Source organism: Rhodococcus sp. MPR-R1B, from assembly GCF_058793255.1.
Genome location: NZ_JBXAFO010000023.1, coordinates 1 through 91,429, shown reverse-complemented (window position 1 = coordinate 91,429; position 91,429 = coordinate 1). Strand labels below are relative to the sequence as shown.

General features: G+C 60.9%; 97 protein-coding genes, 1 tRNA gene and 1 pseudogene. 61 read left to right on the top strand and 38 right to left on the bottom strand.

The window, feature by feature from the left end:
- Positions 1–169: 169 nt before the first annotated feature.
- Positions 170–418 (bottom strand): hypothetical protein, encoded by a 249-nt coding sequence (locus AC1Q61_RS25600; RefSeq protein ID WP_007726566.1) that lies wholly within the window; start codon positions 416–418, stop codon positions 170–172.
- 167 nt (positions 419–585) lie between these two features.
- Between AC1Q61_RS25600 and AC1Q61_RS25595 the strand changes: the two genes are divergently transcribed.
- From AC1Q61_RS25595 to AC1Q61_RS25580, 4 genes are all read left to right on the top strand, one after another.
- Complete coding sequence (locus AC1Q61_RS25595; protein WP_136472457.1) at positions 586–774, top strand: PI-type proteinase; 189 nt, start codon at positions 586–588, stop codon at positions 772–774.
- Positions 775–1,033: 259 nt separating this feature from the next.
- The gene (locus AC1Q61_RS25590; protein ID WP_007726563.1) at positions 1,034–1,453 is read left to right on the top strand and encodes an STAS domain-containing protein; all 420 of its coding nucleotides are present in this window, start codon (positions 1,034–1,036) and stop codon (positions 1,451–1,453) included.
- On the top strand, positions 1,450–2,937 hold the full coding sequence (locus tag AC1Q61_RS25585) for an alpha,alpha-trehalose-phosphate synthase (UDP-forming) (RefSeq protein WP_003943632.1): 1,488 nt from the start codon (positions 1,450–1,452) through the stop codon (positions 2,935–2,937). The genes AC1Q61_RS25590 and AC1Q61_RS25585 overlap by 4 nt, the downstream gene beginning before the upstream one ends.
- A gap of 136 nt (positions 2,938–3,073) precedes the next feature.
- Positions 3,074–3,451, top strand: coding sequence for a hypothetical protein (locus AC1Q61_RS25580; protein ID WP_007726560.1), 378 nt, complete (start codon positions 3,074–3,076; stop codon positions 3,449–3,451).
- A gap of 24 nt (positions 3,452–3,475) precedes the next feature.
- Here the strand turns inward: AC1Q61_RS25580 and AC1Q61_RS25575 are convergent, their stop codons facing one another.
- Complete coding sequence (locus AC1Q61_RS25575; protein WP_003943719.1) at positions 3,476–3,778, bottom strand: MerR family transcriptional regulator; 303 nt, start codon at positions 3,776–3,778, stop codon at positions 3,476–3,478.
- A gap of 358 nt (positions 3,779–4,136) precedes the next feature.
- On the opposite strand from AC1Q61_RS25575, the gene AC1Q61_RS25570 reads away from it, so the two are divergent.
- The 5 genes from AC1Q61_RS25570 to AC1Q61_RS25550 all read left to right on the top strand — a co-directional run bounded on the left by AC1Q61_RS25570 (position 4,137) and on the right by AC1Q61_RS25550 (position 6,356).
- On the top strand, positions 4,137–4,295 hold the full coding sequence (locus AC1Q61_RS25570; RefSeq protein ID WP_003943664.1) for a hypothetical protein: 159 nt from the start codon (positions 4,137–4,139) through the stop codon (positions 4,293–4,295).
- An 84-nt stretch (positions 4,296–4,379) separates the two neighbouring features.
- Positions 4,380–4,925, top strand: coding sequence for a Dps family protein (locus AC1Q61_RS25565; RefSeq protein ID WP_003943731.1), 546 nt, complete (start codon positions 4,380–4,382; stop codon positions 4,923–4,925).
- 73 nt (positions 4,926–4,998) lie between these two features.
- On the top strand, positions 4,999–5,133 hold the full coding sequence (locus AC1Q61_RS25560; protein ID WP_256082897.1) for a hypothetical protein: 135 nt from the start codon (positions 4,999–5,001) through the stop codon (positions 5,131–5,133).
- A 48-nt stretch (positions 5,134–5,181) separates the two neighbouring features.
- Entirely contained in the window at positions 5,182–5,853 is a 672-nt protein-coding gene (locus AC1Q61_RS25555) for an ANTAR domain-containing response regulator (protein WP_042925720.1), read from the top strand.
- A 191-nt stretch (positions 5,854–6,044) separates the two neighbouring features.
- Complete coding sequence (locus AC1Q61_RS25550; RefSeq protein ID WP_277921635.1) at positions 6,045–6,356, top strand: WhiB family transcriptional regulator; 312 nt, start codon at positions 6,045–6,047, stop codon at positions 6,354–6,356.
- Between the two features lie 9 nt (positions 6,357–6,365).
- On the opposite strand, the gene AC1Q61_RS25545 is transcribed toward AC1Q61_RS25550, so the two are convergent.
- Positions 6,366–6,803: a hypothetical protein gene (locus tag AC1Q61_RS25545; protein ID WP_039972685.1), complete on the bottom strand. Its 438-nt coding sequence runs from the start codon at positions 6,801–6,803 to the stop codon at positions 6,366–6,368.
- Positions 6,804–7,040: 237 nt separating this feature from the next.
- On the opposite strand from AC1Q61_RS25545, the gene AC1Q61_RS25540 reads away from it, so the two are divergent.
- Together AC1Q61_RS25540 and AC1Q61_RS25535 are read left to right on the top strand one after the other, a co-directional pair.
- Positions 7,041–7,475 (top strand): ATP-binding protein, encoded by a 435-nt coding sequence (locus AC1Q61_RS25540; RefSeq protein WP_003943620.1) that lies wholly within the window; start codon positions 7,041–7,043, stop codon positions 7,473–7,475.
- The gene (locus tag AC1Q61_RS25535; protein WP_003943639.1) at positions 7,472–8,254 is read left to right on the top strand and encodes a SigB/SigF/SigG family RNA polymerase sigma factor; all 783 of its coding nucleotides are present in this window, start codon (positions 7,472–7,474) and stop codon (positions 8,252–8,254) included. The genes AC1Q61_RS25540 and AC1Q61_RS25535 overlap by 4 nt, the downstream gene beginning before the upstream one ends.
- Before the next feature lie 16 nt (positions 8,255–8,270).
- Here AC1Q61_RS25535 and AC1Q61_RS25530 read toward each other — a convergent pair whose 3' ends face one another.
- Positions 8,271–8,519, bottom strand: coding sequence for a hypothetical protein (locus tag AC1Q61_RS25530; protein WP_003943680.1), 249 nt, complete (start codon positions 8,517–8,519; stop codon positions 8,271–8,273).
- A gap of 330 nt (positions 8,520–8,849) precedes the next feature.
- On the opposite strand from AC1Q61_RS25530, the gene AC1Q61_RS25525 reads away from it, so the two are divergent.
- The 3 genes from AC1Q61_RS25525 (at position 8,850) to AC1Q61_RS25515 (ending at position 10,871) form a co-directional block, all read left to right on the top strand.
- Positions 8,850–9,287 (top strand): STAS domain-containing protein, encoded by a 438-nt coding sequence (locus AC1Q61_RS25525; protein WP_042452313.1) that lies wholly within the window; start codon positions 8,850–8,852, stop codon positions 9,285–9,287.
- A gap of 86 nt (positions 9,288–9,373) precedes the next feature.
- The gene (locus AC1Q61_RS25520; protein WP_003943713.1) at positions 9,374–10,351 is read left to right on the top strand and encodes a YihY/virulence factor BrkB family protein; all 978 of its coding nucleotides are present in this window, start codon (positions 9,374–9,376) and stop codon (positions 10,349–10,351) included.
- Between the two features lie 316 nt (positions 10,352–10,667).
- Positions 10,668–10,871: a cold-shock protein gene (locus AC1Q61_RS25515; RefSeq protein WP_003943666.1), complete on the top strand. Its 204-nt coding sequence runs from the start codon at positions 10,668–10,670 to the stop codon at positions 10,869–10,871.
- 128 nt (positions 10,872–10,999) lie between these two features.
- On the opposite strand, the gene AC1Q61_RS25510 is transcribed toward AC1Q61_RS25515, so the two are convergent.
- A complete protein-coding gene (locus tag AC1Q61_RS25510) occupies positions 11,000–11,239 on the bottom strand; it encodes a CDGSH iron-sulfur domain-containing protein (RefSeq protein WP_003943717.1) in 240 nt (79 codons plus the stop codon).
- Here AC1Q61_RS25510 and AC1Q61_RS25505 point away from each other — a divergent pair, their 5' ends adjacent.
- Positions 11,240–12,289, top strand: a complete 1,050-nt coding sequence (locus AC1Q61_RS25505) for an iron-containing redox enzyme family protein (RefSeq protein WP_042452317.1) — start codon at positions 11,240–11,242, stop codon at positions 12,287–12,289.
- On the opposite strand, the gene AC1Q61_RS25500 is transcribed toward AC1Q61_RS25505, so the two are convergent.
- Complete coding sequence (locus AC1Q61_RS25500) at positions 12,246–12,944, bottom strand: HemK2/MTQ2 family protein methyltransferase (protein WP_042452318.1); 699 nt, start codon at positions 12,942–12,944, stop codon at positions 12,246–12,248. The genes AC1Q61_RS25505 and AC1Q61_RS25500 overlap by 44 nt on opposite strands.
- Before the next feature lie 109 nt (positions 12,945–13,053).
- Here AC1Q61_RS25500 and AC1Q61_RS25495 point away from each other — a divergent pair, with 109 nt between their 5' ends.
- From AC1Q61_RS25495 to AC1Q61_RS25475, 5 genes are all read left to right on the top strand, one after another.
- A complete protein-coding gene (locus AC1Q61_RS25495; RefSeq protein WP_003943624.1) occupies positions 13,054–13,821 on the top strand; it encodes a GAF and ANTAR domain-containing protein in 768 nt (255 codons plus the stop codon).
- Between the two features lie 233 nt (positions 13,822–14,054).
- Complete coding sequence (locus tag AC1Q61_RS25490; RefSeq protein WP_042452319.1) at positions 14,055–14,759, top strand: glycosyltransferase family 2 protein; 705 nt, start codon at positions 14,055–14,057, stop codon at positions 14,757–14,759.
- Positions 14,756–15,694, top strand: a complete 939-nt coding sequence (locus AC1Q61_RS25485) for an acyl-CoA dehydrogenase family protein (protein ID WP_047269036.1) — start codon at positions 14,756–14,758, stop codon at positions 15,692–15,694. The genes AC1Q61_RS25490 and AC1Q61_RS25485 overlap by 4 nt, the downstream gene beginning before the upstream one ends.
- Entirely contained in the window at positions 15,688–16,446 is a 759-nt protein-coding gene (locus tag AC1Q61_RS25480) for a PIG-L deacetylase family protein (RefSeq protein WP_003943643.1), read from the top strand. Before AC1Q61_RS25485 ends, AC1Q61_RS25480 begins: the two co-directional genes overlap by 7 nt.
- On the top strand, positions 16,443–17,057 hold the full coding sequence (locus AC1Q61_RS25475) for a class I SAM-dependent DNA methyltransferase (RefSeq protein ID WP_042926398.1): 615 nt from the start codon (positions 16,443–16,445) through the stop codon (positions 17,055–17,057). The genes AC1Q61_RS25480 and AC1Q61_RS25475 overlap by 4 nt, the downstream gene beginning before the upstream one ends.
- A gap of 52 nt (positions 17,058–17,109) precedes the next feature.
- Here the strand turns inward: AC1Q61_RS25475 and tatA are convergent, their stop codons facing one another.
- From tatA to AC1Q61_RS25460, 3 genes are read right to left on the bottom strand one after another with little or no spacing between them, the layout of a single operon-like run.
- A complete protein-coding gene (tatA, locus tag AC1Q61_RS25470; protein WP_003943732.1) occupies positions 17,110–17,286 on the bottom strand; it encodes a Sec-independent protein translocase subunit TatA in 177 nt (58 codons plus the stop codon).
- Positions 17,286–17,957: a Rid family hydrolase gene (locus tag AC1Q61_RS25465; RefSeq protein ID WP_047269035.1), complete on the bottom strand. Its 672-nt coding sequence runs from the start codon at positions 17,955–17,957 to the stop codon at positions 17,286–17,288. The genes tatA and AC1Q61_RS25465 overlap by 1 nt, the downstream gene beginning before the upstream one ends.
- A 39-nt stretch (positions 17,958–17,996) precedes the next feature.
- Positions 17,997–19,577, bottom strand: coding sequence for a flavin monoamine oxidase family protein (locus AC1Q61_RS25460; protein ID WP_007726538.1), 1,581 nt, complete (start codon positions 19,575–19,577; stop codon positions 17,997–17,999).
- A gap of 238 nt (positions 19,578–19,815) precedes the next feature.
- Here AC1Q61_RS25460 and AC1Q61_RS25455 point away from each other — a divergent pair, with 238 nt between their 5' ends.
- Together AC1Q61_RS25455 and AC1Q61_RS25450 are read left to right on the top strand one after the other, a co-directional pair.
- Positions 19,816–21,327 (top strand): APC family permease, encoded by a 1,512-nt coding sequence (locus AC1Q61_RS25455; protein ID WP_047269034.1) that lies wholly within the window; start codon positions 19,816–19,818, stop codon positions 21,325–21,327.
- A complete protein-coding gene (locus AC1Q61_RS25450) occupies positions 21,327–22,079 on the top strand; it encodes an IclR family transcriptional regulator (RefSeq protein ID WP_003943724.1) in 753 nt (250 codons plus the stop codon). The genes AC1Q61_RS25455 and AC1Q61_RS25450 overlap by 1 nt, the downstream gene beginning before the upstream one ends.
- 3 nt (positions 22,080–22,082) lie before the next feature.
- On the opposite strand, the gene AC1Q61_RS25445 is transcribed toward AC1Q61_RS25450, so the two are convergent.
- From AC1Q61_RS25445 to dcd, 4 genes are all read right to left on the bottom strand, one after another.
- Positions 22,083–23,606: a hypothetical protein gene (locus tag AC1Q61_RS25445; protein ID WP_492651220.1), complete on the bottom strand. Its 1,524-nt coding sequence runs from the start codon at positions 23,604–23,606 to the stop codon at positions 22,083–22,085.
- A gap of 30 nt (positions 23,607–23,636) precedes the next feature.
- On the bottom strand, positions 23,637–23,843 hold the full coding sequence (locus tag AC1Q61_RS25440; protein ID WP_007726530.1) for a hypothetical protein: 207 nt from the start codon (positions 23,841–23,843) through the stop codon (positions 23,637–23,639).
- Between the two features lie 91 nt (positions 23,844–23,934).
- Positions 23,935–24,219 carry a hypothetical protein gene (locus AC1Q61_RS25435; RefSeq protein WP_003943682.1) on the bottom strand — a complete coding sequence of 95 codons (285 nt, stop codon included), beginning with the start codon at positions 24,217–24,219 and terminating at the stop codon, positions 23,935–23,937.
- 25 nt (positions 24,220–24,244) lie between these two features.
- Positions 24,245–24,814: a dCTP deaminase gene (dcd, locus tag AC1Q61_RS25430; protein ID WP_003943702.1), complete on the bottom strand. Its 570-nt coding sequence runs from the start codon at positions 24,812–24,814 to the stop codon at positions 24,245–24,247.
- A gap of 305 nt (positions 24,815–25,119) precedes the next feature.
- Here dcd and AC1Q61_RS25425 point away from each other — a divergent pair.
- Positions 25,120–25,193 (top strand) — tRNA-Gly (locus AC1Q61_RS25425).
- Between the two features lie 2,300 nt (positions 25,194–27,493).
- Here AC1Q61_RS25425 and AC1Q61_RS25420 read toward each other — a convergent pair.
- Positions 27,494–27,628, bottom strand: a complete 135-nt coding sequence (locus AC1Q61_RS25420; RefSeq protein WP_492651221.1) for a hypothetical protein — start codon at positions 27,626–27,628, stop codon at positions 27,494–27,496.
- 220 nt (positions 27,629–27,848) lie between these two features.
- Here AC1Q61_RS25420 and AC1Q61_RS25415 point away from each other — a divergent pair, with 220 nt between their 5' ends.
- Genes AC1Q61_RS25415 through AC1Q61_RS25405 form a run of 3 tightly spaced genes read left to right on the top strand, consistent with a single transcriptional unit; the run spans position 27,849 to position 29,880 of the window.
- Positions 27,849–28,211: a GntR family transcriptional regulator gene (locus AC1Q61_RS25415; protein WP_007726518.1), complete on the top strand. Its 363-nt coding sequence runs from the start codon at positions 27,849–27,851 to the stop codon at positions 28,209–28,211.
- Positions 28,208–29,143, top strand: a complete 936-nt coding sequence (locus tag AC1Q61_RS25410; RefSeq protein ID WP_492651222.1) for an ABC transporter ATP-binding protein — start codon at positions 28,208–28,210, stop codon at positions 29,141–29,143. Before AC1Q61_RS25415 ends, AC1Q61_RS25410 begins: the two co-directional genes overlap by 4 nt.
- Positions 29,140–29,880 (top strand): ABC transporter permease, encoded by a 741-nt coding sequence (locus AC1Q61_RS25405; protein WP_492651223.1) that lies wholly within the window; start codon positions 29,140–29,142, stop codon positions 29,878–29,880. Before AC1Q61_RS25410 ends, AC1Q61_RS25405 begins: the two co-directional genes overlap by 4 nt.
- A gap of 148 nt (positions 29,881–30,028) precedes the next feature.
- Here the strand turns inward: AC1Q61_RS25405 and AC1Q61_RS25400 are convergent, their stop codons facing one another.
- Positions 30,029–30,520, bottom strand: a complete 492-nt coding sequence (locus AC1Q61_RS25400; protein ID WP_058038925.1) for an FBP domain-containing protein — start codon at positions 30,518–30,520, stop codon at positions 30,029–30,031.
- 200 nt (positions 30,521–30,720) lie between these two features.
- Positions 30,721–31,338, bottom strand: coding sequence for a DUF1109 domain-containing protein (locus AC1Q61_RS25395; protein ID WP_492651224.1), 618 nt, complete (start codon positions 31,336–31,338; stop codon positions 30,721–30,723).
- Between the two features lie 551 nt (positions 31,339–31,889).
- Here AC1Q61_RS25395 and AC1Q61_RS25390 point away from each other — a divergent pair.
- The 6 genes from AC1Q61_RS25390 (at position 31,890) to AC1Q61_RS25365 (ending at position 36,357) form a co-directional block, all read left to right on the top strand.
- Positions 31,890–33,185: a hypothetical protein gene (locus tag AC1Q61_RS25390; protein ID WP_492654907.1), complete on the top strand. Its 1,296-nt coding sequence runs from the start codon at positions 31,890–31,892 to the stop codon at positions 33,183–33,185.
- Between the two features lie 46 nt (positions 33,186–33,231).
- Positions 33,232–33,474: a hypothetical protein gene (locus AC1Q61_RS25385; protein ID WP_492651226.1), complete on the top strand. Its 243-nt coding sequence runs from the start codon at positions 33,232–33,234 to the stop codon at positions 33,472–33,474.
- Positions 33,475–33,480: 6 nt separating this feature from the next.
- Positions 33,481–34,485 carry a WS/DGAT domain-containing protein gene (locus AC1Q61_RS25380; RefSeq protein WP_492651236.1) on the top strand — a complete coding sequence of 335 codons (1,005 nt, stop codon included), beginning with the start codon at positions 33,481–33,483 and terminating at the stop codon, positions 34,483–34,485.
- A gap of 137 nt (positions 34,486–34,622) precedes the next feature.
- Positions 34,623–35,507 (top strand): MBL fold metallo-hydrolase, encoded by an 885-nt coding sequence (locus tag AC1Q61_RS25375; protein ID WP_492651227.1) that lies wholly within the window; start codon positions 34,623–34,625, stop codon positions 35,505–35,507.
- Between the two features lie 186 nt (positions 35,508–35,693).
- Complete coding sequence (locus AC1Q61_RS25370; RefSeq protein WP_492651228.1) at positions 35,694–36,155, top strand: Hsp20/alpha crystallin family protein; 462 nt, start codon at positions 35,694–35,696, stop codon at positions 36,153–36,155.
- A gap of 58 nt (positions 36,156–36,213) precedes the next feature.
- Positions 36,214–36,357, top strand: coding sequence for a hypothetical protein (locus AC1Q61_RS25365; protein ID WP_165639161.1), 144 nt, complete (start codon positions 36,214–36,216; stop codon positions 36,355–36,357).
- Positions 36,358–36,713: 356 nt separating this feature from the next.
- Here AC1Q61_RS25365 and AC1Q61_RS25360 read toward each other — a convergent pair whose 3' ends face one another.
- Positions 36,714–37,430: a TetR/AcrR family transcriptional regulator C-terminal domain-containing protein gene (locus tag AC1Q61_RS25360; RefSeq protein WP_042452349.1), complete on the bottom strand. Its 717-nt coding sequence runs from the start codon at positions 37,428–37,430 to the stop codon at positions 36,714–36,716.
- Positions 37,431–37,653: 223 nt separating this feature from the next.
- On the opposite strand from AC1Q61_RS25360, the gene AC1Q61_RS25355 reads away from it, so the two are divergent.
- The 4 genes from AC1Q61_RS25355 (at position 37,654) to AC1Q61_RS25340 (ending at position 41,224) form a co-directional block, all read left to right on the top strand.
- Entirely contained in the window at positions 37,654–38,985 is a 1,332-nt protein-coding gene (locus tag AC1Q61_RS25355) for an ice-binding family protein (RefSeq protein ID WP_064689434.1), read from the top strand.
- The gene (locus AC1Q61_RS25350) at positions 38,986–39,639 is read left to right on the top strand and encodes a class F sortase (protein WP_003943710.1); all 654 of its coding nucleotides are present in this window, start codon (positions 38,986–38,988) and stop codon (positions 39,637–39,639) included.
- A gap of 95 nt (positions 39,640–39,734) precedes the next feature.
- The gene (locus AC1Q61_RS25345; RefSeq protein ID WP_054826870.1) at positions 39,735–40,886 is read left to right on the top strand and encodes an alkane 1-monooxygenase; all 1,152 of its coding nucleotides are present in this window, start codon (positions 39,735–39,737) and stop codon (positions 40,884–40,886) included.
- A complete protein-coding gene (locus AC1Q61_RS25340) occupies positions 40,883–41,224 on the top strand; it encodes a hypothetical protein (RefSeq protein WP_064114314.1) in 342 nt (113 codons plus the stop codon). Before AC1Q61_RS25345 ends, AC1Q61_RS25340 begins: the two co-directional genes overlap by 4 nt.
- Before the next feature lie 78 nt (positions 41,225–41,302).
- On the opposite strand, the gene AC1Q61_RS25335 is transcribed toward AC1Q61_RS25340, so the two are convergent.
- From AC1Q61_RS25335 to AC1Q61_RS25320, 4 genes are all read right to left on the bottom strand, one after another.
- Entirely contained in the window at positions 41,303–41,719 is a 417-nt protein-coding gene (locus AC1Q61_RS25335) for a hypothetical protein (RefSeq protein ID WP_042452357.1), read from the bottom strand.
- A 13-nt stretch (positions 41,720–41,732) separates the two neighbouring features.
- Positions 41,733–42,623: a pentapeptide repeat-containing protein gene (locus AC1Q61_RS25330; RefSeq protein WP_492651229.1), complete on the bottom strand. Its 891-nt coding sequence runs from the start codon at positions 42,621–42,623 to the stop codon at positions 41,733–41,735.
- Between the two features lie 115 nt (positions 42,624–42,738).
- A complete protein-coding gene (locus AC1Q61_RS25325) occupies positions 42,739–43,539 on the bottom strand; it encodes a peptidoglycan DD-metalloendopeptidase family protein (RefSeq protein WP_231914974.1) in 801 nt (266 codons plus the stop codon).
- 689 nt (positions 43,540–44,228) lie between these two features.
- Positions 44,229–45,944: a 3-ketosteroid-delta-1-dehydrogenase gene (locus AC1Q61_RS25320; RefSeq protein WP_003943733.1), complete on the bottom strand. Its 1,716-nt coding sequence runs from the start codon at positions 45,942–45,944 to the stop codon at positions 44,229–44,231.
- A gap of 187 nt (positions 45,945–46,131) precedes the next feature.
- On the opposite strand from AC1Q61_RS25320, the gene AC1Q61_RS25315 reads away from it, so the two are divergent.
- From AC1Q61_RS25315 to AC1Q61_RS25300, 4 genes are all read left to right on the top strand, one after another.
- Positions 46,132–46,272: a hypothetical protein gene (locus AC1Q61_RS25315; protein WP_492651230.1), complete on the top strand. Its 141-nt coding sequence runs from the start codon at positions 46,132–46,134 to the stop codon at positions 46,270–46,272.
- Positions 46,273–46,431: 159 nt separating this feature from the next.
- Positions 46,432–46,977 (top strand): hypothetical protein, encoded by a 546-nt coding sequence (locus tag AC1Q61_RS25310; RefSeq protein WP_064114287.1) that lies wholly within the window; start codon positions 46,432–46,434, stop codon positions 46,975–46,977.
- A 470-nt stretch (positions 46,978–47,447) separates the two neighbouring features.
- Positions 47,448–47,870: a hypothetical protein gene (locus AC1Q61_RS25305; protein WP_003943727.1), complete on the top strand. Its 423-nt coding sequence runs from the start codon at positions 47,448–47,450 to the stop codon at positions 47,868–47,870.
- Positions 47,871–47,968: 98 nt separating this feature from the next.
- Positions 47,969–49,219 (top strand): amidohydrolase, encoded by a 1,251-nt coding sequence (locus AC1Q61_RS25300; RefSeq protein WP_210378095.1) that lies wholly within the window; start codon positions 47,969–47,971, stop codon positions 49,217–49,219.
- Between the two features lie 66 nt (positions 49,220–49,285).
- On the opposite strand, the pseudogene AC1Q61_RS25295 reads toward AC1Q61_RS25300, so the two are convergent.
- Positions 49,286–50,383: pseudogene (locus AC1Q61_RS25295) on the bottom strand (MFS transporter); the annotation flags it as partial.
- A gap of 127 nt (positions 50,384–50,510) precedes the next feature.
- Here AC1Q61_RS25295 and AC1Q61_RS25290 point away from each other — a divergent pair.
- The 11 genes from AC1Q61_RS25290 (at position 50,511) to AC1Q61_RS25240 (ending at position 63,667) form a co-directional block, all read left to right on the top strand.
- Positions 50,511–50,960 carry a winged helix-turn-helix transcriptional regulator gene (locus AC1Q61_RS25290; RefSeq protein ID WP_007726458.1) on the top strand — a complete coding sequence of 150 codons (450 nt, stop codon included), beginning with the start codon at positions 50,511–50,513 and terminating at the stop codon, positions 50,958–50,960.
- Between the two features lie 23 nt (positions 50,961–50,983).
- A complete protein-coding gene (locus tag AC1Q61_RS25285; RefSeq protein ID WP_081305433.1) occupies positions 50,984–51,586 on the top strand; it encodes a hypothetical protein in 603 nt (200 codons plus the stop codon).
- Positions 51,587–52,079: 493 nt separating this feature from the next.
- A complete protein-coding gene (locus AC1Q61_RS25280; RefSeq protein ID WP_007726454.1) occupies positions 52,080–53,306 on the top strand; it encodes an aminotransferase class I/II-fold pyridoxal phosphate-dependent enzyme in 1,227 nt (408 codons plus the stop codon).
- On the top strand, positions 53,303–54,502 hold the full coding sequence (locus tag AC1Q61_RS25275) for an MFS transporter (RefSeq protein WP_054187583.1): 1,200 nt from the start codon (positions 53,303–53,305) through the stop codon (positions 54,500–54,502). Before AC1Q61_RS25280 ends, AC1Q61_RS25275 begins: the two co-directional genes overlap by 4 nt.
- On the top strand, positions 54,489–56,090 hold the full coding sequence (locus AC1Q61_RS25270) for a carboxyl transferase domain-containing protein (RefSeq protein WP_065456039.1): 1,602 nt from the start codon (positions 54,489–54,491) through the stop codon (positions 56,088–56,090). The genes AC1Q61_RS25275 and AC1Q61_RS25270 overlap by 14 nt, the downstream gene beginning before the upstream one ends.
- A gap of 4 nt (positions 56,091–56,094) precedes the next feature.
- Positions 56,095–58,062, top strand: coding sequence for an acetyl/propionyl/methylcrotonyl-CoA carboxylase subunit alpha (locus AC1Q61_RS25265; protein ID WP_492651231.1), 1,968 nt, complete (start codon positions 56,095–56,097; stop codon positions 58,060–58,062).
- A gap of 61 nt (positions 58,063–58,123) precedes the next feature.
- Positions 58,124–58,954, top strand: coding sequence for a sulfurtransferase (locus AC1Q61_RS25260; RefSeq protein WP_492651232.1), 831 nt, complete (start codon positions 58,124–58,126; stop codon positions 58,952–58,954).
- Positions 58,951–60,255, top strand: a complete 1,305-nt coding sequence (locus AC1Q61_RS25255; protein WP_007726446.1) for an NtaA/DmoA family FMN-dependent monooxygenase — start codon at positions 58,951–58,953, stop codon at positions 60,253–60,255. Before AC1Q61_RS25260 ends, AC1Q61_RS25255 begins: the two co-directional genes overlap by 4 nt.
- 14 nt (positions 60,256–60,269) lie before the next feature.
- Entirely contained in the window at positions 60,270–61,880 is a 1,611-nt protein-coding gene (locus AC1Q61_RS25250) for an ABC transporter substrate-binding protein (protein WP_064114290.1), read from the top strand.
- A gap of 59 nt (positions 61,881–61,939) precedes the next feature.
- Entirely contained in the window at positions 61,940–62,917 is a 978-nt protein-coding gene (locus AC1Q61_RS25245; protein WP_003941435.1) for an ABC transporter substrate-binding protein, read from the top strand.
- Positions 62,918–63,199: 282 nt separating this feature from the next.
- Positions 63,200–63,667: a DIP1984 family protein gene (locus tag AC1Q61_RS25240; protein WP_037129592.1), complete on the top strand. Its 468-nt coding sequence runs from the start codon at positions 63,200–63,202 to the stop codon at positions 63,665–63,667.
- Positions 63,668–63,921: 254 nt separating this feature from the next.
- Here the strand turns inward: AC1Q61_RS25240 and AC1Q61_RS25235 are convergent, their stop codons facing one another.
- Complete coding sequence (locus AC1Q61_RS25235) at positions 63,922–64,143, bottom strand: RGCVC family protein (RefSeq protein ID WP_042925672.1); 222 nt, start codon at positions 64,141–64,143, stop codon at positions 63,922–63,924.
- Positions 64,144–64,381: 238 nt separating this feature from the next.
- Here AC1Q61_RS25235 and AC1Q61_RS25230 point away from each other — a divergent pair, with 238 nt between their 5' ends.
- From AC1Q61_RS25230 to AC1Q61_RS25220, 3 genes are all read left to right on the top strand, one after another.
- Positions 64,382–64,726 carry a PNPOx family protein gene (locus AC1Q61_RS25230; protein WP_037129595.1) on the top strand — a complete coding sequence of 115 codons (345 nt, stop codon included), beginning with the start codon at positions 64,382–64,384 and terminating at the stop codon, positions 64,724–64,726.
- A gap of 234 nt (positions 64,727–64,960) precedes the next feature.
- Positions 64,961–65,692 (top strand): response regulator transcription factor, encoded by a 732-nt coding sequence (locus AC1Q61_RS25225; RefSeq protein WP_039972719.1) that lies wholly within the window; start codon positions 64,961–64,963, stop codon positions 65,690–65,692.
- Positions 65,682–67,382, top strand: coding sequence for a sensor histidine kinase (locus tag AC1Q61_RS25220; protein WP_064114281.1), 1,701 nt, complete (start codon positions 65,682–65,684; stop codon positions 67,380–67,382). The genes AC1Q61_RS25225 and AC1Q61_RS25220 overlap by 11 nt, the downstream gene beginning before the upstream one ends.
- Positions 67,383–67,385: 3 nt before the next feature.
- Here AC1Q61_RS25220 and AC1Q61_RS25215 read toward each other — a convergent pair whose 3' ends face one another.
- Positions 67,386–67,766 carry a VOC family protein gene (locus tag AC1Q61_RS25215; protein WP_007726436.1) on the bottom strand — a complete coding sequence of 127 codons (381 nt, stop codon included), beginning with the start codon at positions 67,764–67,766 and terminating at the stop codon, positions 67,386–67,388.
- A gap of 199 nt (positions 67,767–67,965) precedes the next feature.
- Here AC1Q61_RS25215 and ctaD point away from each other — a divergent pair, with 199 nt between their 5' ends.
- Genes ctaD through AC1Q61_RS25200 form a run of 3 tightly spaced genes read left to right on the top strand, consistent with a single transcriptional unit; the run spans position 67,966 to position 70,748 of the window.
- Positions 67,966–69,708 (top strand): aa3-type cytochrome oxidase subunit I, encoded by a 1,743-nt coding sequence (gene ctaD / locus AC1Q61_RS25210; RefSeq protein ID WP_007726434.1) that lies wholly within the window; start codon positions 67,966–67,968, stop codon positions 69,706–69,708.
- Positions 69,701–69,952, top strand: a complete 252-nt coding sequence (locus AC1Q61_RS25205) for a hypothetical protein (protein WP_076948770.1) — start codon at positions 69,701–69,703, stop codon at positions 69,950–69,952. The genes ctaD and AC1Q61_RS25205 overlap by 8 nt, the downstream gene beginning before the upstream one ends.
- Positions 69,930–70,748: a universal stress protein gene (locus AC1Q61_RS25200; RefSeq protein ID WP_064114278.1), complete on the top strand. Its 819-nt coding sequence runs from the start codon at positions 69,930–69,932 to the stop codon at positions 70,746–70,748. The genes AC1Q61_RS25205 and AC1Q61_RS25200 overlap by 23 nt, the downstream gene beginning before the upstream one ends.
- A gap of 17 nt (positions 70,749–70,765) precedes the next feature.
- Here the strand turns inward: AC1Q61_RS25200 and AC1Q61_RS25195 are convergent, their stop codons facing one another.
- From AC1Q61_RS25195 to AC1Q61_RS25185, 3 genes are all read right to left on the bottom strand, one after another.
- Entirely contained in the window at positions 70,766–71,239 is a 474-nt protein-coding gene (locus AC1Q61_RS25195; RefSeq protein WP_064114277.1) for an NUDIX hydrolase, read from the bottom strand.
- A gap of 79 nt (positions 71,240–71,318) precedes the next feature.
- Positions 71,319–73,541 (bottom strand): catalase/peroxidase HPI, encoded by a 2,223-nt coding sequence (gene katG, locus AC1Q61_RS25190; RefSeq protein ID WP_212633930.1) that lies wholly within the window; start codon positions 73,539–73,541, stop codon positions 71,319–71,321.
- Positions 73,542–73,577: 36 nt separating this feature from the next.
- On the bottom strand, positions 73,578–74,021 hold the full coding sequence (locus AC1Q61_RS25185) for a Fur family transcriptional regulator (protein ID WP_037129600.1): 444 nt from the start codon (positions 74,019–74,021) through the stop codon (positions 73,578–73,580).
- A 248-nt stretch (positions 74,022–74,269) separates the two neighbouring features.
- Here AC1Q61_RS25185 and AC1Q61_RS25180 point away from each other — a divergent pair, with 248 nt between their 5' ends.
- Complete coding sequence (locus AC1Q61_RS25180; protein ID WP_037129603.1) at positions 74,270–74,578, top strand: amphi-Trp domain-containing protein; 309 nt, start codon at positions 74,270–74,272, stop codon at positions 74,576–74,578.
- A 27-nt stretch (positions 74,579–74,605) separates the two neighbouring features.
- Here AC1Q61_RS25180 and AC1Q61_RS25175 read toward each other — a convergent pair whose 3' ends face one another.
- From AC1Q61_RS25175 to AC1Q61_RS25130, 10 genes are all read right to left on the bottom strand, one after another.
- On the bottom strand, positions 74,606–76,903 hold the full coding sequence (locus AC1Q61_RS25175; RefSeq protein ID WP_492651233.1) for a serine/threonine-protein kinase: 2,298 nt from the start codon (positions 76,901–76,903) through the stop codon (positions 74,606–74,608).
- Between the two features lie 86 nt (positions 76,904–76,989).
- Positions 76,990–78,405, bottom strand: a complete 1,416-nt coding sequence (locus AC1Q61_RS25170; protein ID WP_492651234.1) for an FAD-dependent oxidoreductase — start codon at positions 78,403–78,405, stop codon at positions 76,990–76,992.
- A gap of 60 nt (positions 78,406–78,465) precedes the next feature.
- Positions 78,466–79,245, bottom strand: coding sequence for a glucosamine-6-phosphate deaminase (gene nagB, locus AC1Q61_RS25165; protein ID WP_161120330.1), 780 nt, complete (start codon positions 79,243–79,245; stop codon positions 78,466–78,468).
- Positions 79,246–80,163 carry an N-acetylmuramic acid 6-phosphate etherase gene (murQ, locus tag AC1Q61_RS25160; RefSeq protein WP_228402266.1) on the bottom strand — a complete coding sequence of 306 codons (918 nt, stop codon included), beginning with the start codon at positions 80,161–80,163 and terminating at the stop codon, positions 79,246–79,248.
- 123 nt (positions 80,164–80,286) lie between these two features.
- The gene (locus AC1Q61_RS25155; RefSeq protein WP_003941452.1) at positions 80,287–81,162 is read right to left on the bottom strand and encodes a MurR/RpiR family transcriptional regulator; all 876 of its coding nucleotides are present in this window, start codon (positions 81,160–81,162) and stop codon (positions 80,287–80,289) included.
- The gene (locus AC1Q61_RS25150; RefSeq protein WP_065456047.1) at positions 81,159–82,355 is read right to left on the bottom strand and encodes an anhydro-N-acetylmuramic acid kinase; all 1,197 of its coding nucleotides are present in this window, start codon (positions 82,353–82,355) and stop codon (positions 81,159–81,161) included. Before AC1Q61_RS25150 ends, AC1Q61_RS25155 begins: the two co-directional genes overlap by 4 nt.
- A gap of 46 nt (positions 82,356–82,401) precedes the next feature.
- Positions 82,402–83,733 carry an MFS transporter gene (locus tag AC1Q61_RS25145; RefSeq protein WP_054826857.1) on the bottom strand — a complete coding sequence of 444 codons (1,332 nt, stop codon included), beginning with the start codon at positions 83,731–83,733 and terminating at the stop codon, positions 82,402–82,404.
- A 104-nt stretch (positions 83,734–83,837) separates the two neighbouring features.
- A complete protein-coding gene (locus AC1Q61_RS25140; protein WP_065456048.1) occupies positions 83,838–84,818 on the bottom strand; it encodes a linear amide C-N hydrolase in 981 nt (326 codons plus the stop codon).
- Positions 84,819–84,835: 17 nt separating this feature from the next.
- Positions 84,836–86,743: an alkyl/aryl-sulfatase gene (locus tag AC1Q61_RS25135; RefSeq protein WP_065456049.1), complete on the bottom strand. Its 1,908-nt coding sequence runs from the start codon at positions 86,741–86,743 to the stop codon at positions 84,836–84,838.
- 109 nt (positions 86,744–86,852) lie between these two features.
- Complete coding sequence (locus AC1Q61_RS25130) at positions 86,853–88,256, bottom strand: MFS transporter (RefSeq protein WP_065456050.1); 1,404 nt, start codon at positions 88,254–88,256, stop codon at positions 86,853–86,855.
- 111 nt (positions 88,257–88,367) lie between these two features.
- Between AC1Q61_RS25130 and AC1Q61_RS25125 the strand changes: the two genes are divergently transcribed.
- Positions 88,368–88,970 (top strand): helix-turn-helix domain-containing protein, encoded by a 603-nt coding sequence (locus tag AC1Q61_RS25125; protein ID WP_037129607.1) that lies wholly within the window; start codon positions 88,368–88,370, stop codon positions 88,968–88,970.
- Here the strand turns inward: AC1Q61_RS25125 and AC1Q61_RS25120 are convergent.
- Positions 88,967–89,746, bottom strand: coding sequence for an IclR family transcriptional regulator (locus AC1Q61_RS25120; protein ID WP_003941461.1), 780 nt, complete (start codon positions 89,744–89,746; stop codon positions 88,967–88,969). The two genes, AC1Q61_RS25125 and AC1Q61_RS25120, sit on opposite strands and share 4 nt — an antisense overlap.
- A gap of 167 nt (positions 89,747–89,913) precedes the next feature.
- Here AC1Q61_RS25120 and AC1Q61_RS25115 point away from each other — a divergent pair, with 167 nt between their 5' ends.
- Both AC1Q61_RS25115 and AC1Q61_RS25110 read left to right on the top strand, forming a co-directional pair.
- Positions 89,914–90,681: a CoA transferase subunit A gene (locus AC1Q61_RS25115; RefSeq protein WP_153211317.1), complete on the top strand. Its 768-nt coding sequence runs from the start codon at positions 89,914–89,916 to the stop codon at positions 90,679–90,681.
- Positions 90,678–91,340, top strand: a complete 663-nt coding sequence (locus tag AC1Q61_RS25110) for a 3-oxoacid CoA-transferase subunit B (RefSeq protein ID WP_020906493.1) — start codon at positions 90,678–90,680, stop codon at positions 91,338–91,340. The genes AC1Q61_RS25115 and AC1Q61_RS25110 overlap by 4 nt, the downstream gene beginning before the upstream one ends.
- Positions 91,341–91,429: the final 89 nt, after the last annotated feature.

The following is a 91,429-nucleotide window of genomic DNA, read 5'->3' as shown; positions in this document are numbered from 1 at the left end:
CCACCGGATCCGGGCCCCGCCCCCGACCCGGGGCCGCCGACACCACCGGCGCCGACACCACCCGATCCGATGAATCCGCCGCCCGTGCCACCGACTCCGACGCCACCAAACCCGTACCCTCCGGATCCGATCCCGCAGATCTGACGTCGGCTGCCCCGAACTTCGGAGTTCAACCGCCGAGTTCGGCGATCATCTCGCTCAACGATTCTGCGGCGATACGTAGTTCACCTTCGTCGGGGTTGTCGGGTGAGGACGGTAGACGTTCGGCCAACTGCTCGCGAGTGACAAGCGAGATACCCTCGAGACCGAACCCTTCTTCATCGGGGACGTAGATCTCGATCTCGCCCCCGACCGCTACCAGTTCCGAATGGGGGCCACTGCCCAGCAGTGCACGCAGGTGTTCGGTCGTCACGGTCATATGGTTCACGTGAAATCTCCTGCTTCGGTGACAGCTGACTTTGCCGGTATGGACTCGACGTGACGTACTGGCTCGACGTGACGCACTACCCCCTACTGAGTACCCCTCGCGGGTGAGCAGGAAACGACAAGTACATGAACAACGACTTCCCGAAGGAAACGCACACCATGAGTGAACAGAATTCCACCGACCGCACGGATCAGACGGACGAGCCGCAGACCACCGGCACCGACCACGGTCCGGGAACCGGCTCCGACACCGCGCCCAAGGACGTTCAGACCGATCCGTCGGGCGAACGTACGTGGGCCGACGAGGGCGGAGCCTCGAGCACCGGCCCGGCGACTGACACCGACTGATCCCGGAAGGTCTGAACCATCGGGACCAAGGTCCCGTGGGCCGACGCTCACGGGACCTTGAAATCCGTACGGATCTAACGCTTTTCACCTGGGTTTTCGCGATGCGGTAAGGTAGGCACTCAGCACGGTTGAGTACCCAGCCGTTGAAGACGAGCACGGTTCGTGCGTTGCTTCCCGTGCCGTTTCCCGGTTTCGAACGAAACCGTTTCGAACCAGACCGTTCGAACGAACCGTTTCGAGCAATCCGTCAGGAGTTTCGATGAACGAGTTTTCGAGAACTACAGATGAGCGTACGGACAGTCCCCCCACCTTCACGACGACCTGTGCCGAAAACATTCAGTCGCTCGTGGTCAGCGGCGAGATCGACGTCCGGTCCCGAGCTGATTTCGCTGCCTGCGTCGACGACCTGATCGGTGAGCGACACCCGTTCGTACTCGACTGCTCGGACGTCCAGTTCATCTCCGTCGGAGGTCTTTCCATCATCGAGACTCTGTCGGCCAAGGCACGGAGGCTCGGAGTGCCGTGGACGCTCGTCGCAGCGCACCCTGTCAGGCGTCCGCTGTCTCTTCTGAAGATGGACACCGACATCGTGTACACCGATTCGACAGCCGATGCAGTCGCGTACCTGTCCTCGACCTCCGTCCTGGACGAGACCCTGGCGGAGCCGATGTCGGCGTGAGTACCGATCTCGAAAAGCTCTCCGAATTCGTCGTCGTCGCAAACCGACTGCCGGTCGATCTCGAAACCGACGAAGACGGAAGCAAGAACTGGAAGCGAAGTCCGGGTGGGCTCGTCACTGCGCTCGAACCCATCCTGCGACAGCGGGATGGCGCCTGGGTCGGCTGGCCGGGGGTCGCGGACGAGAAGGTCGATCCGATAGTGGTTGACGGCCTTCGTCTGTTTCCCGTCGAGCTGACCTCTCAGGACCTCGCCGAGTACTACGAGGGGTTCTCCAACGACACGTTGTGGCCGCTCTACCACGACGTTCTGGTGGCTCCGACGTTCGAGCGGTCGTGGTGGCACACCTACGTCGCGGTCAACCAGCGGTTCGCCGAGGAAACCGCGCGTTGCGCCGCGGACGGAGCGACTGTCTGGGTGCAGGACTATCAGTTGCAACTTGTGCCGGCGATGCTGCGCGAGCTGCGGCCGGATCTGACGATCGGGTTCTTTCTTCATATCCCGTTCCCTCCGGTCGAGCTCTTCATGCAGCTTCCGTGGCGCAAGGAGATCGTCAGGGGAATGCTGGGCGCCGATCTGATCGGCTTCCACTTACCTGGTGGCGCAAACAATTTCCTGTTCTTGGCCCGCAAACTTCTCGGCCTCAAGACGACGACCGCGGGCGTCGGTGTTCGAAGTGCGCTCGGGCATGTGGATTTCGATTCTCGCGTCGTCAAGGTGGGCGCCTTTCCCATCTCCGTCGATTCTGCCGAACTCGAGCGCCAGTCGAAAAGCGATTCGGTCCTGCGTCGCGCGCGCGAATTGAAGGAAGAGCTGGGAAATCCCGAGAAAATCTTGCTGGGAGTCGACCGGCTGGACTACACCAAGGGTATCGACCTGCGGCTTCAAGCCTTGAAGGAACTCCTCGACGAGGACCGTCTGGATCCGGAGAAGTACACGATGGTGCAGCTCGCGACGCCCAGTCGTGAACGCGTGCAGCACTATATCGACCTGCGTAGCGTCATCGAAGAGCAGGTGGGCCGCATCAACGGTGACCACAGTCAGATCGGCCGCCCCGTCGTTCACTACCTGTATCAGCCGGTCGACCGTGAAGAACTGATCGCACTGTTCGTCGCTGCCGACGTCATGCTCGTGACGCCGATGCGCGACGGGATGAATCTGGTGGCCAAGGAGTACGTGGCCTGTCGTGGCGACCTCGGAGGTGCTCTCGTTCTCAGCGAGTTCACCGGTGCCGCAATGGAATTACGACAGTCATATCTGGTCAACCCGCACGATTTGGACGGCGTGAAGAATACGATCCTGACCGCGGTTCATCAGGATCCGAAGGAAGGCCGTCGACGTATGGCTGCGCTGCATCGACAGGTCATGACACACGATGTGCATCAGTGGGCCGAGTCGTTCCTGACTGCGCTTGCCCCACCTGGACCGCTTCCGGACGATCAGTTCCTCACGGAGCGTGAGTCGAACTTTGCGCGCAACAACTGACCCCCACGGGCTTGCGTCAGTGCGCTCGGAGACTCGAGCTAGGATTGGTTTCAGTTCATCGTCAAGCAGCGGCTGCGAACTGATCTCCTCGACATAGCCGTGCAATGCTGCATCGGCCCAGAAAGACAGGCCGACCATGCCCCTCACGATGAAGTACTCCGAAACCTACAACGACGCTCTCATTGCGCTCGCTGCCGCTACTCATCGGCCGGCCAACGTGGTGAACCTGTTCGGCGAGTACGCCATTCGTGTTGACCTCGAATACAACCGGTTCCTTCTGGCGACCAATACCGCGGCTGGACTCTCCGATCGACCCGACAACGGAGAATCATGGCTGGTGCGGTTCTTCCAATCCGAGAACACCGACACTCCGGATCGCCTCCTCGCGGAGGCGTCGCATCAATGGTTGGTCGATGCTTTGGACGCCGCGCTCGAACAGATCGCAGCGGCAGGGAACAAAATCTCCGCCGACGCGGACTTCGGCGACCCTACCCGCACCGAAACTCCATCCTGAACGGCATCGTCTCGAGCAGCACCACTAGTCCCCCTCGGCGGTCAACTGGCTGATTCGAGCCGCTAAGACTGCATTCTCGGCCTCGAGGGACAGAATCAGACGAATACCGACGAGATTGACTCCGTCGTCGATCAGCGCGGTGATTCGTCCGAGCGTATCCAGGTCGGCCTCGCTGTACCGGCGCGTACCGCCATCGGTGCGGGTTGGTGTGAGCAAGCCCCTTCGCTCGTAAAGGCGCAGCGTCTGAGGTCCTACCCCGGACAGTTCAGACATCACTGAGATCCCGTACACGCCGCGCAGCGCCCGGGTCTGGGATTCCGACGTCACTGGAACCTCCTAGTTCGGTGTCGGCTGTCTCAATCGGCGTCACCCGACCTTAGCACCATCACGCAGTGAATCTGACGCCCAGGACATAGATTCAAGCGTGTCCAGGACCACTGACAACAAGAATCGTCGAGCAGAAAAGGCATGAAATGGCAGATCAAAGCCGATTTCGACAAGATTGCACAATGCGCTTTCCTTCGCCCGCGAATCGAAGTAGCCTTGCCAATTATCTACATCGGCTGATATAGATTTTGTAGCACCTGAAAGCGCCATAACTGGAGCTCGAAGGCGCAGAACACCCAGACGTCGGAGTCGGTGGTTCAGCCGACTCCCTCACGGCACACTCTTCACCGGGAGCAAGATGACGACGATCGACATCCCGCCCACACAGGGCGAGAGCACCACCGGCATCGGAATCACTGTCGCAAGTGCGACTTTGACAACCGAAGAGGTCAAGCGCCGAATCGCGATGATGTACGGCGACCCGGTGACAGAGGAGCCAGTAGCACTCGCGCACTGAACCTGACCGACACGCGATCCGATTGACGATGGCGCGAGACCGCCCCACTGGAGGGCGATCCCCATCAAGACGAGAGGAAAACATATGTCCGAGTTCACCGTACCGGGACTGAGCAGCGCAGACGGTTCGTCCGTCGCCGATATTCTGCAGGAACGCCTCAGCGCCTACAACGATCTTCACCTCACGCTCAAGCACGTTCACTGGAACGTCGTGGGCCCCAACTTCATCGGCGTGCACGAGATGATCGACCCCCAGGTGGAGTTGGTTCGCGGCTACGCCGACGATGTGGCCGAACGTATCGCGGCACTGGGTAACTCGCCCAAGGGCACTGCGGGAGCAATCGAGCGCGATCGAACGTGGGACGACTACTCCGTCGGCCGAGACGACGCTCGTGCGCACCTCGCTGCGCTCGACCTCGTCTACACCGGGATCATCACCGACAGTCGCACCGCAATCGACAGCGTCGGCAAGATCGATCCGATCACCGAGGACATGTTGATCGGCCAGACGGCGCAGTTGGAAAAGTTCCAGTGGTTCGTTCGTGCTCACCTCGAGAACTCGGGTGGCAGCCTCGTACACGAAGGCGCGTCCACCGAGCAGGATGCCGCAAATGAGGCGCGTCAGAACTGACACACCGTCCGCGGTTTCGGCCGATCGGGGGTCGGCCGAAACCGCACTCCCCACAACAGGAAAGGGCAAGAGCATGTCTGCGGACTCGCGCGGCACGTCGACACAAACACGTCGCGAGTATCAGATGTTCGTGTTGCAGCAGCGTTTGTTGTTCGGATCGATCGTGGCAGGCACCGCCCTCGGAGTTCTCGCGATCACCTACTTCTGAAATATCAGGGGCCGCAACCGTCGAAGACAGGACAGAAACGACACAATCATGAGTTCGAGCACTCTCCGCTCGATCGTTCGTAGCGATCGATTTGCGGCAAGCAGTTCTTCTCTTCTGCTCGTGGACAGCGATTTTCGTATCCAGGGCGCAAACGACGAATACCTTGCCGTATCCGGTCGCAGCCTCGATCAATTGCACCGAGTGGAAGTGTTCGAAGCCTTCCCCGACAATCCCGACGACTCGTTTGCCGATGGAATCTTCTCGTTGACAGCGTCATTCGAGCGCACGATGCGGTCCCGAACTCGGGACGCACTGCCGACTCAGCGTTACGACGTGCGCGACGAGCGCGGGAGCGGGATGTTTGTCACCCGCTATTGGAATACGGTGAATTCCGCCGTCACCGATGATGACGGCAGGGTCATCGGTGTGCTTCATCGTGTATACGAGGTTCAACGACCGCTGGCTCAGCAGTCCAGTTCGGCGTCAGACGTCCTCACCCGCCTTCGCGCGGAAAATGACGAACTGAGAAGAGCTTTGGATTCTCGGCCCTTGATCGAGCAGGCCAAGGGATTACTGATGGCCGAGCGTGAGTGCTCGGCCGACCAAGCCTTCGACTTTCTGGTCCAGATGTCGCAGGAATGGAACGTCAAGGTGCGCGACATCGCCGGTGGTCTTGTCGCCGCAGCAGAACGACGTGCCGTGGATCGAAAGAATTCCTGACGACCGGGATTCAAAAGTTGTACGGCTGGGTAATGACCGACCAGAGGTACCCCCGAAATCTTCCCCCTCGAGGGAGGAGCCTCGAAGGTCCCGCCGGTTCAGGCCGGGGGGACCGAGCTTTGCCTTAACACCCGACCTGGATCCGCGATCCGAGTCGAGTTCGTCACGCAGCGAAGGGAACGTCCATGTTCATGCGCTCCTACACATCTCCCAGGCCCCTTGCCGACGAGTGGGATTGGCAACTGTCCGGCACCTGCCGCGACACCGACCCCGCTCTGTTCTACGACGACACGAACGAGCGCGGCTCCAGGCGAGCGAAGCGCGAGAGTTCGGCGAAGCTGGTGTGCGCCAGATGCCCTGTCGTGCAGAGATGCCTGGTGCACGCCATCCAGACCGGGGAACCCCACGGAATCTGGGGCGGCATGACGGCGACCGAGCGAGAATCGTTGCGCAAAGCTCGAACTGAACCACTGATCAGTGCCGCGACGAGCTCACGAGAGTAGATAGGAACCTCAGGGCCTGGCCTCGTGGTGCCGCAAACCGTGCGTGCGGCGTCGCTCCTTCATCTCGGCTTCGAAGAGGTGCGGCACTCCGCCTGCCAGCTTGTCGCGCACCACTTTCTCGCATTCACGAAAAAACGACCAGTAGTTCTCGTCGAACTCTTCGACCAACTGGAAAGTCCAGCGCCCCTCGACCACGTTCCGGCCCATCAACTCGCCCTCGACCTGATCGGCCAGGTCGTCGTTGCCGCTGGATCGCAGTAGCTCGACGACCTCGTCGAGCATCAGATCGGCATGCCCTATCAGCTGATGGAAGTCGTACAGAGCACCGCGTGCCCGTTCCACCGTTTCAAGGGCGTTCGACAGCACTCCTGCCGCCTTCACCTCGTCATCAGTGACACCTTCCGGTCGTATGTGTACGGGGATCTGTCTGTCCGAATGGGTGTCCATGAAGCGGCTGTACCCGAACGACGCGAAAATGAAAGATGAGGATTCGGTACGTCCGCACCACAGGTGATGTGTCTCACAATTCATCCTCTAGTTCGGGTAAAGAGGGTTAGTTCGCCGGGCGAAGGGTAATCCAAGGCCATGAATACTTCCGGGGTAGAGATGGCTGGCACGCACGGCCGGTACCGGTCCTTGCCTCGGTCCGCCGGAATTACGCCACATCTACCTACAGGAAGCCCCTTGATCCCTCTGTCGAGTCCGACCGAAACCGAACTAACTCACGACTCCATCGCCTCGCTCCGCGTCCGCGCGTCGTACTCTCAACTTCCCACTCTGCGCGGAATCACCCGAACGGTTGCCAACAACACCGGACTCGATGTCGACGGAACAGCCGACCTTGCTCTGGCGATGGACGAAGTCGCGAGCATCCTCATCGGCCACGCGATACCGTCCAGCGACTTGACCTGCCGATTCGACACCGTCGGCCGCACACTTCGGACTGTCGTGTCCGTGATCGCGCACTCCGAGATACCCGACAAGTCGCACAGCTTCGGATGGTTCGTTCTCGAAGCGCTGGTCGATTCCGTCCGCTTGGAACAGTCGGAAATCGACGCGGACGGTCACATCACCCTGACGATGACGCTTGAAAAGGGCTTGCCCCAGGAGCGTGCGTGACCGCTGTCCCACCGGACAAGAAGGACCAGTACGAAACAGCTGTCGAACTGTTCGTCTCGATGGCCTCGCTTCCGCCGAATGATCCCAGCCGAGAAAAAATAACCACCTCGATCATCGAACTGTGCCTACCCCTGGCCACACACGTCGCTCGCCGATACCAGGGGCGTGGCCAGCCTTTCGAGGACTTGGAGCAAGTTGCTCGCGTCGGGCTCATACAGGCCGTGCAGCGATTCGACGTCGACAAAGGATCGGATTTCCTCTCGTTCGCCGTCCCGACCGTCATGGGTGAGGTTCGCAAGCATTTTCGCGATCACGGCTGGTCCGTGCGAGTGCCTCGTAGCCTTCAGGAACGGCACCTTGCCCTCAACCGGGCGCTCACGACTTTGTCCCAGACGCTCGGCCGTGCACCGACAGTCGCGGAACTCGCCAAGGAACTCGACATCGAACCGGACGAGGTCGAACAAGGTTTGACCGCCGGTAATTCGTACCGAACCACACCGCTCGACACCGCTTCCGCCGGCGACGGGAGTGGTCTGACTCTGATAGACACTTTGGGACAGTACGACGAAGCGATCAGTCGGATCGACAATCACGAAACCCTGCGGCCCGCGCTCCTGGCACTACCGGAGCGCGAGCGCACGATCGTCGTTCTCAGATTCTTCGGCCATCTCACCCAATCCCAGATTGCCGAAAAGGTCGGCATCTCTCAGATGCATGTATCCAGAATCCTCACTCAGTCACTGAAGCAGCTACGCACCGAGATGGGTGAAATCTTCTGAAGGTACGTCTCGAGGATCAGATGTATTCCTGCGCAAGACGTTCCAGCTCGTCTCGATCGATGAGACCGGGCTGGCCGATGTCGAGGGCCTCGAGATACTTGTTGGCGAGGCGGTAATCGTGCCCCCACCGGCCGTGCTCGCCGTCCTGCTCGGTGCGCTGCACACTGGAACCGGGCGGAACCTCGTCCCGCAAACCGTTGGTCTCCGCGCCGATCAGTGTGTCGAGCTTGGTCGAGATGGCCGTGAGTGCATCGCGGTCGTTCATCTGATTCCCTTCGTCCGGTGACGCTGATCTTCCACCATACCGAAGCGTCGAGCCAAAAACATTGCACCGCTTAATATTCGACCTCTCACCTGGACCGATTCACGCCCTCGAGCTACACTGAACGGTACCGAGGTTGAGAATACAGCCGGGGTTGAAGCCACTGGCGCTCGGTTCGCATCAAGGCTCTGGATCAGGTGAGTATTTCCTGCGCACATCTGTACTGTTCATTTCCATTGAGCTCTAAAGCTTTCCACGCCTGGACGCATTCACTTTCCGCGCCGCCAGATCGGTCGTCAGCCTTTCGATGAAAGCACACAGACCGGATCTGCCATGAATCTGAATGAACTCGACCACACACCGATCGATTCCATCGATCCCTCAACACAATTGGGGCCGATCGTGGAAACGCATGGTTTCGCGGCCTGGCGGATAGCGCCCTCGACAGTCCTGATCCGGGTCGACGTCGACCTCGACAAACTCTCCGCCCCAGAACTACGAGAACTTCTCAACTCGTACGCTGCGGAGTGGCCTCGCGTCATTCTGGACTTGTCCAACTCACTGTTCGTCGGTGCGGTCTGCCTCGAACTGTTCGCCGAGCTGAACTCCCGTTCGCGAGCCAACGACTTCCAGTGGGCCGCGATCGGGTCACACCCGCTTCGACGCTTGCTTCGCGCGGCGCGGGCGGAAGAGGAATTCCCGGTCACCAACTCTGTCGAGGGAGCAATGCGCGCGCTCGACGAAGCAGAGAAGTCACTCGAAGCCTCCTGACGCCACGGCTGCCCCGGCGTCGAGCGCCAGGCGCTCGCAGCGACTAAGGTTCGTCGGGCTGTCCGACGAGCTGAGAGAGACCGAGAATGACAATCGCCAAGCGCCTCGATGCCTTGCAACAGAAGCATCCGGCCCTGGGGTTCCCGATAGCGGTCCTCTACAAGTTCCTCGACGATCAAGGTGTTTATCTAGCCGCGCTGATCGCTTACTACGGCTTCGTCTCGCTCTTTCCTCTTCTTCTGTTGCTCTCGACCATTCTCGGCTTCGTGCTGTCGGGCAACCCTGAGCTTCAGCAACAGATCTTGGACTCCGCGCTGCATCAGTTTCCGGTGATCGGTGACGACCTGGGCAATGCGCAACAGATCGGCGGCGGTGTCACGGGTCTGGTGATCGGAATCGTCGGTGGTCTCTACGGTGGCCTCGGTGTCGCTCTGGCTTGCCAGAACGCGATGAACACGGTGTGGTCGGTGCCCCGAAACATGCGACCGGATCCCATCCGCGGGCGTCTCCAAGGGCTACTACTCCTCGGCACGATCGGTCTCGCGATCTTGGGGACCACCGCTGTCTCCAACATCGGCGGTGCGCTTCATCTGGGCGGTTCGTTCAGCTTCCTGCTGACCCTTGCGGTAGTCGTCTTGAATGCGGGCATCTTCATCGTCGCTTTCCGGCTCACCTGCGCCCGCCCGCTCTCGGTAGCCGATGTGGCACCTGGAGCGATCGCCGCTGCTGTTCTCTGGCAAGCACTTCAGTCCTTCGGTGCCCTCTATGTGACCTCTGTGGTGCGGGGTGCCTCTACCACCAATGGCGTCTTTGCCATCGTTCTGGGTTTGTTGGCCTTCTTGTTCCTCGCTGCAGCCTCGATCGTCATGTGTGCGGAAATCAACGTCGTGCGAGTCGACAAACTCCATCCGCGGGCGTTGTTGGCTCCGTTCACCGACAACACCGAACTCATCGAAGGCGATCGGCGCACCTTCGCCGATCAAGCAAAAGCACAACGCGCGGTTCCCCACGAGAACATCCATGTGACGTTCGACGGGCACACCAAACCCGACGATTCGGACTGATCTCGACCCCGATCGAGTTGGGTATTTGGTCCCCTCCTCGGTATCGGGGTGGCATTCTGCGCCGCGAATCCAGATTTAACACAGGTGTTGTCATTTCACGCTGCATCGAAGGGACGAATACATCACAGCAGGTGAACGCGCATAGTTGAACAATCACCTGCTTGCGACGTGGTCCCGGAACGGGACAAAGCCGTCAAATACTGCAACTCGCCATGCATGTAATTGGAGACAGAAAAAGAAGAGCATGGCAGGATCAGGTGTGAGACCGGACTCTCGATGGGAGGGCTCGGCTCGATGGATCCAGGAGAATTTGGTTATGGCTCAGGGCAGTGTCAAGTGGTTCAACGGTGAAAAGGGCTTCGGATTCATCGAGCAGGAAGGTGGCGGACCGGATGTGTTCGTTCACTACTCGGAGATCCAGGGCAGCGGCTACAAGTCCCTCGACGAGGGCCAGAAGGTCGAGTTCGAGATCGGACAGGGCCAGAAGGGCCCCCAGGCTCAGAACGTTCGCGCCATCTGAGTTCGATCCCAGTCTGACTTCAGACTGAAAAGGCTGGACGCTGCACCGCATGGTGCCGGCATCCAGCCTTTTCTTGGTTTCCGGATCGTCTTGGTTCACGGGTCGGGCTTGTTCCGAATTGGCACCGGTTACGTCGCTCTCGCCCGCTTCTTCTTGTGGGAGCTGTCGCAGAACGGCGCGATGCCGGTCCGCCCACATCGACACAATGCAACCGTAGAGCGCTTGTTCTCTATCGGGGTTCCGTCGTCACGGAGCAACTCGAAGTCACCACGCACCAGCAGCGGGCCGTCCGTGCAGGCGGTTATGGTGGTGTTGTTACCGGGAACACTCGGTGTTTCGGCAGATGACGATTCGGGAAACGCGGTCATATGTCCTCTTCAGTTCTCGATTCGGCCACTGGCGTGCCCACTTCCATGCCTGTTCCACAGGCCCGCGGCCCACTGAGCGCCACTCTCGTTTCCATTCTGCGCTCCTCGGCCGATCCGAGGGAGATTACGGCTGCCGCTGACGCGTACGAGGATGCACAGTCCACCGACCTCACCTACGACATTCTTCGTGACGACGACGCTCAGCTGACCCTGACGCTCCTCTACGAGCTTCATTTGCAGGGAATCGAGAACGTCTCGGACAAATGGGAATGGAATCCGGACCTGCTCGCGGTGCGGTCTCGGCTCGAAGAGCGTTTCGAGTCCGCCATCGCGCAACTCGTGGGGACAGTGGAGTCGTCTGGCGACGTCGTGGCCGACCTCTGGTCGATGACCGCCCCCAGTGCAGGCCCCGGTCTTGCGTCCTTCATGGCGAAGGATGCAACGATCGATCAGTTCTCGGAGGTGCTGATTCACCGTTCGCTCAATCAGCTCCGCGAGGCGGATGTGCACACCCTCGGAATTTCGCGCCTCTCCGGTGCCGTCAAGGCCGCCCTCGTCGAAGTGCAGAGCGACGAGTACGGAGGCGGCCGCGCAGAGCGAATGCATTCGCGTCTTTTTGCCGACACCATGCGGGCTGTAGGTCTTTCGGACCGCTACGGCCACTACATCGATTCTGTTCCCGCGGTAACGTTGGCGTCGTTGAATGCTCTCTCGCTCTTCGGTTTTCATCGCCGCCATCTCGGAACGCTGGTCGGGCACCTGTGCGCTGTCGAGACCACGTCTGCGCTGCCGAGCAAACGATACAGCGCAGGACTGCGCCGACTCGGATTCGGTTCGGACGCGACACTGTTCTACGACGAGCACGTGGAAGCGGATTCCGTTCACGAACAGATCGCCGTTCGGGAACTTGCCGGCGGTCTCGCCTCTTCGCAGCCGCACCGCACTGATGACATCTTGTTCGGCGCCGCAGCGTGCCTGGCGTTCGACGATCTTCTCGGCGATCACCTCACATCGAGTTGGGAGAAGGGCAAGACTTCGTTGCGCGAATGATCACGAGTTGTTCGATTTCCTGACCGGTGGTGATCAACCCTCGTGCCTCGAGCATGGTGCGCCTCTCGCGCATCACGGGCCCGAAGGGAACGTACTTCCGGGCTGAAATCTCTACGGCCATACCGTGTTCTTCGAGTATCGCCTCGGTCTTGTCGACCCCACACAGCACCGATTGCAAGAGAAGCAGTGTGCCGCCCGGGACGAGCACCTCGTGAACGGTGGCTGCGATCCTGTCGATGAGGGCGCGTCCGTCCTTGCCTGCGTCCCAAGCACGTTCGATTCCAGCGGTAGGGAGATCATCTGCAAGAGCAGGGACGTACGGCGGGTTGGAGATCACCAGATCGAAGAGTTCGCCGTGCACCGCCTCGGTGAGGTCGCCACGACGGGAGTCGATCGAGGTTCCGTTGAGGATCCCGTTGAGACGAGCATTGGCACACGCTCGGCGAGATATGTCGACCCCGACGACGTGGCCTGCGCCTGCCGCGGATGCCGCGACAGCGAGGGCGCCGGTCCCCGTGCACAGATCCAGCACCCGACTGCGAGCGGTGAGGCGCTCGAACAGCAGCGCATCCGCCAGTAACGACGTGTCGTGTTGCGGTGGATACACACCAGGTAAACGCAGGATCATCATCGGCTCCTCTTTTTCAGGCGACATCGCACATCGCTGCGTGCGGCTACCCAGGAACCTCGGATTTCATGCAACATCGAAGCAAAGACCGCCTGGAACGGTTACATCGCCGCAATTTGCGGAGTAGACCTGAATCATGACAGGCAATGCGGACACCCCACAGGGAGCCGCGGCGTTTGCTTCCGCAGCAGATTCGCTCGACACCCTCGCCGAAGCGATTGCCGGACTCCGGTCCACTCTGAACACGGACGCGCATCTCGACTCCATGCTCCAACGTCTGGCCGAGACGGCGGTCAAAGCGCTGCCGGATGCCGATGCTGTCAGCGTGACGGTGCTGTCCGCCGATGGCCCACGAACTGCTGCATCTACCGCGGACTACCTTTCCGCGATAGACGATGCCCAGCATTCCGCCGATCGTGGTCCGTGCGTTGACGCCGCGCGCACCATGTCGTCGGTTCGGTCGAAGGTGGGTGATCACGACGACAAATGGCCGGAATTCACCGCCGAGGCCCGGAAACAAGGTGTCCGGTCCTACTTGTCCGTGCCGCTCACCATGGGCGAAGGAAGCACCGAACTTCTCGGCGCGTTCAACGTCTACGGATTCGCCTCGACAGAGTTCAAGCCCTTCGACGAAGAGTTGATGAAATTGTTCACCGCCGGTGCGGGCGCGGCGATCGCAGATTCACGACGCTGGCGTCAGGCACACGAGCACATCGAACAGTTGCACTGCGCCATGGAATCTCGTGCCGAGATCGAACAAGCCAAGGGCGTGCTGATCGCCATCCACGGCATCGACGCCGACGAAGCATTCAGCCGGCTCGTTCAGCAATCGCAGCACACCAACGTGAAACTGCACGAGGTGGCCCGGATGCTCGTCGATTCGGTGCGCCACCGCCGGTTCTGAAGATTCTTCGGTGCAAAACCCCGTTTTGCACCCGAAAGCACAGTCGCAAAACCCCGTCTTGTACCCCGCCGGCACATCTCTCAAACGTATCCAGAGATGTTTCACCGAAACAGTTTTCGACCTGCACGGCTGCTGGCGGTCGCGCGGCGGCACCCGTCCGAAATGTGGTTATCTGTTGAGAACCGGGACGAAAGAAGACCCGACCGTACCAGGGTGAGGAAAGGATCGTCACTGTGCCAATCGACCAGGTTCTTGTCGTAGTTCCCGCCCACAACGAAGCCGAAGACCTCCCCAATTGCCTTCGTGCACTCGCAACAGCGGCGTCGGCTTGCGTTGTCCCCGTCCGAGTGGTTGCCGTCCTCGACAACTGTTCGGACGGAACCGCGGGGGTCATCCCCGACGGGGTGGAAGTACTCCGCGTCGAGCATCAGAACGTCGGCCGTTCGCGAGCGACGGGTTTCTCTGCGTTCGGCTCGGATTTGGGGGCCTCAGCGTGGTTCGCCACGACCGATGCCGATTCGGTGGTCGGCCCCACCTGGATTGCGCGCCAATTGGAGTATGCGCGTACTGCGGACGTCGTCGCGGGCACCGTTCGCATCGCAGACTGGGAAGGCCATCCGCACTCCGTTCGCGAACGGTACGAACGTATGTACCACGCACATCCCTATGGTCGACACGGTCACGTCCACGGTGCCAACCTCGGTGTCCGCGCCGATATGTACTGGGACGTCGGAGGATTCTGCGATCTCGAAGAAGACGAGGATGTCGATCTCGTCCGGCGGTTGAGCGAGGCCGGTGCCTGTATCGCGTGGGCAGAGGACATTGCGGTCACCACGTCTGCGCGTCTCGACGGCCGAACTCCGGGCGGCTTTGCCGGACATATCCGTAACCTGGGTGGTACGACCGCCGATAACGAAGAAGCGGAGCTGGCACGATGAAACGACTACACACACTCCTGGACGCAGGTGGACTGTACTTGCCGCTGCCCGGCGGCGGCGCGACGGCCGCACGGTGGACCTCCCTGGCAGAGCTCACACGGGAGAATGTGGTTCTCGGCCGGATGGCTGAGGCTCACACCGATGCCGTCGCGATACTCACCGAACTCGACGGACCGGATCCCGAACCCGGGCAGCTGTGGGGAGTGTGGGCGGCCGAGCCACCCCAACCTGTGGTGAATGCGTCTGAGCACGTGGGGATCTGGACGCTCACCGGTCGCAAGTTGTGGTGTTCCGGCGCCAACACCTGCACGCATGCACTGATCACCGCCTTGGTCGACGGTGTCCCCTCCCTCTTCGCGGTCGAGCTCGGACTACCTGGGGTGCATCCCGTTCCCGATTCGTGGAAGGCCGTCGGTATGGCCGAAAGCGACTCCAGCGCGGTCGACTTCGACATGGTTCCGGCCATACCGGTCGGGACGGCAGGCGACTACCTGAGCCGCCCGGGGTTCTGGCACGGCGCGATCGGCGTGGCTGCATGCTGGTACGGCGGCGCCTGCGGCGTCGCTGATCCGTTGTACGACAAGGCTGCAAGCAGCGAAGACCCCTACGTACTCGCACACCTCGGTGCGGTCGATGCAGCGCTCGCCGCAGCGCGCAACGCGCTCGCAGTCGCGGCGGCCGAGATCGATGCGGATCCCTTCGACGAAAATGCCGAGGCCATGCATCGGGCACTCCGTGTGCGCGCAATTGTCGAGCGCGCCGCTACCGAGACCCTGGATCGGGTGGGACGCGCTCTCGGCGCCGCACCGCTCTGCATGGACGCCGCGCACGCCGCACGGGTAGCCGATCTCACCGTCTACTTGCGGCAGAGTCACGCCGAGAAGGATCTCGCCGAGCTGGGCCGGATTGCAGCCAAGGGGAAACGGCCGTGGTGAACTCGAAACTGTTCGCGCAGAAACCTGTCGACGACGGCGGTACTCCCGAATCGACATGGCGGGAGTGGGGAAGAAGTTTTCCGGAACTGGATCTCACCGGATGCTCACGATTGATCATCGTCGCTCCCCATCCCGACGACGAAATACTCGGTCTGGGCGGAACCGCTCTTCTGGCAATACTTTCCGGCATCAGTGTTCAGGTCGTATCTGTCACCGACGGCGGAGCTTCGCATCCCGATTCACCGACCGTGACTCAGCCCGAGATGGAACGCCGTCGACGGTCCGAGTCGGATCGGGCAGCGCGTGTCCTCGGAATTCCCACACCGGTTCGATTGAGCATCCCGGACGGAAAGATCGGCGAGAACCGACAGGAGTTGACCGACCGCCTCAGCTCGATTCTCGGTGATTCCTCGGCGGATACCTGGTGCGCCTCCACGTGGCGCGGGGACGGCCACCCGGACCACGAAGCCACCGGAGACGCGGCGGCGAGGGCGTGCGCGGACACTGGATCGCGATTGATCGAGTATCCCATCTGGGCGTGGCATTGGGCCGCGCCGGATCATGCGGCAGTCCCGTGGGAAAGAGCACGAAAGGTGACCTTGCCCTCCGACGTTCAGGCTGCGAAATCTGCTGCCACCAATGAGTTCACTTCACAGATCGCTCCGCTTTCCGATCATCCCGCGGATGCACCCATCCTCCCCCGCCACGCGATGGAACGATTACTGAGGCCGTACGAGACGGTGTTCGTATGAGCGATCGTGAACTCCCCGCGGATTACTTCGCCAAGATGTATGCCGCACAGTCCGACCCATGGGATTTCGAATCCCGCTGGTACGAGCAGCGGAAGTACGCACTCAGTGTCGCTATGCTCCCGAAACCTCGATACCGTCGCGCATTCGAACCGGGGTGCTCGATCGGGGTTCTCACCGAGAAGTTGTCCGAGCGCTGCGACAGCGTTCTCGCCACCGACATCGTCCCGACCGCACTCGAGAGCGCTCGAGCGAGGCTTACCGGACATGACTCCGAATTTCGGCTCTGGGCGTTGGGTGACGACTGGTCCGACGAAACCTTCGACCTCGTCGTCATCAGCGAAGTCGGCTACTACCTGACCTTCGAAAAGCTCATCGAGGCAATGCTGCAGGTCGTCGAGCATCTCGAGCCTGGCGGAACGCTGCTGTGCGCCCATTGGCGTCACGTCGTACCGGAGTACCCGCAAAACGGTGACGCCGTTCATTCGGCTGTGCGCCAGACGCCGGGGTTGGCGCAGTTCGCGTCGTACCAGGACGAGGACGTGCTGATCGATGTCTTCGTGAAGGGTCCGCCGTCACCACCGTCGGTAGCTCGTTCCGAAGGTCTGATCTAGTAGACCTGTGCGCGGTTGAGGAGTGTGGGGACTCCTCGACCGCGCACGGGGGTCAGTCTCGCTGCTCCAACGCGAGGTCCGTATCCGACTGCAGTTCACCGACTTCGGACTTCAGGATCCGCATCGACCTGCCGAGGCCCCGGGCCGCGTCGGGCAGCTTCTTCGAACCGAACAGCACCACGAGCACTACTGCGACGATCGCCCAGTGAGTCGGGCTGAGCGCGCCCATCAGGCGGGTTCCTTGCCGTCGGGGTACACCGCATCGACCTCTACCTCGACGAGCCAACCGGCAACGGGCAGTCCGGCAACCTCGAGGGCGAAGCGGGTGGGCCGGGCGCTGTTTCGCTCGATCGGAGCGATCGGCTCGGCCGTGCCCATCGGCACCAACTCGGTGTCACCCGTGTCGAGATTGGTGTTGGCGAAGAACTGCCGGTACGCGCGATTCCATCCGGTGTAGTCGGCCTTGTCCGATCCCGGCGCGTTGTCGAGGAAGACGCGCATCGTCACGACGTCTTCGAGACTCAATCCCTGAGCTTCGAGGTTGTCGCGGATCTTCTTGAGTACATTGATGCCCTGCGCCTCGGTGACGGTGACACCGGTCGGCAGAACACCGCCGGAGAACTGACCGTCGATGTACGACTCCGGCGAACCTTCCGGCGCCGCCTTGTTTCCTGCCGACGGACCGATGCCGCTGGTCTTGTAGATTGCGGTGTCGCCGCCGATCGCGACGCCCTGAGCGATCATCGGGTTTGCCTGCCCCGCTTCGAGAATCGATTTCGAGACGAACGAACTCGATGTGGTCTCGGCGTCCGCCTCGTCAGACGAGCAGGCAGTGGCGAAGCCCAGTAGCGTAGTGGCGGCGAATGCCGCTGCAAGGACCTTGGTTCTGCGAGATTTCATGATGTGACCTCCAGAGAAAGTGATGGAAAACGAAGCACGTCAGGCAGTTTGCGCAACACGCTGATGCAGGTGGGTCACGACGTCCTGCGCGGACGTGAAGGCCCCGTGCTGCCAGGCGATGGCATTGGAGAGGTGATCGCCGGCGAAGTAGATCCGGTCGACGGGTTCGAGCAGCTTGGTGTACTCGGGAGTTGCCATGCCGCCGTGGGAATCTCCCGCGCCGGCCCATGATGCCCAGGCGGATTCCGAATACTTGGTGCGACGCCAGCTTCCGGAGAAGGACGACGAGATGTCGCGAGTGTATTTGTCGCCGTGGATTTCTGCGCCTTCGGCGATGGCCTTGGCCAGCCGCTGACGGTGGGTGAGCGATTCGAAAGCCTGTTGACGCTTACCCGAGCTGTAGTACGCGACGACGACGCCGCGGTCGGAGTTGTAGTGGTCGTAGGGGAACATGATCTGGGAGATGTCGCGGTCGGTGTTGGACGCGCCGCCGTAGATGCGGTCCTCGGTCTCCCACCACCGACGCGAGTATTCGATACCGAGCTTGCCCGACGACGACGGCTTGGCTGCATCCAACGCGAGCAGGATGTCGGAGGGCAGGTTGTTGTTCAGCCGCTTGATCAGGTGCGGTGGGATCGTGCAGATTGCGTAGTCGGCGGTGATCGACTTGGATTTGCCGTCGACGACGTAGTCGACGGTGACGCCTTCCGGCACGTTCTTCATGCCGCTGACTTCGGCGCCGAACTCGATGTTGTCCATCCCGATCGCGTCCTGGAACTTGTAGTAGATCCGGTCCATGCCGCCGACGGGGGTCATCATCGTCATGGCCTGGTCGTAACCGAACTCGAAGGAGAATGCACGCCCGATGCCGCCCTGGATGACATCGCTCATCCCGAATGGTTCGATCTCGGTTCCGAAGTTGAGGCCGGCGCCCGGCTCCGCGGAGTGCCCTCGACGCGAGGATCCGACGTAGCGGCCGTCACTGGAGAGATCACCGAAGTCGGTGAGGAAGGACGAGAGTGCTTCTTTGTCTTCCTTGCTCAAGACCTGGTCGAGAGCGCCCTGATTGGTGGCCTTCTGCAGCAGCTCGGACATGTATCCGTAGGTGTCGGCTTTGGCTGCTCGGTAGGTTATCGACTGATTCGCCAGCGGCTTGTTGCCGGTGTAGTTGACGAAGGTGTTCGCGTTCTGGTTTCCGAACATCTGCAGTTCGACGCCCAGTTCGCGGCAGTAGTCGATGGTGTTGTGATTTTGCGGAATACGCGTCGCACCGAGGTTGTAGAAGTGCCCCTCGGAGAACGAACAGGTCTGTGTCTCACCGTTCAGGTCGGTTTCTTCGGTGCCGTTGCGGATCGACCACACCCGACCACCCGGGCGGTTGCGTGCTTCGAGGACGGTGACCTTGTATCCGGCCTTCTGCAGTTCGTAGGCGGAGCACAGCCCGGACGGTCCGCCGCCGAGGATCACGACGGAGTGATTTCCCTTGACCTTTCCGATCAGGTCACCCGCAGCAGGTGCCTGAAATCGCCTCGGCGTCGACGCCACTGCCGGCGCCAGGCCGATGGACGACATAGCACCGAGTGCCAGGCCGGCGCCGCCGGTGATTCCCAGGCTGCGCATGAAAGATCTACGTGTGTATGGCATTCGAGCTCCCCAGTGTGCTCCCGGTGACCCGGGTGGTTGGTGTTGAACACAGACTTCAGGAGCGTTGGGTCCGGAACTTGACGCGCAGGAAACAGTCGGTGGGGACCGAGTGAGAAACGTGCGAGCGTTCGCATCTTGCTCTCTCACCCGAGTGCGATCAGCGGAAGCATGCCCGCAATATCGGCGTTACAGAACCGGACTAGCGTGACGCGACATGTCCGCTCTAACCGAAGCCATCGCGCGGTCCTTCACCACGCGCGAGAAGCAGCCCCCGGCGCGATCACCGCTGCGGGCGTTGGGCCGTCGGCAACTCTCGGGCGCCGAAGTGCTGGCCCAGTCGGTGGCAACCACTGCCCCTGCTGTGTCGATGGTCGTTCTGCCCGTCACCATGCTGACACACGGCCGATTGTTGAGCGGGATGATCACCATCATCGCGGCCACCGTGCTGGTGACGCTCATAGCCTTCTGCGTTTCGCAGTTCACTCGCCGAATGGCTGCGTCGGGCGGATTGCACAGCTTCGTCTTTCGTGGCCTGGGCACCCGGGCAGCATTGACCACCGGCATCGCCATGCTGGTCAAGTACGTCGGCAGCGCGGTGATGACGCTCTATCACGGCGGACAGGCCGCAATCGCATTGCTCGGCTTCGCGGGTGTGCACGTGGACAAGACTTTTCACGTCATCGCGCTCTATCTGGGGATAGCCTTGCTGATTCTCGGCGCTCTCGTGCGAAGTGTCAGATTTGCCGCGCTCGCGATCCTCGTCGTCGAAAGCTGTTCACTTCTGTTCATCGTCGGGCTCATGATCCTGGGCGGTTCCGGAAGTCAACAAGCACAGATCGTTCCACCCACCTCCGGCCACGGGTTGTTACTCACCGCCCTGGCTGCCGTGTTCGCTCTCGCCGGATTCGAGAGCGCGGCCTTCTTCGGCCCCGAGGCCCGTCGCCCGCTGGTAACCGTCACCCGCACAGTCCTTCTCACTCCGATCATCTGTGGATCGCTCTTCATCTTCGCGGGCTGGGCCGCTTGGTCCGGGCGCAGTGACACCCTCGTCAACGCCTATCTCCACGGAACGGCGACGGGCGTGAGCCCCGGTGTCGTGATCGCGCTCAACGTCGGTCTGGGGTGCTCGTGGCTGGCGTCCTCGATGGCGTCATCCAATGCTGCGTCACGCCTGGTCTATTCGTTCGGTGTCGAGCGCCTACTCCCCCGCCGGTTCGCCTCGGTTCACAGTGCCTTCCGTACGCCCTACTTCGCATTGACTACCGTGGTCTGCACCGTCCTGCTGGGCGGCGGAACCTTTGCCGTTCTCGGGCGCGGAGAAATCTTCGACGACGTTCGACTGACTGTTCGCGGCGCCGTCATCGTGGCCTATGCACTGGCGGCTATCGCATCCGTTGTCTTCCTGACACGGATCGGCGAGCACACTCCCGGCGTTCTCGCGGCCGCGTCGTGTGGCAGTGGTGCCGGAGCGATAGTCCTCGGTTACCTGGTTTATGCCAACACGATCGACCACGCGTACGTTGCACCGATCGCCGTGCTCGTGATCCTGACTTCGGGCACACTCTGGCAGTTCTACCTGCGACGCCGAAGCCCCAAAAGTCTGCTGCACGTCGGCGCTTTCGACAGTCCCGAAACCGAGGACGTACTACCAGGAGCTGGGGTGTTCGCCACCGACGCAGCCGGAAACATCGTGCTGGTGGGCGAGCCGACTGCCGGCGCCCGCTGATGGTGGGCCGACCACGCGACCTCGGTGGGCACGAACCCCGAGCGGTTCAGCGCGCCCTTGCCCTCCTCGAGTCGGCGGCCAGGCTCGGATCGGGAGCCACCGCCAAGGACATTGCCGCCCTGGCCGACATCCCACCTGCCACTGCGTATCGGTTACTCAACATCCTTGTCGCCGACGGTTACCTGGTTCGGATCGCCGACCTCTCCGGCTTCGCACTAGGCCGACGCACCCGTGAATTAGCCGGGGCTGCCGCCGAACCCACACCCATCGACAATTCGGTGCTCCTCGAAGAACTCCGCGAGCAGCTACGGTTCGGCGTCTACCTCGCGTCGTTTGCAGAAAACAGAATTCGGCTCGTCGATCGCGATCCCGACCACGAACTCAGTGGTGAACGGACACTGGTCACAGCCGTTCACGCGTCGGCTATCGGGAAGCTGCTCCTCGCCAACCGACCCGAATTGGCCGAGGCCCCACTGCGAAAGGTCACCGCACACACCATCACCGACGGCGACCAGTTGGAACTCGAACTCTCGCGGATCCGGCGCGGTGAGGCCGCCCGTGAGGTCGACGAGATTCGTGTCGGACGCTCCGCCGTCGCCGTCCCGATCCACGACGCGGAAAGGTGTGTCGTCGGTGCCTTGGCTGTGATAGGTCCGACCGGCAGACTTTCCGTCGACGACGTAGACCTGGTCGTGCTGTTGCGGGAGTACGCGGAACGCATCGTTGCACCGACGATGTCGAAGGCAAGCTGAAAATCAGAGGCCGAACACACGTTTGGCAAAGCCGAGATGCTCGTCAGCCCAGCCGATGACGCCGAGCGTGGAATCGAGATTCTGCGGCGGAGTGCGCACCAAGGTGTCGCGTCGGACGAGTCGGTCGAAATCGACCTGAGCGCGGTCGAACTGGACCCCGGCCGTGACCATGATGTTCGCCAGTTCTTGCGCCATCACCCCGTACGCGACTGTCGTGGGATGAACGCCGTCGAGCGAGAAGAGGCCGCCCGATGCGCGGCCGCCGCGACCGTCGGCGGAGAGGAACAGCGAGTCCGGCACGGGTTGCAAGTCGGTCAGTGCTTTGGGGAGGGGGTACGGCGTCCACCATGACGGCCGCGCATTGACGTCGGTGACGTAGCGCCGTGAGGCCACGCGCTCGAGCAACCCGGCAATATCGCAGAGGTACCAGTCCTTCCCCACCCGACGGGCATTCGCGACGGCTTGCTCGATTCCGTCGTTGTACATGTCGATTGCGCTGTCGACGGCCCATGCCTGCGCGCCGGTGATGTGTTGATCGCGTTGTGGGTCGAAGTCTGTGTCGCGCACCCACGGTCGCGCGTAGTACGGGAAATAGCGGGATCCGATTTCGATCTTGCCGCCGAGCCCGTGGGCGATCGGTGCGATGGTCACGTGTGGGACGGTGCAGAGGATGACGTGCTGGGCGTTGATCTTGCGGATCGCGGCCAGCACCTCGGCGTACTCCGACGCGAAGTGCTCGGGCTGCCACACCGTGTATTCGCGCTTGCCGTCCGGGTCACGGAAGTTGTTGCCGCTCCACTCGACTCGGAGTTCGGTGACGGTGCGGAGCGCATTGTTGGCCCCGAGAAAGACGATCAGAGTTTCGATGCCTTCCTTGCCCAGTTCCGCTGCTGCGTCGAACGCGGTTATACGCTTCTCGGCGTCGGAGCCTCGCGGCAGAACCCGCAGTGCGGCGCGCTCACCGTTGTTCTCGACGATCTGGCTGATCAAATCGTCGTGCGGTTGGTGAAGAGCATCCTCGCAGCCCTGCGCCGTCTTGGTCAGAGCGTCACGAAGATCCCACCCGTACACCGAGAGGTTGTGGTTGATTGCCGAGAACGTCGGCGCCTCACTGCCCGGTCCGCGTTCCCAGTAGTCCTCCACCTGATCCATGAACGCACGTGCAGCAAAGAGTGCGAGCGGAACCTCCCAGAGGTCGAGCCGTGGGCCGAAGCGCTCCTCGAGGGTGCGGAGCAACAGTTCGATGTTGAGCGGAAGCCCGCCCGGGCCGCCGTAACGGGGAAAGCGGAACTGGTCGAGCCGGCCCAGCTGGTGAGCAATGATCGCCGGATACGACAGATCGGTATTGAAGATCGCCCCGCTCTGGAATCCCTGCGACAGCGAATCGCCGATGACCACCAACCGGTGGGGAGCATCTCCCCCTGGCGGAACTACCGGAATCCCCACTGTGGGATCGAACTGCGGAACCCTTGGTCCGCCGGCGGCCGCGGCCACGACGTCGTCGGGAGTATCGGATGGAAGTTCCATGCCCACTCACCTCCGGAAAAGTCCAGCTGGTCAGCTGATCAGTGGTGGCTTACGTCGATCGGCATTGTCCTGCTCCGATTGCTTCTCGATCGACCTGACAACCTCGTCGGCCCACTGTTGATTTCGCCCGTCGAATTCCGCGCGGTCCCGACGCGCGATACCCCGCCCCACCAGGATGGCAATCGGAATGGAACACACGACCCATACGAGTAGTACGCCTCCGACAATCCACCACATAACCAGTAATTGTGCCCGATTCGACGACTGTTGTGCTCCAGGTCGAAACATCTGTCCGAATCGTGGCGGTCAATCCAGGTGAGCGCGCAGGTCAGAAACGATCTGCGTCGACGGTTTCACGGGCTTTGCGAACCTGATTCCAACCACGAGCGGCGATGCCGAAGGCAACAAGCGACATCAGATCCGAGACCGTCAGACCGTGTTCTCTGTTCAACGACCACAAGACCTGACCTTCCAGCGGTCCATTGAAGAACAGCCACGCCACCCCTGCACAGGCGGTCGCAACAACACTGGCTTTGGACGGCTTCATCAAACACACGGTGCTGGTCACGAACAACAAGTTCATGAAAACCAGACCGTAGAAAATTCCGATCATCCGACTCCCCCCGAAGTTCGTTCGTTCAGCCGCGGTTGAAGTTCAGGTACGCCTTCGACGGTGTCGGGCCGCGCTGGCCCTGGTATTTGGATCCGGCCTCGGAGCTTCCGTAGGGGAACTCTGCAGCGCTCGAGAGCTTGAGCAGGCAGAGCTGTCCGATCTTCATTCCCGGCCAGAGCGTGATCGGCAGGTTTGCGACATTGGACAGCTCCAGTGTGATGTGGCCGCTGAAACCCGGGTCGATGAAGCCGGCGGTGGAGTGCGTCAAAAGGCCCAGGCGCCCGAGGCTCGACTTACCTTCGAGACGGCCGGCGAGGTCGTTCGGCAGTGAGCACACTTCGAGAGTCGAACCGAGAACGAACTCGCCGGGATGAAGCACAAACGGCTCGCCCTCTGCCGGTTCGACCAGGCTGGTCAACTCGTCCTGGCGAAGTGCCGGGTCGATGTGCGTGTACCGCGTGTTGTTGAAAACCCGAAACAGACCGTCGAGGCGCACGTCGACGCTCGACGGTTGCACCATGGAGTCGTCGAAAGGGTCGATACCCAGACGTCCAACGGAGATTTCGGCACGGATGTCACGATCGGAGAGCAGCACAGGTAGAGGTTACCGGTTCTGCGGGCAGTGCCGGCCCATCGCCGGGGCGATCACACTGTGGTTACCGAACACGATGCGCGGGTTCTGGACTCCCACGGGAGAGCCCAGCCCCACCTATCTCAAGTTCTCCATCCCGAAAGGTGTTCCTGCGCAAAAATTTTGGGCAAATCATTTACCGAAGGCGCCGACTTCGACACGCCTGTGTTGATCAATGGCGGCCGGGGACACCGCCGCTTGAAAGCTCGTCTGATAATGTTCGGAAAGCACGTTGATCGGCGGTGAAAACACGTCCGGTCGGCTGCGACGCCGATGTAGTTCAATGGTAGAACATCAGCTTCCCAAGCTGAATACGCGGGTTCGATTCCCGTCATCGGCTCCACAGATTCTCCGCAGTTCAGAGCCCTTTTGAGGCAGTCGAACTTCGCTTGTTTGGGACCCAATCCTGTGACAGGTACACGGCAGGTACACAACCCCTCCATTCAGTGATCAGTCAATGTGAATCCAACGAAAATGGGGGTGCTAGAGGACCGCGTCTCGGAATTCTGCAGTTCATCGATGCAGTCCGACTGGTCGTCCCCCGGCCTGAATCGGTGTCCATTGCGCGCACTGTCAGGAGAGTGCTGTCGACCTCGAAGCCGATGGTCGCCGGTACCTCGGTTCGTTTGCCGTCCATCAGTGATTCGAGCGCGACTACCAACCGATGGGGTTGGAAACTGTCTCCGCTCGGACTCCGCGCGCTTATCAGTTGAAGTTTTTGAAACCGATCTGCCGTAGCGCACCCGGACACCGGGGACCACAACTCATGCAAGAATGCAGATCTTCTCACAATCACAACTGTGAAAATACCCAAGTCCGTCAAAAATCACCTTCGAAAAGAATCAAGTACGTATTCTTCCTAAGTATCGGACGCCCTAACCGTAAGTGCCAATGTACGACCTCGCTCTGCACATTGAAAAACTCACCAACCTACATCTTGTGCCTGCTCGGATCATCCATGGATCAACCCATACACTCCGGATCCAGAGAGCCGGATAAAGCTCGAAGAAATACGCCAGTTTCGAGGACTGTCACATTAGCGTCGTGCTACCTTCCCGAAGATCTTTAGAACCGGCAGATTGGCCCCAATTCGATAGAAGGCCGTAAGTGTCCAGAGTCGAAACCTTATTCCCCGCAGCATCGCAGCGCCTTCCCTGGTTATGACGTTCGGAGCTACGGCTTCTCACGCAACTCCCAAACCGGGCAACTTTGGCGCAGGTGCTTCTGGTGGACCTTGGTTGGTGGACTACAACTCCTCGAATCGCCTCGGATATATCAGGACAGTCACCTCATTCGGTCCAGGCTCGCCCGCTTACATTGCAGGTCCCAATTTCGATAGCAGGACATCTGCCCTGTATGCAGTAGCGAATCTTGCCGGGCCCTAGACGGAGCGAGGAGGTGAATTCAAATGGATAACGTCCTCTTTGCTATCGTCAACATGATCGTGGCGATGGCGAACGGTTCCACGATCCCCTTCTCATTAGAAGGCGCAGGGCCACTAACCGCTCCCGACTTGTAGAGAAGATCGGCCGACCGCATGTGGATGACATTTTCAGCTCTGCCTGAAACCTGCATATCAGAAGATGCGTGGATCGTGCGGTGGTCACAAACATAAGCTCCCCTACCTGGCCAGGAAGGGGAGCTTATGTTTGACAGGTCTCAAATAGTCGGTCGAGGCCGCCCCGAATAGGATCAGCAACCGAATGTCACAGCGCCGACTGGTTTGATCACGCGAGTGTGCACCGTGAGCAGAATTCACACAGAGGTCGATTAATGTGCATCTGCTGAATCAGCCTCCTCAGCTCCGTTTGATCGAATACGTCTGCTGGCTCGAGTGCCCTTGCTACGGGGAGGCAAGCTACCGATCTCGGACGCGGGCGCTGTCTCTTGATGTTGATGTTGACCACGATGGACCTGTACCTAGTTGGCACTGACCAATTTAGGTCGTCGAACAGGTAGCCGGTGGAAGCGCTTCGGTCTTCGGCCTGATCACGAGCGGCCGCTATGTGGTGAGAATCGGTCGGTCTCCTCTTGAAATGTAGTCGGCGAATCGTTCAATTCCTGATTGTGAGAAGCTTCCTCGACCTGCGCGTCTAAGTGCGGCTTCGACGAATGGGAGCGGTTTCCTGCGGTATGTGCGGTAGATGCTGTCGAGTACTGGTTGCAGTGCCCGGCGTGCGAGGTCTGCTGTTTCCGGGTCTGAACCCCCGAATTTCACTGTCACATTCGGCATAGATACCCCTGCTGGTCGAGTGTCCGATTCCCTGGCCGGAAGCGTACGTATCGGGATTGCAAATCAGTACAGAAACACCAAAACGGGGCGCTAAGTCCCTACTTGCGGTGGATACGACTCCGTCTTTGGGTTGACGAAAAGGGGCCCGACCGCCGCGTGCGGTCCGGCTTCCGTTCTACGACTACGGGTTACGCCCCTAAGCCGAGGCTGGTGGTTTCGCCTGCTTCACGGGTGGGTGGCGAACTGCCGATGCTGACGGGTGTTTGCGTCAACACATAGCGAACTCTCCATCGACAACGTCCATGCAGAATGACCCCCGCGACATAGTTGCCGCCTTCGACGAGGTGGCCGAATTCATTGAGGCGATAACTACCGGCCACCCGAAGGTGCCCCGTCCCGTGGTCGACCACCTAGATCGGCGGTTCCATGGTTCCGCAGAAGTTCAATGCCTGTGGTGCAACGCCCGCGGGGTCGTCGACATCGAGTTCGACGACGGTGCGTGGGTGATGTTCGGGGCGGGTATTCGGCCAGTACGCCCGCGCCATCGAGGTTGTGCTTTTTGACCGCTTGGTCAGGATCTGGAAGTCATAACTGGTCCATATCCAGCCTGTTCCATCAGCCTCTGCGATGAATGTCCCGATGGGTAGCGCTCGGAGACCCAAGTCATCGGTGCCAGATTCCGCGATCTCATTGCCAACATGCCCCACGACGTTCTATGGTTCATTACATGAGTAATGAACCAGTGAACATCGGGCATCGATCATCGTGATCGACGACGGACGACCACTGTTCCAGCAGATCGCCGAGCAGATCGAAGGCTCGATCATCGACGGCTCCCTGCCGGAAGACGGGCAGGTGCCCTCAACCAACGAACTGGCGGCGTTCCACCGAATCAATCCGGCGACGGCAGCCAAGGGCCTCAATCAGCTCGTAGGCGAGGGGATCCTCTACAAGAAACGGGGAATCGGAATGTTCGTCACGGTCGGTGCCCGCGACGCACTCAGGTTCAGACGCCGAGAAGCGTTCGCGCGCCAGTACATCGAGCCGCTGGTCGCGGAGGCCGACCGGCTCCAGATTTCCCTCGGCGAACTCAAATCCATGCTGGACGACAGGAAGGCGGACCGATGAACGCAAGCACGACAACGACCGAGCCCCGAGTCAGGCGTTTCGACGAAACTGAACTTGTCGCCTCGATGCGCTCCGTGGACAGAAAGTACGGGGATGTCGACGCGCTCGCGGACGTCTCGTTCGAGATCAGCCGCAACAAGATCTACGGCCTACTCGGCCGTAACGGCGCAGGCAAGACGACGATCATGCAGATACTGACCGGGCAGGACCTGCACGCCAGCGGCGACGTCGAAGTTTTCGGGGCCGCCCCTTTCGAGAATGCCGACGTCCTGGCGAACGTGTGCTTCGTCAAGGAAAGCCAGACGTACCCCGAAGACCTCAAGGTCAAGCACGTACTCGTCGCTGCCGGCCATCTACTCCCGAATTGGGACCACGCGTTCGCCGAGACACTGCTCGACGACTTCCAGCTTCCCCTGTGCCGCAAGGTGAAGAAGCTCTCGCGCGGCATGCGGTCAGCGTTGGGAGTGATCATCGGACTTGCCTCCCGTGCACCGCTCACGCTTTTCGACGAGCCGTATCTCGGTCTCGATGCCGTTGCACGCCAACTGTTCTACGATCGCCTGCTTGCGGACTACGCCGAACATCCTCGCACTGTGGTGCTTTCGACTCACCTGATCGACGAGGCAGCCAATCTACTCGAGCACGTGATTGTCGTCGACGGCGGCCGGATTGTCGTCGACGCAGACGCGGATGCACTGCGTAGCCGCGCCGTGGTGGTATCCGGTCCCATTGATGCGGTGGATGCCGTTGCTGCGTCCGGCAGGGTCCTGCGCCGGGAGACACTGGGCGCCCACAGCCGAATCATGTTGCAGGCCGATGTGACAGAGACCGAGCGAAACCGACTGCGGGAGGCAGGAGTCCAAGTGGAACCGGCATCTTTGCAGGAACTTGTCATCGCGACTTCGACGCAGCGCAAGGAGATCACCGTATGAGTATCGCAACGACAGAGCCACGGACGGTCCCGAAGACGCCCGCTCGGTCCAGGATCGGTGCCGTCCTACAACTGCACACGGTCGCGTGGCCGTTGCTGATCGCCTGGCCGGTGGGCATCCTGTTGATCTCGTTCCTGATCAGCTTCACTATCTACGCGATCGTCGGGAACGAGGAGGGTGAAGGATTCACCGGCAGTGTGTTCTCGGTCTACGGTTTCGTGCTGGCGTTCTACCTCCAGTCGATGACGCAGACGTTCCCATTCGCGCTCGGACTGAGCGTGACTCGCCGCGAGTTCTTCACTGCCACCACGGTTATGGCGCTGGCACAGTCCGCAGTCTTCGCAATCACGCTGCAACTGCTGTCCGTGCTGGAGTCCGCCACCAACGGCTGGGGTGTGCACATGCGCATGTTCGGCATCGCACGCTATTTCACCGACAACACCGCCGTACAGTTGCTCGCACTGTTCGCGACGCTGCTGCTGACCAGTTCGATCGCAATGCTGGCAGGCGCTATCTACCAGCGGTGGAGGATCACCGGTCTACTCGCCTCCCTCACCGGGCTTTTCGGCTTGCTCGGCTTGTCAGCGATCGCGATCACCTGGGCTGGGTGGTGGCCGGCGATCGGTTCGTGGTTTGTCGATACTCCCCGAGTGGTACCGATGGCGCTACTCCCTCTGGCCCTTGCCATCGCGTGCATCGCCGGAGCCTGGGCGACGTTGCGTCGAGCAACGCCGTGACCGCGCAATCATGTGCGACGCCACATGTCGCGTCGTCTCGAAGTGCTCGTCGGATCAAAACCGTCTAGACAACTCGTCCCCCTCCCTGAGTCAGGAAGGGGGACGAACGTCGCAACAGGGTGCTACCTCGTCCCCGATTTGGTCCGCTCTACTGCCGAGCCACCCGCTCGACAAAACTCGAAGCCCGCAGCACCAGTTCATCTTTCCGGTTCTGGCGCGCAGCGGCGGCATCGTAGCCGGCATACGGGAGCGGGGGGTCGTTACGAACATTGGACGAGCACTGGAAGTCTCGGCAGATCAGTGTTCCGACCGTGCTGCCACGTCGACCGGCGGGCCCGGCCAACTTGGCGCCGTAGAAGACGACCTCGTTGGGGAGTCGCGTGTCGCGGCACCAGGAGCACTGGGCGCGCGATCGCGGAGTGGCCTCGGCTTGAACGAGCAAGACTCCGATGGTCTCCCCGTCGAGTGTCGGGACGATCGTGTAGGCGCGTCGGCCCATTTTCGGATCTCGCCAGCCCAGGTAGTCGAGAGCGTCGAAGTCGATGGTGCCGAAGCCGTCCGGCAGGGTGAGATCGGACTTCTCCTTACGACTCGCGTTGACGAGGCTGGAACGAATAGATGTATCGGTCAAAATGATCATGGGTGTATACCAATCGTGGCTCGGTGAAGGTGGGTACAGCTCATGGCCCGATCAGCACCAAGTGCTGTCGGGTCCGAAATGCGCTATCTGTCGCCGGCGAAGACGACGCCGACAACCCCCTCACGCCCATGGGGCGTCACCGTGTACGTATCCACACCGCGATGGTAGCTACAGGCCTGCGTTACAGGCCACTCGATTTATCAGTCACGCCATACCGCCGTGAACTCGTACCAAGGTCCGCCGAGGTGAGTTGCGGAGAAATCATCGAACCCCGATGGTGGGCCGCTGGGCGAGTACACCCACCCACTCGAGGTGATGAACATGCTGTCGTTGTCGATGAAGTAGACCTCATCCGGCCGCACGACATGGGCACTACTGATATCGAACTGGCCGATCTCGAGCTCTTCCACGGTCGATTCAGGCTGCTCCAAAAGACCAGTCGCGATGGTCTCGAACTCTCCGCTCTTGTCGAGGAAAGTTGCCGGCGGCATCAACAACACCAGAGCGACTGCAGCGATGACGGCGATCGGGGAGGACAGAATCCACCACGACCACCGCCGGTCCTGGCCAAGGACATAGAGGGTGCGGATCGCCCACACCAGACCGACCACGATCAAGATGAGCAGAGCCGCGGCGCTGACGAGGAAGGGATCCAACCATCTGTACTCCCCGAACGGCGAAGGCCACCAACCGTAATGCCGGCAGACCAACGCAATGAGCGGAACAACGGTGAATACCAAAAGAATCGGCCCCGGCGGCTTGGACGACTCCGGAGGGTCAGCTACCAACCATTCACCCAGCGACTTCGGCCTTCTCATCACCCCACCGTATCTGCAGGTCATGGCAAACTCAGCTACACGGCGAATACCTTTGCAGTACAAGCACTCTCGTTCCACTCACAACAACCAACGCAGCGATCGGCACTCTCGCCGCAACCGACACAGATGGACAAACCTCACAATTCGCAGATTCAACGTGCCGATCATGCGACAATCGGACGGTGAACGAGACCGCGAGTGGAGTTTCGCACCCGCACCGACCGCGACTGCTGAGCGTCGGCGTCCTACTCTCCGCCGCCCTCCTGTGGTCCACTCCCCTCGCCGCTGCCGCGCCCACCGAACCTGGGCCGGCCAGTTGCATATCATTCGGAACCGCCCAACTGCCACCAGGTGCGCCTTCCGGTGGAGGTCGAGTCGGGTTGGCAAACCTACCGACATTCACCGGTTCAACCGCCCCCAGCTCGGTCCAGATCCGCACGCCAACTACGCAATTCAATCGTTTCTGGGACTTTGCGCTAGTCGACCACGACTTACTCGCTCGGCCGCGAGAGACCGGCGCATCAACGGCTCAACCGTGGCGTTTCGTGCCGATGCCCGAGTGCCTGCGTGGACGACTGGTCGGGATATCACTGGACGACGACGAACTCGTCGCGGTCGACGACAACGGCTGGATCTACACGATGGACAACGCATCCCAGGATCCGCTGGTGTGGAATTGGACCTCGGCATGGGGCGCACCGCTGTGGAGCGGTCCCGGCCGACAACTCCCCGGAGACCACCCGAACGGGTGGGCACTGAGCGTCTCGTCGCCTTGGGACAACCAAACTTTCACCGACGTCGCAGGACGGATTCACTTCGTCGGACTCGCCAAGATGACGATGATCCCCACGTTGACCGGGGACGGCAGCCGAATAACCTACGCGGACCCGTGGCTGCCCAACGACGACAGCTACGAGATCGGCGGTCCGCTCGGCGGACGGTTCCAGGCCGAGTCCTTGTCGGCGGCCGGCTCGACCACTTTCGTGATGAACAAGTACGGTGACATGTACACCCGCACATTTGATTTCGATTCTTCGGGATCGGACTCGATCTTCTTCCGCTACAGCTGGGAAGATCAGTCGGACAAGCCGTCGGCACCCAACCTCGTGGCCGAAACACTCGACCGCAACACCGCCGCGATCCAACTTCCGGCCCCCGACTGGGTGCACCAGCCCAAAATTCCCGGTGAAGTCACATCCGCGATCAGTGTGCACTCACTCGGTCCCGGCCCGAACCGGCGGGAGTTGCGTGTCGAGGGTCTCCGCGGCGTCGAATCCGGCTTCTGGCACAAGGATCTCGTCGGCAGCGACTGGGAGTTCACGCCGACCGGCGCGTCTCTCCTCGGCGCACTGGTCGAAAACGCGCCGACAGACCGGTCGACGGATACCCTGTCCCCCGCTGCCCCCTGGCACTTGTCCACGACCTTGCCCGCCCGCGACGGTGCCATCGACGGTCAGACTCTGATCGACATCGGGTTTCCGTACTCTGTGGTGGATCCGCGCATGCTCGACGCGATCGGCCAGCACGCACAACCGTCCGGATACCGACTGGACGTGGACCATTTCGACCCGGTCGCCACCACGCGGACCGCGACCGTGACTGCACCGGATGGCACGGTTCTTCCGGTCGTCCTGCACACCGCCGACGGACTACGGATGACTCCCCGCGCATCCGGCCTCGATGCCGATCCGCGCCACCTCGTCGGGGCAATCGAGATCCCGTCGGACGCGTACGCGGATCGGGCATCGAACCCCGCTCTGGACGCGTTCGTGCAGGACTGGATGCACGGAAACCCCATTGCCGCGATCACGCTCAGCGCCACCGACCACGACTTGGTGATCCGCTAGCCGAAAACAGCGCCGTCCACCATGTCGCCTCGATTAGGCTCAGCAGATGGTCGACACCACACCCGACGTGCCGATATCACCCGTCGACGCTGCGAGCTTCCAGCTCGGTGTGCACGTCCAGCCCTACCTGGTCACTATTGCCGGACTGCTCGCTCCTGGTGGCTTCGTCGATCGAGACGGTCGACCTGATCTAGTGCGACTTCACCGCACTCTCGCCGCTCACATCGCGCAGGAGCCGTTACTGCGGCAGCGACCGATCATGCGGAACGGGTCATGGTGGTGGACGTAAAACGACATCGACTTCGACCTCCATCTCTCGCTTGACGAACGCGGGCCTACAGAACCCGACTTCGAATCCGTCTGTGGTCGACTCGTGATGCAACCCCTCGACACCACCCGACCGTTGTGGCACATCGCCTTCGTTCCTGCAGCTCGACCGGGTCTGTGCGGCATTGTGATCCGAGTGCATCACGCGGTTCTCGACGGCGCCAGAGCCAGCGACCTTTTCGAGCGCTTGTTCGCCTCACCTGATTCGAAAAGTACCGACCCGGGCGCTCCCGTGCCGAACATCCCTCCGAAGGCCGCCGGTTCCCTCGACCTCCTCCGATTTCGAATCGGTACTTTCCTGCACCGGCCAATCCGATCACGGGTGTTGCTGGGCGCCATTGGTCCCACGAGATCGATCTCGTCCGTCAACGTCCGCACCTCTCTGATCGAGCATGCCGCGCAGCAAGCGGGAGGCACTTTGAACGATGCCTACCTCGTTGCGGTGGGCGGCGGACTGCGATTCATCCTCCAAGAATGCGGCGAGCCCATCCCCAAGTCGATTGCGGTATCGGTACCCGTCGCAGTCACAGCGATCGGTAGCGCACGCAATGCCGTCGGGTTCATGATCATCGACCTTCCACTTCGTGAAACCGACCCACAACGCACAGTCGCGATCGTCGCGAAGCAAACCGCTGCGGCCAAACCTTCCGCACGCGCTGCGGGAACAACCTTTCGGTCACCGCGTATCGCCGGCGTTTTCGACAAGCTCGCAAAGCGGCAGCACATGATCGGTGCAGTCGCGTCCAACGTCCATGGACCGCGCGGCCCGCTCACGCTCGACGGGGCAGCGCTAGTCGAACTCTGGCCTCTGGGCCCGTTGGCGGGCAATGTCCGCGTCGGCTTCACCGCAGCGTCCTACAACGACACATTCTGGATCGGAATCCAGGCCGATGCCGAGCATCTCCCACCTGCAAGCAAGATCGCCCGAGCCGTCGAACGGACTCTCGACGAAATAACCGGCACTGCACACTGACTGGATCTACTGCCACTATCCGATGCACCTCGCCGCTTGGGCAACGGATACTGTCGAGACGTCTCGACAACATCTCCACTGATTCGAGCCTGCAAGCCGGTGTCGTCACGACACGATCGTCACGAGGAAGGCGAAAGATGTTCACACCTGCAGAATTCGGCAAGGTCTCGGTACTGGTTCCTGAGAACGGTGGTGCCGTCCCCTACGGGAACACCGTGGTAGTGCACGGATCTGAAAGCACGCTCGTCATCGACCCTTCGCTCTCCCTCGACCGCGACCCCGTCGGCGCAGACCTCGTATTCGTCAGCCACGGGCACGAGGACCACATCGCCGGACTACGCCATTTCGACACCCCGGCCTATGCGCACCATCTCGACGCACCCGCAGTCGCATCCCTCGACACGATGCTCACCAATTACGGCCTTCCTCCGAACGAACGAGACGAGGTCCAGCAGTCGATTGCTACGCAATACGGCATACCCCCGACCCACGAGAACGTGTCGGGGATCGCGGGCGGCCACGTCTTCGACCTCGGCGACCGCACTGCGACAGTCATTCATTTGCCAGGGCACACCCGCGGACACTGCGGGGTCCTCGTTGAACCCGACGGCTTCTTCTACGTCGCCGACATCGACCTCACCTCCTTCGGCCCGATGTACGGCGACCTGGGTAGCAGCGTCAACGACTTCCTCGACTCCATCGACCACGTCGCAACGATCGACGCACGCTGGTACGGAACATTCCATCAGAAGGGCGTGGTCGAGGGCAGCGACGAGTTCCGTCGCCGGTTGTCCGCATACCGCGACAAATTACTGAGCCGCGAAGACCGTCTCATCCAATTCCTCGGCGAACCAAAACTCTTGGAAGACATAGTCGCTCATCGACTCGTCTACCGCCCCCACGTATCGGCACCGTACGTCGACGCCGTCGAACGACGGACAGCTCAGCTACACCTCGAACGACTCATCGCATCCGGTGCCGTCACAGTCGACGAAGACAAGGTGTTTCGCCGGACCCTCTGACATCCCTGGCGAACTGATCGCGCCATTTCGGATACTTCCGAAAATCGGACCGAAGTTCACCGAAAAAATCTGGCACTCAAGGTTGCAGAGTGCCAGTTTGGCTGGTTATCATGTTCTCGCACAGTAAGTTCGGTCGCCGTCGAGGTGACGGTGACCTTTCTTAGACGATACGGGAGGTGTGTTGCTGTGCTTCGTTTCGATCCTTTCACCGACATCGACGCGATCACCAAGTCCCTGCTTGCCACCGGAACCGGCAGCAGCCGAAGTCCACGCTTCATGCCGATGGACCTCTACCAGATCGATGACCACTACGTCCTTCACGCCGATCTTCCCGGCGTCGACCCAGGATCAGTGGACGTACAGGTAGACGGCTCGACCCTCACCCTGACCGCGCACCGCAGCGCCATTTCCGAAGAGGGAGTGACGTGGCTGGCCGGTGAGCGTTTCACAGGAACATACAGAAGGCAGCTGTCCATCAGTGAGGACATCGATTCCGAACGGATCGTCGCCTCATACGACAACGGCGTGTTGACCGTGACCTTGCCGATCGCAGAGAAGGCGAAACCGCGGCGGATCGAAATCTCGTCGGGACCGCCGTCCCGCACCGCAAACTCCGAGGTGAAAACCCAAGGACAGATCGAAGCCTGACCTGAACGGCTTGGCACGAAATCGACTGTACGAGAGCCTTTCATCCAGGAGGTCCACTATGCCCGCGCCAATCATGGCCCCCGCCGCAGCTCTGGCTGAACCGGTCGTCTGGAACGAAGACCCGCAGCGGCAAGGCTGGTGGAAGCGCATCCTCGCGGCCACCCCGCCCGAGAACCCCACCAACGAAGAATTTCAACCCTGACAAAACCAGACCGTGTTCGCCGAATACGGTCACCCACAAATGAATTGATGCCTTCCGTCCGTCCACCGAGGCGGACGGAAGACATTTACAGGCGCTCTACACACGTTCAGCTCGATGAAGCATTCCGGCCGAACCGAAGAGCCATCACCTGCAGCAGGTCAGGAACCGCCCGAAATGGGCGAAGCAGGACGAAACACTCACACAACAAGGACGAAGCTCGCCGCCACCTGCCAACCGTGACTCGTACGGTTGAAATGTAGACGTCAGTGACTGCGCTGACGCTTACCGACCTCGTCGGTCCCCTGAATTGTGTGGCCGTCGAGGTCGTCTCATGTCTATACCCAAACTGAAAGTGGTCAGCCCTCAACCCTCGTCGGAGGAGATGCCGTCGCCAGACCCTCCAGAAGGATTGCCAGACCGCGCTCGAGTTCGTCCTGCCCGTCGTAGTGAGCCATGATCGTAGCCATCGACCGCAGTCTCGGAAACTCGGCAAGCGCAAGCCGATGCAGACCGAGCCGCAAGAGATCGTCCGTCTCCTCGGGATTTTCGACTATTTCCTGAAGCTCGTTGAGAATGTGCCCGTTGAGGAAGCCGAACACTGCTCGGTAGATGTGTAATGCGTCTTCAGGAGTGAAACCGGCCCGTATCAGCAGTTCGAGAATCGCTTCGACGTAGCGCAACGTCCCGGGAGGACGCAATCCGAGCGGGGTGGACAGCGGCCGAGTGACCAGCAAAGGAACCACGTTGGGGTGCGCGAGCGCGAGGCGGCGATACCCGTACGCAACTGCGTGCAGCTGCCCCCTCCAGTCGCGATCGGACGGGTCGACGACCAGTTGTTCGAGCACGGTCTCGACGACCCCGTCCAGCAGGGCCGCCTTGTTGGCCGCGTACCTGTAGAGAGTCATCGGATTTCTGTCGAGCGCTTTGCCCAGTCGGCGCATGGAGAGGCCGTCGGCACCTTCCTCGTCGATGATCGCCAACGCCGTCGAGAGTACGAGCGCCCTGGTGAGGGGCTCCTCGCGGTCCGCGGCGGGAATCAAACCCTTAGTGCGATCTGGCGAGTGTCCGGTCATTCACAAAACATACATCGTATGCCTACGCGTTGACAGAACAGTACGGCTGGTTTACTGTTCGGATACGCCCTATGCATACAACGTATACACACATCGTATACCCGGAATGTCCGGATTTACGTGGGCGCTCATCGATACGTCCCGGCGCCGGAGTCGGCGCGGACGTACGGACTCACTTTCGTCGCATGAGTCCCTTCTTCAAAGGATCGAAGATGAACAGAACATGACAGCACCCACCGCAACACGACGCTCGCGGTTCTTTCAATTCTCGGGTATTGCAACGATTTCCGTTTTCTCCGTCGGCATTCTCGTCTTGCCGGCCGGCACTGCCGGCGCGGAAGCGACTGCTGTCGGACTCGGCACCGCTGAGCCCTTTGCAGTCCTTGCCGGAGCAGGAATCACCAACACCGGACCGACAACCCTCGGCGGCGATATCGGCACGTATCCGACTCCAACCATCACCGGTGTATCGGACCTGACGATTACCGGCACCAATCATGGTGGCGACGCGGTATCGCAGGGAGCGAAACCCGACGTGTTGACTGCCTACAACACTCTTGCCGGTCAGGGACCCACACAACCGACGGGAGACGACTTGACCGGTCGGACACTGGTTTCGGGTGTCTACAACTCCGGTTCGTCGATCGCACTGTCGGGAACCGTCACCCTCGACGCGCAAGGTGACCCCGATGCAGTCTTCGTCTTCCAAGCGGGATCAACGCTGATCACATCGTCGTCCAGCACCGTTGCACTGATCAACGGAACGCAGGCGTGCAATGTTTTCTGGCAGGTTGGAAGTTCCGCCACCCTCGGCACCAACTCCGTCTTCCGAGGAAACCTCTTGGCGCTGACAGACATTACTGCCACAACCGAGGCAACCGTCGAGGGTCGACTGTTGGCGATCAATGGCGCGGTCACTCTGGATACGAACACCGTTACGATCCCGACCTGTGCGCCTCCTGTCACGACCACGACTCCGACCACTACGACGACTACAGTCCCGCCTGACACCGCGACGACTACCACCACGACTGTGGTCCCGCCGGTGGTGACTACAACCACGACGGTCGTCCCGCCGGAGGTGACTACAACCACGACGGTCGTCCCGCCGGAGGTGACTACAACCACGACTGGTACACCGGTGGAAGCGACGACCACCACACCAGGGCCGAACGGCACGACTACAACCACTGTGGACGTACCGCCGATCATCACGACCAGCCGAAACATTCCGTCCATACCCGAGATTCCCGGTCTCCCACCACTGCCGGGAATACCTCCCACCGTTCCCGGGACGGTAACCGTCCCGTCTCGGGTGCCGACGACGTCAGCTTCTCGAACGGGTACCCCGACCACTCAACCGGTAGGCCCGGAATCCCCGAATGTTCGAGCCCCTCAGGTGCAGCAGGTACCACGAGGGTCGGTCGACACCGGTGACGGAAGCACACAATCCCAACGCGACGGACAGTCCAGTGGAGGGTGGATCGCCCTGCTCGTCGGCTTCTTCAGCGTCGTGGCTATGTCGGCCCTCGTCATCCGTCGGACAAGTCGATAGATGAAAGACGAAAACTCCGTGATGGCTCCGCGAACTCGCCGAGCCATCACGGCTCTCGCCCTTACTGTTTCAGTACTCGTAACGGTGGTCGGATGCGCCGGTGGACAATCCGACAGCGGAAATTCACAACCACACTCGTCGCCTCGACAAGACACCACATCCGCGCCACGCGCCACTGACTCTGCACTGCCCGAAAGGGCGCCGGTAACTGCTGAACACCGCCCCGCGCGCCTCGAAATCCCGTCCATCGGCGTCGACACCGACATCATCGATCTCGGACTCGATACCGATGGAGCACTCGAGGTCCCACCGGATGGGAAGGACGCAGGGTGGTACACCGGCGCTCCCGCACCCGGTGAGGTCGGACCGGCAATCATCGCCGGCCACGTCGACTGGCAAGGCACCGACGGGGTCTTCTTCGATCTGCGGAATCTCGAAACAGGAGCCGACATCATCGTCACCCGCGAAGACGGAAGTCGCGCAGTGTTCACCGCTACCAGTGTCGAACACTTCCCCAAAGAGGACTTTCCCACCGACGTCGTATACGGCGACATCGACCACCCCGGACTCCGGATCATCACGTGCGGTGGATCCTTCGACGAAACCGCACGCAGTTACAACGACAACATCATCGCATTCGCCGACCTGGCCTAACCGCCTGAGACGCCGCAGCACACCACTTCGAAAGTCCGCACGAACCGTTGGAGAGCAATGACCGTATTCCACTTTCCCGTGCTCGAGAAGTTTCGATGACAGACACCGACGACATTCGAGCGAGCGCCGAAGCAGGTGTCGACGCTCCTGCATGGCGGGATCGGAAGCGTTACTGGTGGCCGTTGGGATTGCTGATCCCGCTGAGTCCCTTCCTGTCCTGGCTGCTGGTCGAATATTTGCACCTCGGCCTGTTCTGGGCGACCGGTGCCTGGATCCTGATTCTCGTCATCCCGATCGTCGACGTCGCAGTCGGCGCAGATGGCCGCAGCCCACCCGACAACGTGATCGCGGCATTGCAGGACGACCGCTACTACCGCTGGTGTACCTACCTGTTCGTGCCACTTCAATACGCTGGCCTCGTCTTCGCCGCATGGTGTTGGGCGCACGCCCCGATGGCAACCGGAGAGAAGATCGCACTGGCGATGACCGTCGGCGTCGTTGCGGGCGTCGGTATCAATGCCGCACACGAACTAGGCCACAAGAGCAGCCGCCTCGAGCGGCGGTTGGCGAAAATTGTGCTCGCTCAATCGTTCTACGGGCACTTCTACATCGAGCACAATCACGGTCACCACGTCAACGTTGCGACGCCGCGCGATCCCGCCAGTGCTCGTTTCGGGGAATCGTTCTGGATATTCCTGCCCCGCAGCGTATTCGGAGGTCTGAAATCGGGCTGGCGGATCGAATCAGCACGCCTGCGCCGGCAGGGTTCACCCGCACTGTCGCCTCGAAACAACATCTTGCAGGCATGGTCGCTGAGCGCCGCACTGTTCGGGACGTTGATCACCTTATTCGGGTGGCAGATACTGCCCTGGCTGCTCCTGCAAGCCTTGGCCGGGATCACGTTCCTCGAGGCCGCAAACTACCTCGAACACTACGGATTGCTCCGTGCGCGAAGACAAGACGGCAGCTTTGTCAAAGCCCGGCCCGAAGACAGTTGGAACAGTGATCATCTCTTGTCCAATTTGTTCCTGTACCAATTACAACGACACAGTGACCATCACGCGAATCCGCGTCTGCGCTACCAATCTCTGCGCAGCGCTCCAACCGCTCCGCAACTCCCTGCCGGATACGCGGTGATGATCGTCTGCGCTGCCGTACCACCACTGTGGCGGCGGATGATGGATCACCGTGTCCTCGGCTACTACAACGGCAACGTCGAGCTCATTCACACCAAGGCGACGATATGAATGACAATGCCCGAGACGACGACCACAGCGACGGGCACTACACGGCCACCGGGCCGACCAAACACGCCAGAGCTGCGTACCAGCCGACGCGCACCCGGCTCAGACGAGCCGCACCGAGCCTGGACGTCGTCGCTGCCGCGGAGTACCTGTTGACCCAGCCCGACGCATACCTCTATCGCCGCCGATACCTCGACCTGATCACTCAAACCCCCGGGCCCGACGGAACATCGATCACCGACTACGCCGCAGCTGAACGCTACCTACTTGTCACCGCTACCGCGCACCGCAGAACTCATAGTGAGGTTCGTCCATTGCCGGCACCCGGCGATTTTCTGTGAAGTGGTCACCGCAGTGTTTGATGCCAGAGAGTGACAACGGCCTGACGAATTCGGGAGCGCAGCATTTGTCATTTGCCATCACAGCTTTGATTCGCGCTCGCCAATGTCATCGAGGATCAAGAACTCGATCTTCGCTCGCTCCCCGTCCGCATCGAAGTCGTTGTCGCGGTCTGAGACACGCGTGATCAGTTCCGTCAGTGCCGCATGGATCGTCGTGTACAGAAATGCACGCGGGTCGGGCACCCCCATCACGTCGTCAGTGTTCATCTGTACCTGCGCCGTAGCGGTACGCCTGCCCAGAAATACACGCGGAAGCCGGATCCCGGTCGGATCGGTCACCACGGAGATGTCGCCACCAACGACAACAAACAGATCGAAGTCGTACTGCATCGCGATGCCCCTCAGCCGGTGTCTGAGCCGAGTCAACTCCTCGATGAAGTCAAGCGGCACCGACGGTCCACCGAATACTGTCCTGAACGTGACCCCGCGAGTCATCGATCTGCCCCCTTTACGAATCATCCATTTCAGGATCGAGGGCCATACCCTCTGTGTCCCCCACGCCAAGTGCTCGGGCATATCGACCGGCATACCGCTCCAGTGCGACTGCTGAATCGGCCTCACCTTCCCATTGATCCGGAATCGCGGTGCCGTCACACGTTGTTCGCGACACTTGCGCCTCGGAGAACTCGACAGCGGTCCGGGTGAAGGAACACCGCACAAAACTCGTGGCCGCCGAGAATCGTGCGCCGCCGAAAGTGCACTCCACGAATGAGGTATCGGCGAACTGCGCACCAGTCAGGTCTGTGTCGTCGAATGCGCATCGTTCGAACACAGTATTGGGCACGGAGCGGAGCCCGCGTGCTTTGGCTCCAGTGAAATCGCAATCGACGACCCTCGGTCCGAGCGCCAGACGAGAGAGCGTCGCACCCCGGAAACTGCACCGTTCGAATCGGCGATTGAAACGGGGCTGTCCGGTCAGTGCCACGAAATCGAAACGGCAGTCGAATAATTCAGATTCGAAGACGGAGATCGAACCCCGAGCGAAACTCAGATCAATCCGTTCCAACGTGAGATACCGGATGTCCAATCCAGCGCTACCCGCTGTCAGGCCACGCACATCGATCAGCCCGTCATCGGTCTCCGCCCATGGGGAGACGAGAGTGTGGGGCGGCTTGACGATCCGCGACTGATCGAGCAGCTGCGCCCGTAAATTATCGACGCCCTCATCTGACCAACGTCGACGTAGGGAGGTGATCGCGGACCGGTTCACGGGCTCAATAGTATCGGCAAGATGCCCAGCGATTGGCCGTGGCTGCCCAAGAAGCGAACCACCACACATCAGTACTTCGGTAGGAATCACTTCTCGGAGCGCGCAAAACAGCCGGACCGTGAAATGCACGGCCCGGCTGCAGCGCTCACGCGCACGAAGTGGAACTCGGAGTCAACTGGGGTACTGAAACCGGTCGTGTACGAGCCGTTGACTCATCCCCGGATCAGTATCGAATTATCAACTCTCACAAGTTGATCACGTCGCCCACAAGGATCTGATCGGGATTGACGATCTGCGGATTCATGTCCCACACCTGCTGCCAGGTGAGACCTCGTTCTGTCGCGAGGTCGAACAATGTATCACCGGCTGCAACGACTACCTCTGAGCCGGGCGCTGGAGTCTCCGACTCCGGAATGCTTTCTACCGGTGCAGATTCGGATGTCTCAGAGTAGACAACGGGAGCAGGCGCCGGTTCCGGTGCAAATTCGGGTGCTACGTCCTGTGCCGGCGCGGGCGCGGGAACAATACTCGACCCGGTATCGCACGCCCCGATCGAACTCAGGAAGGACATGGGATCGACGGCGCCTCCACTGTGAATGCGGAGATGCAGATGTGGGCCGGTGGAGCTACCGGTGTTACCCGTTGCCCCGATCTCGTCGCCTACCTCGACGTGTTGCCCCACACCGACCCATGTTTCGGAGAGGTGGCCCATCTGAATCTGCTCGCCACTGTCCGCTTCCAACTGGATGTACGTTCCATATCCACCCGGATCATTGGGTCCGGCAACAGAAATCGTGCCCGATGTGGGCGCGTGGAGCGCGGTGCCGACGTTGACAGCGAAGTCGACTCCGTCATGTCCCGCGTGGTAACCCTGCGAAAGTGATCCGCTTACCGGCCACTCCCAATTGCAACTCGCCGACCAGCCCTGCGCACCGGCGGTACCTGCATTGGCTACTGCTCCGGCCCCCACAAGGGCGCCCAGTCCCGCAGTTACGGCGATGAATCGTTTTGTGCTGGAAGGCTTGTGTTTTCTGTGCTTACTCATGTTTTCCTTGACTGATGTGCTCGGAGCAGGTGCAGGCTCTACCCGCAGACAGCACTCAATACGTGCTGAGCTACTCGGTGTATCGCACCAAGACTCCGTTGGAGTGAGATGTTCGGATCGCGCCATGGAGAGAGGTACGGTGACCGCTCTCGAACGCGAGCGCGCGCATAGACCCGCAGGTCTGCATCTCCTGGTGACAGCACAGGAGATACGGGTTCTACATCGAGGCAGTGCCTGAATCGATCGTTGATCGAGGACTACGAATGCCGGAACAAACCGAAGGCTTCTCATTCGAAGATCGACAGGGTGGGTGTCTACCCGGATGGTCGGAAAGGGGGTGGAACATGGAGATCCTTGCGTTGCGGATGAGGAATCACCTCATACGCTGTCGCTTCACGACGCTCCACACCACGGTTGAATTACCTGGGTACATACCTGTTTTTGCGCATTCGACCCGACCGGTCGATATCAGGCGCGCCTTCGGTTGATGGCATCTGTTCGAACAATCGCCAGTGCCCCATGTCACTTCTGGAGACGATACCGCGTCTTGGTCACCTGGCGCGTCAGCGTTACCGAGATGGGACATACAGGCGGCATTGCTCCTACAAGCCGAACGGGAGACCAGTGCACGTTCCCGGCATCGGAAACGCGTGCTGATCTCCCGTTCGGCGATCTGTTGCCTAGTGGATCTACTGCTGAGTCGAAGCTACTTTCTCGGCTGCGTGGTGAGCGGCAATGTATCCGTAAACCAGCCCCTGGCCGATCGTTGCACCGGCGCCCGGGTAGGTGTGACCGAATGCGTTGGCCGCAGTATTGCCGATCGCATACAGGCCGTCGATCACGCTGCCGTCCTCACGAAGCACGCGTGCATGCTCGTCTGCCTGCACACCGCCGCAGGTGCCGAGGTCGCTGAGCGTCATCTTCACCGCGTAGAGGGCACTCGTGTCGAGCTTCCTCAGGTTCGGGTTCGGGGACACTGTCGGGTCGCCGTAGTACCGATCGTATGCACTTCCGCCGCGACCAAATTCCGCATCGCTACCGGCAGCAGCGGCCTCGTTGAACTTCTCGAAGGACTCGGCAAAAGCCTCCTCGGGAAGACCGACCTTGCGGGCAAGTTCGACCGGACTGCTCGCCTTGTGCGCGATGCCGGAGTCGAAGAATGCCTGCGGAAGCGGCTGACGAGGGAAGATACCGCCTGCGAACACGTAGCTGTTGCGGTACTCCTGGTCGAAAACAAACCACATCGACTCGGCCGGATCTCCGGCCTTTTCCCGTTCGAGCACGCGCTGGCCGAACGACATGTAGTCCGTCGCCTCGTTCACGAATCGACGACCGGTCTGGTCGACGATGAACGAGCCTGGCAGCGCACGCTCTGCGAGCATCACCATCGGCGGGCGGCCCTTGATGCTTGCCACCGCGGGGAACCACCACGACTGATCCATCGATCCGATACCTGCGCCGAGCTCTTGTGCTGCCTCGATCGCTTCGCCGGTGTTGCCCTCTGCGCCCAGGCTCTCGTGCTCACCGAGGCTCTCCGACTGGTACTTGTGGCGCCACTCCATGTTGTGGTCGAACCCGCCGGCTGCCAGAACGACACCACGCCGAGCGGTCACCGTCACTTCACGTCCGTCTTGCACCACAACTGCACCCGTTACGCGGCCATCTTCGGTGATGAGCCGAACCAACGACGTTTCCGTCCACACCGGGATACCGGCCTGGACCACACCTGCGAACAGGCCGGCGGCGAGCGCCTGACCGCCTGCGATGTATTCACGCTTGAGTACGTACTTGCCGTAAACGCCCTGCGCCAGGCGGCGGATGATGCGAGGGAAAGCCTTGCTCGGCTTCTTCACCATCAGGTTCATCCACTTGTAGTCCGCACCTGTCACCGGCATCGGCAGTCCGGCTTCCATCAAACCGGGCCGCAGGCGACCGCGTTCCGCGCCGAGTACCGACGCGTCGAACGGCAGGCACTCGCAGGTACGTCCGGCGGCGCTACCTCCCGGCAGTTCGGGGTGGTAATCGGAGTATTCCTTGGCCCAGAAGAACTTCATGGGCGTCGTGCGGTAAAGCATGTCGACGGTGGCCGCACCGTTGTCGACGAATGCCTCCCCACGTTGGGCAGGGGCAGTATCACCGACCACCGACCGCACGTATGTCTTCGCGCGCTCAACGGTGTCGCCCGCACCGGCTTTCGCCAAGATCGGGTTGGCAGGCATCCAGAACGCTCCACCGGACCGCGCCGTCGAACCGCCAACGTACTGCGTCTTCTCCACGATCAGCGTGGACAAGCCGAGCTCGTTCGCGGTGAGGGCGGCAGCCATGCCGGTACCGGACCCGATCACCAGTAGATCGACAACGATGTCCTTGGCTTGTGTCGCGGGGGGTGCCTGATTCTTCGCCATTGAACAAATCCCTTCACGTGGTTATCGACGTAGAACGCTAAGGCAGTCGCGGCGCAGAAGGTTCCGGATGCCCAGTCAGCGGGACATTGCGAGTGGATTGGCGAAGAACGGCTCCTGCCACGGGTCGGGCGTTGTGCCCGCCCCAGCAGAATCGCGGCTTGCCTTCTTCGATGTCTACGCTGCTCACGTGAGGACAAATCCCAGCTTCGGCATCGTCGACGAAACGCTCGGCACCCTTGCACGCGGCATGCTTCCCCGCCTACGCCACGCCTTCGAGCATCACCAGGCTCTTCACCGTCTGGCCGTCGAAGCGATTGTCAACGTCTGACAGACTCGTGCGGTTTGCATTTCATGGACGGGTACTGGCCGGCAGTTCGCTTCAACGGCGACGATGGCGTCGTCGAGGTGACTGTCGAATCCTGACCGCGATCCTCGTCTCGGGCTGTCGGCTGATGTTCCTCGGCACTGATGAAGAATAATCATCTACATGAAATGGAACACCCCTACAGAGACCGGCTGGTTCGTCAACCTCGCCGAAGGTGGTTCGGCCGTATCGATATTCGATCCGTCGGGGAACGTTCAAGGCGAACTGATTCCCGCATCCGACGACGGATCGGAGAGCGTTGCCGGCGGGCGGAAGAAATCGTCAACAGCCGAGCAGGATCGATCCAGGCTCACATTCCGCAAAGGCCGACCTGCATCACTTCGATTGTCCGACGGAACGATCGGGACCCTGATCGACCAGAAGCCCAAGGCCATGCGCCGCAAGAACAAGCTGTGCGAAGTCGATATCGCGGGCAGAACATACCTCTTCGTTCATTCATCGGGCCGAAAGGCAACAGCCCGGCGTGACGGAATCGCATTGGCACACATGGAACGTGGCCGATGGTCGGGTAGAAGTACCGTCGCCAGAAGAACCCTCACGGCAACGGACGCCCTTGACGAATGTGTCCTGACACTGTTTCAGAAGGTAGTCACACCTGGACGTACCGGCGCCTTCGATCAGGTACTGACCGACCTCAGCAACATATGACGTACGCCATATTCGGTGGATCTCAACCGCACTCGAGATACTGACTTTCAACTCTCAGGTCCACGGACATGCCTTGGACACAATGAGTTTCACATCTCGGAGCGGAACGCTGAAACCAGATCATGGTCAATGTCGACGCTTTGAACACGCTCGCCCAGCGATTGTCGCCAGGTGCGATGATCACAGATCCAGATCTACTCCAGTCCTATCGGCAGGACTGGAGTTTCGATCCCGCAGCCGGAACACCGGTTGCCGTAGTACGTGCTTCGACGACGGCAGAGGCGGTTCGACGGACGGCATCTGAGGCCGCCACATGTAGCGAATAGCGACGAGTACCTGAATTCTCCAGTGCAACCGGATATGGTGAGGCTGTCGTCTTCAATGCGGCGATGCAAGAAGGGAAGCTGCGACCAAGACGTTACGTCGGGGAAGACAAGTAAATCACCTGGACATGGCTGGAGGCCTCCGTGATGAATCTCGTTCGCCGACTGAGCGTCTGCACATCCGTCGTGATCGCTTCTACTCTGACGTCGGTGGCGCTCGCATCCGCCGCGGTGACCATTCCATTCCAGGTCAACCCTGCGCCGTACGGCAACCCGAACGGCAGCTTCGACGCGCCGGCAGTCCGCTGCGTAGCTGTCGTCGGCGAACTACCTGGCACGGTGACGATCACCGGAGGCAATGAAGGCCGGTGGGGATGCCTGCTCTCGTCCGAAGTGCGCTGGCTGAACCTTTCGACCGGGGCCTCCGGCTCCGCTCGGCTCTCGGACGGTCTCAACGGAGTCCCAGCAGAGGCGATCGTGCAGACCGGGACCGGTCAAGTCGCTGTTGCCGTGCTGTCTGTGGCCGGATCCATCATCACCCCAGGTGTCACATCGTTCTACGTGCCGTAGCACCAGAACTCCGCATCACCGGCACCGTGGGACCTAAGGTCCTGTTTACCGACCCGTCATCCCGGTTAGCCTGAAAAGACGCTACCGAGAGGACACTCATGACCTCGTCAGTGCACGAAACGATCTCCGTGGATCTGGATTTGATCGACCTGTACAAGGACCTCCACAGCCATCCGGAACTGGGGTTTCACGAGCAACGAACATCCAGTCTGGTGGAAAGACATTTAACAGCACTTGGATTCGACACCACCACCGGTGTCGGGACAACCGGAGTCGTCGGAGTCCTGAAGAACGGAGCGGGCCCCACAGCGCTGCTGCGTGCGGACATGGACGCCCTCCCGGTTCGGGAAGAAACCGGATTGGACTACGCCAGCACCGTGACAACGACCGACGACCAGGGGAAGACCGTCTCGGTCAGCCACGCGTGCGGCCATGACCTGCATACGACCTGCTTACTCGGTGCAGCCCGGATCCTCTCGCAGGACACGACGACCTGGTCCGGCACTCTTGTCCTCGTCTTCCAACCGGCGGAGGAACTTGGCGCGGGTGCGCAAGCCATGGTCGACGACGGACTGTTCGAGCGATTCCCGAAGCCCGACATCGTTCTCGGCCAACACGTATCGCCGCTACCGGCAGGCACGATCGCCGGGCACGCCGGCCCCTCGTATGCGGGATCGGACTCACTTCGTGTGAGACTGGTCGGAAAGGGCGCCCACGGATCTATGCCGGAGAACTCGGTCGATCCCGTGGTCATGGCGGCCGAAACCGTGTTGCGTTTGCAAACTGTCATCTCACGCGAGGTCCCGAGCACTGCAACAGCTGTCCTCACCGTCGGCTCCATCCATGCTGGAGATGCCGCCAACGTCATTCCCGGCGAAGCAGAACTGCAACTCAACATCCGCAGCTACGACGCAGTTGTGCGTCAGCGCATCCTGGACAGCGTCGACCGCATCGTCCGGGGCGAAGCGGCCACCGCCGGCGCTCCCACCCCACCGACCATCAACGAGACGGAGCACTTTCCGATCGTCGTCAATGACCCGGCGGCGCTGGACAAGACACTCGATGCGTTTGCCGAATGGTTGGGGACGAACAAGATTCTCGATCCCGGCGCAGGAGCAGGTAGTGAAGACGTCGGCATTCTCGCGACCAGTGCCGGTGCGCCACTGTCGTACTGGTTGTTGGGCGGTACCGACCCTTCACTGTTCACGACAGGTGACATGACCGATCCGGCTTTGCGAACCGTGCCGTCGAACCACTCTCCGCACTACGCTCCCGTGATCGAGCCGACCCTGACCATCGGTGTGAACGCCTTGGTCGTCGCGGCCAGGACGTGGCTCCCAACTCCCTAGAGTGTTGCGGGTCCGCAATCGATCGATCGTCCATGCGATCAAGGCTGCAAACGCGTAGGCGCCGCCGAGAATACTTGCAGCGCCCCACCCTGCCGCGTCGAAAACCATAGTGGTGGAAACCGCCCCAGCCGCGCTGCCCAACGAATAGAACACCATGTAACTACCGATGATCTGCCCGGACGATTCCGGTGTGTTCGCGACGATCAGATTCTGGCTCGTGACGTGAACAGCCTGCACGGCAAAGTCCAACGCAACAACACCGACTACGAGTAACACCAGCGAGTGCGTCGCCTGCGCGTTGAATACCCACGACAGCAAGAGAACGACCAACGACGCCCCGGTGACGCGTTGCGCTTTGCCTTGATCGGCCCACCGACCGGCACCGACCGCGCCCAATGCTCCAACCAATCCTGCGATTCCGAAGAGCCCGATCTGTGTGGTCGACAACCGCCATGGTTCCTCACTCAACGGCAGGGCCATTCCGCTCCACAAAGCACCAAAGGACGCGAAAAGGAACAAGGCGATCAGGGCCCGGGTGCGAAACAGTCGGTTCGTAAGCGTCAACGTCACGACAGACCCCATTGCACGCACGTACGAACGCCTATCGTGTTGCAAACGAGGATCTTTCGGCAGCATCGTCAGCGCGACGGCCGCGACCAGTACCGAAATGAAAGTGGATCCCGCGTAGACCGCCCGCCAGCCTGCCAGATCCGCAACTGCGCCGGCGACAGTCCGAGCGAGGATGATGCCGACGACAACGCCGCTGGTGATGACACCGATGTTTGCGCCCCGCTCGTCCGGGTCACTGATTGCCGCAGCATAGGCAACTATGACTTGAACAACTACCGAGAACGTGCCTGCGACCGCCATCCCGATCAACAGCTGCAGATTCGTGGTGGCCAGAGCAACAAGCATCGTTCCCGTTGCAGCAGCGACGATCTGGATTGCGATCAATTTCTTTCGATTCACGAGATCGCTCAATGGCACCAACACGATCAACCCCACCACATAACCGAGTTGGGCGAGTGCGACTACGAAACCGAGGCCGGCCGGAGGAATGGAAAGATCCGAGCCTATTTGCCCGAGGAGCGGCTGTGCGTAGTAGATGTTGGCTACCGAGACCCCGCAGAGCACTGCGAGCAACAGGCGAAGTCCGCGAGACATTTTCAACTTGCCCCGCGCGTTCTCGACAGCATGACGTGCAGTCACTTCCACCTCAACTTGGTTGCGTTTTGATACCATTTGGAGGTTACGTCAATACAGTTTCAAAACGCAACCAATGAGGAACTCGATGCCGGATCGCGCACAATGGACGGACCCGCACTGCCCGACTGCCCGAGCGGCCGACATCATCGGCGACAGATGGTCGCTGCTGATCGTGCGTGACGCCTTCGACGGGTCATCGAGATTCAGTCAGTTTCAACGAAACCTGGGCATCGCAAAGAACATTCTCACGGACAGGCTCAAAGTCCTTGTCGAGCAGGGAATCTTCGAAGTCCAACCGAACGCGCAAGGTACCCGCAACGAGTACATCCTGACCGAACGCGGTATGGATCTGTTCATCGTGATCATTAGCCTGCGACAGTGGGGAGAGCGCCACGCCTTCGATGACGGTGAGCCACACTCGATCTTGATCGACGACACCACGGGCGATCCGGTTCCCAGGCTTCGACTGATCAACACACGGAATATCGACCTGGACCCTACAAGTACACATGTGGAGAAGGTCGAGGAAGGTTGACCCGCAACTCGCCAGATTGACAGATGGGCGCACATGATTCGAAGTACGCGCATACTCCGACCATGACTGTCGATCTCGAGTTCTCCTGGCCGCAGTTTCTCTGGATTGCATTCATCTTCGTCGGCGTGCCCGCAACTATCGGCGCGAGCATCATCTGGACAATCTGGCGTTCGGAACGAACTGGCCTGGAGCACTCCACGACCGCCCTCGGCGGCGGGCACACGGGATCGGGCTCACTCGGACTGTGGCGCACCGGCCTGTTGGCCTTTGCACTGGGCTTTCTGTCTTGTGTGGGCTGGCTCAGCTGGTCAGCCGACTACAAAGGCGGATTCCGCGGCCCCGGCATGCCTGCCCCGACACAGTTCCCCACCTGGCAGGTCGTCGCCTGTGGACTGACAGTGATTCTGGCGTGTTTCGGTTCCGCACATTGCTCGCGATGGATGAAGGCGGGCGGTATGACGGCCGCTGCCGGCACTGCTGCAGGATTCACCACAGCATTCAGCATCGACGCCAGTGCCGATGTCACCGGACAGGCAGGCGTGGGCGTCGCACTGTCCACAATCGGATGGGGCCTCACCCTTACCGCACTGATGCTTCTGCGCGGCAAGTGGTCGCGACGAGGATGAATCATTGCCGGATCATCCATACTCCGAGTAAAGAATTCGATAAGCGGACCTAACACGTTTTGAAATTCATTAAGAAGAAAATCGATTCCAGATACAGGATCGCCTGATTGCCGAACCTCCACGAGATCCTCGAAAAATATGAGACAGAAGCCTTATCGCTTCCGTGCCAACCCTTTGACGCATGCGGATCATAATATTCTTCGAACATCACGCGGAAGTGCACACAAGTCTGTGACTCACGGCATTATCCGATTTATCACGGGAAATCGTGATAAATCATCACCGTCTCTGAACTGCAACAACGCCTTAAGTTACAGATTCAACTAGTTCCAAACCATAGGGTTTCTTCCTTTTTCTCGGCGTCTCGATTCCGTAATGCTTGACATCGAATTGTCTTTCGTTCTCAATGAGCGATGTCAACTGACGATGATGCATCTCAGTGCATCAACGCAGTAATTCCGCTATCGAATCCAGTGAAGGGACCAGCCGCGAAATGACGGTTGCCGAGAGCTTGAAAGATAGGAATCTGTACTCCAACCTCAGGCGTGCTGCTGATTTGAGCAACCCATTCTGGGATCGCGCAGTCAGTGAGGGTCTGGCCGATATCACCGCCGATCGCGTCGCAGGTTTCGAACACCGGACGATCCAAGGATACGAATTCGAGAACTTCTCCACGTACTCGTATCTGGGGCTCGACACCGACGACCGAATTCGTTCGGGTGCGATCGCCGCTCTCGAGCGCGAACGAACGTTGAACAGTTCCATCTCGCGGATGAGAGTCCACTCCAGCCTTCTCGACGACACAGAGGCCGCGTTGAGCGAACTGCTTGACGCACATGTGCTCACCCTCGGATCCGCCGCAAACGCTGCGTGGAGTTTGCTCCCCCTCGTTGCGTCCGGGTTGCTCACCGGCGGTGAACCTCCCCTCATGGTGTTCGACAAGAACGCACACTTCTGCCTCAATGCGATGAAGGCGAGCGTCGCCGACGAAACGACGATCGTGACCATTCGGCACGACGACGTCGATGAACTCGAAAGTCTTTGCCGAACAAATTCTCAGGTGGCATACGTGGCGGACACCGTCTACAGCACAGGCGGGAAGGCGCCCCTGAACGAACTGTTTGCATTACAGGCCAAATACGGACTGATTCTCGTTCTCGACGAGGCGCACAGCACCTCGGTCATCGGACACAACGGGCGTGGCGCGGTCCTGGATCTCATCGGCAGCCTCAATGATCGAACATTCTTGCTGACATCACTGAACAAGGGATTCGGTGCTTCCGGCGGTGCGATCGCACTCGGTCGGAACGGGGGCAGTCGAAATCGTGATCTCGCACTTCGCTACGGCGGCCCGCTGACGTGGTCGCAGCGTGTGAACGTAGCCGGGCTGGGTGCTATTGCGGCGTCCGTGGAGCTCCACCGCAGCGGAGAGGTCGACAAGCGGCAGCGGCAACTCCGCACGGTTGTCGAACTGTTCGATTCGCTCGTCGACACGCCGGCATCGGGCGATGGACTCCCGATCCGCTTCGTCACGCTCCACGAGGAAGAACAAACCATCACCGCAGCACAGAAACTGCTGGCTAGCGGTTTCTACACATCGGCGGTCTTCTTCCCTGTCATCGGCCGGGGCAAAGCCGGGCTGAGACTGATGCTTCGGGCGGACCTTCCACATGCAACGATCGAGCGCTTCGCCGACGTCCTACGAAGTGTCACGGAATGAGCGACGACCGCACTGTCGCAGTGACACCGCTGGCTTGTGCCGTCGTGTTGACAGCACAAATGGCCACGACCATCTACCTCCCTTCACTGCCGAAGATCGCGACGGATCTGGGCATCGAAGATTCCGTGGTGAAGTGGTCGGTGACACTCTTCGTGATCAGTGCCGCACTTCCGGTGGTCGTGTGGGGGCGGTTGGCAGATCGACTCGGACGCAGGACGGCACTGTTGTCCAGCTTGGTATTGTTCGTGATCGCCTGCATTGCATTGGCTTTGGTCCAGAGCGCCGCCGTACTACTGATCGGCCGGATCGTTCAAGGCATCGGAGCAGGAGGTGCGGCCATCATCGTGCGAATGATGGTGAAGGACAAGTTCACCGGTTCGGAGTTGGCTAGCCGCTTGTCGCTGTTGTCGATGGCATTTGTGGTGGCACTGGGCGGTGGCCAACTGATCGGCGGCGCTCTTGCGTCGTTCACCTCGTGGCGAACCGGCTTCGGCGTGCTCGGAGTACTCGGAGCAGCACTCGCTGCGGTGGCACTGAGGACCGAGAACACCACAGTCCGCGACAACAACGAACGCGTTGTTCGGTGGAATGCCATAGTCCTGACACCCCAGTTCTACAAACCAGCCATTGCGGGGGGCCTGGGTTTCGGCGCGATAGTCCTTGTGCAGCAATCGAGCCCCTTCCTGTTCAGCGATCGATTCGACTTGCAACCGTGGGCATTCGGAGCCTTCGGAATCCTCTACGGAACCGCCTACTTCAGCGGCGCGCTTTACGTCAATCGAAGGGCCACAACCGTCGGTTCAGAGAAGTTGATGCGTCGAGGTGCGCTGTGCATGCTGCTTGCCGGCCTCGTCCTCATGCTCTGCTGGTATCCCCCACTCGGTTCCACGCCGTTGCTCGCGGTCTTCCTGCTCGGATACATCGCACTGACATTTGGGCAATCGCTTCTCTTCCCGAACTCGGCAGCATCAGCAGTGACGCATTTTGCTGAAGGCGGAGCCATCGCCGTCGCGTACTGCGGACTCGTACAGCAGGGAATTGCCGGCATCGCCTCTGTAGTCGGACCTCTCGCATCCGATGAGCGCGTGTGGTCGGCAATCGTCGCACTGATCACTGCAGCAGCGACTGCGCTCGTATTCTCCCTCCGCACAGCTTCCTCCGAACCGACAGTAGGTACGTCCCATGCCCGTCATTGAACGCACCGCACAACTCGACCCCGGTACCCGCGAGCAAAACTTACTGGCATACAAGGAAATTCGCGAGCGAGTTGCGGACGCGCAACACTTGTCCGTTCACGGGGCACCCGAGCGGTCGGTCGCCAAGCACCGGGCTCGCGGCAAATTGCCCGCTCGCGAACGCATCGATGCTCTTCTCGACGTGCAGTCCCCGTTCTTCGAGATCGGACAACTGGCCGGATTCGAGGTGTACGACGAGCAACTCCCGTCGGCTGGTCTGGTCACGGGCGTAGGGCTCATCCGCGGCTCACTCTGCGCCATCTTCGCGAACGACGCCACCGTCAAGGGCGGCACCTACTACCCGCTGACCGTCAAGAAGCAACTGCGATTGCAATCCGTCGCTCGTCGGCTGAGGCTGCCGTGTGTCTATCTCGTCGATTCCGGAGGTGTTTTCCTTCCGATGCAGGACGAGATCTTCCCCGACGAGCACCATTTCGGCGAGATGTTCAAGAACATCGCCGAAATGTCGGCAGACGGCATCGTTCAGATCGCAGCAGTCATGGGTTCCTGCACGGCTGGAGGTGCATACATCCCAGCGATGTGCGACGAGACCGTCATCGTCCGCGGTACCGGCACCGTCTATCTGGGCGGCCCTCAGTTGGTCAAGGCTGCAACCGGTGTCGACGTCGAACCGCAAGAGCTCGGCGGCGCCGACGTGCACGGGGTGATCAGCGGCGTCGTCGATCACATCGCCAACGACGACATCGAGGCTCTGAGCATGATCGCCGACATCGTCGCCCGCGGTGATCGACGGGAGGTACGGGCGCCGTCACGATCTCCGCGACCACCTCTTCACTCCCCCGAGCATCTCGACACGGTGATCCCGGCCTCTTCGAAAACCCCGATCGTCGCGCGCGACGTTCTGGCCCACCTGCTCGATGCCAGCGAATTAGTCGAGTACCGAGCGAATTACGGCCGAACCATCGTCTGCGGGACCGGCCACATCGAGGGGTACACCGTCGGAGTCATCATGAACGACGGTGTGCTCTTTTCGGAGGACTCCCTCAAGGCCGCGAACTTCGTCGAACTGTGCTCACAACGAGACATCCCATTGTTGTTCCTGCACAACGTCAACGGATTCATGGTCGGGAAGCAGTACGAGGCGGAAGGTATCGCCAAACACGGCGCGAAACTGGTCAATGCCGTCGCCTGCGCCAGGGTTCCCAAGCTCAGCATCGTCATCGGCGGAAGCTACGGGGCGGGAAACCTCGCGATGTGCGGACGCTCGATAGGTCCTGACTTCATGGCCGTGTGGCCGAACGCGAAGACCACCGTGGTCGGTTCCGAGCAAGCAGCGTCGGTGATGGCATTGATGAAGATCGAATCTGCGCGCACACGCGGAACTCCGCTCACGGAAGAGGAAATCGAGGAAATCAAACGGCCGATACGCGAAGGTTACGACCGGCAGGGCGAGTCGGTGTACGTCGCATCCAGGCTATGGGTTGACGCGATCGTCGACCCGGTCGACACGCGATCCTGGGTTTCACTCGCGCTGTCCATGCTTCCCCGCAATCACGGAACAACGCGCTTCGGCGTCTTCAGGATGTGAGAACATGACTCGACTTCTCATCGCCAATCGGGGTGAAATCGTCACGCGCATCGCGCGCACGGCCCGTCGTCTCGGCATGTCGGTAGTGACGATCTCCTCCCCCGTCGATTCACACGCACAGTGGCATCGCCTCGCCGATCACACCGTGCTTCTGGACGGAGACATCCCCTCGGAGTCCTACACCGATTCGGATCAAATCATTGCGGCCGCGCTGGCCGCGGATTGCGATGCCGTGCACCCGGGTTACGGATTCCTCTCCGAAGACTCCGATTTCGCTGAAGCCGTCGTCGCTGCAGGTCTGACATTCGTCGGTCCGGCCGCTGAATCCATCGCTCTACTCGGAGACAAGGCAAGAGCGAAGAAGGCCGCCGCTGACGCCGGCATCCCGACTCTCACCGCGTGGGGCGAGGCAAGCGCCGATCCCGATACCGTCCTCGGTCACGTTCGATCTCTCGACGTGCCGGTGCTGCTGAAACCGGTGTTCGGGGGCGGCGGCAAGGGGATGGTTCGACTACATCCGGGTGATGACGCACGAGAGGTCATCACCTCTGCAATCGGTTTGAACGAAAGGAACTTCGGCCGCGGCGACCTGATGATCGAAACGCTGGTGGAGCGTCCGCGTCACATCGAAGTTCAGGTCCTCTTCGATTCCTTCGGTACAGGAGTTCACTTCTTCACCCGTGAATGCTCCCTACAGCGTCGGAACCAGAAGATCATCGAGCAGGCACCGGCAAGTTCTGTCCCCGAATCGGTCCTGGGAGCCATGCAGCACGACGCTCTGCGACTACTCGGAGGCGTCGGCTACGTGAATGCGGCAACCGTCGAATTTCTGGTTGACGCCGAAAACCGCTACTACTTTCTCGAAGTCAACACGCGCCTACAAGTCGAACACACGGTCACCGAGGAAGTGACCGGCGTCGATCTCGTCGAACTGCAACTCGACATCGCCCTCGGCGCCCGTTTGCCGTTACAGCAGCGCCATATCGCGCTGCGGGGTTTCGCGGTGCAAGCCAGAATCTACGCCGAGGATCCGTCGAACGGGTTTCGGCCCGCACCTTCACATTCCGTGGACATAGCCTGGCCGTCGGGGGTTCGCATCGACAGTGCTTTCGAGGGTGCCGGCAGCATTCCGCCGTTCTACGATCCGATGATCGCAAAGGTCATAGCAAGCGGTCCGACGCGGTCAACCGCACTGGAATCATTGGACCGAGCTTTGGCCGACTCGAGTTACTTCGGTGGAACCTCGAATATCGGTTTCCTCCGACTTCTCTTGGCGACACCGGCTGTGCGCGCGGATGACATTCACACTTCCTTCGTCGACGAGCACCTCACTCGGTTGATCCCGGATTCTGCAGAGCTCCAGGCCACCGCCGCTGCTGTTGCGATGGTGTGGACTTCCGTCGAGGAACAATCGCCGGTCACCGGGTCGTCATGGACCGGCCCCCACGGACTACATCGAGAGACATTGCACAAGGTGGGATCCGACCCGATCGGACGCGAACTCATTGCCGATGGCCGCGTCGTGCCGACAACCGTCATCTCACAACGAAGCAACCACTGGATTGTCGCCGCCGACGGCCGGAACATTTCGGTGGTCGTCAGGGGTGGAACCGACGAAGTGACACTCAGCCTGGTCGCCGATGGTTTGACAACCACCGCTGGGCGCCTCGGAGTCGGCACCGGTACATGGGTGTGCGTTGGTGGCTGGACCGTGAAGGTGGACGAGAAAGTCTATACAGCAAAGGATTCCGATCTCAGCGACGGAGAGATCACATCGAAGATGCCGGGAACCGTGCTGGCAGTGCTGCAGACTGGAACGCGGGTGTCGGAAGGTGATGTCGTCGCGGTCGTAGAAGCAATGAAGATGGAGACTGCCCTTCGTGCTTCCTCACCCGGAATCGTCTCGGCGGTGACAGTAACGGTGGGAGATGTCATCGATGCCGGACAAGTGCTGGCAGCCGTGGCGCCATGAGTAAAGATTGCCACGATCTTATCTCTTTTTTGACTGAAGCAATTGTTACACAATATCTTTCATGTCAGAAGCAGGGGGAATCGAGCGTCGCGCAGTCATTGTTTCCGCAACCGAACTCCGCGAACTCATTCGTTCCGATCGGACGCTCGTCGTCGTCAACGTGGTACGAGACAACAGCGAGGGCGGAGCCGGAATCATTACTGCGCCGCAGTCCATCACATTGTCGATCAACGACTTTCAAAGCAGTGGCGGCGGGACTGACGGGAATCGACCGCTGCCAGACCTCGACGCATTCGGAAGAACACTGAACGATCTGAAAGTATCCGCCGATGCTCACATCGTGGTCTACAGTTCGCACAGCCCCCTGCTTGCGGCCCGCGCGTGGTTCACGCTTCGCTGGGCAGGACGTTCAGTGCGGTACTTGGACGGCGGATCGTCCGGATGGGTTACAGCCCGGAAACGCATATCGACAAACGATTCGATTCCCGTACCACCTTCCACCACTAGCACGACACTCGCCGACGCAGAAGACGCCCTGCGCGCGGCATCGGCCGGCAGATTGCTCGACGCCCGAGGATCGAGCAGTTTCCGCGCCGGCCACATCCCCGGATCTATCTCAGCGCCGGCAACTGACCAACTCGGCGACAACGGATTCCTACTTCCCGACCGCGAGTTACGAGAATACTTCCACCAGTTCGGAATAGAGCGTGGTGCCACCGTCGTGTCCTATTGCGGCGGCGGAGTTGCCGCGTCGCACAACGCACTGGCGCTTGCAGCGGTCGGCATCAGCTCCGCGGTCTACGTCGCGTCGTGGTCGGGGTGGAGCGCCGACCCCGAACGACCCGTCTCCACTGACATCCATCACACACCAAGGAATCCGGACCAGCGATGACGCGACAGATGATCCTCGGCGCCTACATGGTCTTTCCGAGTATGCACAGTGCCGGAATGTGGCGGCATTCGTACTCGGAGAATGCCTTCGAGGACAGAGCGCTCTACGAGCGATACGCGCAAGCAGCGGAACGAGCAAAATTCGACCTGATACTGATACCTGAGCGTGTGCACTACGTCGACGGCCACACCAAATACGGTCTGCTGACCGGCTTTCAACATGATCCGACGCAGTTGGCTGCAGTGGTGGCCGGCGCAACAAATCGTATCGGTCTCGGCGTAACCCTTTCGGCAAGCTTCAACAGCCCGTACAACCTGGCGAGAACTCTGGGCAGCCTCGACATACTCAGCGGTGGGCGCGCGGCCTGGAACATCGTGATGACGGCACCCGGCCCGGCTAACGACAACTTTCCCGAAGTCGATCGGCTTCCGAGAGAAGAACTGTACGAGCGCGGCGACGAAGTTCTCGAAGCAACCACCGCACTCTGGTCGTCGTGGGACGGCGACGCCGTATCGGCCGATCGCGACAGCGGAATCTACGCAGACACAAGCAAGATTCACGCGGCCGACTACAAGGGCAAATACTTGTCGGTGCAGGGTCCACTCACCTTGCCACAATCACCTCAGGGCCGCCCGGTCTTCATCCAGGCAGGTGAATCTGTGAGAGGGCGCGAATTCGGTGGGCGGTGGGCAGATCTGGTCTTTGCGATCGACCCGTTGGAGGAAGATCTTCGAGCGAAGCGCAAGGCAATTCGCGGCTACGCGGAAGAGGCCGGACGCGACCCTGATTCGGTGCGCCTCGTCGCCGCTGTGCAACCGATAGTCGGCGAGACGACGAGCATCGCGAAGGAACGGCAGGAGTACCTGCGATCCTTGATCCATCCGGATGCGGCAATCGAGTGGGTCTCCCACTCCGCAGGACTAGACTTGTCGCAGTTCGATCCGTCCACTCCGATCGCCGAAGTTCTCAACCGCGGTAGTGGCCCCTCGCGTCGATTGGCACGCCTGATCGAATCCCGAAATCTCACCATCGCCGAAACCGCAGAGTTGTTCGCGCGCAATGATCTCACTCCCGAGATTGTCGGCTCGCCGCAAGAAGTGGCGGACGAGTTGACGCACCTCTTCGAATCGGGAGCAGCTGACGGTTTCATCCTGACCGCTACCCACTTCCCCAGGGGGCTCGACGACTTCGCGAGTTCCGTCGTGCCACTTCTGCAAGATCGGGGCGTGTTCCGGCGCGAATACACCGGAACGACCCTGCGGTCCCACATCTTCGACACCACTCGCACTTCCCCACGATGAACGGAACTCAGCCCATGACGACGTCGCGGCTTTCATCCATACCGATCCGAGTCGCCATCCTGGCGTCGACGCTTGCAGTTGCAGCCGGCTGCAGCACTGCAACGCCAGCTGCGAGCGCCGACTCCGAGCCCGTGTCAGGGGGCGATCTGACCTTTGCGATCAATACGTTTCCACCGTGCATCGACAAGACCCTGAACGGTCAAACTGCTACGGCATTCCATCCACTCTACGACAAACTCGTCGACCAGAACCTCGAGACCGGGGAGATAGTGCCTTGGTTGGCGACGTCCTGGGAGGTCCAGAACGACGGTCGACGATTCGTCTTCGCTCTGCGGGACGGCGTGACCTTCAGCAACGGCGAGCGTCTGGATGCGCAGGTTGTCGCGGACAACTTCGAAAGCCAGAAGAGACTGGGAGACAGTGGCTTCGCGACCACTGCGAAGTCACATCTCGCAAACTTCACTGGAGCGGAGGTACTCGACGCTTCCACTGTCGCACTCAATTTCTCGGAACCGTCAGCGGGCTTCCTTCAAGCCGCCCGCTCCGACACGCTCGCCATCATCGCACCGGAATCGTTGAAGAAGACGCCCGAAGAACGCTGCGCCCAGGGCGTTATCGCTTCCGGCCCGTTCGTACAGAAAGAACTGGAGACCAACGCGAAGGTCGTACTCGCTCGTCGGGACGGGTACCACTGGGGATCCTCACTCAACAAGAACAAGGGAGAGGCCTATCTGGATTCGATCACCTTTTTGGTGGTCCCCGAATCCTCGGTGCGAATCGGCGGTTTGACGTCAGGACAACTGGACGCCGCGATCGACATTCCGAGCACAGACGTCGACCGGGCAGAAGGCGCCGGACTCACTGTCATCCCGTCCCTTGCTGCCGGCATCAACGACTCGCTCTTGCTCAACCCCACGTTCGCGCCGGTACTTGCGGACCTGAACGTGCGGCGTGCTTTGGTGAAGGGCATCGATACCCAGCAGATCATCGACACCACCTACACACCGAGTGACGAGAAAGCGCGAAGCATCTTGTCGGTGAAAGCGCCCGGCTACACCGATCTGTGGTCCGAGTACACCTATGACCCGTCGGGTGCGAAGTCACTGCTGGACGCCAGTGGATGGACAGTCGGCGGTGACGGATTCCGAACCAAGGACGGTGAGAAACTGACCGTCGAATTGGCCTACCGCAACCACCTCCCCCAATCGCAGTTCGAACTGATCCAATCTCAGCTGCGCGACATCGGAGTTGCAGTGAACTTGCAACCTCGCTCGACTGCCGAGGACAACGCCGCGAGAACCGACGGCACATGGGAATCGATCTACTTCCAGAGCTTGCGCGCCGACGGTGACGTACTGCTGGTGTTCAGTCCCACTCTCGGCTCGACCAAAGGCATCGCCTCGACTCCGGAGCTGAATGCATTGCTGGTCAAACAATCTCAGACCGTAGACGTCGATGCGAGAAACGGAGTGTTGAAGGAGATTCAGGAACTGATTGCCGATCAGGCACTGGCGATCCCGTTGCACGCCTCTTCGCTGATCTACGCGACGACTCCCGCGGTTCACGACCTGCGCATCCAAGCCGATCTCTACTCGGTGGACTTCGTGGATGCGTGGAAGAGCTAGCCCACACTTCGTGATCTCGACAACCTGCTTCGACAAACCCTCTTCCCGGAAGGAACCCGATGTTCACCCGTCCTCGCACCGCAACGCTTCTGATCTCTACCCTGGCCACAGTTACTCTCCTGGGTACCGCTTGCGGAAGCCCAGATGAAGAATCGACCGGGCAACACTCCGGTGCAACAACATCCAGTATCAACTTGTCGGCCGAGCAGAACCGCATCAGCACCGACAAGGTTGATTCGATCGCAGCGAAGGTCCCTCAGGAGTTCCGCGACCGGGGCACGATCCGAATCACCGGCAACGCTGGAACCGCTCCACCGTTGCGCTTCTATGCCGACGACGACAAGACTGTCATCGGTTCCGAGACCGACTTCGCGTATTTGATTGCAGAGGTGCTCGGGCTGAAAATCGACCTTCAGGTCGCGGATTGGGCGCAGAATTCGGTGCGGATCGATTCGGGAGACGCAGATGCGTTCATCTCCAACGTGACGGTCACCGAAGAGCGCAAAGAGAAATACGACTTCGCGACGTACCGCCTCGACACTCTCGCGTTCGAGGTCAAAAAGGACAGGAATCTCTCACTCGAGAAGCCGGAAGACATCGCCGGACTGAAGATCGGAGTCGGCGCTGCCACCAATCAGGAGGCGTTGCTGGTGAAGTGGAATGAGGACAACCTCGCAGCTGGGCGTGCTCCCGCTGAAATCACCGTGTACCAGAAGACCACTGACTACTACCTGCCGCTGTCTTCCGGTCGAATCGACGCTTACTTCGGCCCCAACCCGTCATCGCAGTTTCACGCTGCACAGACTGGCGAGAACGAAGTGATCGGTCAGTTCTCCGGAGCCGGTGAGGCCGCGTTGGGCCAGATCGGTGTACTGGTCAAGAAAGACAACGGCTTGGTACAACCGATCAGCGAGGCGATAGATCATCTCATCGAAAACGGCACATACGAGCAAGTTCTCGAGCGATGGAAGATCACCAACGAGGCAGTCGACAAGTCGCTGGTCAATCCCCCTGGCCTCCCGAAGACGAACAAATAGGAAAGGCGCACTCTAACTCGTCGCGGGGCGACTATTTCAGTCTGAACCGCGAGATCGACGGCGGACCATCGTATGCCTCGCCCGCCCCGTCGACCCGAGACCGTGCGCAGCGTGCTCCACCGGCTGCATCGCTTCATCGAAGGACACGCAGCACCAGCTGTCTCCAAGATGATTCGAATGCTGAACTGGGAAGAACGCAGCAAGACAATGGAATCCGACCCAGGTTGTCAACCGAGTGCTAGCTTGGAGTTCCCGATTCAGGTCAGAGCAGGAGCTTCATCCATGAAACTGGCAGAGGCACTGGCGCTACGCAGTGACACCACTCGCAAGGTTGCGCACTTGCGCGAGCGGATCGTCGACAATGCACGCCACCAGGAGGGAGAAGTTCCCGCCGAAGACGCCGCCGTCCTTCTCGAAGAGCTGACGTCAACTCTGAGCGAACTCGAACGGTTGATGCGCGCGATCAATCGAACCAATGCGCAGGCGATCCTCGGAAACGGCACTGTCACAGATGCACTCGCCCATCGAGATGTGCTGCGTCTGAGACACTCTGCAGTCAATGCCGCTGCGGACGCCGCGTCGGGGCGCGAAGAGCGAGGTTACGGTCGTCAACTCCGATCAGAATTGGTCTATGTCGCGGCAGTCCCCGTCACCGAACTTCGGGCAATCGCGGACGACCTCGCCCGCGAGATTCGCGAGGTCGATACACAGATTCAACGAACGAATTGGGAGGTGGATCTGATCGAGTAAGCACGGCAGCGTTGGAGCAGGTAGTCGTTCGGCGAAGCGAGCACACACCGCGACCGGCGGTCTATCCGGTCACCTCTGAGCGCGGCGGGCAGCGCACCTACACATTGCAGCCCTGCACGTCGTACAGGTAAAAGTGCACTACGCACGCATCACCACCACGTGCTGATCGTCGATAGACGAGGGCGGGTTCGGGGCATCCAGCACTGTCGGCGACTACAGGTCGGTGCGTCTCCGATTGGGATGCAGGATGCACCTCAGTAGCGCGAATAGTGCTGCATCTCCTCGCGATCTGCAGCGCAGATGCACTTTCGATCGAGACCGCGGTCGGCAGTCACTGCGCAGAAGCGAACCCCGAGCGGATCGTGGGATTTCATACTGTGCTGACACGCCGGGCAGATCGACGGTGTTTTCTGATCCTCGTCAGTCGACTCGGATTGCCCTCGTGCATTCGACACATCGGACGGGTTCGACGCCATACCGGCGCTCCAGTTCTCGGCCGTTCGACCACAGACCGGGTTGGCGTCGAGGACGACATGGCTTGACCGCGCATATTCGAATGACCCTCGACGTACCCCACGCTACTCGCTTCGGCACACCGGTTTGTACCAATTTCTGCCCACGCGACAATCCCGGTCGAGCAGGATAGAACTACTGCACGCACCATTTCCGTGCAGGATTCGAATTCGTGCAGCATTCGTCGTGAAAGGGCTTCTCGTGAACACTTTCCAACGTGTATCCGCCGCCGTGAACGTAGTGGTCCAACCACTGATCGGCGCTCCGATCGTAGGCAAACTACTGGGCCGTTCCATGACCGTCATCACCTACGTCGGACGCAAGTCCGGTCGCACCTTCAGCGCGCCCGTGTCCTACAAACGAAAAGGCGACCATGTGACGATCGGCGTTGCCATGCCGGACAAGAAGAGTTGGTGGCGCAATTTCTACCCGGAACAAGGTCCGATCGTTCTCCAACTGGACGGTATCGATCGCCCCGGCGAGGCACTCGCACACCGAAAAGGCAAGGGTGTCTACGTCTCCGTCGAACTCGCTCCCGTCGACTGAGCGGATCGAACAGCCACCGGTGCAATCACATTCAGCTCACACCCACCGCCTCACGAGATCTGGGTGATTCAGATCTCGTGACGGTCGGGACCTTTGACTCTGTGCAATCGAGACTCGGTCTCGCACCCTTCGACGCGGGTTTTTTGTCGACCATCGGTCGGACAACCCGATCCTGTCGGGACATTACCGTCCGGTAACATCGACGGCAGGCGTGAGCTGGAAGAGGTGACCACCGTGACGATCGGCATCTATCTGGTCGACGACCACGAGATCGTCCGTCGTGGATTGGCAGACCTGTTGAATCAGGTATCGGGATTCAACGTTGTTGGCGAGGCGTCGTGTGTTCGCGAAGCCTCGGCCGGAATACCCGAATGCCGACCCGACGTGGTTGTCATGGACGTCAGACTTCCCGACGGTAACGGTGTGGAACTGTGCCGAGAACTGGCGTCGACCTACCCGAGCGCCGCCACTTTGATGCTCACGTCGTACTCCGACGACGACGCACTGCTCGACGCCCTGATCGCCGGCGCACGAGGATTCGTCCTCAAGAACATCCGCGGCCACGACCTGGTGTCGGCGATCCGCACGGTTGCTACCGGCAAGTCGCTGTTGAACACCCAGGCGGTGATCGGTTTGGTCCGGCGCATCCGGTCCGAACAGGAGTCGGGTACTGCGGCAGCCCTGTTGACCGATCAGGAGCTCTTGATCTTCGAGTTGATCGGCAAGGGACTGAGCAATCGAGAGATCAGCTCGCACGCAGAACTCTCGGAGAAAACAGTCAAGAACTACGTCTCACGCATCCTCGAGAAACTGGGTCTCGAACGTCGAACGCAGGCCGCAGTTCTGGCGACAAAGCTTCGTGCGGGCACTTCGCACCCGGATCCTTCCGGCCAGGCGACCACTCACCTGCTGACGCCGTCCGGCTCGCCCTTCTCCGCCACCACGGGCACGCACCATGCCAGGTAGCCGCGACGCGCTCATGCTCAGCCTTTTCGGCGACATCGCCGGAAGCGCGGAGCTGACTGCTCTCAACCCGACTGCAATTCCCAAACTGCTCAGTGCCGTGTTGACCGTCGGGTCCACACTCCAGCTCGACGAAACCCTGCAACAGATAGTCGACGTCGCGCGACATCTCCTCGAAGCGGACTACGGCGCGCTCGGCGTGAAATCCCCCGACGGACGCTTGTCCCGATTCATCCACTCCGGTTTGACTCAGGGGCAGGTTGCCAAAATCGGGCATCTTCCCGAAGGACACGGCCTGCTGGGCCTGGTCGTTCGAGAACCGTGCCCGGTTCGAACCGACCGAATCTCCTCGCATCCGTCCTCGGCAGGGTTTCCGACCAATCATCCGCCGATGGACACGTTTCTCGGTGTTCCGATCTTCGTCAGGGGCGAGGTGTTCGGCAGCATCTACCTCGCGGACAGCTCGGAACGGACTGCATTCGACGACCGCGACGAGGCTGTACTCCAGATTCTGGCAAATGCTGCGAGCATCGCCATCGACAATGCGCGTCTGTTCGAGGAATCCCGGACGCGAGAAGCCTGGCTCAAGGCCGTCGCCGCCGTCAATGCACGTCTGCTCAGCGGCGGATCCCGCGACGAGACGCTATCGGAACTGGTTCGGACGACGCGGCACCTCACGGATGGAAATCTTGTGTGCGTCGTTCGCTACGACCTCGGCAGAGAGCCGGTAGTCCACGTCGCCGATGCTGCTGATTCCCAGCCTGTCCCCGCGACCGGATCAGCCGTCGATCTGTCCGGGACCGTGATCGACGACGCTGCGCGGAGCCGGCGGCCGATCTCTGCACCACATGGCAGTTCCGTTCCGGCACTGAATGTTTCCGGCGACGAATCAGTGGTCGCACTCCCCCTCTCCGGGACCTCGTTCGGCGGCGGTGTTCTCTTCGCGTCACGCCGCAGCAACCGCCCGTGGGGAGTGGACGAGATCGAGCAACTGACGGCGATGGCAGACATCGCTTCTGTCACTGTCGAATTCGCAGAACAGCAACGGAAAGAAAGACTGGTCGACGTCCTCGAAGATCGCGACCGAATCGCGCGGGATCTCCATGACCACGTCATCCAACAGCTGTTCGCCACCGGGTTGAGTTTGCAGGGGGTGCTGCAACGTCCAGGCGACGAGGACACCGTTCGAACCGTATTGGACACCTCTGTCGATCAACTCGATCGAACAGTCCGTGAAATCCGCACCGCAGTCTTCGACCTCCATACGAGCGAGATGTCTACTCCCACAAGCCTGCGGCGGCGACTACTCGATGCCGTCAACGGTCTGTCCGGCCACTCGTCGATCACTCCCAGCGTCACTTTCGAGGGAACCATCGACAGTTCCGTCCCGTCTCGACTTGCCCCGCACGCCGAAGCCGTTGTGCGCGAGGGCTTGAGCAACGCTCTGCGGCATGCACATGCCGATGCCATCGACGTCACCATCCGGGCCACCGAGGAGCTTGTCATCAGCATCGTCGACGACGGTGTGGGAATCGACCAGGCAACCAGAATCCACGGTCTCGACAACCTGGCGACCCGCGCTCGTCAGTGCGGAGGCTCGAGCAACATCACCAGCGAGAACGGTGTCACCGAACTGGTGTGGCGTGTTCCGCTGAGCCCCAGGCGAAGTCCGTTGCCGATCCAGCATCGTTGAGCGTCAGAGCGGATCCAGTTGGGCCTTGAGCAGGCAGAACTCGTTACCTTCCGGATCGGCCAGGACATGCCATTGTTCGTGCCCTGTCTGGCCGATGTCGGCCGGCCGCGCACCAAGACTCAACAGGCGTTCCAGTTCGGCCTCCTGATCGCGATCGGTGGCGTTGACGTCGATATGCAGGCGGGGCTTACCCTTCTCCGGTTCGTCTCTGCGACTGAGGATGATCGTCGGCTGCGGACCGCCGAACCCTTCGCGTGGGCCGATCTCCAACGAACCGTCGTCCATTCGATCGAGCACGACGAAGTCCAGGACCTCGCACCAGAACCGGCCCAGCACCTCGGGTTCCCGGCAACCGAGCACCAGTTCACTGATACGACATGCCATGACCATCTCGCTTTCTTTCCGCTCGTGAAGACAACTCTCTCGACCGTACCGGACCACGTGATCTACGCCATGCCTCTGTTCCGATCCTAGGGACCTTTTCCCCTCGTCCAAGTTCCCGGTCGCCACGATCATTGCGTTATGTTCCACAGTCCCAGGCATTCTCGGTCTTTCGTCACGTCGATGTGCGTAGGCGGCCGTCGTGGTTGATCTAGCGCCCCGGCCGGTCGGTGAGGTCGATTCCCCCGCCGATGCAATTCCCCGAACCGCTCCGAAGGGTTCGAAACTGGTCGAGATCCTCAGGACCACCGATCACAAGATGATCGGTCTGATGTACATCGTGACTTCGTTTGCCTTCTTCTTGATCGGCGGACTGATGGCACTACTCATGCGCATGGAATTGACCGTTCCGGGAATGCAATTCCTGTCCAACGAGCAGTACAACCAGTTGTTCACCATGCACGGCACGATCATGCTCCTGCTGTACGCGACCCCGGTATTCTTCGGATTCGCCAACTACCTCATGCCACTGCAGATCGGGTCGCCGGACGTGTGTTTCCCGCGACTCAACGCCTTCAGCTACTGGCTCTATCTCTTCGGCGGCCTGATCGCGTCCGCCGGATTCGTAACACCTGGTGGTGCGGCAGATTTCGGCTGGACCGCCTACGTACCGCTCACCAGCGAACTCCACTCCCCCGGCATGGGCGCCGACCTGTGGATCATCGGTCTCGCTCTCGGTGGCGTCGGCACCATCCTCGGCGCAGTCAACATCGTTTCGACGATCGTCTGCCTGCGCGCCCCGGGTATGACGATGTTCCGCATGCCGATCTTCACGTGGAATGCGCTGGTCGCCAGCATGCTGATCCTCCTCGTTTTTCCGCTGCTCGCTGCTGCCTTGATCGGACTGTGGGTGGACCGGCACCTGGGAGCGCACCTGTTCGACCCCGCCACCGGTGGAGTCATGTTGTGGCAGCACCTGTTCTGGTTCTTCGGCCATCCCGAGGTCTACATTCTGGCGCTGCCGTTCTTCGGCATAGTCTCGGAGATCTTCCCCGTCTTCAGCCGCAAGCCGATCTTCGGATACACCGGATTGGTCTACGCAACATTGGGAATTGCTGCACTGTCGATCGCTGTGTGGGCGCACCACATGTACGCAACCGGCGCCGTTCTCCTCCCCTACTTCTCGTTCATGACCTTCCTGATCGCAGTTCCCACCGGAGTCAAGTTCTTCAACTGGATCGGCACCATGTGGAAGGGGCAGTTGACTTTCGAATCGCCCATGCTGTTCTCCGTCGGCTTCCTGGTCACATTCCTGTTCGGCGGACTCTCCGGCGTCATCCTTGCCAGCCCGCCCTTGGACTTTCATGTCACCGACTCGTACTTTGTTGTCGCGCATTTCCATTACGTCCTCTTCGGGACAATCGCGTTCGCGACATACGCCGGAATCTACTTCTGGTTCCCGAAAATGACCGGCCGGATGTTGGACGAGAAGCTCGCCAAGATCCATTTCTGGTTGACCCTGATCGGCTTTCACGCAACATTTCTCGTCCAGCATTGGCTCGGCGCCCAGGGCATGCCTCGGCGGTACGCGGACTACCTGCCATCGGACAATTTCACTCTTCTCAACACGATCTCGACCATCGGCGCGTTTGTGCTCGGAGCCTCGACGATTCCGTTCATCTGGAACGTTTTCAAGAGCTACCGGTACGGCCGAATTGTGACCGTCGACGATCCTTGGGGCTTCGGAAACTCGCTCGAATGGGCGACGTCCTGCCCACCACCGCGACACAACTTCACCGAACTCCCCCGAATCCGCAGTGAGCGGCCGGCATTCGAACTGCACTACCCCCACATGGTCGAAAGAATGCGCGACGAGGCGCATGTCGGACTGCTTGGTCACAAGTCGGTTTCCGACGTGAGAACTGAGGTGAAACAACATGAATGACGGCACGAAGCACCGAGCCTGGGCAGAAAAGCAGCACCACGAACGCCGAGCGAAACCCGGCCATCTCCTCGCCCCGTTGCTCGTGCTCATGTTCGCTGTCACGACGCTCGTGTGGTTGCCCCTGACGACTGCCGCGTGCTCGATAGTCGTCGCAGGATTGCTGTTCGGCACTGTCCTGCAAGCTAGTTCGCGTTCAACAGACACAGCTCGAGGAGTTCACGATGAAGCCCGAACTATCGACTGATCTCATCACCTCGGAGTGGTCCGCGGACGGAGCGGTGGTCGTGTGCATCGACGGATCCCCGGTGCGCCCCGACGTGATCACGTGGGCGGCTGAGTTCGCACATCGCCACGGTCTCTGGATGCGAATCGTTTTCGTAGCTCCGAGCGCCGATCTGAACACCTCGGCATCGCCGACCGGCCTGTTCATGGAGGCCATTCAGATCGCCGAGTCGGTGTCGCCAGATCTTCGGATCCGGACCGATCTGATCTCCGGGGAAAACACCGCAATCCTCACCGCGTTGACGTCCGAGGCCGCCTTGATCGTCGCAACACAGGACGATCCCGCCGCACCTGGACCGACATGTTCGTTCGCAAGAGTCGGAACACCGCGTGAAAGCAGCGCTGCGGCAGCCTTGCCGGTTGTCGTCGGTTTGGACGGAAGCGCCTACAGCGAAAGCGCTCTGGCCATCGCATTCAAGGAAGCAGAGGCAGCGAACACCGAACTGGTCGTCGTGCACGCAGCGCCGCCAGAGGCCGAGCTGCGTCGAGACTTCGCATCCGGGCACTCGCCCCAGCACTCGACGCCGCTGACGTGGCAACTGTCGGGTTGGGCCACGCTCTACCCTGGCGTCGCAATCCGTCAGATCGAGTTCGACGGCCCCTCGGTTGCCATTCTTGAACAACTCTCCACCGAGGCACGGCTTCTCGTCGTGGGTCGGCGTGGGCGAGGCTCGTTCGACGACACCGCTCTCGGCACCACGAGCAGTGCGATGATTCGAAAAGCACACTGCCCGGTCATCGTTGCCAGCGAAGCCTGAATCAGATCGTCACCCGGTCAGAAGCCGTAACTGTGGATGGGTGCGAGCTGACCGGAGTGATGGGCTTCGATTACGAAACGCTCGTGGTCGACCAACTTCTCCGGGAGTTCGTCAACCGGCCACCACCGCAGATCTGCAGATTTCAACGGCTCCATCCGGCGTGGTTCACCCGACCACGTGCGGCATTCGTAGAAGAAGTCCACTCGATGATCCACCGGTTCGCTCCCGTCCGCGTGGCGGCGATGCAACACGGTCAGCGGCTTCAGTTCCGAGGAAAGCAACTCGACACCAAGTTCTTCCGCAGCCTCCCGAACGGCAGCGTCGATCGCCGACTCCCCCAGTTCGACGTGGCCCGCAGCAGCGTGAGCCCAGTATCCGTCCATGAATCCCGTGCCCTCGCGCAATTGCAGCAGCACCTCGCGCCGTTGTACCGGGTTGCTTCGACAGAACAGCACGTACACCGCTGGTACCAGCGCAAATTGATCGGCCACACGACCACGCTATCGTGCGCGTGAAATGACGGCGCCCCCCGAGAACAAGCTCGCGGGGCGTCGTCGACGATCTGCTGGATCAGTTCACGTCGAACCGGTCGAGGTCCATCACCTTGGTCCAGGCTGCGGCGAAGTCCTCGGCGAACTTCTGCTTGGCGTCTGCACTGGCGTACACCTCGGCGAGTGCACGCAGTTGCGAATTCGATCCGAAAACGAGATCGACCGCAGTTGCCGTGTACTTCGGATCGCCCGTCACGCGATCAACACCGTCGTAGACGTTTTCGTCCGTCTTCGACGGCTTCCACTCGGTACCCATGTCGAGAAGGTTGACGAAGAAATCGTTGGTCAACGTCTCGGGACGATCGGTGAACACGCCGTGACGGGTATTGCCGAAGTTCGCGTTCAGCGCGCGAAGTCCGCCGACCATCACTGTCACCTCGGGCGGGGTCAGCGACAGCATGTACGCGCGGTCGACCAACAGAATCTCTGCCGGAATCTTCTCGCCTCCCTTGAGGTAGTTCCGGAATCCGTCGGCCCGGGGTTCGAGTACCTCGAACGAGTCGACGTCTGTCTGCTCCTGCGTTGCGTCCGTACGTCCCGGAGTGAACGAGACCGTGATGTCCTGTCCGGCGTTCTTCGCAGCCTGTTCGACGGCCGCTGTACCACCCAGAACGATCAGGTCGGCGAGAGAAACCTTTGCTCCACCAGCCTGGTTGAAGTCCTGCTGAACCCGCTCGAGAGTCTGAAGCACCGAGGAGAGAGCTGCGGGCTCGTTGACTTCCCAATTCTTCTGCGGCTCCAGTCGGATTCGCGCACCGTTGGCGCCGCCGCGCATGTCCGTGCTGCGGAAGCTCGCGGCAGACGCCCACGCCGTCGATACCAACTGCGAAATGGACAGCCCGGAGTCGAGAAGTCGACTCTTGAGGATCGCGATGTCTGCGTCCCCGATCAGTTGATCATCGGCCGAGGGAACCGGGTCCTGCCACAGCTGCGGCTCGGGAACCCAAGGTCCCAGGTAGCGCGTGACCGGTCCCATGTCACGGTGAAGGAGCTTGTACCAAGCCTTGGCGAACTCTTCGGCGAATTCTTCCGGATGATCGAGCCAGCGCCGGGTGATCTTCTCGTATGTCGGATCCAGGCGTAGGGACAGGTCGGTCGTCAGCATCGTCGGGGTGCGTCCGGCCGACGAATCGAACGGATCCGGGATGGTGCCCGCCCCCGCGCCGTCCTTCGGAATCCACTGCCACGCACCCGCCGGACTCTTGGTCAGCTCCCAGTCGTAGCCGTACAGAATCTCCAAGAAGGTGTTGTCCCACTTCGTCGGAGTGGGAGTCCACACGACTTCGAGACCACTGGTGATCGCGTCCTTACCCACACCCGTGCCGAAGGCACTCTTCCAGCCCAGTCCCTGCTGCTCGATGGGAGCACCTTCCGGTTCCGGTCCGACGAGGTCGGCCGGTCCGGCTCCGTGCGTCTTGCCGAAGGTGTGACCGCCGGCGATCAGCGCAGCTGTCTCCACGTCGTTCATCGCCATGCGGGCGAACGTTTCACGGATGTCGCGGGCGGCCGCTACCGGATCCGGTTGCCCGTTGGGTCCTTCGGGATTGACGTAGATCAGGCCCATCTGCACGGCTCCGAGCGGTCCGGACAGCTCACGGTCTCCGCTGTAACGCTCGTCGCCGAGCCAGGTGTCCTCGGGACCCCAGTAGATCTCCTCGGGCTCCCAGATGTCTTCTCGGCCGAATCCGAAGCCGAAGGTCTTGAACCCCATCGACTCCAGGGCGCAGTTGCCCGCGAACACCAGCAGGTCGGCCCAGGAAACCTGCTTTCCGTACTTCTGCTTCACGGGCCAAAGCAGGCGCCGGGCCTTGTCGAGGCTGGCGTTGTCCGGCCAACTGTTGAGCGGGGCGAAACGCTGAGCACCTTGGCCGCCACCGCCGCGGCCGTCTGCAATGCGATAGGTGCCGGCAGCATGCCAGCTCATACGCACGAAGAGTCCGCCGTAGTGCCCGTAGTCGGCCGGCCACCAATCCTGCGACGCCGTCATCAACGCGATGACGTCGCGCTTTAGCGCCTCGACATCGAGCTTGGCGAATTCCTGGGCGTAATCGAAGTCGGCACCCATCGGATTCGACTTCGACGAATGTGAATGCAAGACAGAGAGATCCGGCTGATTCGGCCACCAGTCGCTGTTTGTTCTCGGACGATTCCCGGTAGGCGTCGGAGACGGGATTGCGGGGTTTTCACTTTCGCTGGTGCTCTCGGTGTTTCCGTCGTGAGCAACCGGGCAACTATCGGACACGGTAATCCCTCCATGAGCGAGTAGAACGGACTTCGATCACGTTTGTGATCGCAAACTCTGAGTTGTCGAGCAGTCGGGACACAGGCCCCAGTAAATGACCTCGGCTTCGTCGAGAACGAAACCGTTGTGCGCCGACGGCGTCAAACACGGTGCCTCTCCGACTGCGCAGTCGACATCTGCAACGACCCCACAGGACCGGCAGACGACGTGATGATGGTTGTCGCCGACGCGTGACTCGTACAGCGCCACCGATCCGGACGGTTGGATCCGCCGTATCAGCCCGGCGTCGGTGAGAGCGTGCAACACGTCGTAGACCGCCTGCCGCGACACCCCCGGCAGAACAGCCCGCACAGCATCGAAGACAGTCTCGGTGGCTGCGTGTGGGCGTGCATGCACAACCTCGAGCACCGTGACTCTGGGACGAGTCACGCGAAGCTCAGCGTTACGCAGTTGGGCTGCATAATCCGGCGTCGAAGGCACCTTTCCACTATTGCGCAATCTTCTGGACTGAACCCAGACTTTCGCGAAAATCATCGCTGACAGGGCCCTCCCGACCGATTCGTCCGTGCTGGAAGTGAGCCGGATTCCTCGCTCTTTCTGGCGTCCCCACACCGCCTTCAGGTTTGTTGTGCGTCGACGCGTCCTGCTGTGTGGTTCCACAAACTCCGACAATCTCCCCGTCGTCCAACTACCGTGAAAGGGAGAATCCGCCGAGGTCAGGAGTGCTCGTGCCCAAACTGGAGATCAAGAGGAAGTCAGAACTCTCACGGCAGGAAGTCGCCGACCGACTCATCGCCCTCGGCCAAGCCCTCGCCAGTGGATCGGAAGTGGAGCTGGGGTCGGGTGGGGACTCGATCGAAATCAGTGTTCCGGAACAGGTTCGGTGGGAACTCGAGATCGAAGTCGACGGCAACGAAGTCGAGATAGAAATCGAGATTCACTGGCGCGACGACCCTCAGGAAGAATCGGAAGAGAAGTCTCCGCCTCGCACCAAAGCAGTTCGTCGCAGCCGACCACGCAAGAGCACTTCCACATAGGCCGACTCGAATACGGTTGTTCGGCACTTACGGAGATGCCGACACCTCGAGAGACACGACGCGCAGCAGTGCTCGGAGGTCACTTTCGATCCGTCGAAACAGTTGATACACAACGATGAATCCGGCGATACCGCCCAAACACAGCGCACGGACTGTTGCGTTGAGTTCCTCACCGGCACCCGAACCGACAAAACTGAGCCCCGCGATTCCCACCAGTGGAACCGACGCCGCGACTGCGAGGTAACGCGTGCTGCTCCGACCCAACGAGCGAATATCGCGTCCGTCGTCGCTTCGTAACTCGCCGTGTGACAACAAGATCGGATACAGACATCGAACCGAGTAGTACGTCAGGATGAAGAACGGATACGCGACTGCGACGGCGCCGCACACCGCCAGCGACGACATCAGGTGCACGTAGGCTCGCTGCGGAATTCCGCCGGCGGCAATCTGCAATGCGACCGGATATGCGATACCGGCCAGAACCCACAGACCGAATGCGATCACGACCGCGCGATGTCCGACGTTCAGCGTCGCAGTACGCGCTTTGTTCAAGACCTCCGCGCTGTACGTCTGACCGTTGCGCAGTCCGTGAGGCACGGTGAGTGCAAGCCGACACCAATACAGGATCGCTGCGGCACCGAGAGAGAACGCAGCCACCCCGATGACCAGATGAACCTGCTCGAGATGCTGCTGAGCCTGCGGCGAGAGACCCGAGATGATCAGCATCTTGTTGTAGTAGTAGTTGTAGCCCGCCGCAAGAAGATTCGGAATTCCGATCGCGGCAAGCACTATCGGCAGCGCCCACTTCCACAGCGTCGAACGTGGACTCCCTTCCGGTGGGTCCACCAGATTGCGAGCAGACCGGTCCAGACACAGTGCGAACTGACGAGCCAACTTTCGGCCGCCAGACCACCTTCCGTCTCTCTCCGGCGAGAGAGACTTGACCAGAACTCGGCGCAGCGCCGGCGGACAGTCGTCCGGTAGCCGTGCCTCGGCTGCGGGATCCACCCCGCGCCGGCGGGCCTCGAGCGCCTTCTTGGGCGACGGTGGGTTCTCCCCCGATCCGTCGTCCGTGAAAGGCCTACTCCCGGTGAGGAGTTCCCACAACATCACGCCGAGTGCGTAAATGTCGCTACGGGTGTCGAGTGTGCCAGGCGCCCCCACCGCACAGGCCTCCAATTGCTCCGGAGACATGTAGGCAAGCGAGCCTCCGACAAAACAAGCAGCGTCCTCGGTCGAAACCTCCTCGCTCGAGCTGACGTTGAAGTCGGCGAGCTTGGGGATGCCTTCGACACTGAGCAGTACGTTCGCCGGCTTAATGTCCCGATGTAATACGCCGTGCTCACGCGCATACTCGAGGGCATCGGCCAGTCGCATCCCCATCCAGGCCACGGTCTCCGGCCACGACATCGCAGCGATCTCGCTCCTCAGGCTCGTCTCGCTGGGCTTCATCTCTCCCTTCTTCGCCAGGGTCTTGTCGATGGCGTCGAGAAGTAGTTGTCCGGACCGCTGCGCCTGCGGTGTCACGCGGACAAGTTTGACCACGTCGAGCAGGGTCCCACCCGGCACGTATTCCATGAACAGGACTCGCAGTGCGCGTTCCTCGAGCAACCGTTGATCGAAGACCCGGACGATGTTGGGATGGTCGAGCTGGGCGAGAGTCTGCGGCTCGACTCCGACGTTGCGCGAGATTTTCAACGCAACCCACCGCTGCATCGACAGTTGCCGAGCGAGGAACACTCGGGCGAATGCGCCGTGCCCGAGTTCCAACACCAGCTCGAAATCGTCCAGGTGCTGCCCGATTTCGAACTCGTCGAAACCCGACAGTCCCAACATCATCACCTCTTCGCGACCGACCATCGAATCACGGTCGAACATCTGCTCGAAACTCTCTGCCTGCAAGGGAAACTCGCTGAGGTACTCGGCTGCTGCGACGTCCTCCCCACCCTGCTTCCGCAGCCGGAACTCCTCGTACAGAAGCTCGGCCGGTAATGGTTCTTCGAGTAATTCGGGATACTCGGCACAGTAATCCGTGAGCCGTTTCGGGCAATCATTTTTCAGCCAGCGGTACTCCATGTCGATTCCGACCAGTTCGATCAGCGCCGCCCGACGAATCTTGGCTGGATCAGGCAGATAGTCGCTCAGGTCGGACGGGGTTCGTCCCTCCTCCCAATCCGCCACAAGGCGGCCGAGACCGTTTGCACCGTTCTGGCCGTCACGCACCACCCGCAGCGTTGAGGGGCGCAACTCGGTGACGGTGCCCCGTTCGGTCAGGGGCCCGCCCGCGATTGTCGCGTCACTGGCCTGCGCACCACGTTCATTCATGACACTTCTGTTCCGCACCTCGATCACAATGAATCGGAGTGACTCACTTCAGCGTAACCCCGGTGGTACTCCAGACCCCAGCGAATCTATTCGGCGTGAACTGCCGACTCCGTGCCGATGCGAACGAGTTCGTCGCGCTCTTTGATTTTGATCCGATCACGCCCATGCTTCACACCGAGGGCACGTTCGGCGGCATCGATGCGAAGCCATCCATCCCAATCGACGGGCACCACTCTGCCGGCCCCGAGGACCTCCGCGATCCGGCCGTGGCCGGCTCGACGCTCGTATACCGAATCCAACTGTCGCAGCAAGGTTTCGACGGTTTGGCGAGCGTCTGGCCGCGCCGCACCGATCAGCCCGGCGGCACCTCGCTTCATCCAGCCCGTCACAAACAAACCTGCGATCGGCGAGCCGCTCTCGTCGACCGCTGCGCCGCCCTGGTGCGCAACATTGCCGCGTCCGTGATCGAAAGGCACCCCGGCAAGTGGCGTCCCGAGAAATCCGATTGCCCGGTACACAGCTTGAACCGGATAGTCGGTACAGATACCCGAAGCGGTGACGTGACCATATCCGTCCGGGTCTGTCCGCTCGACGCGGAGTGCTTCGACTTTCCCGCTGCCGAGAATCTGCGCCGGCTGTCGGTAGAAGTGCAGGTGAACTCGGCGCCGGGAAGTCCGATCGGCAGAAGCAGCGTCCGCGAAACCACGGAGTGTCTCGACTGTCAGTCGGGTGTGCGCCAACTGTTTGGTCATCCGCTCGACATGCCGGTCCGGCGCGACATCGGCAGCATCGACGACAACATCTACGCCGGGTAGTTCACCGAGAGCGCGCAACTCGTTCGGGGAGAAGCGAGCGTCGGCGGGTCCGCGCCGGACAAAGATGTGTACTTCGCGAACTCGACTGCCGGCGATCCCTTCCCGAACTTGGTCGGAGACGTCCGTGGCCTGCAGCGATTGCGCCTCGGCGAGGAGCATACGGGTGACGTCGAGTGCGACGTTGCCACCTCCGATCACTGCGACCGATTCCGCGTTCAGCGGCCACTGCGGCGAGCTGTCCGGGTGATCGTTGTACCAACCGACAAACTCGGCGCCACCGAAAGAACCTGGAAGCTCGACGCCGGGAATGTCGAGAGGTGCATCCCGCGGCGCACCGGTTGCAATGATCACGGCATCGTAGGACGAACGTAGGTCATCGACGGAAAGGTCCTTTCCGATCTCCACGTTGCAGAACAGCCGGAACTCACTGGCGACCAGCGTGGTGTGCAGAGAATGGGCGAACTTTTCGGACTCGGGGTGCCCTGGTGCGAGACCGTAGCGCACCAGTCCGTACGGCGTCGGTAGACGCTCGAACACGTCTGTCTTGGTGCCGGGCGCAAGTTCGGCGAGAGCGCCGGCGGCGTGGATTCCCGCCGGCCCCGCTCCGACGATCGCGACACTGAGCGGTGGTGAGAAGAATCGGGGCGCCGCAGGCGGGGATACCGCTGGACCTCTGGCGTTGATCATCCCCCGAGGCTAGGACCTCAACTGCGCTGGAGATCAAGTCCGCTTTCAGCAGCCCGCTTTTCAGTAACCTTGCTCTGCAGGCTTGTGCTCGGTTGTGTAGCGGTAGAAGTCCGCTAGTTGGAGTTCGCCGGCAGCTGCCTCGTCGACTATGACGGTCACGTGTGGATGCAGCTGCAGCACCGACGCCGGGCAGAATGCCGAGACCGGACCTTCGACCGCGGCCCGGACGGCGGGCGCTTTGCGGGCGCCGTCCGCGATCAGGACGAGATGCCGTGCATCACTGATGGTTCCGAGTCCTTGCGTGATCACATGATGCGGTACGTCGGCTGGGTCTGCGAAGAACCGTGCATTGTCGGCGCGGGTCCTCTCGGTCAAGGTCTTCACTCGGGTGCGCGATGCAAGCGAGGAGGAGGGCTCGTTGAAACCGATGTGTCCGTTCAGGCCGATGCCGAGGATCTGCACGTCGATGGGACCGTTTTCGGCGATGGCAGCGTCGTAACGCCGGGCAGCGTCACTGGGATCCGCGGCCCCGCCGTCGGGGCTGAACACTCGCGCATTGTCGATGTCGAGGTGATCCACGAGTTCCGTGCGGATGGTGTGCGCGTAGGACTGCGGCTTATCGGACGTGAGACCTACATACTCGTCGAGAAGATACGCGCTCATCGCCGCGAACGACACTCCCGATTCTCGATGCCTCTTGATCAGCTCTCGATACGTGTGCAGCGGTGATGATCCGGTCGCGAGGCCGAGCGTCCGCGCTCCGTTTTCGATTGCGCCACAAACGATATCTGCAGCGATTCGCCCGCCGTCCTCCGGACTGGGAACTATGACGATTTCCATTCAGACTTCCTCGCCGCTCTTGCCCGCTCCGACGATGGCCTCACGTACCGAACCCGAAGCGCGGTCCAACAGTTCGGTTGCTTCGGCGAAGTCGCATTCGGCCAACAACATGACGACCGCTGCCTTCACATGACCATCGGCATCGTCGATGGTCTCCGCAGCGATCTCGGTATCGACTCCGGTGGCTGCCGCGACGATCCGGTTCGCACGATCGACAAGCTTGGCATTGGTCGGCCGAAGATCGACCATCAGATTGTGGAATGCCTTCCCGGAGCGAACCATACTGGCCGTGGAGAGCATGTTGCACACCATCTTCTGCGCAGTTCCGGCCTTGAGCCTCGTCGATCCGGTGAGGATTTCGGGGCCGGTCTCCACTTCGATGGCCACGCCGGCGTGAGAACTCATTGCCGCGTTCCGGTTGCACGAGACTGCCACTGTTGCAGCGCCGAGTTCGCGGGCGTGATCGAGTCCCCCGATGACGTAGGGGGTACGACCGCTGGCAGCCAGACCCACCACGACGTCGTTGGCGTTCAACGAGATTGCGTCGAGATCGACCCCAGCCGCTCGCGGATCGTCCTCTGCCCCCTCGACGGCGTTCAGAAACGCTCCAGGGCCACCGGCGATGATGCCGATCACCTCGCCCGGATCGGTCCCGAACGTCGGAGGGCATTCCACCGCGTCGAGAACTCCCAGACGCCCACTTGTCCCCGCTCCCAGGTAGATCAGTCGACCACCTTGTGCTCGGGCCGCGACGATCAAGTCGACTGCGACTTCGATGGCGGGTAGTACCGCTGCCACCGCGTCGGCCACGATTGAGTCCTGTTGATTCATCACCGTCAGCAGACCCGACACCGACATGACATCGAGATCGCGGGTCAGAGGGTTGGGTCTCTCGGTGGAGAGCATTTCCAATTGCATTGTGGCGAGTCCTCCTCGATCGATATTCATTACGACGACTCCTCGTCAGTACTCACAGCGACGACTCCTCGTCAGTACTCACAGCGACGACTCCTCGTCAGTACTCACAGCGACGACTCCTCGTCAGTGCCGCTTCGAAGCAATGGCATCATGGCTTCGTTGCAGAGCAGAGAGTGCGCTGGGCAGCGAGTGCGCCACCATCGCAAAAATTGTGTCGACTACCAACAGCTGACCGGTGCGGCTTGCCATCGCAGCCGATCGGAAACCGAATTCTCTACCGGCAGTGAGCAGAACGTGATGTGACTGCACGGCAAGCGTCGATCGTGCCCCTCCGGTGATCGCAGCCGTCGACGCCCCGGTTCGGCGGGCAAGGGCAAGTGGTTCCACGACATCCGAAGTCTCACCTGAATGTGAGATCCCCACTGCGATGTCGTCCGGTCCGAGCAAGCTGGCGCTGACCATGGCCGCGTCTCGGTCGAGATGAACCCGGCAGTTGACGTCGATGCGAGAGAGCTTCAACGTGAGGTCTTGCGCGACGATGCCAGAGGCGCCGATGCCGTAGACCTCGACGCGGCGGGCGGATCGAATCCGGGACACAACTTCTTCGAGCGCAGCAGGATCTGTCAATTGCGCCGTGCCCTTGAGTTGTTCGGATTCGAACTCGGCGAGCTTGGCCATCACCTCACCGGCCGAGTCGGCAGCAACGATGTCCACACCGAGCGGGATCGTGTTCTCTGTACCGGACCCGCTGATAGCCGCCAGAGCGAGACGAAGCTGTGGATAACCCTCGAAACCGAGCCGTTTGGCTGTGCGGACCACTGTCGCCGTGCTTGTCGACGCTCGTTCAGCAAGATCGTTGACCGTCAGTGTGGACGCCAGACTGGGATCGGCTTCGATGATTTCGGCGATCCGCAGCTCGGCAGGCGAGAGGCTACTCAGTGATGCACGAATACGAGCAAGCAGGTCGACGGACGCCGGAGCACTCCGGTCCAAAGTCATAACGCCTCGATTCGCATCGTTCTCGGAGCTGACGGCACCGATGTGATTCTAGGCAGCCCACGGCTTCCTGGCGTCAGAGATCCGAGCACACTGGCGTGACGCGCACCGGTGCACGAAGCAATGCTGCCGGGCAATCCGTGCGCGGTGAGATAGCCGAGAACCGCGAAAGCCAATGCTTCCTTGATATCGGAGGTGACGCCGAGCTCGTCCGAAGAGACAAGCGCTATGTCGCCCAGTTCGTCACGGAGCATCGCCATCAACGTCGGATTCTTGGTGCCACCGCCTGACACCACTACTTCGATAGCCGCGAGTGCTTTGACGGAATCGGCGACGGTCCGGGCGGTCAGTGCAGTCAGTGTCGCGACGATGTCGGCCAGAGACAACGACTCGTAGCCACGCAGAGCGGCGAGCAGATAGTCCCGATGGAACAATTCTTTGCCCGTGCTCTTGGGAGCGGGCCGCGCGTAATACGGTTCGCTCAGTAGTTGTGCCAGCAGATCGACGTTCGGTGTGCCCGCTGCGCCCAGAGCCCCACCGAGATCGAACCACTGCTCCCCGGCAGTGAATTCGCCTACCGCAGCGTCGATCAGCGCATTTGCGGGGCCGGTGTCGAAGGCAATCGGCACTGCGGCACCTTCTGCCGTCGATGTCGGGACGCCACCCGGAGCAGTGACGTTCGCGATGCCACCGAGATTGAGCGCGACGGAACCCGAAGTTCTTCCGTTGAGCCACAATACGTCGAATGCGCTGACAAGTGGAGCGCCCTGACCACCCGTCGCCACGTCGCGAGAGCGCAGGTCCGACACGACCGTGCATCCGGTCTTCTCGGCTATCCAGGCCGGCTGCCCGAGCTGGAGAGTGCCTTTTACTTGCGCTCCTTCGACCCAGTGGAACATCGTCTGACCATGTGAGGAGATCAATTCCGCACTGCCACCGCACAGTTCCGCGTTCGCCCGCGCAGCCACGGCCGCGAATGCCTGTCCGATCTCGGTGTCGAGTTGGCAGATCTGACCGACAGTGGTGGACGCCGGCGGTACCGCAGCAGCCACCGCTGCCCGCAACTCACCGGAATATGGTTCGCTGACCATCCCCAGTGGGGTCAGCACAAGAGTGTCCCCGTCGATCCGGATGTCTGCTGCGGCAGCATCGATAGCGTCGTACGAAGTACCGGACATCAGACCGATGACTCTCATGAAATATCCCTTACTCGCATCGTTTCGGCATTCGGAAGAACTGCAGTCAGTCGACGAGTGCCCGCTTGTGGGCATTCCCTCGCAAGGTACTCAAGGCGATCGCGCTGACGGCGCACGTTGCCATCACGAAGTAGGCCGGAATATCGAGATTGGACGTTTCCTTGATCAACCACGTGATGATCAGACCGGCGCAGCCCGAAAAGACCGCGTTGGACAGGGAGTATGCGAGTCCCAATCCGGTGTACCGGACCGAGGTGGGGAACATCTCGGAGAGCATGGCGGGTCCTGGTCCGGCAACAAGTCCCACTGCGGCGCCGGCGGCAAACACTGCAAATCCCTTGGCTGTCAGAGACGTCTGCTCATTCTGCAGGACGTTGAGCAGCGGCAGAGCCAAGACCAGAATTATCACGGTGCCGGTGAGCATGACCGCGCGTCGTCCGATGCGATCGCTGAGTCCACCCGCGATCGGAATGGTCACCGCGAAGCCCGCATTGGCTAGCACGGAAGCAACAAGTGCCTGATGGAAAGTCGCGTTGAGTGAACTCTGAAGATAAGTCGGCATCACGACGAGGAACGTGTAACCAGCAGCAGACCACCCCATCAACCGCCCGATTCCGAGCAGAATCGCCTTGGCTGTCTCTCCGACAGTCGGCTGCACTACAGGCGCCGCTTCATCAGCTGTCGGTTCGGACTGGACTGATCGAGCACGCTCGAACGACGGCGTTTCTTCGAGGCGGAGCCTGAGCCACAGAGCAACCAGACCCATCGGAAGTGCAAGGAGGAACGGAATGCGCCAGCCCCAGTCACCGAGCTGTCCCGGGTCGAGGACAGTGGCGAGGAGTGCTGCGATACCCGCACCGGCGAGCAGTCCGAGTGCGACGGTGAACGACTGCCACGAGCCGTACAGCCCACGTCGTCCGGGCGGAGCGAACTCGGTCATCACCGACACTGCACCGCCGAACTCACCACCGGCCGACAATCCCTGCAGAATTCGAAGGACCGTCAAGAGCAGCGGTGCCAGAATTCCGACGCTCTCGTAGGTGGGCAGCACACCGATCAGGGTCGTCGCACCCGACATCAGCAGAAGAACGATCACCAAGGTGGGGCGTCGGCCGATGCGGTCACCGAGTCGACCGAACAGCGCGGCCCCCACTGGGCGGAAGAAGAAGGCCAGCGCAAACGACGCGTAGGTCTTGATCAGGCTTTCGAGGTCGCCGGAGCCGTCGGCGCTGAAGAAGTTCGACGCGATGATCGTCGCGAAGAACCCGTACACACCGAACTCGTACCACTCGATGAAATTTCCGACGGAGCCGGCGACGAGCGCCCTGCGCCGTTTGAGCTGCGCACCATCGTTCCGTGTCTGCACTGTGATGCCCATGCCGTCCTCCGTTGACGAAACCCGAATATGCAACAAAGTTTCATCTGAACAGAGTAGAAATGTCAAGAAGTTTCACGATTGGATTTTTACTACGCCCCGAAGCCTTATGCTCCCGCGAACGTGAATGCCTCCGCCCGTTCGAACTGGTCAGTGGAGTCACCGGAATAGACGGTGCTCTCGTTCGGTCCGAGTCCGAGCTTTCGGACGGGTGTCCCTTCCGCGAGATCCATCGACGCCACGTCCACCCAGAAGATATTGGGCGTCATCGCCGACTCGAAGAAATAGAGCGTGCGTTTGTGATCGACGACGGTGCGCCAACGGGTCGATGAAATGTTGGGCTCATCGGGAGTCGAAATCCCCAGGGGCACCGACACATTCCGAATAACACTGAAGGTGGATGCCAACGCCGCCCGCGGATCGTCCGTCTGCGGTATCGCATCGACATAGAACGACGCCCGAGCGAATCTGTCAGCGGCACGGTTGGTTCCGGGCAGCATGACGGTTCCGTTGATCTGCTTCCAGTACTCGTTGACGGCGAGTTGCTGATCGAAGATCGGCGAATTGGTCATCACCTGGTACTCACGGCTGTGATGAATCGTCGGGCGTCCACCGACGTACTCGATGATCGCGCTGTCTCCCCCAGCGTCCGAGAGCGACATGTGCAGCGTTGCGAGGCGGTCTTCGCCGGGAACGGCAGCGGTCACTACCGTGAACGGTTCCGACGCGAGCACTTCGACCGCTTCCTGAACTGTCGCAAAGCTGTCCAGGACGTATTGCGCCCACGCCGCGATCGACAATCCCGGGGTCGAACCGTCATACGTCGGGTACTCGGACTCGACCAACCACAAAAGATTGGCAGACAGCCCAGCCTCGTTGACCCCGTCGGTCGTGCACATGTCGTAGGCCGTCGCGACAACACTTCCGTATTTCGACGTCCACTGTATCGAGTTCGGACCTGCACAGCCCTCTCTGGTCATGCCGCGCGGGAATGCCCAGAGGTTTGTTCCGAGGTCGACCTTCCAATCCATCGATCGAGCAGTGATCACAGTGTCGTTGGGCCCCAAGTAGACCAAGCGTGTACACATCGAAAGCTATCCCTTCGTTACGGCGTGACGATATTGAAACTGGGATCGAAGGTATCGAGCAACCCTCCCAGCGTCTCGAGCGCTGATTCGTCTCCGTCGAGCGAAATCTGCCCGGCCTTGGCCAGTTCGGCGGCCGCGCCCGGTTGAAGAAGCGCTCCCACGAGCGCCGCCTTCGGGCCCGAGACCGTCAGTTGTGTGTTCGGTGACGCACCCTTACGTGCATTGAGGACACCGCGCTTGACCCACGCAGTCCATGCCTCGTCGCCGCGATCGGTGAACACGAAATCGATCCGCAGTTCCGCGTCGGTGGCCTTGCCGCCGATGAGATGTATTGCAACGAAGTCGAAGAGGATGTCGATGGGCATCGCGAGGACACTGTCCTGACTTGCCGTGACGTACGGGGCAGGCTGGGCGCCCTCGCGTAGTTCCAATGCGGCCGAGAGATAGATCCCACGCCACTGCGGCCCTTCGGCTTGATAGCCCATCTGCTCGTAGACGTCGGCTTGCAGGTTCCTCGCTTCGGCGTTCTCCGGTTGCGCGAACACCAACTTGTGCAGGATCTCTGCCGCCCATCGGTAGTCCGCGGCGTCGAATGCCCGCTTACCCTCGTCCAGGATCTTCTGCGCGCCAAGGAGATCGACGAACCTCTTCGCCGATTCGACCGGCGGATGAGGATGAAGCGACACCGGATCGCCGTCCCACATTCCCAGTTCCTTGGTGTACACGGCGCGAACGTCGTGGTGCAGAGTGCCGTGATATCCGCGGTTGTACCACTTGCGCCCGAGTTCGTCCGGTAGTTCGATCACCTCGGCAGCTTCGAGCGGCGTGTACCCCTTGTTCGCGAGACGGAGTGCCTGGTCGTGAATGTACTTGTAAGTGTCCCTTTGCGATTCGATGAACGGCACCAGGTTCTCGTTACCCCACACCGGCCACGTGTGCGGTCCGTAGTGAACAGCCGCGTCGTCTCCCCACCGCTCGAGAGTCTCGTCCAGATACCGCGCGAAGTTCCGAGCGTCGCGAGTGCGCGCACCTCTTAAGGTCTGGATGTTGTGGAGCGAATGATTGGCATTCTCCGCACAGGTCAGCGCGGCGAGTTCGGGGATCCAGATGTGCATTTCCTCCGGGGCCTCGGTATCCGGCGCGTAGAGGAACTCGAATTCCAGACCGGCTATCTCACGCTTCGTTCCGGTCTCCGTGATGCTGTCAGTGGGGGAAATATACGAGACAAGTGGACCTTTCGTGCTGATCGTGCCGATGCCGCAGGTAACCATCCCTTTGGCATCGAGATCGAGCAATCCACCGAAGGCGTAGAAGGACCGTCTCGCCATGGCATTTCCGGCGACGACGTTTTCCCCGATCGCGAACTTGTCGAACGACGCGATCGTGCCCGGTGCGATGATCGGAACTCGCCCGGACGTCACGTCGTCCAGATCGACGATCCCTTTGACTCCGCCGTAGTGGTCGATGTGGGTGTGCGTGTAGATGATCGCCGAAACTGGCTTGTCGCTGACGTGCTCACGAATCATCTTCATACCCTGGCGCGCCGATTCGACCCCCGCCATACAGTCGATGACGATCAGTCCCTCGCCACCTTCGACAACCGTCAAATTTGCCAGGTCGTTGTTCCGTACCTGGTAAAGGCGATCCGTCACCTGATACAGACCACCTCGGCGCATCAGTTGTCCTTGACGCCACAGGCTCGGATTGACTGTCTCCGGCGCGGCAACATCGTCACCGAGGTATGCCATCGCATCAGGATCGAAGACCGTATGCCCGTCATCGGCGACAACCTTGCCCGGCAACGGAGCGATCAACCCTCGATCCGCGTCGGCAAAATCCTGCCGGTCGTCCATGGCATACCGTGCGACTGCCTCGCGATTCGCCGTGACTGTGGCCGGTGTTGCGTCCTTCGGTGTCTGGCACATGGCACTCCCCGCTCGGATACGACGATCTGATACCCCATCATCTGTATCGGTTGGGCACGCGCTTGGAATCACCCGCGCAGGGTGAAGCTCCCACGAACACGCGAGGTGATCAGCCGGGGAGTTCCTCGGAATTCCGAGATGCGAGTGCAATCACCAGGACCGCGATCCCACATCCGGCAACCAGGATCCATCCCGACCTCGATGCCTGCGCGACATCCACCGATGCACTGCCGCCGATGATGCCACCGGCCAGCGCAACACCGAGAGCAGCACCGAATTGGCGTGCACTGGAGGTTATTCCACCAGCAAGCCCCGCCTGCGATCTCGGCAACCCGTTGACGGCGGTGTTGGTGATCGGGGCATTCGAGAACCCGAATCCGATACCGAGGAACAGGTAAGCGGCCAAGAGCATCGGAATCGCCGTGTTGTTGTCGAGCGAGACCAGGCACAGTCCACCGAGCGTCGTGAAACTACCGGCGATCAGCAGCGGTCGCCGCGGGCCGAAGCGTCCGACGAGTATTCCGGACAACGGCGCGCAGACCGTTGCCGCAACGGCCATCGGGAGGGTGATCGCGCCGGCCAGGGCCGGACTCATACCGCGGGAGTGCTGCAAGTAGAACGTGCCGAGCAGTAGCGTCGCGTTCAACGCCACGAACACCACGACAGCGCCGATCACAGCCGACGAGAACGTTCTGCGGCGAAAGAGTGCCAGATCCATCAGTGGCTCGCGCTTGCGTGATTCGACGCGGATGAATGCGGCCAACGCTGCAGCAACAACGACATACCCTGCCGTCGCCGCGGCAGAGAACCATCCGATTCGCGGACCCTCGATCAGAAGGGCGACCGCCCCGCCGACAAGAATCACCAGTAGCAACTGACCGGGAAGATCGAGTCGTCGCGACTGCTGCGCTCGGGACTCCGGAACAAACACAGCAGTCAAGACGAGCACGGCCAAGATCACCGGCACGTTGATCCAGAAAACCGATCGCCAGCCGAAACTTTCGATGAGCACGCCGCCGACGATCGGCCCTGCCGCCATACTCAGGCCGAAGACCGCGGCCCACACCCCGATTGCCTTGGCCCGCTCCTTCGGGTCGGTCATCACGTTGACGACGATCGCCAAGGCAACCGGACTGAGCATCGACCCGCCGACGCCTTGGACGATCCGCGCCGCGATCAACATCTCGACGGACGGAGCGAGCGCGCAGGCAATCGACGCCACCCCGAAGACGACGAGCCCGATCTGAAAGACTCGTCTCCTGCCGAAACGATCGGCCACTGCTCCGGACGAGATCAGCAAGCTCGCCAGGACGAGTGTGTATGCGTTGACGACCCATTCCAGACCACGGGTTCCGACGCGAAATCCCTCACCGATCGTCGGCAGGGCCACGTTGACGATGGTGGTGTCCAACCCGACGACGAACAGGCTCGTGCAGCAGATCGCCAGGATGCCCCATCGCCGCCCTGCATCGAGTCCGATCACTTGCGGTTCGATCCCGCTCGAAGGTTTCATGGTCGGACTCCATCTCTCGAAGTGCTCTGCCGTACTCGACTGTTGAAGGATCGTTGCTCTCCAGCGTCCGAAGCCGGTAGAAATTTTGCGGAAACTGCAAAGATGGACAGCATGGATGCTGAATTCGAGCAGTTGATCACCGATATCGGACCGAGACTGCGCACGCTCCGACGCGATCGCGGATTGACCCTCGAGGGCCTGTCCGAGGCCACCGGCGTCTCCGTCAGCGCACTCTCACGCCTCGAATCGGGGAAGCGTCGTCCCACCCTCGATCTGCTGTTGCCGCTTGCCCGAGCGCACCGGGTCGCGCTGGACCAACTCGTCGGCGCCCCCGCTACGGGCGATCCTCGGGTTCACCTCACCCCGAGCCGACGCAAGAACGGCAGTGCCGTCGTTCCGTTGACGCGCTATCCCGGCCGCGTGCAGGTCTTCAAGCAGGTGATCGGTCCGCGTCCACCGAAGCTCGTCACCCACGCCGGCTACGAATGGCTCTACGTCCTCGCCGGGGATCTGCGTCTCATCCTGGGGGCGAACGAGGTTCTCCTACACCCCGGGGAAGTCGCGGAGTTCGACACTGCCGAGCCCCACTGGTTCGGGCCTGCCGATGAACAGGTGGTGGAAATCTTGCATCTTTTCGGCCCGCAAGGCGAGAAGGCACACGTGCGCACGAAGGCAAAAACTACTACTGCACAAGACCTGGTTCCCGAAAGTTAGTTCACTGCATGCGTTTTCAATCGGTTCGACAGTGTGTGAGCGTGCTCGAGGAGCAGCGTTCCCAACTCGGCATGACGCGCGGGCCGGAAGCGAGTTTCCACTCCGGTCAGGCTCAACGCCCAGGCCGGGCGACCGTTGCGGTCGAACACCGCGGCACCCATCCCCCAGCTTCCCTCGACGATGAGGGCTGGATTGACGGCGTAGCCGGTGACCCGCGTCGACTCGATTCGCTCTCGAATCGATGTCTCACTGTGGATCTCACCCCATTCCGAATCCAGATTCACCCGGGCGAAATAGTCGTCGACGTCCCGCGCCGGTAGGTGGCTCAAGATGGCAAGGCCGGCCGACGCGACTCCCAACGGGAAACGCTTCCCCTCGTGCAGCACGTGAGATCGCAGCGGAAAACTGCCTTCCTGACTCAGGATGCAGACAGTCTCGTCACCTCGACGTGCCGACAGGAATGCGCTCTCCCCCGTGACCCGGGCAAGTTCGTCGACGACGTCGCGAGCGCGGTCGGTGATGTCGTACCGATTTCCGGCCGCCGCCCCCAAGAGGTACAACTCCGGACCGAGCGACCACCGACCGGTTCGTGCGTCACGGTCGACCAGCCCTTCGGCAGCCAAGGACGTGAGCAGTCGGTGCGCGGTGGGCCGAGCGAGGCCGGTGAGCTTGCCCAACTCCGTGGTGGAAGCGCCCGTTGGTTCGGACGCGCCGAGGGCTCGTAGAAGTGCCGCCACCCGCGCGACCATGGCCGGCGATTGCTCGTGAGTTGGCATGCCTTTATCCTAGCGTCCATTCAGTGAACGAATTTTCTTCAGACGATCAGTAGTCGATCAGTTCTCGGTTGATGTTCGATATTCCTTGAACCTGTGAACTGGAGATAGTTCACTGGATATCGAAGTGAGTGAGTGTCTACTCAATGAACGCCTGGCAGGGAGAGAACATGACAGCAAAGGTGTACGAGTCCGCAGCAGACGCGGTCGCCGACATCGTCGACGGCGCAACGCTGGCAGTCGGCGGATTCGGTTTGTGCGGCATCCCCGACGTGTTGATCGACGCGATCGCAGCTACGAGTGCAACCGACCTCGAGGTGTTCTCCAACAACTGCGGCGTCGACGATCACGGCCTCGGAATCTTGCTGAGCGCGGGACGTATCCGACGGGTGACCGCGTCGTACGTCGGTGAGAACAAGGAGTTCGCCCGGCAGTACCTGGCCGGCGAACTCGAAGTGGAACTGACGCCGCAGGGAACGCTCGCTGAGCGTCTGCGCGCCGGCGGAACCGGAATCCCGGCATTCTTCACACCGGCCGGAGTGGGTAGCCCCATCTCCGACGGCGGAATGCCATGGCGCTACGACGCCGACGGCTCGATCGCTATTGCATCGCCTCCGAAGGAGACTCGCGTCTTCGGAACCAAGCGTTACGTGATGGAAGAGGCGATCAACGCCGACTACGCACTCGTGCACGCTGTTCTCGGAGACACCGACGGCAACCTCGTGTTCGACAAGACCGCGATGAACTTCAACCCGCTCGCCGCGATGGCGGGACGGGTCACCATCGCGCAGGTGGAACGTCTGGTCGAGCCCGGTGAAATCGACCCGGCATCGGTGCACCTGCCCGGAGTCTTCGTGCAGAGAATTGTGCACACCGGCCCTCAGAACAAGCGAATCGAAAAGCGAACCGTCAGCGCTTCGGAAGGAACCTCACGATGACCGCACCAGTGACAGTGACGGGTTGGACGCGCCAGCAGATGGCAGCGCGGGCGGCTGCAGAGATGATCGACGGGGAGTACGTCAATCTCGGAATCGGCCTTCCCACACTGATTCCCGGATACCTGGGCTCGGACGTTCGTGTGGTCCTGCACTCGGAGAACGGAATTCTCGGCACCGGACCGTATCCCACCGAGGACAACGTCGATCCTGACCTCATCAACGCCGGCAAAGAGACCGTGACCGTCAACCCCGGTGCAGCATATTTTGATTCGGCCCTCTCGTTCGGGATGATCCGCGGCGGCCACATCGACACCGCAGTCCTCGGCGGTATGCAGGTGTCGAAGACGGGTGACCTCGCAAACTGGATGGTCCCCGGCAAGATGGTCAAGGGCATGGGCGGCGCAATGGACCTCGTCCACGGTGCCCGGCGTGTCATCGTCGTCATGGAGCACAACGACCGCGACGGCAACCCCAAGATCGTCGACGCGTGCACCCTGCCCCTGACCGGCCAGGGCGTGGTGAATCGGATCATCACCAACCTCGCCGTCATCGACGTGAGCGACGAAGGCCCACTCGTCCTGCGTGAACTCGCCCCCGATGTCAGCGTCGAAGACGTAGTCGCCGCAACCGGCACCGAACTGAAAGTTGAACTGGCATGACCGACACGACAACTGTGATTGTTGCGGGAGCTCGTACCCCGATGGGTCGACTCCTCGGATCGTTGAAAGACCTCTCCGGGTCCGACCTC

Coding starts and splice junctions, on each gene's coding strand:
- AC1Q61_RS25570 (WP_003943664.1), top strand. CDS start 4,137: ATGACGACGATCGACATCCCGCCCACACAGGGCGAGAGCACCACCGGC.
- AC1Q61_RS25240 (WP_037129592.1), top strand. CDS start 63,200: ATGAAACTGGCAGAGGCACTGGCGCTACGCAGTGACACCACTCGCAAG.
- AC1Q61_RS25245 (WP_003941435.1), top strand. CDS start 61,940: ATGTTCACCCGTCCTCGCACCGCAACGCTTCTGATCTCTACCCTGGCC.
- nagB (WP_161120330.1), bottom strand. CDS start 79,245: ATGGAAATCGTCATAGTTCCCAGTCCGGAGGACGGCGGGCGAATCGCT.
- AC1Q61_RS25460 (WP_007726538.1), bottom strand. CDS start 19,577: ATGCGCAGCCTGGGAATCACCGGCGGCGCCGGCCTGGCACTCGGTGCT.
- AC1Q61_RS25235 (WP_042925672.1), bottom strand. CDS start 64,143: ATGGCGTCGAACCCGTCCGATGTGTCGAATGCACGAGGGCAATCCGAG.
- AC1Q61_RS25110 (WP_020906493.1), top strand. CDS start 90,678: ATGACCGCACCAGTGACAGTGACGGGTTGGACGCGCCAGCAGATGGCA.
- AC1Q61_RS25205 (WP_076948770.1), top strand. CDS start 69,701: ATGAATGACGGCACGAAGCACCGAGCCTGGGCAGAAAAGCAGCACCAC.
- AC1Q61_RS25365 (WP_165639161.1), top strand. CDS start 36,214: ATGCCCGCGCCAATCATGGCCCCCGCCGCAGCTCTGGCTGAACCGGTC.
- AC1Q61_RS25305 (WP_003943727.1), top strand. CDS start 47,448: ATGAATCTCGTTCGCCGACTGAGCGTCTGCACATCCGTCGTGATCGCT.
- AC1Q61_RS25220 (WP_064114281.1), top strand. CDS start 65,682: ATGCCAGGTAGCCGCGACGCGCTCATGCTCAGCCTTTTCGGCGACATC.
- AC1Q61_RS25135 (WP_065456049.1), bottom strand. CDS start 86,743: ATGTGCCAGACACCGAAGGACGCAACACCGGCCACAGTCACGGCGAAT.
- AC1Q61_RS25435 (WP_003943682.1), bottom strand. CDS start 24,219: ATGATCGGAATTTTCTACGGTCTGGTTTTCATGAACTTGTTGTTCGTG.
- AC1Q61_RS25275 (WP_054187583.1), top strand. CDS start 53,303: ATGAGCGACGACCGCACTGTCGCAGTGACACCGCTGGCTTGTGCCGTC.
- AC1Q61_RS25130 (WP_065456050.1), bottom strand. CDS start 88,256: ATGAAACCTTCGAGCGGGATCGAACCGCAAGTGATCGGACTCGATGCA.
- AC1Q61_RS25405 (WP_492651223.1), top strand. CDS start 29,140: ATGAGTATCGCAACGACAGAGCCACGGACGGTCCCGAAGACGCCCGCT.
- AC1Q61_RS25285 (WP_081305433.1), top strand. CDS start 50,984: ATGGGCGCACATGATTCGAAGTACGCGCATACTCCGACCATGACTGTC.
- AC1Q61_RS25505 (WP_042452317.1), top strand. CDS start 11,240: ATGTCCTCTTCAGTTCTCGATTCGGCCACTGGCGTGCCCACTTCCATG.
- AC1Q61_RS25445 (WP_492651220.1), bottom strand. CDS start 23,606: ATGGAACTTCCATCCGATACTCCCGACGACGTCGTGGCCGCGGCCGCC.
- murQ (WP_228402266.1), bottom strand. CDS start 80,163: ATGCAATTGGAAATGCTCTCCACCGAGAGACCCAACCCTCTGACCCGC.
- AC1Q61_RS25290 (WP_007726458.1), top strand. CDS start 50,511: ATGCCGGATCGCGCACAATGGACGGACCCGCACTGCCCGACTGCCCGA.
- AC1Q61_RS25385 (WP_492651226.1), top strand. CDS start 33,232: ATGGTCGACACCACACCCGACGTGCCGATATCACCCGTCGACGCTGCG.
- AC1Q61_RS25515 (WP_003943666.1), top strand. CDS start 10,668: ATGGCTCAGGGCAGTGTCAAGTGGTTCAACGGTGAAAAGGGCTTCGGA.
- AC1Q61_RS25170 (WP_492651234.1), bottom strand. CDS start 78,405: ATGATCAACGCCAGAGGTCCAGCGGTATCCCCGCCTGCGGCGCCCCGA.
- AC1Q61_RS25345 (WP_054826870.1), top strand. CDS start 39,735: ATGACAGACACCGACGACATTCGAGCGAGCGCCGAAGCAGGTGTCGAC.
- AC1Q61_RS25150 (WP_065456047.1), bottom strand. CDS start 82,355: ATGAGAGTCATCGGTCTGATGTCCGGTACTTCGTACGACGCTATCGAT.
- AC1Q61_RS25465 (WP_047269035.1), bottom strand. CDS start 17,957: ATGAAATCTCGCAGAACCAAGGTCCTTGCAGCGGCATTCGCCGCCACT.
- AC1Q61_RS25310 (WP_064114287.1), top strand. CDS start 46,432: ATGAAATGGAACACCCCTACAGAGACCGGCTGGTTCGTCAACCTCGCC.
- AC1Q61_RS25120 (WP_003941461.1), bottom strand. CDS start 89,746: ATGCCAACTCACGAGCAATCGCCGGCCATGGTCGCGCGGGTGGCGGCA.
- AC1Q61_RS25525 (WP_042452313.1), top strand. CDS start 8,850: ATGAATCTGAATGAACTCGACCACACACCGATCGATTCCATCGATCCC.
- AC1Q61_RS25450 (WP_003943724.1), top strand. CDS start 21,327: ATGGTGGGCCGACCACGCGACCTCGGTGGGCACGAACCCCGAGCGGTT.
- AC1Q61_RS25115 (WP_153211317.1), top strand. CDS start 89,914: ATGACAGCAAAGGTGTACGAGTCCGCAGCAGACGCGGTCGCCGACATC.
- AC1Q61_RS25255 (WP_007726446.1), top strand. CDS start 58,951: ATGACGCGACAGATGATCCTCGGCGCCTACATGGTCTTTCCGAGTATG.
- AC1Q61_RS25335 (WP_042452357.1), bottom strand. CDS start 41,719: ATGACTCGCGGGGTCACGTTCAGGACAGTATTCGGTGGACCGTCGGTG.
- AC1Q61_RS25530 (WP_003943680.1), bottom strand. CDS start 8,519: ATGAACGACCGCGATGCACTCACGGCCATCTCGACCAAGCTCGACACA.
- AC1Q61_RS25175 (WP_492651233.1), bottom strand. CDS start 76,903: ATGAATGAACGTGGTGCGCAGGCCAGTGACGCGACAATCGCGGGCGGG.
- AC1Q61_RS25200 (WP_064114278.1), top strand. CDS start 69,930: ATGAAGCCCGAACTATCGACTGATCTCATCACCTCGGAGTGGTCCGCG.
- AC1Q61_RS25520 (WP_003943713.1), top strand. CDS start 9,374: ATGACAATCGCCAAGCGCCTCGATGCCTTGCAACAGAAGCATCCGGCC.
- AC1Q61_RS25265 (WP_492651231.1), top strand. CDS start 56,095: ATGACTCGACTTCTCATCGCCAATCGGGGTGAAATCGTCACGCGCATC.
- AC1Q61_RS25550 (WP_277921635.1), top strand. CDS start 6,045: ATGCGCTCCTACACATCTCCCAGGCCCCTTGCCGACGAGTGGGATTGG.
- AC1Q61_RS25145 (WP_054826857.1), bottom strand. CDS start 83,733: ATGGGCATCACAGTGCAGACACGGAACGATGGTGCGCAGCTCAAACGG.
- AC1Q61_RS25390 (WP_492654907.1), top strand. CDS start 31,890: ATGCCCGAGTGCCTGCGTGGACGACTGGTCGGGATATCACTGGACGAC.
- AC1Q61_RS25125 (WP_037129607.1), top strand. CDS start 88,368: ATGGATGCTGAATTCGAGCAGTTGATCACCGATATCGGACCGAGACTG.
- AC1Q61_RS25250 (WP_064114290.1), top strand. CDS start 60,270: ATGACGACGTCGCGGCTTTCATCCATACCGATCCGAGTCGCCATCCTG.
- AC1Q61_RS25270 (WP_065456039.1), top strand. CDS start 54,489: ATGCCCGTCATTGAACGCACCGCACAACTCGACCCCGGTACCCGCGAG.
- AC1Q61_RS25495 (WP_003943624.1), top strand. CDS start 13,054: ATGACAGGCAATGCGGACACCCCACAGGGAGCCGCGGCGTTTGCTTCC.
- AC1Q61_RS25475 (WP_042926398.1), top strand. CDS start 16,443: ATGAGCGATCGTGAACTCCCCGCGGATTACTTCGCCAAGATGTATGCC.
- AC1Q61_RS25400 (WP_058038925.1), bottom strand. CDS start 30,520: ATGATCATTTTGACCGATACATCTATTCGTTCCAGCCTCGTCAACGCG.
- AC1Q61_RS25260 (WP_492651232.1), top strand. CDS start 58,124: ATGTCAGAAGCAGGGGGAATCGAGCGTCGCGCAGTCATTGTTTCCGCA.
- AC1Q61_RS25595 (WP_136472457.1), top strand. CDS start 586: ATGAGTGAACAGAATTCCACCGACCGCACGGATCAGACGGACGAGCCG.
- AC1Q61_RS25590 (WP_007726563.1), top strand. CDS start 1,034: ATGAACGAGTTTTCGAGAACTACAGATGAGCGTACGGACAGTCCCCCC.
- AC1Q61_RS25410 (WP_492651222.1), top strand. CDS start 28,208: ATGAACGCAAGCACGACAACGACCGAGCCCCGAGTCAGGCGTTTCGAC.
- AC1Q61_RS25440 (WP_007726530.1), bottom strand. CDS start 23,843: ATGTGGTGGATTGTCGGAGGCGTACTACTCGTATGGGTCGTGTGTTCC.
- AC1Q61_RS25485 (WP_047269036.1), top strand. CDS start 14,756: ATGAAACGACTACACACACTCCTGGACGCAGGTGGACTGTACTTGCCG.
- AC1Q61_RS25600 (WP_007726566.1), bottom strand. CDS start 418: ATGACCGTGACGACCGAACACCTGCGTGCACTGCTGGGCAGTGGCCCC.
- AC1Q61_RS25500 (WP_042452318.1), bottom strand. CDS start 12,944: ATGTCGCCTGAAAAAGAGGAGCCGATGATGATCCTGCGTTTACCTGGT.
- tatA (WP_003943732.1), bottom strand. CDS start 17,286: ATGGGCGCGCTCAGCCCGACTCACTGGGCGATCGTCGCAGTAGTGCTC.
- AC1Q61_RS25510 (WP_003943717.1), bottom strand. CDS start 11,239: ATGACCGCGTTTCCCGAATCGTCATCTGCCGAAACACCGAGTGTTCCC.
- AC1Q61_RS25455 (WP_047269034.1), top strand. CDS start 19,816: ATGTCCGCTCTAACCGAAGCCATCGCGCGGTCCTTCACCACGCGCGAG.
- AC1Q61_RS25280 (WP_007726454.1), top strand. CDS start 52,080: ATGACGGTTGCCGAGAGCTTGAAAGATAGGAATCTGTACTCCAACCTC.
- AC1Q61_RS25355 (WP_064689434.1), top strand. CDS start 37,654: ATGACAGCACCCACCGCAACACGACGCTCGCGGTTCTTTCAATTCTCG.
- AC1Q61_RS25140 (WP_065456048.1), bottom strand. CDS start 84,818: ATGTGTACACGCTTGGTCTACTTGGGGCCCAACGACACTGTGATCACT.
- AC1Q61_RS25375 (WP_492651227.1), top strand. CDS start 34,623: ATGTTCACACCTGCAGAATTCGGCAAGGTCTCGGTACTGGTTCCTGAG.
- AC1Q61_RS25555 (WP_042925720.1), top strand. CDS start 5,182: ATGAGTTCGAGCACTCTCCGCTCGATCGTTCGTAGCGATCGATTTGCG.
- AC1Q61_RS25350 (WP_003943710.1), top strand. CDS start 38,986: ATGAAAGACGAAAACTCCGTGATGGCTCCGCGAACTCGCCGAGCCATC.
- AC1Q61_RS25545 (WP_039972685.1), bottom strand. CDS start 6,803: ATGGACACCCATTCGGACAGACAGATCCCCGTACACATACGACCGGAA.
- AC1Q61_RS25565 (WP_003943731.1), top strand. CDS start 4,380: ATGTCCGAGTTCACCGTACCGGGACTGAGCAGCGCAGACGGTTCGTCC.
- AC1Q61_RS25360 (WP_042452349.1), bottom strand. CDS start 37,430: ATGACCGGACACTCGCCAGATCGCACTAAGGGTTTGATTCCCGCCGCG.
- AC1Q61_RS25420 (WP_492651221.1), bottom strand. CDS start 27,628: ATGGCGCGGGCGTACTGGCCGAATACCCGCCCCGAACATCACCCACGC.
- AC1Q61_RS25340 (WP_064114314.1), top strand. CDS start 40,883: ATGAATGACAATGCCCGAGACGACGACCACAGCGACGGGCACTACACG.
- AC1Q61_RS25580 (WP_007726560.1), top strand. CDS start 3,074: ATGCCCCTCACGATGAAGTACTCCGAAACCTACAACGACGCTCTCATT.
- AC1Q61_RS25325 (WP_231914974.1), bottom strand. CDS start 43,539: ATGAGTAAGCACAGAAAACACAAGCCTTCCAGCACAAAACGATTCATC.
- AC1Q61_RS25300 (WP_210378095.1), top strand. CDS start 47,969: ATGACCTCGTCAGTGCACGAAACGATCTCCGTGGATCTGGATTTGATC.
- AC1Q61_RS25395 (WP_492651224.1), bottom strand. CDS start 31,338: ATGAGAAGGCCGAAGTCGCTGGGTGAATGGTTGGTAGCTGACCCTCCG.
- AC1Q61_RS25560 (WP_256082897.1), top strand. CDS start 4,999: ATGTCTGCGGACTCGCGCGGCACGTCGACACAAACACGTCGCGAGTAT.
- AC1Q61_RS25320 (WP_003943733.1), bottom strand. CDS start 45,944: ATGGCGAAGAATCAGGCACCCCCCGCGACACAAGCCAAGGACATCGTT.
- AC1Q61_RS25155 (WP_003941452.1), bottom strand. CDS start 81,162: ATGACTTTGGACCGGAGTGCTCCGGCGTCCGTCGACCTGCTTGCTCGT.
- AC1Q61_RS25215 (WP_007726436.1), bottom strand. CDS start 67,766: ATGGCATGTCGTATCAGTGAACTGGTGCTCGGTTGCCGGGAACCCGAG.